The following is a 99,472-nucleotide window of genomic DNA, read 5'->3' on the forward strand; positions in this document are numbered from 1 at the left end:
CAATAGCTCAATTTCCACGACTGTATCAATATCATTTGGTAATGGATAAGTAAGATGTTCTGGATTACCGAAATTAATAAAAATATAGTCATTATAATCCATGGTATTCCAAGGTTTCCTTAATTTAATCTCAGAACCATCGGAAAGCAATCTGATTTTTTTAACCTTTCCATTTAGACCTTGTATTCCTAATGGACCTATACTACCTTCAAATATATGGGCATACAGCGTATTTTGGTTTTGGGTAAAATAACCCCATTCAGGCTTTTGAAGGCTCGATTTTCCACAATTATATATACTGCTGCTATTTTGCTTCATCCATTTACCTATAGCCTCTAGAGTATCTAATGATTCTTCAGGAATCTCACCCTTTGCATTAGGTCCAATATTTAATAGTAGATTTCCATTTTTACTAACACATTCTACTAGCTTTCTAATGATCATCCTTGGAGATTTGAAATTCTTATCTATAGATGAATATCCCCAATGATTGTTCATTGTAACACAAGCTTCCCAAGGCACTGAGTCTCCATTTTCATCTAGTATTCCTTCTGGAGGTATGATTTGCTCAGGAGATGCAAAATCTCCAGCGTAAAAGCTAGGATTATTGGTCATGATGCTTCCCGAGTTTTCTCCACTTGCTTCTAATCTATTATCTATTATCACATCAGGCTGTAATTTTCTAACCATATTTATTAATTCTGTAGCTTTCCATTTCTCCCCAACCATATCATCATAGGAAAAGTCAAACCAAAGTATATCTATTTTTCCATAGTTGGTACAAAGCTCTCGAACTTGTTCATGCATGTACTCTACATAATTTTCAAAATCATGTTCTACATCTTTATATCTTTCATTATCTCTCATAGGATGATGTCTATCTCCATAATGAGGGAAGTCATTATGATGCCAATCGATGATAGAATAATAAAGACCTACCTTAAGACCTTCCCCTCTGAACGCATCTATGTATTCTTTTATTAAATCTCTTTTTGCTTTAGTATTAGTAGATTTATAATTAGTAAATTTGCTATCAAACAAGCAAAATCCATCATGGTGTTTTGCAGTCATAACAGCATATTTCATTCCAGCATTTTTTGCTACTTTAGCCCAGGATTTAGGGTCATAGAATACAGGGTCAAATTCATCGAAATATTGCTTATATTCTTCCTTTGACATTTTTTCATTAGTCATTACCCATTCTCCTCGTGCTGGGATTGAGTACAGACCCCAGTGGATGAACATTCCAAACCTATCTTTAAGAAACCAAGCTGTTCTTTTATTTCTCTCTTTTATTAGGTCCATTTTAATGCCTCCTATAAGTAAACCCGAATTTTTTATTAATTCTTGCTTAATCACTAGTATATATAAAACCTTGTTTCGTGTCCATTACTGATTCCTTAAGGCCTAAAAGCTTGGAATACTTTTATAATTTATTTTTTACTAACAATATTTTGTCTAGTTTGGTATATAATTAAATATGGGGGTGTTGAAGTGAAACTAAATAGAAGACTTACCTTTATAATTAGTATTTTGCTCGTTGCTTCACTATTTATAGGTGGATGCACGACTCTTGGAAAAGCAAACAGCAGTGAGAATATTCAAAAAGCATCTTTTGAGAATATTAAAGAAAAAGATGTAGATACAAAAAACATCATGAAAATAATCAATGAATTAGCATCTGAAAAATATAAGGGCCGACTTGCTGGAACGAAAGGAAATGAGCTAGCCACTAAATATATTGAAAACTATTTCAAAGAGATAAAGCTTAATTATCCAGCTGAGCTAGAAACATATTTGCAGCATTATGACCAAAATGTTAGATTTACATATAGTGCTCCTAAGCTAGAGATATTAGACAAAGAAGGAAAGATAGAAAAGGAGTTTGAGTACATAAAAGAATTTTCTGTAAATACTGGTATAACCAAATTAAGCATTAAGGGTGAAGCAAAGGGAAAAGGTGTAGTTATAGATAATGCTGAAGACCTTGTTAATAACATTAAGTCTTATGAAGGAAAGATAATTTTAGTACCTAGCAAAGTTTTATCTAGTGTTGGAAGTGGATATATAATTGATAGGGTAGCACATGGAAACAGCAAAGTTGGTGGACTGATAGTAGAAGTAGATATTGATAACCCGAATCATCCCTACGGTAATTTTGTAGTAGGACCTAATGCTCAACCCTCAGCTAAGTTTGCCGAAGGGAAACCAATACTTTTCACTTGTAAAGTAGCAGCATTTGAGGAGTTAGTCAACGCTGCTAATGAAGGTTTAGATATCAATATTAAGGCGGACTATGCAATAGAAAATATTACTGCCGCAAATGTAATAGGATATATTGAAGGGAAGGATAAGAAGCTTAAAGATGAATTTATCATTATAGGAGCTCATTTTGACCATGCAGGTGATAATAAAAATGGAACCTATAACCCAGGAGCTCTAGATAATGCCTCAGGCACTGCTGTAATGATGGAGATAGCTAGATTACTAAAGGAAGGAAATTATAAGCCTAAGAAATCAATTCTTTTTATTGCTTTTAATGGAGAAGAAGAAGGTCTATACGGTTCATATTATTACGCTAATAATCCAATGTATCCATTAAATAAAGATACAACTGTAATGATAAATTTAGATATGGTAGGCTCAAAAACCAAAGTGCCTCTTACATTATTAAGCTTTGATAGCACTAATATTAAGCTGAGAGAGGAATTTTACAGGAATTCCAAGGCATTAAAAATCGATTCTGTTCAGGAAGCAGGTCAAGGAAGTGACCATTATCCCTTTGGAGCTAAGGGTGTAGAAGCATTATGCCTGATTAATATGGATTTAAAAAATGGATATCATACACCAGATGATACAATAGATAAGGTAGATGAGAAACGAATAAATGATATAACTAGGCTTGTATTATATTATCTTGATAAAAATGCTTTTTAAATATATTGCTTAATTAGGATTTGAATTTATAAATTGTCATCCTAGGTGTTTGTGAAAGGGGTGTGGGGGGATTTTCACTGTGCTTAGGATGACAATTTATTTACATATATTTTTTTTCTAATTTCTCTACTAATCTTATATACTTTTCCTTAGTTTCAATATGCTCTTTATTTTCCTCATAATCCTTAAATTCTCTATCTAATTTACTCATAGTTTCTTCACTAAGATTTTTCTCTGCATATTTATATAGCATATTATCTTCCTTGAATATATGCCTTTCTAAGAGATTTGCATATCCCATAGCATTTGCTATTATATCAACCTTAACATCGTTATTACCTTCTACATAAGCTTTTAGAGCAGCTTCAAGTTCCCTAACAAAGCCTCTTCCAAAATCATGTTCAATTAACATTCCTTGAACAGGTCCAGGACCAATTTTATCCTCTAGCTCTTTAGCCATATCCTTAAATAACATGTCTTCTTCTTTTCCGTGATGGTATTTGTCCGCGTAATTTCTTATAAAATCAATAATTGAAACTAAATCATCGTGTGGTATTTCTTTTCCTTCAACAATTCCTATACAAATTTTTCTTACTACTTTAAGTATTTTCTTTATATTATCGTGTTCGTTTACAAGAATTTTTATTGTGTTCAAAAAGTATCACTCCTAAATAATCTTTACATTATTATTATCCACAAAAAATCATAATAAACACAATTTTATTTTCTAATAGTTCTTTTGTCCCAAAAACAAAAAAAGATAAAATTTTGGCGAGATTAAGTTGTAAATAAATTTAGTTTAATCTATAATATAATATAATTATATACAATATATATGCATTGCAAAATTTTAAACCACAATATAAGGGGGTAATGCCTTGATTACTAGGGTGCAGAAAAGAAACGGGGATATTGTCGATTTTGATGTAAAGAAAATTGAAAACGCAATATTTGCAGCAGCAAAATCAGTTGGTGGAGACAACAGAGAAACTGCTGAAAGATTATCAAAAATAGTAGTCAGTATTGTTACAGAGGCTTTTGGAGCAAGTATACCATCAGTAGAAGACATACAAGACTTAGTTGAGAAGGTTCTAATTGAAGAAGGACATGCCAAAACTGCAAAGGCGTACATATTGTATAGAAGCAAACATGAAGAATTAAGAGAAACCAAAAATCTTTTTATGGATGCGGAAACATTAATCGATGAATATGTGTCATTAGATGATTGGAGAATAAATGAAAATGCTAATATGGGATTTAGCTTACAAGGTCTAAATAATCATATTGTTGAATCTATAACTAAGAAGTATTGGCTAAACAAAATATATAGAAAAGAGTTAAGAGACCCACATATAAAGGGAGATATACATATACACGACTTAGGTCTATTAGCACCTTATTGCTGTGGATGGGATTTAGAGGCACTACTTTTACAAGGTTTTAAAGGTGCTAGTAGTAAGATAGAATCTTCACCAGCAAGCCATCTACAATCATTCTTAGGACAGATTGTAAACTGGCTATATACGCTTCAGGGAGAGGCTGCAGGTGCTCAAGCTGTAAGTTCTCTAGATACATACGTAGCTCCATTTATTTATTACGATGAATTAAGCTATGATGAAGTAAAAAAGGCCGTTAGGAGCTTTATATTTAATTTGAATATACCTACAAGGGTTGGATTTCAAACACCTTTTACTAATATAACCTTAGATATTACCCCTCATCCAATGATTAAGAACATGGAAGTAATTATTGGAGGAAAGAGAAGAAATAAAACATACGGTGAATTTCAGAAGGAAATGGATATGTTTAATAGGGCTTACTGTGAGGTAATGATGGAGGGAGACGGAGCAGGCAGAAGCTTTAGCTTCCCAATACCTACAATAAATATTACTAAGGATTTCCCTTGGGATTCAGAAGTTGTTGATTCAATCATGGAAATGACTAGAAAATTCGGTACTCCATATTTTGCGAACTTTGTAAATAGCGATTTAAGCCCAGAGGATGTTAGAAGTATGTGCTGTAGGCTTAGACTAGACAATCGTGAGCTTAGAAGAAGAGGTGGAGGTTTATTTGGTGCAAATCCACTTACAGGCTCAATAAACGTAGTTACCCTAAACATGGGTCGTATAGGATATCAGGCTCAAACAGTAGAAGAATTTAAGAAAAAAGTTAGAGAGTTAATGGAAATATCTAAGGAAATATGCGAGACAAAGCGTAAGGTACTTGAAAGATACATGGATGCTGGACTTTACCCATACTCAAGATACTATCTTCAATCAGTAAAGGATGCTCATGGAGAGTATTTTAAAAATCACTTTAGTACTATAGGATTAAATGGAATGAACGAAGCATGTGTCAATTTACTTGGCAAGGATATCACAACAGAGGAAGGCAGAGATTTTGCAATAGATATAATGGAGTTCATGAACAGAGTCATTCAAATATTCCAAGAGGAAACAGGTAGCCTTTGGAATCTTGAAGCTTCTCCAGCAGAAGGAGCAGCGTATAGATTTGCAAGAATGGATAAGAAATTATATCCTAGAATATTTACACAAGGAACAGATGAGCCATACTATACAAACTCTACACAGCTTCCTGTAAATCATACTAAGGATATTTTTGAAGCAATAGAGCATCAGGATAAGCTTCAAACCCTATATACTGGTGGTACTGTATTACATGGCTTCATAGGCGAAGAAATTGATAATGTTGAAACTGTTAAACTTTTATTACAAAGAGCCTTTGAAAACAGTAGGATACCATATCTAACTATTACACCAACATATAGCATATGTCCAGATCATGGATATTTAAAGGGAGAACAATTCACTTGCCCAGAGTGTGGTGGAGATACAGAGGTGTGGACTAGGGTTGTTGGATTCCATAGACCAGTTCAATCTTGGAACAAGGGTAAAAAGGAAGAGTTTAAGGATAGATTAGAATTTGATACAGAAGTAAGCTTAAATGATAATGAACAAAGTATTAGGGAAGCAATATAATTATTAGTTTTTATCAGCGAGGAGAATAGTTATGGAGTTTAGAGGGCATCAAAAATCATCTTTTATAGATTACCCAGATAAGATATGCACAGTACTTTTCACAGGAGGCTGTAACTTTAGATGTCACTACTGTCATAATTCTGACCTCGTATACAACATAGGAGAAACAATTAAAGAGGACTTTGTATTTGATTACCTCGACAAAAGAAAGAAAATGCTTGATGCAGTATGTATATCAGGTGGGGAGCCAACGCTTCATGATGGTCTTTATGACTTTATTAAAAAGGTAAAATCAACAGGTTACTTAGTAAAGCTTGACACTAATGGAACTAATCCAGATATATTGAAAAAACTTATTGAAGATGAGCTAGTAGATTATGTTGCAATGGACATAAAGGCTCCGATTGAAAAATATAGTAAGGTAACAAATGCAAATATTGATATAGAAAAAATAATCGAGAGTATTAATATTATAAAAAGCTCAGATATTGATTATGAGTTTAGAACGACTGTATGTATAGAACTGTTAACTCAAGAGGATATACTGAAAATTGCAGAGTATCTAAAGGGGAGCAAAAGATATTACCTGCAGAACTTCAAGGATGGAAGTACAGTTCTGGATGGACAAAATAAGTTCAGCCCATTTTCTAGAGAAACATTAAGAGAAATTGAAGAACAAATTAAAAGCTATTTTGGAATATTTAAGATACGTAATTAATAATATATAAGATACCATGTGAACTAAAAGCCATGCTGTAATGAAATTACTACAGCATGGCTTTTATTATATGTACTATGAAATTAGCTACATTGTAATTTTTCCCAATTTGGATTATAATTTCTATATAGGACATGCATATAGGGGAACGGAATAAAGGCAGCTTGCGAAATGTGTTTTATACCAGATGTTTTAATCTAGCATATTCAAAGGGGAGATTAAATGAAAGCTAATTTTATCGAAGCTTTAGAGAATCATGATGTTGAACGAGTTAAAAGAATTTCTAAAGGAGATCTTCATAATCATGCACCAAGAGGTGGAAATGTAAGCTTTATAGAAAAGTGGGCGGGGGTTCAAATTCCACGTTTAAATCGTAAGTTTTCAGATCTTGGTGATATGCAATCTTGGTATGTGGAAAATATTAGATGTCATTGCCAGGGTACAGATGGTTATGAAGTAAGAATTAGAGCTGCTTTTGAACAGGCAAAAGATGATGGTGTTACTAAATTGGTACTAAGTTTTGGGTTGGGTGAAGAAACGCTTTATGATAATTTACCTAATTTTATTAAAATTATCTCTGATATTCATAAAGAAACTGCACCAGAAATTGAATTTATTCCTGAATTATCATTAGACAGGGGGACTAAAGTAGATTCTATATTGAATTTATGCGATGAATACTTTAACATGAGTTTTTATCAATCAATTGATATATGTGGAAATGAATTTGCACAACCAATAGCAAATTTCAAACCACTATACCGACTGGCAAAGTCATATGGTCTAAAATTGCGTGCCCATGCAGGAGAATTTGGTGACGCAGATTCAGTTAAAGAAGCAGTGGAGGAGTTAGAATTAGATGAAGTGCAGCATGGAATAGCTGCAGCAAAATGTAAAGGCACTACCAGTATTAATAATACCAAAAGAGCATTGGCTCGATTTAGACGACCTAGATGAAGATACTGCAATTCATATAATAAAATTTGCTATGAAAGTTACATCAGTTATTAAAAAGGTATTTAAGGCTGACGGATATAGTATAATGCAAAATGGTGGATACTTTAATGACATCGGACATTATCATATGCATGTTTTCCCAAGATATAGAGGTGATGGCTTTGGTTGGACATATGGAGACGAAAATGAAGAAGAACAAAATCTTAGTCAAATAAAGGACGTTATTATTCGTGAACTTTCAAAGAATAATAAATAACAAATCTTAAGATATATAATTTCGAATTGTCGTGAAAGTTAGGATATTGGGTCACAACAATTACGAACTTTTGGAGGAGAGATAGAAGTGGATAATTATATTATTATGGAATTATCGGAAAGCCAAGCTAAAGAGATTTGTAGTTGGAAATATGAGGGAGAATATTCAATATATAATTTTTCAGATTGGGATATCGTAGTAAAGAACGGGTGGGGGCTATCAATTGAAAGAAAAAGGAAATTAGAATTCATAGCTATACTTTTAAATAATGAATTGGTTTCTTATGGCAGGATAAGTTTAAAGGCAGATAGAACATATATAGGAATTGGCTTGAAGCCCTCTCTTTGTGGAAAAGGTCACGGAAAAAATATTATGAAATTATTACTTAAAGAATGCAATAGGAGATTTCCTAATAATACAATAGCACTTGAAGTAAGAAGTTTTAATAGAAGAGCTATTAATTGTTATAAGAGAGTTGGATTTGAAATTAAAGATAGGTATATTAGGAAGACTTTCAACAATTCTGAAGATGAATTTTATTACATGGAGTATAAGGAATTTAGATAGATTAACGAGGTTATCAAAAGATATTTTCATTTGAAATTTATCAAAAATGGACAGGTATATTGGTAATTTAGGATATCAAGGAGGTATCGTCAGTGAGTAATTGTTGGATTGGCGAAAAGATAAGACTAAGAGCAGTAGAGTTAAAAGATATAGATGGTTTCTTTAAAGCAGGCTTTGAAGCAGACACTGATTTAGATAGGTTATGTGACGAGATTCATTTCCCGCAATCTAAGGAAAAAATGAGGGAGAGGTTAGAAAGTAATATTAAGAAAGAATCACAAGATGATAGTTTTCGATGGATTATTGAAGATATGAATGGTAATGTAGTAGGTAATATAAATACATTTGATTGTAATAGGAGAGTTGGCACATTTAAATATGGTATAGGATTAGAAAAACCTTATTGGGGAAAAGGTTATGCAAAAGAAGCGATTAAAATTGTATTAAGATACTATTTTAGAGAATTACGATACCAAAAAGTTAATGCATATGTCTATTCCTTTAATGAAAGGTCACAGAAACTACATGAATCATTAGGTTTCATGCAGGAAGGCAAATTAAGAAGGATGATTTATACCAATGGTAGCTTTTATGATGAAATATACTATGGAATGACTTCAGAAGAATTTGATGTAATAGACGTACCAAAGGCTCTAGAGGAATAAGCCCATGGGATCTAGAGTGATGCATTATTGTATATCTACAATATTAAAAAATGAACTTAAAATAGATGATGATCAATTTCTATTAGGAGGCCTTGCTCCTGATGTATATAAAAGTAAGGGTGAACTAAAAGAAATATCACATTTTATAAAGAAGAATGACTGTAGTACAGGATACATTGATTATGGGTCTTTTCATAATAAATACTTAACTAAGAACACAAATCCTTTTCATTTGGGCTATTACTTCCATCTGATATCCGATGATATATGGTTGAAAGATATATATAACAAAAAAGTTAAATGGTTACCTCAAGACATAAAGACTGAAGCCAAAAAGATGTATTATCATGATTTTTGGAAATTGAACGGAATGTTAATAGATTACTACTCATTGAAAATTGTTCCTTTAAAGGAACAGTCAATTAGTATTGATGAGTTTGATTATATGCTCTTACCTGAGTTAATTAGTGATTTAGAAACCGATTTTAATATGGCTGACTCTGTTAAAGAAGAATCCTTAGAGATACTAGAATTCACCGAAGTTATACAAACTATTGAAAGAACAGTAGCAACCTGTATAGAAAATTTGAAGAAGACATAGTCATCTGAAGATACGATAAAATCAAGGCTTGCACAAAGAATGTGTGGTAACTTACCACAACCTATCTAATTTAAGTTTATTCTTAAAATATACATTATATGGGGGGTCTAAAAGCGATGAGTGTTGCAATTAAGGTGGATAACTTAATAAAAAGCTATGGAACAAATACAGTCATCAAAGATATTTCCTTTACTGTAAATAAAAATGAAATCTTTGCTCTACTCGGTACAAATGGAGCAGGAAAAACTACCACACTTGAGTGTATAGAAGGTATTAGAAAATATGACAGTGGAAGTATTACAGTAGACGGAACTATAGGAGTGCAGCTACAATCATCGTCACTTCCTGCGAATATTAAGGCAATAGAAGCTTATCAATTGTTTTGTAAGTGGAATAAAGTACAAGTAAATACTGAGCTGTTTGATGCTTTTGGACTTAACCAACTAAAAAACAAGCAGTATGAAGAAATGTCTACAGGACAAAAAAGACGACTACATTTAGCACTTGCACTTATTAGCAATCCCGATATCATATTCCTTGATGAACCGACTGCTGGACTTGACGTAGAAGGAAGAGTTTCTCTTCATGAACAGATCCGTAAATTGAAAGAACAAGGAAAAACCATAATTATGGCAAGCCATGATATGGCAGAGGTAGAGAGCTTATGCGATAGAATTGCTATTCTCAAAGAAGGAAAAATCGCCTTTATAGGTACAATAAACGAATTGACTAATGAAATTGGAAGGCAATATAGAATTTATATAAAAACCGAAAGACCATTAAAGGCTGATGATTACGAACAAGGATATTCCCTATTTATTTCTGGAGATATCGGAGATACTCTGCTTGAATTGCTTGAAATCTGTAAACAAACTCAAAATACTGTTCTTGATGTGAAAATTGAAGGAGCCACACTTGAACAAAGATTTATGGATATAGCAAGGGAGGTAAAATAATGAGTGCATTTTTTTATGGAGTTGTTCTACAATGGAAACTTGATTTGAGAAACAAAGGTGTACTTCTCACTTATTATGTAGTACCGCTTGCATTTTTTGCATTTATGGGAGGAATATTTTCATCTATCAATCCTGCATCGAAGGATACATTAATTCAATCCATGACAGTGTTTGGGTTGACAATGGGGACGATTTTAGGAGCACCTATACCATTGACAGAGTTGTATGGAAGTGAAATTAAAAAGGCTTACAAGGTTGGTGGCTTGCCCCTATGGGTAGCTACAATCAACAACTTTATCTCTGCTTTTGTCCATCTTTTCATTGTGAGCCTCGTGATATTTTTTATTGCTCCACTAGCCTTTAATGCAAAAATTCCTACTAATTTAGCTCATCATTTTCTATCACTTGCAATCTTTATTATAGTTAGTTTGTCAGTAGGAACAGTACTTGGACTATTTATCAAAGATATATCAAAGCTTACAATGGCATCACAGTTTATATTCTTACCATCAATTATGCTGGCTGGAATTATGTTTCCTGTAGATATGCTTCCAAAGGTACTTGAAAATGTGGGTAAGATTTTCCCTGCTACATGGGGATATAAGCTTATGACAAGTGAAAGTTTTGATATAAAATTAATTATACCACTTGCTATTATATTATTTATAGCAATGATTATTAGTGTGTATAAACTATCAAAAATTAGTTTTGAATAAATAAATTCAATTTGGCTTTAAAGGGGGAGTGCCTAGAGTATCAGGTATTGCTAGGGCATAAGAAAGGAAATGATTATATGATAGTTAATAATGATTTTGAAAATATATTAGAAGATTTGTATAAGAAGGACCCGTGTAAGGTTCTTCCAAATGCAATATGGAAAACAAATGATAGATTAAATAATCTTCAGTGTTCACATATATGCACTGATGATGAAGTTTTAGAGATTAAAGGATTAGACCAAAATGGGATACATATTCTTTGGAATAAAAGTAGAAAAATTGATCAATCTATACGACATATTATGGAACAGGCTAAATTCATGATAATACATAATGATTACTATGAACAGCTAGATACAGATGGTTACAATCTAGTTAAACCATATTTTCGTATTAAACATGATAATAATAATATTTTGTCCTATTCTTTACCTGAGGACTTCTATATTAGACAGCCTAATGCTAAAGAAGAAGCTAATGAAATTTCAGATTTTATTGGAAGATGTTATAAGGATTTACATCCAAGTCCCGAGACAGTTAAAAGTTGGACAACTCATAGAGTGTTTGAAAATAGCCTTTGGATATGGATTATGGATAAACATAAAAATATCCCAGCAGCTTTAGGCATAGCAGAATTTGATAGTAGTGTTCCAGAAGGTTCACTTGAATGGATTCAAGTACTTCCAGAATATCGAGGAAGAGGACTAGGGAAGGTACTGGTATTTGAGCTATTAAATAGGTTAAAAGGAAGAGCAGTATTTACTACGGTTTCGGGTGAAGTAGATAATGAGACAAATCCAGAAAGATTATATAGAAGTTGTGGGTTTTATGGTGATGATATTTGGTGGTTACTTCAAAAATGATGCTAGGGCACAATATAAAAGGAGGCTTGAAAATGAACCTAGGAATGCCAGCATTAATTGAATTTAATAGTTTAGAAGAAAATATTATGCTTTGTAAAGAATTAGATTTAGATTTCATAGAGTTAAATATGAATTACCCTATTTTCATGCCTGAAAAATTTAGTTATAAAGAAATATTAGATGCGAAAGCAAAGTATGGAATTGACTTTACAGTGCACTTTCCTGAAGAAATTGACTTAACTTCCTTTCATCCATCAATTAGAAAAGGGCATCTAGAACGATGTAAAGAATTAATTGAATGGACTAGCAAAGCTAAAATCAAGATTGTTAATATGCATCTAAATAACGGTATTTACTGTACACTGCCTAATTCGAGGCAATGGATTAATGAAAAATATGAAGAAGAATATAGAAAACTATTACACGAATCTTATTCTGAATTAAATGCGCATGCAAATCTATTGGGAGTAATATTATGTATTGAGAACACATCTAATTTTCATATCTCTTTTATTCATAGGGCAATAAATTTGCTGACTGAATTTGATAACTTTAATTTAACCTGGGATGTGGGACACGATGCTATGGTCAACTTTAGTGAAAAGCCTATTTTTATGAAATTTGCTAACAGAGTAAAACACATGCATCTTCATGATTATAATGAAAAATCAGACCATCAGCCACTGTATACTGGAATAATACCTATAGACGAACGACTACAGTTTGCTAAGGACAACAACATATCCGTTGTCATAGAAGTAAAGACTAGTGAGACATTAAAAGAATCAGTCAGTAAAATACCTAGCTTTAGATAAAAGAAAAAGGAGATGCTTATATTAATTGAAGAATAGATGCATACTTATAAAATGAATGGAGTCAGATGAATTATGGGTGTGAGAACTAAAAACAAATTATTAGCAATCAAAATACTTCTTATATTGATTTGTATATTGTATACTGTCATTCTATATTTTGATTTCTTTTCAACAGAGTTTTTTTCTTCTTTAAGCTTAGCAAAGCTTATATCCATAATGTTATGCTTTTCATTATCAGTTTTAACAGGAAAAGATTATCTTAATAAAGGAGATAAATATTTGCTGCAATCTGGATTGTTTATTACTATGATTGCAGATTTTATGATTCTATTTACTGATTATCTAGCTCTAGGTGTAGGCATCTTTTCAATAGTTCATATACTTTATATTATGAGATATGAGAGAAATAAATCTAGGCTTCTTTTGGTAAGAATGGTATTTTTATTATTGATAATATTGGGTATATACTTAGTTACAAACTTCCTCATCATGGAAATTAATTTACTATTTGCTGCAGCATTATTCTATGCTGTAGCTTTGATAATTAGTGTTATAAAAGCTATAAAATCATATAGGCATAAACTATTTCCTTATCCAAATAGAAGCTTTATAGCTCTAGGAATGGTACTTTTCTTACTATGTGATATAAATGTAGGCATTTTCAATATTATTATTTTAACGAGCAATTCTAACGGTATAGCCAGCCTACTATACAATATTTCAGGATTATTAATGTGGTTTTTTTATTTGCCTTCGCAGGTCCTACTTTCCTTGAGTGGATATGATTTCTCAAGCTTTTCAAAAAAATATAGAACAGGAGAACTATTATGACAAAAATATATTTTGTAAGACATGCAAAGCCAGATTTATCAATACAAGATGATTTGCTGCGTCCCCTCACGAACATAGGTATTATAGATAGCAAGAAAGTAACTGAATTTCTTTTAGATAAACAAATTACTAAAACATTTTCGAGTCCATATAAAAGAGCCTATGATACTGTAAAAGATTTCGCCGAAAGAGTAAACTTGCATATTAATATTATAGAGGACCTTAGGGAGAGAAAAATAGATGATATATGGATAGAAGATTTCGATGCTTTTGCTCGAGAACAATGGAATAATTTTGATTATAAGCTCGAACGTGGCGAGAGTTTAAATGAGGTGCAAAAAAGGAATATAGCTGCATTATCTGAAATACTAGTGGAAAATCCAAATGAAAACATTGTTATTGGAACACATGGTGCTGCTCTTAGTACTATTATAAACTATTATGATAAGAACTTTGATTATAGTGATTTTGAAAGAATAAAGCCCCTGATGCCTCATATTGTATGCATTGATTTTGAAGGTACTAAAGCTATGAAAATAAAAGAGTTTATACTATGATTTTCGACATTATTAAATAGTTGTCACAAACTTAACAATCATTTGTTTTATGGTATAATATAATATAAAATTTCCAACTAATACCTTTGGGTAAGGGGGGATTATGTTGTATGTTTTAATTTTTGTAGGGATTCTGTGTATAGTGTTAGGCATTTTAGTTAGGTACTTTAAATTTTATTGGCTTATATCAGGCTACAATACTATGTCCAAAGAAAAAAGAAAAAATGTTGATACAGAACCGCTAGGCAGGCTTATGGGAAACTTTATGTTCCTATTAGGAGGAGCCATGATTTTAGGAGCAGTATTAATTTCTACAGGGCTTAGAACTGCAGGAATGGTATTGATTATAGCTACACTCTTTATCTTAACTCCTTATGTTATGATAAAGGCTCAAAAATACGATAAAAACTCATTAGAACCTGATGGAAGCATGAAAAAAAGTACAAAGCTTACTCTAGGCGTTTTTTTAGGTTTTTTAGTGATAATTCTTATCTTTATTATTGGTCTTAATTTATATGGAGCAAAGGAGCCAAGTATTACCGTAAATAATGAAAAAATAAAAATTGGAGGAATGTACGCTTCTACAATTTATACAGAAGATGTTGCAGAAGTGGTATTATTAGATTCAATTCCAGAGGTATTAAGAAAAGATAATGGCTTTGACTTTGGCAACACATTAAGAGGAATATTCACTCTTGATAGTATAGGAAAAGGAAGAATATATATCTATAATGGAAGACCGCCTTATGTATATCTTAGGTTAAAAAAAGGCTTTGTAATAATAAATTATAGAAGCAGTGAAAATACTCAAGAATTATATAATAAAATCAGGGCAGTATTCTAATCTTCATATTATCTTCAAATTTGTTATCTATAATGTATTTAAGGACAGAAAACAATTTGAAGAGGTGAAAAATATGTGTCGAGGATTTGGATACGGAATGGGTTTTAATCTTGGTGGAGGAGTTGGATTTCCTTGGATGATGCTAGGTATGGGAATACTACGAGTGCTGGTAGCGGTTCTTGTTATATACCTTATATATAAGCTAGTTAAAGGTTTCACCAATTCTCCGAATAGACCAGATAAAGCAATGGAAATACTTAATGAGAGATATGTAAATGGTGAAATAAACGACGAAGAATATGAAAAAATGAAGGGCAGAATTAAATAATTTTAACTATTTTGATGACCAGTATTGCAAGATACTGGTCATTGTAGTATTTTTGAGTTAAAGAGGTGAAGCATATGGATCAAATAAAAAATATCCTTGTCGTGGATGATGAGGTTCAAATTACGGAAGTTATAAAGGCTTACCTTGAAAGAGAGGGATACAAGGTATATACTGCATATAATGGCAATGATGCGATTTCACTTTTCAAAAGAGAATCAATCGATTTTATTGTGTTAGATTTAATGCTTACGGATTTGTCTGGAGAAGAAATATGCAAAATGATTAGAGTGAAATCCCAAGTCCCTATATTAATGCTGACAGCTAAAGCAGAAGAGGAAGATAGAGTTACAGGTCTTTATCTGGGAGCAGATGATTACCTAGTAAAGCCCTTTAGTCCAAAAGAACTGGTAGCCAGAGTAAAGACTATATTTAGAAGGACACAAAAGGACTTTATTAAGGCAGATATTATAGAATTTAATAGAGGGGATTTGGTTATAGATTTAAACAAAATGGAGCTAAAGAAAAAGGGGGAGTCAGTTGATTTAACTCCTACAGAATTTAAAATAGCTACTATACTAGCACAGAATCCTAATAGAGTATATAGCAGAGAGGATTTAATAGAAAAGGTTTTGGGAATTGATTATGAAGGCTACGATAGAACTATTGATACCCATATTAAGAATATTAGGCAAAAAATAGAGGATAAAAATACTAAGTACATCCATACAGTCTATGGAGTAGGATACAAGTTTGTAGGTGAATGATATGACTAAAAAACTTAAAACCAGATTTATTATATCAATGATTAGCATAGCCATATTGTCTGTATTTTTAGTTGGAATAATAACTAACATAACAATATTTAAGAAATTCAATGACTATATGGAAGAAGAGCAGGTAGATAGGATCGAGGATATAGTTAAGATGGTTGAATATTCTTATTCTATTGACAACAGTTGGTCTAATAGAGTTCTAAAAAACATAGCGAATTCACACCTTATAGATAATTTTGATATTCAGATAAAGGATAAAAATGGCGAAGTTGTTTTGGAGAACTTCATGAACAATAATATGATGAGAATGCACAATCAAATGATGGGTCGTATGGGTAGGGGAATGATGCGTGGAAGTAGCAGAAGTCAAATAAATGAATCAACTACCACAGTAAAAATATCTGAGTTAATAGTAGATGGAAAAAGAGTTGGAGAGGTTGAAATAGGATATGTAGGTTCTTTTATGATATCTCAAAGAGAGGTGGATTTTACTAGAGGGATAAATAGCTCTATACTCTATGCCTCGCTTATTTCGCTTGGTTTAGCTTTAATATTAGGAATACACAACTCAAGGGTAATGTCAGAGCCTATACTTAAAATTACCAATGCTGCAAATAATATAAGAAAGGGAGACCTAGATACTAATATTGAATTAAAAAATGGTGCAGAAGAACTAATTGAACTATCAAGCTCCATAAATCACTTAGCAAAATCTCTCAAGGAACAGCAGGTTTTGAGAAAGAGATTGACTACAGATATATCCCATGAGCTTAGAACGCCTCTAACCATACTTCAAAGTCATATAGAAGCATTTAATGACGGTATTTGGCAACCTACAAAGGATAAGCTGGATATCTGCAGAGATGAGGTTATCAGACTTAAAAAGCTAGTTGAACAGCTTAAATATATAACAGATATTGAAAATCATAGAGTAGAACTGGAGATAGAAGAAGTTAACTTATCTCAAATAATTGAAAATGTGGCAGAGAGCTTCAGATATGAGTTTGATTCAAAGCAAATAGAGCTTAATAAACAAATAAAAGAGAATATCATAATAGAAGCTGATAAAGACAAGATAAGACAAATAATGATTAATCTTATTTCAAATGCATTAAAGTTTACAGATTCCGGAGGTAAGGTTGATATTCTTCTTAAAGAAGAAGAAAAAACTATAACAATTGAGATAATTGACAATGGGATTGGAATTGCTGAAGAAGATATTTCTTTTGTTTTTGAAAGGTTTTATAGAAGTGATAAATCTAGAAGTAGAAAAACAGGTGGAACGGGAATAGGACTTACTATAGCTAAATCCTTGGTAGAATCCCATGGTGGGAATATTAGTGTTCATAGTCAGAAAGGTAAAGGTACTCAGTTTGTTGTTGAGTTACTTAAGAATCAAAAAGATAATCACATATTAACTATATAATTTAACTATTACTTATGATAAACTATAGTCATTGACAATTAAGGTAAGAGGTGCAGATATTGATGAGACAAAGAATAAAGAAAGTAGATCGTAGAAATAATTATATGATTTTAGCAGAAAACTTTTTTGATGAGGATAATAAAGAGAGGGCTTTACATTTTTTTAAGAAAGCATTAGAATTTGAAGGCGAAAAATATGAGACAATAGATATATTATTTAATATTGCTATTTTGTATGATGAAATTGGACTTAAGAACAAGTCATTTGAAACATATAAAAGTATTATTCAGATAAATCCAAATGAGGCAGGAGCATATTATGGCATGGCCATAATCTTTGATGAAAAAGGTGATAAGGATAAGGCATTAGAATTCTATTTTAAAGCTACAGAACTAGAGCCAGAATATGACAGGGCATATTTTTATATAGCTAATATTTATGATGAAAGAGGAGATAAAGAAAAGGCTATAAAATATTATAAGAAAGTAATTGAATTAACTCCAGATGATTATATGGCATATAATAATTTAGGTTCCATATATGAAGAAATCAAAGAATATGACAAAGCTTTTCAGATGATTAAAGAAAGCATAAAAATAGAGGGCAATTATTATAAATCCTTGTTTAATATGGGAGTAATCCAAAAACATTTAGGAAACATTAAAAAAGCAATTGAATATTATAGATTATCAATAGATTCCTATAGTGGTTATCCATATGCTTATTTAAATATATCAGCAATATATATTGAAGAAAAGAAATATAATGCAGCTATAAAGATACTTACAGAGGGGATAGAGAAAAATCCTGATGCAGGATTTCTATATTATAATAGAGCATGCTGCAGTATAAACTTAGGGGATATAGATATAGCAATTTCAGATTTAATAAAAGCTAAGAAATTATATCCAGATTTTGAATATATGGTAAGGCATGATAAGGATCTTGAAGTTATAAGAGAAAATGAAAAATATAGTTTTCTTATGGAAGATTAATTGCGTAGATGTCATAGGAAACTTGCTACAAACATGTTGATTTGATGCTAACATAGTGCTATACTACTATTAAGTACAATACTTTATTCATTTGAAACAATCCTCCCCCTAAATGGTGGTCTTGTGTAAGAATGTATAAAGATACCACTCATTTAGGAGGTGAAAAGTAATGTCAGATAAGAAATTAGTATGTCAAGACTGTGAAAAAGAATTTGTCTTCTCAGAAAGAGAACAAGAGTTTTATACACAAAAAGGTTTCCAAGAACCAAAAAGATGTCCAGAATGTAGAAATGCAAGAAAACAACAAAAGAATCAAAGAGCTTCTAGATACTAGAATGATAACAAGCTGTTGATATGATAATCAACAGCTTAATTGTTTTTTTGAAGTGTTAAATTATTCATTGTCTCCACTTCATGATTTTATTTTCTAAAATAGCTATGATTTTATACATAAATGTAGTGAGTATAGCTAATATTATTACACTCATCATAACTAAATCCAATTGAAATACCTGGCCACCGTATACTAATAGATATCCTAAACCTGCTCTAGAAACAATATATTCTCCAACGATTACACCTACCCAGGACATTCCAATATTAACCTTTAAAGTGCTTACCATGGCAGGTATACTTGCAGGGAAGACAACTTTTTTTAATATTTGAAATTTAGTTGCACCAAAAGTTTTTAGCATTTTTATTTTATCTTCATCTACTTCAATAAAGCTGCTATAAACATTTAGTATTGTTATCACTATTGAGATACTAATTGCTGTAACGATAATACCTGAATATCCAGCACCTACCCATAATATTATTATTGGGGCTAAAGCTGTTTTTGGAAGGCTATTTAAAACTACCATGTAGGGGTCTAGTACTTTTGCTATAAACTCAGACCACCATAAAAGAACTGCAATTAGTATTCCTAGAACAGTTCCAGCTATGAAACCCACAATAGTCTCCATTAAGGATATACCAATATGCTCAAAGATCATACCATTTTTTACATATTTTATGAACAATGCAACTATTTTAGAAGGATAACTGGTAAAGAAGGTGTCTATCCATTTAAATTGTGCTGCGATTTCCCAAAGTAAAACTGATATTACTAGAATAGATATTTGGGTTATAAGTATAGCTCTTTTTCTTTTCTTTACTTTTTCTAAATATTGTCGTTGTTCTTTTGAAATGTTATTATTATCTATTAATTTGTTATTATACATGGACATCCAGCTCCTTCCATATCTTATTAAAGTAATATCTAAATTCAGGAGCTTCTCTACACTTCATAGGAGTCCTGATACCATTTGGGCAACTGAGTTCAATGGGGATTATTTCTTTTATTGTTGCTGGTCTATTAGACAGTATGACAATTCTATCGGACATGGAGATTGCTTCTGCTATATCATGAGTCACCATTAAAGCGGTTTTATTCTCCTTTTTTAATATGCTTCCTATTTCATCTGCTATAGCCAATCTTGTCTGATAATCAAGAGCAGAAAATGGTTCATCTAAAAGTAATATATCTGGCTTTACAGCTAAAGTTCTTATAAGAGCAACTCTTTGCCTCATGCCTCCAGATAATTGATTAGGATAATGTTTCATAAATTCAGATAATCCATACGTTCCTAAAAGTTCTTCAGCAAATTTTTTTGTATTTACGTTGACTTTGCCTTGTATTTCTAATCCTATTAGCACATTATCTAAAATATTTCGCCATTCAAATAGATGATCCATTTGAAACATATAACCTATATTTTTGCTTGGACCGTTCACTTTTTGATTATTTATATAGACATTACCTCTTGTTGGTTTTATAAGCCCAGCTACTATAGACAATAATGTGGATTTTCCACAACCGCTAGGACCTACAATTCCAATTATCTCACCATTGTAGACATCAAAGCTTATGTCTTTTATGGCTACAGTTTCACCATCTAGAGTATGGTAATTCATGCTAACATTTTTGATTTCTACTACTTTTGGTTCCTTCATCTATATCGTCTCCTTAAATCAAAAATCTACGTACTTCATAATATTCAGAAGCAATGAAGTTTGTGAAGAAGTATATTGGAGTAAAACAAATTAATTTATTATTAAAACTTTGTAGTCTTTTGTAAAAAGATATTAATTATAGAAGGAAAAGGGTTGTTAATATAGAAGTAATCTTAGACCTAAAATTTATTGCCAAGGATAATTTCAGAGGTGATAAAGATGATAAGAATAATAGAAATAATAATGATGAAATTCAGATGCTAATCAAGCTGTAAATGCAATAAAACTTACTTTTAGAGATGTCTTAAATAAAGATGGTATTGATTTTGAGCTTTCAAGACCTAAAAAAGAGAAAAAGTTACCGAATGTAGTTAATGAAGAAGTATTGAAAATATTAAATGACCATTCAAATACAAAGCATAAAGCTATTTTATATCTTATATATTCATCAGGACTAAGAGTAAGTGAGGTCGTAAGGCTTAAAGCTAAGGATATCGATAGTAAAAGAATGATGATATATATTGTCAGAGTTTGCGCTCCAAATATTAAGAAAGTATTATAGTGAAGAGCGACCAGAAGAATGGATATTTCCTGGTGCAAATGGAGAGAGTTTCATTACAGAGAGAACTGTACAAAGAATATTCCAAAATGCTTGCTGAAAAGCCAAAATCAATAGGGATGTTAGTGTACACTGCCTAAGGCATTCATTTGCAACTCATGTAACCTAATCATCAATTAGTAAGATAAAAAGTTTATTAGATAAAATAAAGAATGATAAATAGCTAAGCAAAATAGGAAATATAAATAGTATAATACTAGTGTTACTTTATATGCCGAACAAGACAGATTACCGACATAGTGTCATGATGTCGTAAAACTTAACAATATAGCAGGATTACCGACACTGCGTCGGAGATTTATAAGTTACCCAAAATCCCACCCATACGAATTCTTGCCCTATACCTTTACCATGTAGGGAAAGTTTTTGTAGTATAAAGAAAAGGAAGAAAGCTGAAATTTGAAAAAGGTTAAATTGCTTCACATTTTCACTCCGTAGGCACATAATAAAAACACCCTACTGGGTGTTTTTATTATGCATTAACTACCTTTTTGTATTCACAATTTTCGCAATTATGCTTACATGTATCACATTCAACAATTCTCTTTATTTCAAAGCACTTTGCAAATTTTTTCATTATTTCTTGCATGTCAACATCTGACTCATTGTAATTAAGTTTATAATCAATCTCAAATAATACATTTTTAAAAACTCGTTGAGGATCATTTATTGTTATGTAGCAATCATTTCCTAAATAATAAAAACTATCAACATCGTTATGTGATACCATTCTCTGAAACAGAGGTCTCTCTTTTTGTTTATCTGATAGCGTAGCAATCGGAAGTATAGCGACTAGTGGGTATTTAGGGTTATGATTATATTCATCTTTTTGTATAACTATACAAGGTCTTAGTTTTATTCCTGTAACAATTTTTAATTGTTCTGATTTTCTAATTCCTGTTTCTTTATCCACCTTACCTTCAAAACCATCATCTTTTTTAATAATTTTGTATAAACCTTTATGAGTATCATCTTCAACAACAAAGTTCAAAGGTCTTCCATTAGTGAATGGTAACGCAACAGAATAAATTTTTCCCCTAAAAATATCTTCGTGCTTTATTAATCTTGGTAACAATTTCTATCACTCCTTCTTAGAGAATTTATCTAAGAATTCATCTAATCCAGAAGTATTTAATTCTAATTCAATAATATCATCAATATTATCATTGAAAAACTTAGATATATCACATTTCTTTTCTTTTTTACTAGTCTTGGTACTTGAATTAATCTTGTATTGATCCAAGCTTAACACAGCATCCATATTAGTATCCTCCCTTTTAACCCCTTGTTTGTTACCATTCTTGTCCATATTATATCACCCCTTGTCCACAAAAATCAACTATATTACAACTTTTTACCAACTTAATATTATTCTTATTATTAGCTTTCATTAATAATGTCATACATTTTACTGTATATCCTACCAAAATATGCTATAATTTATAAAGTGCTATTGTTTAAGCTCACAACAATTCATAAAGCGGGACTTCGGGTAACAATGTATTTGCGTAAAGGTGCACGGGTGAACAATCCTAGGGTGGTGAGCACCACATCCCTTCACCGGGAGCAAAGTTCCTCCAGGAGGTCTAAAAATGAGTAATCCACACGGTATAATCATATTCGGAGCAAACGGAAGCGGTAAGACTACGATTGGACGTGAGTTGGCTAACATTTTGAAATTTAAGCATATGGACATAGAGGATTATCACTTTGAAAAATCAGAAATTCCATACACGGTAGAACGCTCGCATGAAGACTGTTTGAATTTAATGCTTTCTGACATAAAGAAACATCACTCTTTTGTCATCTCAGCAGTCACTGGAGACTTTGGCGACACTATTCCACAGTTGTACGAACTCGCTGTATTTATCTCAGCACCGATTGAACTGCGTATTAAACGCGTAGAGCAAAGAGAGTATGAGAAATACGGAGAACGCATCCGCAAAGGTGGCGATATGTATGAGCAACACAAAAAATTTGCTGATTTCGTAGCCTCACGTTCTCTGTCAAGGATTGAACAATGGGTGACAGAGTTGTCTTGCCCAGTTTTGCGAGTAGACGGAACTAAGGACATTTCCAAAAATGCAGAATTGATTGTGAAGAAATATTTAGCAATGCAGACAAATGAATAGTATAAGCATAATCTATAGTAAACTTAATACACATAATTTATAAAATAAGTCGTATCAGTAATTTCATGCATGTGAAAAGAAGGAAGTGATTTGAATGTTTATATTTCTTTTAGTTATGAATTCTTTAATTCCAGTTATGATGATTATATTTGGAGTCTTATGGAAAAGTCATCCGCCTAAAAGCATAAATTGGGCATATGGATATAGGACTTCAATGTCTATGAAAAATAACGAAACATGGAAGTTTGCTCATATGCATAATGCTAAGGTCTGGAGATGGGTTGGAGTTATTTGGTTAGTAATTTCTATAATTGTAATGTTTTTATTTAAAGATAACTATGAAGTTGTATCCATATGGATTAACTATATTGGCTTAGCAATAATGATTTTATCATTGATACCAACCGAAATGGCACTTCGAAAAAAATTTGATAGGAATGGAGATTTGAGATAGTACGCATTCTTTATATTATGTTAGAGATCATTGATGAAAAGACGTTGCCGCATCATCTAACAAGGTATTTGCGCAAGGGTGCACTCGGGCAAGTTTTTTGGGCGATGTGCACCACATCCCTTCGCTGGGAGCAAAGCTCCACTATGGGGTCTATCTTTGAGGTCCAGCTCAGGGACGTCGCAAATACGGGAACGTTATAGGAAATGATGATATCGGGGCAGTTTTTCGTGGTCAGTTTAATAGAAAGTAAGATGGTATAAAATTATATGATTTTGTGATAGAAGGATTTTATATAAAGAGAGGAGGAACAAATGGGCAAAGAAGTATGTGCTATTTGGGTACTAGATGAAAAAACTAATCAAAAACTAGATGAAATTAGAAAAGCTTTAGAAGTATTTGATATTGAATATAATCCTATTTATGGGCATATTACATTTGCAAGTTTTATCGATGTTGATGTAGATAAAATCTTGAGGTATACTAAGAAATTTTCAGAGGGGAAAAAGTCGTTCGATATCAACTGTTCAGCGTTAGGATTTTTGACAACTAATTGTATAGCTTGCATACCTTCTACTTCAGGAAAATTGCTAGAATATTATGAGGAGTATCATCAAGAATTTGATTCTTATTGCAATATGTGGACAAGAGCCGATAGTGGACTGTGGTTACCTCATATATCACTTTTTTACAGTGAAACAGAGGATTTAGGGACTGTTATTGGAGAAATGTCAAAAAGATTTATTCAATTTAGTGGGAAAATTGTTAGATTAGAACTATCTGTTGTAAATGAAAGTAGTTTTGATATAGTATATTCCCATGATCTAGACTAACAAACGAATAATATAAGTTTTAGTATATTGAATAAAATGTATGGAATGGACTTTTGCGTCAAATTACTATTTATATTAACTATAAAATTATTGTGGTAAAAGGCGTCATCACTTCCTATAAACCAGCTAATAGTTGTCAAGGTTTTTTTGGGAAAATGTAGAATATAGTAAAAATAGGTATAGCAAACAAACCTACTGTAAGATAGGTTTTAAAAATGCTGCTGCAAGGTAATAATCTATACTAATTATTAATAGTTTAAATCAAAAGGTTTACCGCTTTTTAGGATACCATAGATAATTTTTAATGGTTTATTTGAGGTATCAATAATAGCTACTCTAGAAGGCTTCCCTTTAGCTATTTTTTTATCATAATAAGCTCTTAATACAGTATTAGCATATCCACTAGGCCTTCTATAAATTCCAGCACATGTAGTTTGATACAAAGCCTTTCTAAGATACGTTGATCCAAGTATGCAAGTGAGTAATTTAATAAACTCATCTAAAGCATAAGCATTAGACTGTTGGATAGAGTTTTTAAGAAGTAAAGCTACTTTACACAGATGAGAGAGTAAGACAATTTCTTGGTGGAATTGTTGAGGAAGATATATATAGAATTAAGTTTTATGATATGTGTGATGAAAACAATGACTATTTATATTGGGTAATTAGAAAAAAGATGATAATCTATTTATTGGACTAGTTTCTCTAGTAATGAATTAGGATTTAAAAGAGTAGTAGCAGAAACACAATATTCTAATAAGTCATAATGTAGACTGTTAAAGAAAATTGTGGGGGATACTTGAAATGTTGATAGAAAAAGACAAGTCATTGAAAAATGCACTTAGCGGGAAAGTAATTTTGTTAACAGGTGCAGGTGGTGGAATTGGCTTTGAAGCTGCTAAAGCATTTGTTTATATGGGGTCAAAAGTAATTATTGCTGAAATTGATAACGAGAAAGGTGAATATGCAGAACGATATCTTAACAATACCTTTAGTGGTCACTTAGCAGATTTTTATAAAATTGATTTAGCAGATGATAAGCAAATTATGTCTATGTATGATTATATAAATAGAGAATACGGTTGTCCTGATGTGATTTTTCATAATGCTACTATAACTGCAATGGGTGCTGTAGAAGAAGTACCACTACAAATGTGGGATAAAAGCTATATGGTTAATTTTAGAGCACCGCTGTTATTAACTCAGCTATTTCTTCCTGGTATGAAGAGAAGAAATACTGGTACTATTGTTTTTGTTCCTTCATCAGGGGCAGCTCCTTATATGGGGGCATACGAAGTGTTTAAAATCGCTCAAGTTGAACTTTGCAATACTTTATCTGGAGAATTAGAAAAAACAAACGTTAATACTTTTTCGATTGGACCGGGACTTGTAAAAACAGAGACTGCTATGAAAGGTATCAAAGTAGTTTCAAATATGATAGGAATGACAACAGAAGAATTTTATGAGATGAATGAAGGCCATATTTTAGGCGTTGAGGAAGCAGGATGTGGATTTGCTTTATCTGTTTTATTAGCTGATAAGTATAATGGACAAGAAATAGGTTCTATTCAAGTTTTATTGAAATTGGGACTATTAGAAAATAAAACGGAACAAGATGGTAAAAAGAAAACAGAATACGAAAAAATTATTCCACTAGTTAAAAAAATTATTAAGATATACAAAGAACAATATGATGGATGGATAGCAAGAAATATATTTGAAAGGCAATGGGTACTTAGGGATTTTAAAAAGACGGTAGGTGTTTCAGCTGAACAATTTTTAATTAATATGAAAAACTTAGAAGTAGAGCTTGAAAATGAGAATTATCAAATTTTAAGTACATATTCTGGTGATTTTGAAAAGCTAAGGGAATATTATACACGGCAATACAAATTGCTACAAGGATTTGAAAAAGAACCAGCTATATTGGAAAAGCATTCGAATACTTTAAAACAGTGGATTGCAGACTTAAATCTTATTTCTGAAAGAATCTAATCTAGTCAAAAAAGCATAAGTCCTTTTGGTAGTTTGCTCATATTATTCAAACTATGCAAATTAGATAAATCAATCTTTCATTAAAACTTTTTTAGAAGAAAATGTTTGTTAACAAAAACCGCCTTTAATATTGTGAACTAACATGTTATAATTAATTGTTAGAAAAATTAAAGGAGGCTTCTAAGAATGAATAATGTATTAACTACATGTGGATATTGCGGCTGCGGCTGTAATTATTATGTAAATGTGGAAAATAATGAAATAGTAGGAATAACTCCTAAGCATGATCATCCAGTAAGCCAAGGAAAACTTTGCGTTAAAGGCTGGCATGGGTATAGCTTTGTTCATCATAGTGATAGATTAAAGCAGCCTTTAATTAAACAGCAGGACGGAACTTTTAAAGAAGCAACGTGGGAAGAAGCGTTTAAACATATTGCACAGTCTTTTAAGAATACAATTAATAATTATGGCTCTGACGCAATAGGTATACTATCATCAGCTAGATGTACAAATGAAGAAAACTATTTAGCTACAAAGCTTGCAAGAAGTGTTATAAAAACAAATAATATTGACCATTGTGCCCGCCTCTGACATAGCCCTACTGTAGCTAGTTTAGCTGCACAATTTGGGAGCGGAGCCATGACTAACTCAATAGAGGAAATATCAAACTCGGACGTAATATTTGTAATAGGCTCAAACACTACAGAACAACACCCTGTAATTGGAATGAGAATAATAGAGGCTGTAAAGAAGAACGGAGCAAAATTGATTGTAGCAGACCCTAGAAGAATACCTTTAGTAGAGTTCTCATCTATATTTGCAGAAATTAAACCTGGTACAAATCTTGCTTTCATTAACAGTATAATGAATGTAATTATTTCAGAAGGCTTAGAGAATAAGAAATTTATAGAAGAGAGAACAGAAGGATACGAAGAATTAAGAGAATCAGTCGCAGAATATACACCAGAATGGGCTGCTGAAATCACAGGGATAGCTGCGGAGACTATTAGAGAGATTGCAAGGACATATGCATCAGGTAAAAATGCAGCAATCCTCTATACCATGGGTATTACACAGCATATTACAGGGAGTATGAATGTTTCTGCTCTTGCTAATCTAACTATGCTAGCAGGACAAATAGGTAAACCATCATCAGGCTTAAATCCTCTAAGAGGACAAAACAACGTTCAAGGAGCTTGCGATATGGGAGCCTTAACAGATTCATTACCTGGATATCAAAAACCTAATGATGAAAAGGCTATAAAGAGATTTGAAGAGGCATGGGGAAGCGATTTTGCAAGAAAAAAAGGTCTGACAGTTACCCAGATTTTTGATGCTGCAATAGAGGATAAAATAAAATCAATATATATAATTGGAGAAAATCCATTGTTATCAGACTCAGATACAAATCATGTAAGGAAAGCCCTAGAAAATCTAGATTTCTTAGTAGTTCAAGATATATTTATGACTGAGACTGCAAAAATGGCTAATGTAGTTTTACCTGCTTCAAGTTTTATGGAAAAGGACGGTACTTTTACAAATACAGAAAGAAGAGTTCAAAGAGTAAGAAAAGTTATAGAACCAGTAGGAGGCAGTAAACCTGATTGGGAAATATTATCAGGAATTATTAAAGCTATGGGCTTTGATTTAGAATACAACTCACCTTCAGATATTATGGAAGAGATTAGAAAGGTAGTTCCTATTTACGAAGGAATAACATACGAAAGAATTGATAGTGAAGGTATTCAATGGCCATGTACAGATACAAATCATCCTGGAACAAAATATCTGCATAGAGAAAACTTCTCTAGAGGCAAAGGTAAATTTGTTGCAAATGAGTATAGAAGTTCTGGAGAAGTAATATGCGATGACTACCCATTTATAATGACTACAGGTAGAACTCAACATCATTATCATACAGGAACTATGACTAGAAGATCTTGGGCTCTGGACAGAGAACAGCCAAGGGGGTTTATCGAAATAAATCCTACTGATGCTAAAGAACTTGGAATTAGAGATAATTCAAGAGTAAGAGTTACTTCAAGAAGGGGTTCAATAGTTGTAGATGCAAAACTTACAGATAAGATTAATCCAGGAGTAGTATTCATGCCTATACACTTTGGCGAATCTCCTGTAAATAAGTTAACTAATAGAAACTTAGACCCAATAGCACAGATACCAGAATTTAAGGTTTGTTCAGTTAGAATAGAGGTGGCAAAATAAAATGTATCTATTAAAAAAATCACATTTAATAGAGGCTTTAGATAGTTGGAAGGAAGCTTTCGATGTATATGCTCCTATGAAGCATAATGGAGTAGTAGATCTTCTTCCATATATGGATAGCAATGATTTTACTATGGAATATGTTAACTTTGCACTTCCTGTAAAGAAATATCTTTTTGGACAAAAGGAAGAGCTTTTCAAATGGGAAAAGAAAGGCGACAGTATAGAACTTTCTCATATAAATGGTGAAGAGTTCAAAGAAAGAGTTTATTTTGGAATAAGACCATGCGACACCAATAGTATTAACTATCTAGATCAGTTCTTTTATGAAAGATATAAGGATAATATCTATGCAGTAAAGAGAGAAAAAGCTTATTTCATAGCACTAAATTGTACAAACCCTGGTAGCAACTGTTTCTGTAATTCAACAGGAACAGGGCCATTTGCTACAAAAGGTTATGATTTATTGTTTACTCCTACTGACGATTCATATCTGGTTGAGATAGGAACAAGGAAGGGAGAAGAGCTGATAGCCATAGCTGCTCATCTTTTTATGCCTACACACGAGGAGATTTCAAATAAAAAGAAAGAAGCATACAAATTAGCTTTAGGTAGATTTTCTAAGAAACTAAGAATCCTAGATGCTAAACAAGTGTTGGAAGAAAGCTTTGATGATGAAATATGGAAAGAGCTATCTAAGACATGTATGGGATGTACTGGTTGTACTAATGTTTGTCCAACATGTACCTGTTTCAATGTAGTAGATGAGGATAATGGAGATGGAACAGGCTCTAGAGTTAGATACTGGGATTCTTGTCAAGCGGATTCATTTACAAGAAATGCAGGAGGACATAACCCAAGAGATGAAGTTTCTAGAGTTAGATATAGAATTTTTGATAAGATGAAATACATTGATGAAAGATATGGGTTTAAAGGCTGTGTAGGCTGTGGTAGATGTATAGATGCTTGTCCAGTATTTATAGATATAGTTGAAATAATGGAGAAGCTAGGGAAAAAATATGATGACAAGATAATTCAGGAGCTAGACCAAAAAGCAAAAGAAAGTACTAAGGTAGTGCCAGAACAACATGAGTGTAACGATGACTGCTCATATGTTTACACACCTAAGGTAGCTATTATTAAAGACATTATCCAAGAAACAAGTGATATAAAAAGATTTGTTGTTCAGTATGAGGACAAGTCTTTACACGAAAGCTTAAAATATACAGGACAATTCTTTAAGATAACTGTATTTGGTGTAGGAGAGATAGCTATATCTATTCCTTCAGGTGACTTTAAAAAGGATTATCTAGAATTTTATATTAAGAAAGCGGGTAAAGTAACAACTGTTCTTCATGATATGAAAGTTGGAGATAAGGTAGGATTGAGGGGACCATTTGGTAAGGGCTTTCCTGTAGATGAGCTTAAAGGAAGAGATATTCTAATAGTAGGTAGTGGAGTTGGATTAGCGCCAGTTCGTACTACTATTGAGAGAGTAACTGAAAATAGGGGAGACTATGGAAAAGTAGTTATCATAGCAAGTTCAAGATCCTACGAAAATCTAATATATAGAGATGACTTAATAGAGTGGAGCAAGATAGATGGAGTTAAAGTACTTTACGCTCTAGCTAAATCAACTGATGAAGTTGATGCTTATGTTGGATATATGAATGATTTAATTAAAGACTTAGACTTTGACTGGGATAATTCTACTGCAATAATATGTGCTTCACCAAACAGAATAAAGTCCGTATCAAGTGACCTTTTAGAACTTGGCTTAAGTGGTGAAAATATCTTAACATCACTAGAAACACACATGAGATGTGGTATAGGAAAATGTGGACACTGTAAAGTAGGAAGTAAATATATGTGTGTAGATGGACCAGTATTTAACTACGAAGAAATGCTAACATTACCACCAGAATTTTAGAAAAATTTTTGAACTCCATTTAGTAGGAATAATCCTTCTAGATGGGGTTTTTTGTTGATTTACTTAACTCAAAATAAAAACTCCTTATTTTAGCATTAAGTTCATAGACAACTTTTGGGATTAAGTTTACAATAAATACATACGATGAATTATTTTTATATCCGATACAGAATTCGGGAGGTAATATTAATGGAAATGAGATTTATTATAACAAGTGATGTCAGGAATGTTTGATTAGTGAATTAGGTTTATTAAGCAGTTGATAAATTTTTTATGAAAGAGAGTGAGAAATAATGAGTAGAATAGTTGTGGTTTATCAATCTAAATATGGAGCAACAAAGAAATACGCAGAATGGTTAGGGGAAGAACTATCATGTGATTTAATTGAAACAAAAAAAGCCACAGTTGAGCAGATAGAAAAATATGATGTAGTTATTTTGGGTGGTGGGATATATGCCACTGGAATTGCCGGGTTTTCTTTTCTGAAAAAACATTATGAAAGACTAAGAAACAAAAAGATTATTGTGTTCGCAGTAGGAGCATCTCCATATGATGAAAAAGCAATGACTATTTTAAAAGAAAATAATTTTAAGGGAGAGTTCTCACATATTCCTTGCTTTTATTGTAGAGGTGCATGGAATGAAAAAAATATGTCTTGGAAAGATCGAACACTGTGTAATCTGTTAAAAAAAGCTGTTGCTAAGAAAGATCCAAGTACCTATGAACCATGGGAAACCGCATTAATGCAAGCGATTGGCTCTGAAAAAGACTGGACAGATAAGGAATATATTAAACAAATTGTAGAGTACGTAAGAGTAAAATAAATGCTTGTCCTTAGTATTCACTATTTAAGTGAATACTAGCTGAGATAAGTAGATATGAAAAATAACTTTAAAGCATTGACATTACATTTTGTTATTGTAGTTTTATCTTTAACATTCCTAATAATTTTTGCTGTATTAGGTCCTACAATCGGTGAATATACTACTCATATTGATATTGTAGCAGAAAAAATGCAATTCACAGTTAGTGGAAATTATGACTGGAGATATAATGATAAAAAATTTATTATAATCTAAGTAAATTTTTTTGGTTTAATTTAATGAAACATAGTAGCAATAATGAAATGAGAGTTTTGTATTGGACAATGGAGGTGTATCTATGCAAATTAAAACAATGCAAAAAGAAGATGGAAAATATATTCTGCAATCAGCTCAGCTTTTAGTAGAGGGATTTAAAGGGAACTGGCCACATGCATGGCCTGATTTAGAAGCCGCACTAGAAGAAGTTGATGAATGTTTGAATACAGATAGAATATGTAGGATTGCTGTAGATGAAAATGATAACGTTTTAGGGTGGGCTGGTGGAATAAGCCAATATAACGGAAATGTATGGGAGTTGCACCCATTAGTAGTTGATATTAATCATAGAAAAAAAGGAATAGGAAGACTACTAGTTAATGACCTAGAAGAACAGGTAAGAGAAAGAGGTGGAATAACTATTCAGGTAGGCAGCGATGATGAAAATAATATGACATCATTGTCTAATATTGATCTATACGATAATTTGTTAGATAGAATTAGAGATATAAAGAATTTAAAGGGACATCCATATGAATTTTATATGAAATTAGGATTTAAAATTATTGGTGTTATGCCAGATGCAAACGGATTGGGAAAGCCAGATATATATCTAGGCAAGAGAGTTATAGATTGGGTTCAATAATGCGAAAGCATTATCAAACCGATTTATAATTAGATTAAACTTACAATAAATATATGTGAATTTAATTAAGGGGGAAGAAAAAAATGGATAGATGGGAACATAAAACAATCAAGATTAAGCTTAAGGGTTTTAGTGGAGGTATATTGGAAACAGAGGACTTTGACTACGAATTGAATAAGCTTGGAGAGCAAGGATGGGAGCTAGTTTCTTGTTTTACTTCAAATGCAGCTCAAGGGTATAGTAGAGAAGCAATAGCAGTGTTCAAAAGAAGGAAATAACATTATCGAGGTGAAACAAATGAAAGTTATATCTATAAGAAAATCTCCTGAATATAAAGATAGGGCAATTAAGTACTTTCAAAGTAAATGGGCATCTCCAAATAGTATGAATGTCTATGATGACTGTATAACAAACTGTATAACGACTACTAGTCCATTACCCCAATGGTATCTATTGTATGACAATGATAAAATAATTGGTTGTGCTGGTCTTATAACAAATGATTTTATCAGCCGTATGGATTTATATCCCTGGGTTTGTGCACTATATATTGAGGAAGAATACAGGGGAAATGATTATGGTTCTATTCTTTTAAAACAGGCAAAATTAGATGCAAAAATGGGAGGTTTTTCTCGTTTATACCTTTGCACAGATCATATCGGGTATTATGAAAAGTATGGATTTAAGTATATTGGTACAGGCTATCATCCATGGGGCGAGAGTTCTCGTATATATGCTGTTGAATTATAATATCTCTTGCAATTTTATACAATTAATCCTTTATTCTAGTAAGGCACCACGATTTATAATGTTACAAGAACGTAATTCTAATAATTATATTTTATTACATCAAATTGAGGAGGACACTAAAGATGGATACAGATTACAAACAGCAAATCATTGATAAAACTATTCAGTTTGTTAGACAAAAGCTAGAAGGAGAAGGTTCAGGACACGATTGGTGGCATGTATATAGAGTATATAAAAATGCTTTGAATATTGTAGCCAGCGAAGAAGCAGATGAGTTTATAGTAAGCTTAGGTGCACTATTACATGATATAGCAGACTTTAAATTTCATGGTGGTGATACAGAAGTGGGACCAAGAGTCGCAAGAGAGTGGCTTGAAAGCTTAAGTATAGATGAGAATACAATAAAACAGGTTGAACACATAGTTAGAAATGTTTCCTTCAAAGGTGCCAAGGTGAAATCACCAATGGAGACTATAGAAGGGAAAATTGTTCAAGATGCAGATAGATTAGATGCTATTGGAGCTATTGGAATCGCTCGAACATTTGCATACGGTGGTTATAAAGAAAGGGTGATTTATAATCCAGACATCAAACCAGAATTACATGAGACATTTGAACGATACAAAAATAATGAGAGTCACAGTATAAATCATTTTTATGAAAAGTTATTACTTTTAAAAGATTTGATGAATACAGAAACAGGCAAAAAAATAGCAGAAGAACGACATAAATTTATGGAACTTTATTTACAGCAATTCTATGATGAGTGGGATGGGGGAAAGTAATAACTAATATAAAGTTACCTAAGTCAATGAGAGGGGGAATTTTAATGGTAGAGATTATTAAGGTTTATAAGGAAAGCTTTCCGTCCTTAAGGCTTATAGGAAAACGATACACAAATAAGGACAGAGATGAAATGGGCGGTTTTAGCAGCAAGTGGTGCGAATGGCATGAAAAAGGATATTTCAATATCCTTGAAGAACTTGAGAGTTTACCTGAAAATGAAGGTGCTTATTTAGGCTGCATGAGATGTACAGATGAGTTTGAATATTGGATCGGAATGTTTTTCTCAGAACAGACACCGGTTCCAGATGGTTTTACATACGTTGATATCCCTTCAGGTGATATTGGCACTTGCTGGATATATGGATGCGAGGATAATGGAGAAATCTATGGGCAAGAACCACATGATATGTGTATGTCAAGAATAAAAGAGGAAGGATGGCAGTTCGCAGAAGATACTTGGTTTATAGAACGCTATAATTGTCCACGTTTTACAACACCAGATGAGAATGGAAAAGTGATTTTAGATTATTGTGTATATCTGAAAGATTGATAAGTGAAGCAACGTTAATCTATTTAATGAAGAGCTTTGACTTGAAAAAATAAGAACAGGTGGATATAGATATGAGATTAAGTGAAATAGAAGAGTTTATATTGAGTTTATTTGACACTAAAGATAATGACTGCTTTCATGAAGAAAGTGGAATTACAGTAAGAGGGACAGAGGAAATAAAGAAAATCGGATACTGTACAAATTTAACACTAGATACCATTGAAGAAGCAAGAAAAAACAAGGTTGATTTGATGATAACACATCATGATGCTTGGGATTTTATATATGGACTTAAAGATGCATGCAGAGAAAAGCTATTAGAAAATAATATTTCACATTACTTCAACCATCTCCCATTAGATGACTGTGATTTCGGAACAAATAATTCTTTAGTTGAAAAATTAGGTCTACAAATTATTGAAAAAACCCACTTAGAGGATGGATTCCATTGCGGACGTATAACAGAGACTAATGTAGAGATAACATTTGAAGATTTAGTTCAGAAACTAGAGACATTGTTAGAGGAGCCAGTAAAAGCATGGAAATTTAAAGATGAAACCATAAAAAGGATAGGATTAGTTTGCGGGGGTGGAGGCTTTACTACAGACCTTAGAGTGGCAGCTGAGAAAAATTGCGATGTCTACATAACGGGTGAAAAAGTTCTATACACCATAGAATACGCTAAATTCATAGGAATGAACTTGATAATAGGCAGTCATACTTTTACAGAAATATTTGGCATAGAAAGTCTTGCGAAAAAAGTTAAAGAAAAATATAACGATATAGAAATTATTAGACTAATGGAAGAACATCTTGAAGCACAATAAGGAAAGAAAAATTTGCAATTCTGCAAAGGCTTTTATTATAAAAGACGGGAAAATGTTAGCATCAAAAATTAATGATAATGGTGATATTTTTTATATAATGCCAGGCACCCCTATACCCGTCAAAACTTCGTTTTCAAGTAATTCGTCTTTTTAACAATGAAAAAACAGATGTTTACCTTGGAAACGAAAGTATGGAGTAATTGAATAAAATAAGTATTATTTTAATTAAGCTCAATCATGTTTGTTGTCATGTTATATATCGAATATTTAGCCATAGTTGCAAGTATACATAACGGAATAACTGATGTAGGACCCAAGGGAGGTAACAATAGTGGAAAACGAAAAATATTCAGAAGAGAAGGTTGATATATTTTGGAAAGAGTTCTTGATAAAAACAGGTAGATGTGAAACGACAAAGTATTTAAGCATATTTCATTTTGAATTAACTGAAAAATGGGCCAATGAATTGTTGCGCTTGGTGTTAATTGGGCAAAAGAAAGCTACAGCAAGTAGTTTATGGAGTTATGAAATTGAAGGGGAACGTGTACCTGAGGTTGGCGATTTAAGTATTGTCACTGATTGGGAAGGTGTGCCACGATGTGTTATTGAAACAACTGCGGTAACAATCATTCCATTTTCAGATATTACGTATGATATTTGTAAGCGTGAGGGCGAAGATGATACATTAGAATCATGGCGTGTAGGACATATTAAATTCTTCAAAGAAGAGGGAAAACAACTTGGATATGAGTTTAAAAATGATATGCCAGTGATTTTTGAAGATTTTGAAGTAGTATATCAAGCATAGGCTTTATAGGTAAAATCAATTTATAGAGGATATACCACATTACATAAAATTGGTTGTATTAGGTCTGAAAAAATAGAGCGGTATATCTAGCCCAAGCTGATGAGAATGAAAAGCTTATTATTAAGCCCGACGAGAATAGTGCTGTTAAGTGGATACCTATTAATTACATAGACATATATTCAGATGAGTCCCATATGAAGACAATTTATAATAAAATAGTATCTAAAATTGGGAAGTTATCAATATAAATACAAATTATATAGAGTATGATAAATTACATTGAAGTTTTCATAGAATGTGCAATATGTGGAATAGTATTTGGCAGCACTTTATCAAATAAAATTTGGAGGTAATATAATGAGAAATCAGAATTTTGTTATTGAGGCTAGGAAATTAAGAAGCTTCATTTAGTTTGTATTAATAAAACTAAATGGAGGGTTAGAAATGAAAATAAATGATAATTATTTGAAAGAGCAATTAAAGCATGTGTATTGGTTAAATGGAGGCGCTTGTGCTGGAAAGACAACAATGACAAAAAAGTTTTTTAATGAGCTAGGATTTATAACATTAGCAGATGATGTTTCAAAATATAGACCATTTTCTTGTCCTATTGAGCATAGCTCACTTCAGATGCCCAATCCTAATTTAGATTGGAATAATTGGTTTAATCGCCCTGTAGAGGTCTACTCTCAATGGTTAGCTGACATAGCGAAAGAGACGATAGAGTGAGCTGGCATATGCACGGCTCATTCCATTAACTAACATATACTTTTAAGGAATTAAATTATTTTTCTGATGAAGGAGGACTATATGGAAATTAGAAAAATAAGTGAGGATATTTTAAGGGAAGCTAATAAAATTCTATATGATATGGGTTTATTACAAGTGATGGGGGAATTTGGGGAAGTTTTTGTTACTGGTAGCTATTACTTGAATCTTATGACGTGGAGAGATTTAGATGTATATATCAGAAATGATACTATGGATAAACAAAAATTCTTTGAATTAGGTGGTAAGATTGCTTCAATCTTAAGTCCATATAAAATGAATTATAGGGATGAGACTATTTTAAAAAGAGGAAAGCCAGACGGACTATATTGGGGAGTTTATTCTAATCTCTTTAAAGTACATACATGGAAGTTTGATATATTTGTCCTAAAATCCCGAAACTTTGAGAAATTATCAAATGAAGCTAAGGAACTTAAACAAGAGATTAGTCAGCAAATGGAGGAACCGATTCTAAAAATTAAGCAAAGCATTTGTGATAATCCATTATATAGAAAAGAAGTTTTTAGTATGGATATATACACAGCTGTGATGAAGGAAAATGTGAGTTCAGTAGATGATTTCAGAAAATGGTTAAAGGAAAAGAAAAATATTAGTTTATAAAGGGCATATTGCTAAGAAAAGAAAATTATATGGATAAAAAACACAGAAATAAACTCTAAAATTTTTGATATATGGAATGAAGAAGGTTGGGAATGGTTTTGTGAAGTAAAAAATGCTGAAATACTAGGTTCAGTTCGGCGATGTTGTATATACAGACATAGTATAGGACGCGATAATCTGCAAATATGGTATAATTTATCTAAAATGATTTTAGGGGGAATAAAGATGGCACATGTTGATGAAAGAATTGTTCTAAAATTTTATCTAGAACAGATAAAAAATGATAATGTAAAATTTTTGGAGAGTAAGGATAACTTTAAAAAAAGTATTTCAGAAGAAATTAAATTACTTTTAGAAGAAAAAGATTTGAACAATAGAATTAAAATTGCTAAAAGTTTATGGAAACTTCTTTTTGAAGCAGCTATGAGCTACATAGATCCTGATAAACGCGGTTATGATGATATTTTTACATACTTTGATGAATATGTAAATTTTGAAGAATTGATATTTGCTTCAGACTCATTTTACAGGGATCATACTATGCATTGCCTTTGGGTATATTTTCTTGGAGAATATATAAAGAAAAGTGACGATTATAAGGATATTTTAATTGATGAAAACAAACAAAGAAAAAAGGCAATTGAAGATTATGATGTTTCCTTTCGGGCATCTAAACACAATATACTTTTTAAAGATTTTCTTTATATATCAGATATTATAAACAATTTAGTAAACAATGAAGAAGCAATATGGTGTATAACTGCATTAACACATGATCTTGGATACCCTATAAAAAAAATAGGTAAAATTAATAAATGTATTCAAAAAGTTCTACCTTATTTTCATGTAAATAATTATGATGAATTTAATTTTAATTACACAGACGTTCAACAAAGTTTCATTAATGATTTTATTAAGTTTATGTGTTATGGAATAGAATTATATTTTGCTATTGACACTGAAGAAGGAAATGAAATAGGAAAAATATTTGAAAAGGCTTTTATTGAAGATGATGGGAAACTATTAGTTAATGATAATGAACTTGATAAATTAAGTAAAACAGAGTATAAAAAACTCCAGCAATACATGAATGAAGGATCAGGCATTAAAATGCAAGTTGATTTCACAAAACGTCTAAATTTTTCTAATGATTTTGAACATTATGAGCATGGTATTATGAGTGCATTTTTATTAATGAAAACGATTTATTCTTTCAATACATTTAAGTTTAGCTATAATGATTATAAAAATATTATACAGGATGAGATTGATATTACTAAATTTATTTCTATGCATGACATACTTAATGCTGTAACAAATCATACATGTTCTAGATTTCAAATGAAAGGTATAAGTGATACAAGTGAGTTATTAGCTTTCATTGATGAGCTTGAAGAGTTTTCAAGAATATCAAGAGCTAATCAAAGCAGGCAGTATGTAGAAGAGTTTTGTAAAACTGACCTGTCATTTGTTGATGGCTGGTTCCAGATTGATTTTATATTTGATAATGAAAATCTTGAGAATCTTGATCCTGAATTTGCGTTTAAAGGAAGATGCAAGAAGTTCCTGACACTTTTCGATATCTATAATTTAGATAATAACTTGAAAATCAGATTGAGATGCATCGATAAGGTACTGGGGAATAATAACATTTACTGCCTAGAAATTGCGAAAAAGTATGCTAACATAATCATAAATGGTGAAGAACAAAATATTCCTAAATATTTAAGAACTAAGACATTTTACACCAAAGAAGAGTATGCAATGCTATAATAGCATCGTAAATATTGATAAGCTAAGTGTAATACCGACTTATAGATGGATTGAGGGAGGATGAAATGAATAAGAAAATATGTATTATTTCAAATTTGTGCTTGTTATTATGGTTTGCTCTAGATATGGTGGGAGTGAGTATTGATGGTCATATTTTGGTTACTAGATCTTATGTAGAAGATGGGGTGTTTTTTCTTTTATTTTTAGCTTTATTTATCTGGTATATTTTTAAAGACAAAATAGGAAAATATTTTCTGACAGGTTGGCTATCAATATGGTTCTTAGCTCAATTTTTATCGCATTGGTATTTTACTATATTCGGCCCTTCAGAAGGAAAAATAAATTATTTTGCAGATACTATAAAACTTACATCATCTCCTAATATTTACATACCTGACTTATATCACATATTACTACATATATTAATTCTTGTTTCTTTAATAAATATGATAATTTATTGTGTTACTTCAAGTAAATTAAAGACAATACAACAGCATGAATCATGAGTATAGTACTAAGAGTCAATTCGTAACAGAAGAATCCAAAGTAAAAATTATTTATACCAGCTTGAAAGAAAGGATGAGGGAAGCTCATTTAGGCAAATCTTTGAATCAATATACAGTTGTTCTACAGTACAACAGTTTCCCTCCGGGGTTAAATTAAACCAAATAGTCAGAAAAGGGAGAAGAATATGAAAACTGGAATATATTACTGGTTTGGCTATCCTATTGAGAGTAGAAGGAGATTTGAACTAATTAGAGCAGCTGGATTTGATAGCGTAATGCTTTGGTGGGGAGATGAATATAAAGATATAGATGGAGACAAAAATATTTTGCCTGATTTAGCCAGAGCATATGGGCTAGAAGTGGAAAATATTCATGCCCCTTTTGATACTGTTAATGAAATATGGAAGGATAATATTGATGGAAAAGAAGTAATGGATTTATATATAAAATGCATAGATGATTGCGCAAGACACAATATTTCGACGGTTGTACTTCATATAACTACTGGAAAAAACCCTCCTCCTGTTACTAAATTGGGAATAGAAAGATTTAAAGACATAGTTGATTATTCTCAGAATAAAGGAATATATATTGCTTTAGAAAACTTACGCAGACATGATTATTTGAATGAGATTTTTATGAATATAGATTCACCATATTTGGGATTCTGTTATGATAGTGGGCATGAAAAATGTTATTCTGTAGTGTAAAAGATTATATTTGCTTTCCGCTATCTGACTCATGGAAAAGGAAAGAGTCTAGAATCACTGACGTTACTTATAGATTAGAGAAACTGTTATGTTTGATTAACACTGCTAAATGAAGATATATTTGGTCAGCATATAGCTGACAAATAGTATTTAAGAGTACAGCTAAGGATAAAAGCAAAAAATGGTGAAGGAGTATTATGATGAAAAAATCATTTAAGGTAATTGTTGGAACTGCAATAGTTGCATTATTCTGTTTAATTACCTATGTATATTTTAATGTTCCAGGTGATGAGATCTCTGGTGTGTCAAATATCACAACATCAAGCAATGTAGTAATTAGAAAGAGATACCATGGCACAATCTTAGGTCAATATGCAACATTCTATTTGACTAGGAGGGTAAGCTTATGATTAATAAAAAAAATATGATGGATTGTGTATACCAACAGCTTGCTATTGACTATAATTGCTCGTCGAATGACTTCCTAAAAGATGGTCTGATTTTCACAGAAGCAAGAGAAAATCAAGGCAGACGGAATTTTCCATTTGTAACGCCGCGTCTTGAAATGATCTCATTTGGACATAGCATAATAATAAATGTATCTTCTGACATTTTACCTTAGCTAGCTGAAGCATACAATTTCTTTAATGAATCATAATACAGTATTTGATTAAAGGAGTACAGAGGCAAAATGATAGAAACTAATAGATGTACATTATCTAAAATACAAAAAAGCGACTATGAAGACGTAAAGATGCTTTATACAGATGAGAAAGTAAGGCAATTTCTTGGTGGAATCATTGAAGAAAATATATATATGATTAAGTTCAATAATATGTGTGATGAAAGTAATGATTATTTTTATTGGGTAATTAGACATAAGGAAGGTAACCAATTTGTAGGACTAGTCTCTTTAGATTTGCATCATGATGGTATATCTACTGAAATCTCATATCAGTTACTACCCAAGTGGTGGGGATATGGATATGCAACAGAAATAGTTCGATATGTCATTAGTTATGCCTTTAAAAAATTAGGATTAATAAAAATAGTAGCAGAAACACAATCAGCCAATACAGCATCATGTAGGCTGTTAAAGAGGATAGGAATGAACTTAGAGGAGACAGTTGAGAGATTCGGTGCAGAGCAATCAATATTCAGTATTAGGAATAAGGAAATAGTTTAAAGTGCTAATTATAAATGATGTTGTTATATAAATAAGAACTATATTTTATGTCGTAAATGAGATAACAAAGATTTTATACTATAACTAGGGAGTTGTATTTTAAGAATTACTAGTAATTTGTAGGAGTGAAAAATGGGAGAACATTACAAGTCATTATCAGCAGTATTTCCAATTATTTTGAAAGTAAAATATGGTGAAGTAGAGATTTTATTGCATCGTAGAAAAAATACTGGCTATCAAGATGGGAAGTGGGATATAGCAGCTAGTGGACATGTTGACGAGGGTGAGACAGCTAAAATGGCTGTTGTGCGTGAATGTGCAGAAGAGTTAGGTATTGATGTGAAGATTATTGATTTATCTTTTGTTCATTTATCTCACCGCATTAGTAATAATGGAGGAAAAGCATATTATGATATTTACTTTGTCGTTAATAGGTATGATGGTATACCTAAAATCATGGAACCAGATAAATGTTCAGAGCTAAGATGGTTTAAAATAAATGACCTTCCAAACGACATTATTGATATTAGAAAAGCAGCCCTTGATTATTATGGAATTGACATCCAATATAGTGAGGTAATTGAGGTGTAAAATCATTCACTATGAGCGAAGCTAAACCAAATGGTCTATTTCTCGAGTCCAGTTCAGGTGTAAATTATTTGGAGTGAAAAAAAGCGAATGAGGGGGAAAGATAATGCAAATTATTGAAGTTAATAGAGATAATGCAGAAATACTATTTGGTTACTGGAGTGAAATTGGGAAAAGCATACCCTATTTTTACAGGACAACATACAAATCATTCCTAAAGTCTTTATTTGATGATACGTTTGAAGGAATGACTATTTTTAAAAATAATAATATTTTTGTTGCAACAGAAGATGGCCAAGCTAAGGGGTTTATACAATACGGCATACCTACATTTCATTTTACTGAAGCAGGTAAGATTACTAATGATATTAAAATAGGAGTTATACGTAATCTATATTATGAGGAATCAAGAACTGATATTGGTAGAGCACTGTTAGATTTATCCTTGAATTTTTATAAAGAAAACACTATTAAAGACATATATGCATTTTATCATGCAATGGGCATGAGTTGTAATGGAAATCATGGTAAATTACATGAGAAATTTAATTATGTAGGTAAGCTATTATGTGAAGAAGGATTTGAAATTGAGCATGAAAACATTTATTATATATGCGATATGAAAGAAAAGAAGTTAGAATATCCAAATAATAGTTATATTAGAGTGTCTGAATTAGATGATAATAGACAGAAATTTATACTATATGATGAGAATAATGATGCATTAGGAAGTGCAGAAATTAAATACATAGATAATCTTACAGGATCAATAGAGAAAGATATTATTTATTTAGTATGGATTGGTATTGATAAGAAAATTAAAGGAAAAGGATTAGGTACAGAATTTCTTAATCATATAATTCAATATTGTTTGAAGAAAGGATATAGATATTTGCACACAGACACAGCGTTAAACAACAAGACAGCTCAAAAATTCTACATTAGAAATGGATTCATAGATAGTGGGATAACAAGAAGTTATTTAAAGAAAAGAAATAGCTAGGATAATATTCACACATCCTTTCACTAGGAGAAAAGTACTGGCAAGGAGATGGCGTCCTGGGTTAGTTCATAGACGAGGCAAATGCTAGGCTATGACTACGATTCCCTATGTATGAGGCTGAAATAATTGAAGAAAGGTGATGCAAACATGTATCCTAAAAATATGAAAGTCAAATATGGCACAGAAACAGAAATAATCAAAATGTCAAAAACCAAGATTGCAAATTTGTTTGTAATTGACGTTCAATTTGAAGATAAGATAGTACCCCTTGTTTACGATACGGGAGCATCAATAACTGTTATCAGTAATTCTGTATCTAAGTTGATTGACGCCATACCTACAGATGATTCGATTATTGGTGGAGGAAATGCAAATATACGCACTTCTTTAACAAAGAACTATATTAGTTCATGCCAAATTGGTAAAGCATTAATTGAAAATATACTAGTAGCAGTCGTACCTGATGAGTCGTTAGATTTTGGCGTGGATGAAAGTGGGAATAGTTTAGCAGTAAGTGGATTCTTAGGATGGGATATTCTACAGCATTTTAAATGGACTATTGATTCTCAAAATAAAACTTTCACTATCCGGAAACCTGCGAATTTAGCTAACCAAGGAAATTTGGATTGGGATAATATGCCCATTATAAAAGCTGAGCTCGATAATAAGCAAATATTTTTTGGATTTGACACTGGAAACACTGAAAGTATGTTTAGTCATAATTTCATACCATTCTTAAAAACAAAACAAGTAAAAGCAGACGCTATAACGGGTGTGGATGGTGTCGTTGAAGAAGAAGTATTTGTAGCTGAAAATATCGAATTAAATATAGGCAATGAAGTTATTAGATTAAATAATACATCTGTTTTACAGCGAGATATATTTCCAACGAAGAAATATCAAGTAATGGGCTTGCTTGCTGCTGATATAATCCAGAACTGCAGATGCATCATTGATTATGCAGGCCGTTCGTTTGAAATCATTAAAGATTAATATGCAAATATTGGCTATATAAAAGCCATAGAAAAGAACAAAGGTAGAGTAGTTAATTATATTGATGAAAGGAGCTTATCATATGAGTCAAGATGAAAGAATGTATTCAATTGACCTTCAGAGCATTAATTTAACAGAATACAGCCAAAAAGGTAAGGTTTTAGATATTGGCGGTGGAGGAGAAGGAATTATTGGACAACTTCTAGGTGAAAAGGTAATTGCAATTGATCCAAGGAGTGATGAACTTGAAGAAGCAGCAGAAGGACCATTGAAAATTATTATGGATGCAAGAGAATTGAAATTTTTAAATAATACTTTTGATGGAGCAACGTCATTTTTTACATTGATGTATATAGAAAAACAGTATCATCAAAAAGTCTTTGAGGAGATATATAGAGTTTTAAAAGATGAAGGAGAATTAACTATATGGGATGCTACTATTCCTCCATACCCTGGAGGAATAAAAGATATATTTTTGGTGCCACTTGAAATTGATTTAAAGGATAAGAAGATTACAACAACCTATGGTGTGTTGTGGGATCAAGCTGAACAAGATATGAAATATTATATTCAGTTAGGGGAAAGGGTAGGATTTGAAGTTGCAAAGAAAGAAGAGATGGGTCAGATATATTGCATAGGGTTTAAAAAGAAAGTTAGTTTTAAGAATTTTAAAAATTCATAAGTTTAGGAGTGATATTTTGATTTCATATAAAGTTTATTCTGATGATTTGAAGCAATTAGAAATAGGAGAAGGCTTTTTTGAAGGCTGGCCAAACCCTCCCAGTAAAGAAAAGCACAGAAAAATATTAGAGAAAAGCTACAAGTCTTTAGTAGCAATAGATAAAAAAAGCAACAAAATAATTGGATTCATTAATGCTGTTAGTGATGGGTTACTATCTGCTTATATTCCTCTTTTAGAAGTATTACCTGAATATCAAAACCAGGGCATCGGATCAGAATTGGTTAAAAAAATGTTAGGAGAATTAAAAGATTTTTATATGGTAGATTTGTGTTGTGATGAAAGCTTGCAAGCATTTTATGAAAAATTGGGCATGATGAAATCTCAAGGTATGATATATAGAAATTACAAATATCAGTGTGGGAGAGAGTTGTAAGTTTCAACAAATGAACATAAAATGGCTAAAAGATTCAGGGATTTTTTTCTTAGAACTGTCTTAAAGTAAAATAAAGCTTTTAATATTAATAGACAAGAATTTGTAAGCAATAAATATATTTATAGAACTAATTTTTGAGGCGATTTACATGAAGTTAGTAGGAGAAAAAATAGTATTGAAGCCGTATACATTAGAAAGATGTCATGCGTTTTACAAAAATAATGTTACAGATGCAACAATAACAATTAGAAATTAAAAGTGAGGTATAAAATGAATCGAAGCGAGAATGCTGTTTTTACAAATATGTGTATGATATATAAAGACGAATATATTTTAATACAAAATAGACGTAATCCTAATTGGCCAGGAATTACATTCCCCGGAGGACATGTAGAACATGGCGAATCTTTTGTAGAGTCTGTAAAGCGTGAAGTCTTTGAAGAAACTGGATTAGTTATTGAAAATCCAACTTTATGTGGAGTAAAGCAGTTTCAGACAATGCAGGACGAACGATATGTTGTTTTATTTTTTAAAACTGATCAATTTAAAGGAGAGTTGAAATCTTCAGAAGAGGGAGATGTTTTCTGGATCAAAAAAGAAGATTTAAAAAAATATGTGCTTGCTAATGATTTTTTAGAAATGTTTAGTATTTTTGAATCTGATAAAGTTAGTGAATTCTATTACTATAAAGAACAGAATAACTGGAAAAAGAAAATTCTATAAGCAAGTAAAATGAGATGTTTGTTAAGTACGAGGTAACGATTCAAGTTGTGCTCAGATATAAAAGGCATTGCCTTATTTAATGGTAAAACCATAAGTAGGAATCAGACTAAAAAGGTCAAAGGGGTGATAATATGCTAAAGGTTAATTTCTATGAATTAAACACAGTGGAAGACAATAAACTTAAATTTGCAGTTATTATGGCAAAATATAGGGATAAATGGATATTTGTAAGACATAAAGAGAGGTTGAGTTGGGAGATTCCAGGTGGACATAGAGAAGAAAATGAAAGTATTGACATGACAGCTTCAAGGGAATTGATTGAGGAAACTGGAGCAAAGAAGTTCAATATCATTCCAGTGTGTATATATTCAGTAGTTAGAGATGAAGCTGAATCTTATGGGCAATTATTTCTATCTGAAGTGGAATACCTTGACGAATTGCCAAAATCTGAAATAGGCGAAATTAAACTATTTGACACTATGCCTGAAAGCTTAACTTATCCTTTAATTCAGCCTTACTTGTTTAAGAAGATTGAGGAATTTTATATTATGGAGGCATACAATGATTCAAGAAAGAAGATTTAGAAAACTAGGTCTTTCAGATTTGAAGCTTGTTTTACAAATGGACAAGGATTTTCGAAGTGATAAAAAATCATCTTGTGGTGTTATCCGATACTTTATTAAAATGTATAAATAAACAAGAGGAGGACATTCATGATAAAAGAAATTGGTGAAGATTTACTTGAAAAGGTTGTTAAATTAGCATGGGAGATATCTCAAGCTAAAAATAGTTTTCCAAAGTATGAAAGCTATGATGATATGTATAATGGATTTTTGAAAGCAATCCATCACAATGAAGACAAGGTACTGGTATGTTGTGAAGATGGAGAGATTATTGGAGTTCTTAATTTGTTTGTGGAGACAAAGAACAAGTTTTTACAAGGTCAGGGTGGAATCTTTGCAAAAGGAGATTTCAACTTCGTAGCCACTCAATTTATTGACTATTTAAGAAAAAATTATGAAGGTAACGAGATGTTTTTTGGATATCCAGCAGAAAATGAAGAGGCGATAAATTTTTTAAAACAGATTAATGCAGAGTTAGCTGAATCCAGTTTAACAATGGAACTCGAAAAAAACGAGTTTATTAAAAGCTTAGTCTCTAGTGATGTGGTACCCTTAGAAAAAGAATATTACGATGAATATGCAGCTTTTCATGATAAACATAACCCTGACATTTATTGGACTAGTGAAAGAATTTTTGAAAACCTTAATATATGGAAGATATACATAGTAGTTAAGAAACAAAAAATAGCAGGAAGTATCCTTATTAGAATGGTAGACGATAAACTAGCGGATATTTGCTGTGTTACTATAGATAGCAAGTATAATAGTTGCGGACTTGAACTAGATCTCTTTTCTGAGTCACTCTATGATATTTTTAAAGAAGGAAAAGAAAGAGTTTTACACTTTGTGGACGAAGATGCAAATGAAGAGTTGCATGCAGCTTTAAAGGTGGGTTTTAAGCAGATTGATAGCTATCGAGGTTATAGGTTGAAAATATAGATAAAATGTTATTACAGAAGAGTATATTATGGAATACATAATGATAAATTAGCTCATACAAATTGAAGAGGAGAAGATATTATGTTTTATCAAAAAGACTGGGTTATGAAACAAATACAGAGCATGATTCAATTAATTGCCAGATATTTCTTCAAGAAAGATATTATTAAATATGAAATTATTGATGAAACAAATATTACTCAAACTGACTTACTGCATAAAGAACTAGTAGGACTACTAAATTCTTTAAGAATAAACGAAGCAGAAAATTTGTTATTTGAACGTATCGTAGCCGATGACCTAAACCACTTAGCTGTAGCACTTGACTTTTATAGAAGAATAAGTGAGCTAAGTGATGAGGAGTTAGAAGAAGCCAATTTTTCTAGAGAAGAAATTAAGAATGGTCTTGAAGAGATTTCAAAGATGTATGGATTAACATTATAGGAGGTGCAAATGACTATAAAATTTTTAAAGCGACTGATGTTACTTCCCAAAGAAGAACACATAATAAACAAACGTGTAAGTATCCGAGGCTTAGAGGTTCAACTATTGAGCTACACAATAGAAGAAGATGAAAACCGTCTATGGATAATGTATGAGGATAAGGACTTACTTGACGTAGACCCAGATGATGAATACTGGAGAGAGTTTAGGACAAATCGAGAAGAATTGCTGCGGAAAATTGAAGCAAATAAAATAAATAAGTATTTTCACATAAAGCAAATGGAAATACAAGGACAAACTGTTAGTTTCGATTCTTCAACCTATGGTCCACTTCATGATTTGAATAAAAAGGAACTAATGCAGCTACAACACTTCACAGAAAAAGGCTTGATTCCTTCTGAATTGGAGGAAGCTCCTTTAAGAAGTTTAGTTATGGGTTCATATGTTCAAGTTAGAGACGAAGATACCCCTATTATTGATGCTACTAAAGACTTGTCATTGAAGCTACATATTGGTAGAGATTCAAAGGAAATACTTATCCAATGCCCTATTACTGTAAAGTTCGGCAAACAAGAAATAGAAACAAAAGTTAAATACTATGATTCATCACTTGGACAAGAACAGTACTTTTATATAGATGAAATATATTCCTTTGATCCATATGAAGATATAATTCAAAAAACAGAGAGAATAGAAGATGACAAGATGCGAGAAGATATACTTAAGCATCATATAGAAGCATTGGAAAGTATTTGCCCAAGAAATAAGAATCTAGCCGTTATTAAATATGAAACTACAGATAATGTACAGCTTAATTTCATGATGAAGGACTATCTAGATTCAGAGCCAATACGTCATAATTCTGCTACGTCAATTGGATTTATAAGTTCAACCAAAGAAGTTGGTATCAATGGAAATAAAGTGAGAGAATGTGTACTTCAAACTATAGATAAAGATTTTAATGGAAATCTAGAAATCGAGCTGTTTTCTCGATATGTTGAAATACCAGAGCAAATAATTCAATGTTATTATTTATAATCTAGGTACAACTTCGTAAAACATATCCATTGCCTAAAATAAGAATATATATTAAAATAGACAAAAAACATAAGGAGATGAATAAAATGATTTTATATGCTGCTATAATGGAAACTATAGATCCTAAAAAGGATGCAGAAATACTAGATGTACATAAGGCTTACCTTCAAAAGTACATAGACGAAGGAAAAATATACGCTAAAGGCCCATTTACTGACCATAGTGGAGGACTTGTAATCTACAAAGTAGATAGCTTTGAAGAAGCTAAAAAATTAGCAGAAAATGATCCAGCAATATTAGAGAAGTCAAGAAAACTAACTTTAAAAGAGTGGAGAAGTAATATATAATAATTTTAGAATAAAACTTCTTGATTAATTATACCCCTAAGGGGTATAATGATAATACAATAAGAAATCAAGGAGGAATTTTAAATGGCAAATGTAGTTATTTATTCAAGCAATACATGTGGATATTGTAAAATGGCAAAAGAATATCTAGGTGAAAAAGGTGTAAGCTACGAAGAAAAGAATATCAGCACTGATCCAACTGCAAGAAAAGAACTAATGCAAAAAGGATACATGGGAGTACCTGTAATCATAGTAAATGGAGAAGAAATAGTAGGTTTTGATAAAGCAAGATTAGAGCAACTTTTGTAATATAATTATTTCAAAGTTATAGCCCTATATATGAGCGATTCATATACAGGGCTTTTTGTTTTTTTCTTACAAATTTCTTAATATTATAGTTTTTCATAGTTTGTTTCATTAAGTATAGTATAATAATAGGGTAAATGGAACTAAAAAAGGGGCTTTTTCGTTAAACATCTATAACCGATATAAGGAGGACTGAAAGCAAGATGTACAAAATATTGAAAAAAACATTACTAATAGTAACTATACTTATTTTATTTTCCTTTAGTTTTTCTGCAACGACTTATGCAGAAGCACCCTTTGAAGTCAAGACTAGTATAGGCTTCAATGGATTTTATAAATATGAATATGTTACACCCATAAATATTGAGGTAAAAAACAATGAAAAAGATGTAAATGGTAAAATTCAGATTCTTTTCGAAAATGCAACTGCTAATTTAAATAAAAAACTATATACTGCCTATACAAAGGAACTAGATATAGCTAAAGGAGCTACAAAGACCATAAATATGGAGCTTAAGCTAGATAGACATATAGGTGAATACAAAATAAGAATTTTAGATAAAAATGACAAAATAATATGGGAAGATAAGCCCGTAGCAATGCCTAACGCCAAAGCGGCTAATGTAGTAGGTGTTGGAGTACTAAGCGATGAATACGAATCATTATGGTACTTACCACTCATGACCTTTTCTAATCCAGATGAGAAAAGCGGTAATAGAGCCTCAGTTATGTGTGACTTAGAGGGACAGTTACCTACAGATGTTAGATATTTAAATATGTTAGATGTAATAATAATAAATAACTATAACACAGAAAAGCTTACAACTGAAGAAAAAAATGCCCTTGAAAAATGGATAAATAATGGAGGAGTACTATTAATAGGCACAGGCCCTAGTTATAATAAGACTTTAAAAGGTCTAGAGGATATAAACTATATAAATGTAACTGGCGCCACAACAATTAGCGAATTCAAAAATATGAAAGATTCCAGTGGAAACCCATTTATTCCTAATTCACCACTTACAATAGTTAACACTACATCTAGTACAGGTAGCATTATTCTTGAAGAGGCAGCGCAGCCGATTATCTTCTCTAAAGGTAGTGGAAAAGGGAAAATCATAATATCTGCTTTTGACTTAGGTTTAAGCCCTTTTATAGATTGGAGTGGGAAAGATAAGTTTGTACAAGGAATATTAGCGGGCAATATTTCAGGAGCCTATTCAGGAGATATTTTAAATAGCAACAATTCTCCATATAGGTTTTTTAATATAAACCAATATATTCCAAGTAGTAAGGCACCTTCTGCAAAAATAATCATTGCTATACTTATGATATTTACCGTAATTGTAGGACCAATAAATTATCTGATTTTAAGAAAGCTTGACAGGAGAGAAATGGCTTGGGTTACCATTCCTGCCTTAGCAGTTATATTTTCGTTGGCAATGCTTATATGGGGTTCAGGAACTAGCTTTAAAAATCCTCTAATGAATAATGTGTCTATTATCAGCATTAATAATGATCTTAATAGATACGATATAGATACTTTCTCGGGAGTCATAAGCTTTAAAAATGGAGATATAAATATTAGCTCAAGTGAAAACACAGACATAACTCCAAATGATAGATATAATAGTAATAATTATATGAAATTCGATAATGAAGATATTGTGTTAGAGTATATCCTACAAAAAAACAAAACTATATCTTTTAAAGATAAGGGAGTTTGGGATGTACAGCAAATTGCACTAAAGGAAACTAATAAGTTAGATCAGAGTATAGCTCAGGATTTAACGATAAAGGGTAACACTATATCAGGAGTAATAAAGAACAACACAAATATGGATTTAGAAGACACTATTTTATTCTATGGTCTTGACTTTCATAAGATAGGAGATATAAAAAATGGAGAGTCAAAATCTATAAGCTTTAGCTTGAATACTTCAAACTCTACTAACCAAACTGGATCTATGCATAGAAAAGATATATATCAAGTACTAGATTCTATTTATCCTTGGAATAGAGGACCAAATACTGTGAACAATCAAGATACTATACTTTCACAAGATATAAAAAGAGAGATACTTGAAGGATTCTTACAGTATAACGGCTTTAACACTAGTAACAATGGAGCATATCTAATAGCTTGGAATACAGATAAGCTATCTAGTGATATAACTGTAAATGGAAAAGTGGCAGAGAGAATTGATAGAAATATTATTACTATGCCAGTTGATTTGAATTATGAAAAAGGTGAAGCGCTGGAAATACCACATGGTATTTTATTACCTCAGATATTAGAAATGAAAGGACTAAACTATGAGCCTTATGATAAGAGCTTTTTCGGGCAAGGAAATGTAGTCATGTCTATTAAATCAGATGAAAAAGTTGATTTTGAAGAGATAAACATTAACTTAGCATATGCTAGACTATCATCAAGCAATAAAGTCTGGTTATTTAATTATAATAGTAATCAATGGGATGAATTAACAGGTTTTACAATAGTGATAGATAATAATAACAAAAGTACCTATTATGATGAAGTAAACGGAGCAAAAATTAAGATTGAGCTAGATGGAAGAGACCAAATGTGGATGCCTACATTTTCTGTAAAGGGGGTAGCCAAGTAATGATTAAAATTGAGAATTTAACTAAACAATATGGAAAATTTACAGCAGTAGACAATCTTTTTCTTGAAATTAAAGAAGGAGAAATTTTCGGATTTGTTGGACCCAATGGAGCAGGTAAAACTACAACATTAAAAATGATATCTACTCTTCTAAAACCTACCTCAGGTAATATCTTTATTGATGACATAGATGTATCTAAAAATATTAAAGAAGCTAGAAACAGCATAGGATACATGCCTGACTTTTTTGGGGTTTATGATAATCTAAAAGTAGATGAATATTTAGAGTTTTATGCTGACATAGCAGGATTAAATAAAGCAGATAAGAAAAAAATGCTAGGAGAGCTATTAGAGCTAGTAGATTTATCTCATAAAGTTGATGCTTACGTAGATTCATTATCTAGAGGTATGAAGCAAAGACTTTGCTTAGCTAGAAGTCTTATTCACAATCCTAGATTTTTAATCCTAGATGAACCTGCATCAGGGATGGACCCTAGAGCCAGAGTTCAAATGAAGGATATATTAAGAGAACTTAAGCGAATGGGAAAAACCATATTAATCAGCTCTCATATATTACCTGAATTAGCTGAGCTATGTACTAGCATTGGTATAATCGAAAGAGGGAAAATAGTCATAAGTGGTACTGTTGATGAAATAATGAAAAAGGTATCAGGTACAAATGGAGTGCGAATAAAAGTTTTAAATAATACAGAAAAAGCGATTAACCTTTTAATGGAAGAGCCTTTAGTTTCAGATATTTATGATAATGATAACATTATAGAATTTGGATTTAGTGGCAATGAAGAGGACATGGCTAATCTTATTAAAAGATTAGTATTAAAGGAAATATCTTTAGCTTCATTTAATCCACTTCAGAGCAACCTTGAAGAAATATTTATGCAGGTTACGAAAGGGGATGTGGAATAATGAACCCAGTTTTAAAGAAAGAATTAAAGACAAGAATGAGAACTTGGAGAACTCCAGTAATGATATCTTTATATGTACTAGTATTATCTTTGCTTGTGTTACTTGTATTTGCAGATATGATTTTCTCATATAACGGTTCTAGAGGAATGAGATTAGATAATGTAAAGGAAATGTTTTTTGTGTTTACTATATTTCAGCTGTTACTCCTTATATTCATAGTACCTGCCACTACAGCAGGCAGTATATCTGGAGAAAGGGAGCGAAGCACACTTGAGCTTTTAATTTGTACTAGAATGTCTAGTATTTCAATAATACTAGGTAAGCTTTTTTCTTCGCTTGCTGAAGTAATTATTTTGTTGATAGCATCTATACCTGTTATGAGTACATTTTTCATATTTGGAGGAGTTTCTCCAGGAAATATAATACTCATATTCGGATTTTATTTTGTAACAGCAATACTCTTTGGTAGTATAGGAATTTTTATGTCAGCATTTTTTAAAAAGACTTCAACATCTACAGTAGCTAGCTATATGATGGCATTATTCTTACTAGGTGGAACCTTTTTTATAGTTCTACTAACTAGAGTATTCTATTATTTACCAAAGGGGTTATCTATTACCCAGACCTTCCCTGTAATTTTATATGCAAACCCGTTTAGCGGTCTTGGCTCTATATTATTTAAGATGATGGGGACAGATATATTAGGTGGATTCATAGGGAGAGGGGTTGTAGGTAATCAGTTGATGCCACTTTATATTAATCTAGCCTTTGATTTAGTAGTATCAGCCATATTACTATATTTATCATCTTTAAAGATAAATCCTATGACTAAATTAGGTGGAAAGATTAAGAAAAAAAGAGCAACTAAAAAATCTAAATAAGGATTGATTGCTATGCTTGATAAGAAATTAATAGAGCTATTAAAGCCTTTAAGGATTAGATTTTATTTTAGCAAATTGATTGTATATTCCTTATATTCACTGTTAGGATTTTCAACAATTCTGTTAGTGTTAATGATATTGTCTAAAATAATGCCAATCACTTTTATTTGGACAAAGATAACTATAGCTTTTGTTGTATCCTTAGCTATAGGCGTTGTGTGGTCAATCTATAAATTTCCTTCTTACTATGATACTGCAAGGCTTGTAGATGGATTTGGGTTAAAGGAAAGGACCATAACAGCATTAGAGCTTAAGGGCAACGACACAAGGCTAGCAGAACTCCAGAAAAAAGATGCTGTTGATAGCTTGGCTAATGAGGAAATAAAGAAAAAGATTTTTATTAAGCCTTCAATGAAAATAGCTATAATAACAATGGTTATGATTTTTTCCTCAATTATTGTTGGATTCATTAATACACCTTCTAATGAAAAGGCACTTATTAAAGAGAAAAATAAACAGGCTATTAAAAATGAAATAGAAAAAATTAAAAAGGTAGAAAAAGAGCTAAAAGAAGAGAAGCAGCTTACATTAGAAGAGAAAAAGCAGATAGAAGACATGCTAAAAGAATTAAGAAAGAAGCTTGATAAATCCGAAAATATGAAGGATATTCAAAAAGAATCATTAAAGGCGAAAAAAGAGCTTAAGGGAATAGAAGAAAAAATAAGACAAGAAAAAATAGAAGATATAGCGAAAAAGCTTTCTGACAAGAAATTTACCAAGGAGCTTGCAGAGAATATAAAAAATAGAGATGCAGAAAAGACTGCAGAGAGCCTTGAAAAAATGGCAGAGCAGTTAAAAAGCATGAATAAAGAACAGCTTGAAGACCTAGCTAAAGACATGGCCGCTTTAGCAGAACAGCTTAAGAATAATCCTGAGCTTAGTGAGGCATTTAATCAATTGTCTCAGGCTATATCACAAAATATAGAGGGCAATATGAATGATACTAATCTAGCAAATAGTCTAAACAATTTATCAGAATCACTATCTGACTTAATGAGTGATTCTCAGGTATCAGGTGCCATATCACAGCTTAATGAAGCCTTAGACAATTTAAGTGATATTAGTGAACAAAATTTCCAAGGAAATAATAGCTCAAATGGACAGCCAAATTCTCCTGGCAATCAAGGAAATGGTGGTGAAGGCAATGGCCAGGGTTCAGGGAATGGGCAAGGGTCTGGAAGTGGTCAAGGGACAGGCGGTGGAGCAGGAGAAGGCTCATCACCTGGAAATGAAAACTCATCAGGCAACAGCAGTTCAGGTCAATCAGGTAAAAAAGAAGGCTCTAAAAAAGAAGTAAAAGATTATGAAAGCATCTTCACTCCTAAAAATTTAGGGGGAGAAGGAAACCAAACTCAAGTTCATGGCAATATGAAGGACTCAGGAGAAAAGGATGTCATACAGGTTAAGAAATTCGGAGACATGAAAGGCGAGTCCATGCCTTATAATGAAGTGTTAAATGTGTATAAGCAAAATGCATACAAAAGACTAGACAACGAAGAAATCCCTCTTAATATGAAGGAGATAATTAGGAAGTATTTTAGTGATTTAGAATAGAGGTGCAAATATGGAAATATCAGAAAAAGATATATTAAGCTTTAGAGAACAAACCGATAAAATCAAAAATGAAATAGAAAAGGCAATAATAGGCCAAAAAGACATAATAGAGCAGGTCCTCATAGCAATCTTATGTGAAGGCAATGTCCTACTAGAAGGAGTACCAGGACTAGGCAAAACTCAGCTTGTAAAAACCATAGGAAAAGTTCTTGACCTAGAATTCTCTAGAATTCAATTTACCCCAGACCTAATGCCAGCAGACGTAGTAGGTACAAACATCATTACACAAGACGAAAAAGGGGCAAGCAAATTTACATTTCAGAAGGGACCTATTTTTAGCAACATAGTTCTAGCAGACGAAATTAACAGAGCAACACCAAAAACTCAAAGTGCAATGCTAGAAGCAATGCAGGAAAAAACCGTTACAGTAGGAAACACTACTTATACTATGAGTAAGCCCTTTTTTGTATTAGCCACACAAAATCCTATTGAAATGGAAGGAACCTATCCATTGCCTGAAGCTCAAATGGATAGATTTATATTTAAGTTATATGTAGAGTTTCCAAAACTCGAAGAGCTTAGCCAAATAGTTAATATAACTACTTCTGTGGGAGAGAGCGAACTTAATAAAGTAAGCAGTGGAGAAGAACTTATAAAGATGGCAAATATAGCAAAGGAAGTACCTATAGCTAAGCCAGTTATGGAATACGCCATGAAGCTAATACTTGCTACACATCCGGAGGAAGCTACAAGTCCAGACATAACAAAGAAATACGTCAGATATGGCTCAAGCCCAAGAGGAGCCCAAGCCATTATTAAAGCAGCCAGAGTAAAGGCATTAATGGAAGGCAGATACAATGTTTCCTTTGATGATATTAACTATGCTGCTTATCCAGTGTTGAGACATAGAGTATTACTAAATTTCGAAGCAGTATCAGATAATATAAGCAGTGAAGATATTATAAAACAGATAATTGATAATTGAGAATTGAAGATTGAGAATTGAAGATTGAGAATTATTTAAGAAATAAAGATTAAGAATTAAGAGTTAAAAATTGAGAATAAAAGCGAGATTTTTCACATTCGTTCAGAATGACAAAAAACCTGTCATCCTGAGATGGGCAGTATTAACCTTCCTTGCGAAGGATCTCTAACGGTTTAACAATAGTGTGGCAATAGTTTAACAATCGCTTAACTACCGTTCAACTACTGTTTAACTATCGTTCAACAACCGTTTAACTACTGTTAAAAAGGATTGATCACATGGAACAAAAACTCATAGATAGCAGCTTACTAAAAAAGCTAGAATCTCTAAAATTAAATACAACTATTACACTAAATCAAGGCTATGGTGGAGGCAGGAAATCCAAGAGCAAAGGCTCCTCAGTAGAATTTTCTGATTTTAGAGAATACGTACCAGGAGATGACTTTAGAAAAATCGACTGGAATGCTTATGGGAGATTCCAAAAGCTTTTTATTAAGCTTTTTATGGAGGAAAGAGAAGCAAACATAAATATTTTCATAGATGCATCTAAGTCTATGGATTTTGGCAGTCCTAAAAAATCCACACTAGCAAAGCAATTAGCTCTTGTACTAGGGTACTTAAGCTTAGCAAATATGGATAGAGTCAATATTTACACCCACGGAACCAACAAGCTTGAATCCCTAGAGCAATTAAATGGGAAAAACAATGTCCATAGATTAGCTTCATATTTAGATGGCATAGCCTTTGACAAATCAGAAGACTTTTTTAAGTATATAAAAACAAGGGCATATAAGAGAGGTATTTCAATAATAATATCAGACTTGTTCTCAGATAATTTTCAGGACGGGGTTAAATATCTTGCATTTATGAATCAAAGTATAGTAGTACTGAACCTGTTATCTATTGAAGAAATAAGTCCTGTCTACTCAGGAGATATGAGATTAATAGACAGTGAAACAGAGGAAGGTAAGGATATATCTATGACCCAATCTGTTTTAAATTCATATGAGAAAACATTTAAGAATTTCATAAATAGAAATAGAGAAATATCTAGAAAGTTCAGCTGCCAATACACACTTATTTCAAATGAATTTTCAATAGAATCCATAATCTTTGATAATCTAACTAATGTAGGGATTTTGAGGTGATAAAATGAGCTTTTACTCTCCACTTTTCTTTTTGTTTTTTATTGGACTCATTCCAATTATAATAATGTATTTATTAAAAAAACAACATACAGACATTGTAATATCTAGTAATTATCTATGGGAGAAGGCTCTAAAGGATGTTGAAGCAAATAGGCCATGGCAGAGATTAAGAAAAAATCTTCTGCTTATTTTGCAGTTGCTCATATTTTCTTTAATAGTATTATCATTAGCAAAACCATATATATTTTCATCAGATATAAGCAGTGGAAATACAATTATAGTCCTTGATACATCCATGAGTATGCAGGGAAGCTCAGGTGACAGCACTAGATTTGAGATTGCAAAAAAAGAAGCAGAAAAGATAGTAGATAATCTAAGACCCGATACATCAGTTACTATTATTACTATGGATACATCACCAAATATAATATTAAATAATACGAAAAACAAAGAGCTTGCCAAGAGACAATTAGCTTCCATAAAAACAACTAATTCAAAAGACAATATCCAGGAAACTCTATCACTATTAAATGCAATGACAAAGGATATGGATAATTACTCAATACTTTTTTACACAGATAAATGGATTGATACTGATATAGACAAGCTATTTTTAAACTATATTGATGGAGAGCAGGGAAATGTTGCTATAGACAATATTTCGCACTCAATGGATTCTAATGGAATAACTGCCCTTACAACAGTTACTAACCACTCTAATGAGGACATTACTTTTGATTTATCACTATATACAGATGATGGTCTATACGATGTAAAAGAAACTAGCCTTTCACCTGGAGAAAGCTCCAGCATTTATTGGCAGAACATTAATCCAAGCACCAGAATTCTAAGAGCCGAAGCTGATGTAGATGATAGCCTGACGGCTGACAATGTAAGGTATCATATAGTAAATACAAACTCTGTAAAAAAGACTCTTTTAATTACAAAGGGTAATGTATTCTTAGAGAAGGCAGTAAGTTTAAATAGCAATATTGAATTATATAAGACAAATGAAATCCCAGAAAATATTAGTGGTTATGAGCTATATATATTTGACGGGCTAGCACCAGATAAGCTGCCTACAGATGGAAATATAATAATGATAGCTCCTACAGGCAGTGACATATTTACTGAAAAGGTAGTTGACTCAGGAGAAATTAAGGCTTTGAATGATGAGCTTTTTAGATATGTAAGCCTAGATTTTTCAATAGGTAAATCTAAATACATTGAAGATACTAGCTGGATAGAGCCAGTGTTATTGATAAATGATAATCCGGTAATTGCAAAGGGTCAAAAAGACAATCAAAAATACATTTTAATAGGATTTGATTTACACGATACAGATTTTCCTCTTCAAGTAGATTTTCCAATTTTCGTTCAAAACACGTTAGAGTATTCATTAAATATGAGTACACAGGAAAAGACATCTGTTTTATCAGGAGAAAGCCTATATCTAGATGTTTTACCTAATAGTAAAGAAATAAGTGTTTTTAAACCAACTGGAGATAAGGAAAAGCTTGGACCACCATTTCCATTAGCACCATTTACTGATACAAAAGATATTGGAGTATATGAGGTAGAACAAAAATTAGATAAAAGTACAGTTAACAGCTATTTCGTTTCAAATGCAGACACTCTTAATGAATCAAAATACGAAACAGTATCTAAGGAAGTTCAGGAGCAAATCATAGAGAGACAAAACAAAGTAAAAGGTGAGAGAAACATAGGGAGTATCTTGCTTTTAATAGCTATTTTGATATTAGCAGTTGAATGGGTGGTGTATAATCGTGGCAATTAATTTTAGCACTCCATTAGCTTTATTACTGATACCTTTAATGCTAGCTTTATTTTTCTATTTCAGAAATGCATTAAGATCAATGAATAAAGAAAAATCTAGAACAATATTGACAGTACGTAGCATAATAGCTTTTTTATTGATTCTAGCTCTAGCAGGAATGAATATTAGATCCTTTGTTGATACTACTGCCACTATATTTGCAGTAGATTTATCTGACAGTACTAGAAATTCACAGGGACATTTTAAAGGATTCATAGAAGAAGCCTTGAAAAATACAACTAAGAAAGACAAAGTAGGAATAATCACCTTTGGACAGAATGGAGAAGTAGAGTTACCCCTTAGAGATGGACTTGAGTCAGTAGAGTTCCAAACTAAACCTGGAGCGGGGCTTTCAAATATTGAAAAAGGTTTAAAAATAGCCCAGACATTATTACCATCTGATAGCATGAAAAGAATAGTTCTTCTTACAGATGGAGAAGAGAATATAGGAGATAGCTCAAAAGAGGCTTCTCTGATTAATCAAAAGGATATCGATTTTAAAATATATAATATTGAAAAGAATATAGGTGAGGATATTCAATTAAATGGAATTGACATTCCAAAGAGGCTTTATGAAAACCAAGAGTTTGACATAGTCATAGACATTTACAGTAATGTAAAGACTAAGGGAAAACTTACTCTTTATTCAGATAATGAATTGTCAGGCGAAAAAGAAATAAATATTGAAAAGGGTAATAATAAATTTGTTTTTAGTGATGTAGCACAGGGTTCAGGCTTTAAGACATATAAGGCTGTCATAACAACTGCAGATGATACGGTCATTCAAAACAATGAATTTTCAACTTATACTGATATAAAGGGAACACCAAGAGTATTACTAATTGACGGAGAAAGCCAGCAGGGAAGGGAATTAGATAAACTTCTCACAGCTTCAGGAATAGATGTTAGATATATAAAAGACAGGGAAGTACCTAGAAGCTTAGCTGAGCTAGCTTCATATAGTTCTATAATCATGAGTGACGTGTCTCTTGAAAATATAGAAATAGAATTTTTAAACTCATTACAGAGCTATGTAAGAGACTTTGGTGGTGGATTAGTAGTGTCAGGAGGGGAAAATAGCTTTGCCCTTGGAGGATACTATAAAACTCCCTTAGAAGAGATTCTTCCTGTAGATATGGAAATGAAGGTAAAAGGTGAAGTACCTAACCTAGGTCTTATGCTGGTAATAGATAAATCAGGAAGTATGGATAGTGGCCAATATGGCATAAATAAAATGGAAATTGCAAAGGAAGCAGCCATAAAGGCAGTTAATTCACTTAAGCCGAAGGACCAGATAGGAGTTATAGCATTTGATGGAGCAGCCCAATGGGTAGTTAAGCTATCAACAACAGATGATGAAGAAAAGATAAAATCAGCCATAGGAACTATTAGAGCAGGAGGAGGAACTAGTATACTTCCTGCACTAGATGAAGCATATAAGGCCTTGAAGGATGCAGATACAAAGCTAAAACATATAATTCTCCTTACTGATGGTCAAGCAGAAGCCACAGGCTATGAAAGTGTTATGCAAGGTATAAATGAGGCAGGAATTACAGTGTCAACAGTTGCAGTCGGCTCAGACTCTGATACTAGCCTGCTTGAGTGGATTGCCAATAGTGGTAAGGGCAGATATTATTTTGCAGATGAGTTTTCATCAATACCTCAGATATTTACCAAAGAAACATTTTTAGCTTCAAAATCTTATATAAACAACGAAACCTTTACTCCAACTATTACCTCATTGCATGATATTATCAGCCCCTTTGCGGAAGGGATACCAAGCCTTGATGGATATATTGGAACATCTAGTAAAGATAGAGCTACTACAATTCTAACAAGCAATGCCGGAGACCCAGTACTTGCAGAATGGCAGTACGGACTGGGAAGAAGTGTGGCTTGGACTTCAGATTTAAATGGAGGATGGAGCTCAAATTATTTAAATACTGAAGTGGGTATTGATTTTATCAAGAATATGATTGAATGGACCTTCCCTAGAGCATCTAGTGAGAACATTGCCTTTGAGTCTATTAATAATGGGGATGAAGAAGATATTATAGTAACTAATATTGAGGGCTTTATAGAAGGATTATCAACAAAGGCGACTATAATAAAACCAAATTTAGAAAGCTCTGATTTAGAGCTATCTCCATCAAAGCCAGGTGAGTTTAGAGGAACATTTCCTGTATCTGATAAGGGTGTATATATAGTTAAGATTAATCAATACAAAGATGATGAATTAATCAATACATCAAACTATGCAGTAACCTCAAACTACTCTAAGGAATACGATATAACTGCTACAAGTAATAGACTTGAGTTAATAAAAAATAAATCAGGCGGTAAATTCATCACAAGTCCAAGTGAAGTCTTTTCAGATGATTTAGATAGAGTTTACGGAAGTAGGGAGTTATATACTGTACTTCTTTCAATAGCACTAATACTTTTTATTTTTGATATAGCTATTAGAAGGCTAAATCTTGGAAATATTAGACTTGGAAAGAAAATAAATAATGAGGGTGCAAGTATCTTTGTGGCTAAGAAAAAAACCACTAAAGTTCAAGAAAAAAAGATAAAAAAAGAAGCAAAAGACACAGAAAAAGCAAGTATTCAAGCTGAAGATTATATTACAATAGATGAGAAGCATAACATTGAAAAAGAGGAAGGGAAAGCTTCAAACTTAGGTCTTGATACGTCAAGGTTATTAAAGGCAAAGGACAAGAAAAGAAGATAATGTTAATTTACAAGCAAAATTCTTTATATAAAAAGCATTTGAAATTATTGCTTAATAGTGTAACTAGTTAGAGCAATAAATAATATTATGATAGCAAAAAGGGGCCTTATTAAAATAGAAGGAGGCGTGTCATGCTATCAAATATTGAATTTATAAGACAATCCCTAGAAATACATCTTTTTTTCGCTAGAATTATGAAGGAGCATTCATTTTTTCTAGAAGTAGGATTTACGCCAAGAGATGTAAGTTTTTCTCAACGGGCAGATGTTTTAAGAACTGAATTTGATGGGCTTTTAGGTGAAACTATTTTACTTTCAAATGGCGTTGTTAGTTCTAGTGTTATTCAATCTGGTGAAGTAGTAACGCCATACACTCTAAAAGCTGAAATGGCATCATCATATCTTACAGGTGTAGAAATACCAACTAGTCTAACACAAGCAGAGTTTGGATTAATGGGTGGAGACTTCGTGAGATTTAACCCAATGCTAGAGCAAGCGGTTTATATGCTTAATCAAAAAGCAATGATATTAATAACTGCTTTAATAGACTTTAAGACTACGATTTTATCAAATGTTCTGTCATGCAATATGTTTACAGTTAATTATCCATTACTAATTGACCATATTTTAAGGGAAGCAAAGTTATATTTGCGAATGGTTGATAGACTTCAAAGAAGAGAGCAAATTGATGTAGAAAAAGAGATTTATGAACAAGAGTTATTCTGGAATAGGATTATGGCAGAGCATTCAAAATTTATACGAGGGTTACTTGACCCAACAGAAAATGAACTATTTAACTTAGCTAATAATTTTGGCAAGGAGTTTGATCAATTAACAGAAGACGTGAAAAAGGCTATAGAAAAAACTTTACCAATTTCAAAGGTTACAGATGAAAGCCTTGAGACTACAAAAAGAGTTCGTGATTTTAATACCCAAGGCACACAAGGATTACTTGAATGTAAGATAAAATCTGTAATAATACCTTTATTGGGAGATCATGTTCTTCGTGAATCCAATCACTTTATACGTTTACTAAGAAAGTTTCAGCAAGCTGTTTAAATAGATGTTAAAAAAGTATTAGGAATCTTAAGAAAGCATAAAAAATTGAGAATTGTTTTTTTGCTTTCTTTTTTATTTTGGGGACTACAAGGAGAGATTAGTTATTAAATAGCTAGTTAAAAGATTTAATCTAGGGTATATTAGATTTAGAAGAAAAAAATTAATATTTTTAATATACAAAGGAGAGGAAATCATGCTAAATTTTAATTATTCTATACCAACTAAGATTTTCTTTGGAAAAGATCAAATTCAAGAGTTGGGAAAAGAAATCAAAAAATATGGTTCAAAGGTTTTAATTGCATATGGTGGAGGCAGCATAAAGAAAATTGGTGTTTATGACAAGGTTGTTAGTATACTTAATGAAGAAAACATTCCGTTTTGGGAACTAAGTGGAATAGAACCTAATCCAAGAATAGAAAGTGTAAGAGAAGGTATTAGAATTTGTAGAGAAAATGATATTGACTTTATACTGCCAGTAGGTGGAGGTAGTACTATAGACTGTGCAAAGGTAATAGCTGCGGGATTTTTCTATGAAGGAGATCCTTGGGACTTAGTTATTAGAAAAGCTAAAATAGATAAAGTACTTCCAATTGCTTCAGTACTTACATTATCAGCTACTGGTTCAGAAATGGATGCAGGAGCAGTAATCACTAATCAAGAAACTAAGCAGAAATTAGGAATAGGCCATCCTGATATGGCACCTAAGTTTTCTATACTTGATCCAACATATACGTTTTCAGTACCAGCAAGTCAAACAGCTGCAGGAACAGCTGATATTATAAGTCATATACTAGAATCATATTTTAGCAATAATAGAGGAGCCTTTGTACAGGATAAGATAGCAGAAGGTCTATTAAAAACTTGTATAAAATACGGACCAATAGCTATTAGTGAGCCTGAAAATTACGAAGCAAGAGCGAATTTAATGTGGGCTTCAAGTCTTGCTATAAATGGACTTATTAGATACGGAAAAGAAGCAATATGGAGTGTCCATCCAATGCAGCATGAATTAGGAGCTTATTATGATATTACTCATGGTGTGGGCTTAGCAATATTGACGCCATTTTGGATGAGACATGTTTTAGATGATAGTACAGTATCAAAATTTGTTGAATATGGAAAAAATGTATGGGATATTGAAGATGACAAATACGACTATGACATTGCAAATGAAGCCATAGATAAAACTCAGGAATTCTTCAAATCCTTAGGAATACCAGAAACATTAGGAGAACTAGGAATAGGAGAAGAAAACTTAGAAGAAATGGCCAAAGCAGTAACAGATTATAATGGTGGAACAGTAGGCTCTTACAAGCCTCTTAGATACGAAGATGTACTAGAAGTCTACAAAAAAGCATTATAAAATAATTGGAGGAACAACCTATTAGTTGTTCCTCTCATTATTTTATGAAGGGAAAAAATAATATATGTGGAATAACAGTAAAATAACATTGATTTCATTTATAATTATATTATGAAATCTTTAGAATTGTTATTGAAGGGAGATTAAGCACATGAACAACAAAATCATATTAAGTAAGGAAAAAAAGGAAAAGATGATAGCAGCAATTATAGATTACTTTGCCAAAGAAAGAGACGAAGAAATAGGTTATCTTGCAGCTACGCTAATATTAGATTTTATTACAGAAAAATTGGGACCTGAGTTTTATAATCAAGGGGTCTATGATTCATATAGAAGAATGAGTGAAATGGTAGAAGATTTGCTGGAAATTCAGAAGTATTAGCAGATATGGAAAAGGTGTAGCTTGACATAAAATTAAGAAATAAGGAGATACTGAAATGGAATGGATAATAAAAAAGTATAAAGATTTAACAATTGAAGAATTATATAATATTTTGAAAGCAAGAAATGAAGTGTTTGTTGTGGAACAAAATTGTCCTTATCAGGACTGTGATGGAAAGGATAAACAAGCATATCATTTATTTTTTGAGGATAACGGAGATGTTATTGCATACTCGAGAATATTAAATAAAGGTATTTCTTATGACGAAGTATCCATTGGTAGATTTTTAGTTTTGCGAAAATATCGCGGAAAAGGATTAGCTAAAGAGATGCTTTTGAAAGCAATAGAATTCATTGAAGAGAGCTTAAACGAGAAAGCTATTAGAATTTCTGGGCAGGTATATATAAAAGATTTCTACAAAAGCTTTGGATTTGAAGAAGTTTCAGATATATATCTAGAAGACGATATACCTCATGTTGAAATGCTATATAAATCAGCCAATTCGGAGAGACAGGCACCTTGATTATTAGTCAAGGTGCCTGTTTCTTCGATTGCCTTTTTTGATTAAGCAATTTTGGAGATTTATTTATAAAGACTATCACTTAGACATGCCTTTTTATGGTATAATAGGATTAACACGAACATTATGAACAATATTATCTATATGAACAAAAATGACATTTTATCTTTTCAGCGATTTGCCAGAAAGAGAGGTGTGTCTATGGGTTCAAAAAAGATATTTTTAGTTATTTCAATTTGCTTTTGTCATATTATTTTAGCTGGCTGCATGAATAAAGCAACCTTTTCTACTCCAAGTTGCAAGGTTCCCTCTGGAGAGAAAGTGACCTTCTTTATAGTTTCAGATCCTCATTATATATCTAAAAACACATACAATGAAGATGAAGCTTTTGAGAATTTCTGTTGTTCAAATGATGGAAAACTGCTTAACTATGCAAATGAAATAATGGATACTCTTGTATGGGAGGTTGAAAACAAGAGACCAGATTTTTTAATTATAAGCGGTGATTTAACATGTAATGGAGAAAGAGAAAGTCACTTAGATTTTTCAAATAAGTTAAGTATAATTGAGGAGCAGGGAACCTGTGTCTTTGTAATACCGGGTAACCATGACATAGAAAATCCATGGGCTAGTAATTATATTGGTAAAGAGCCTTGTAAGACCGAGTCCATTAGTATGCAGGAATTTGCTGAGATTTATAACTCCTTTGGTTACAATGAATCTATTTCAAGAGACGAGAATTCTTTAAGTTATTTAGTTACCCCATCTGAAGATTTATGGTTGCTTATGATTGATTCTACTAAAAAAGATAAAACAAAATCATCAGGCACACCAGAAAGAGGAGGAATGCTCTCTTCCAAAACTCTTAATTGGATAGAGCAGTGTTCTGCCTTAGCAAAGGAAAAGAATGCTTGTTTAATTGCTTCTATGCATCACAACTTGCTACCACACAATTCAGTAATCAACAAGGATTATGTAATAGATAATAGTCAAGAAGTCTTGGAAGTCTTTCGCAAACTAGGAATTGAAATGGTCCTTACAGGACATATTCATTTGCAAAGCATCAAAAGTCATGTATTAGATGATAGTAAATTATATGATATAGCTACAGGCAGCATATTAGCATATCCAAATCTATATGGAGAATTAAAGTATTGTTTGGATAATGGATTTGAATACAACGCTAATAAGATTGATGTAGAAAGCTGGGCTTTAAAGTATAAAATAAAAGACAATAACTTAACAAATTTTCTTGAATATTCAAGGAATTATTTTGAAAATAAATCTTATGAAAAATATTACAATATCATTGTAGAAAAACTAGCTGAACCTGAAAAACAAGAATTCAAATCCATGGCTCAACTAGTTGCTAAGTTAAATGTAGAATATTTTAATGGCTTTAGAAATAATACTTTAATTAGTACAATTAATGACAAAGAATATTATACTCTAATAGATACTTTACCGGACTGAATAAAAAGCTATATACTCAGTATGAGTGAAAATGAATTTTCGGATAACAATAAGTTGTTTATTTCAAAATAACAGGGTTAGTTCAAAATTGGGATTCTCGAATTGACTATTCATTAAAGGCCTTCTTTAAAATTTCCATCATTTCTAACACATTTGGGATCCTACCTTCTAAAATAATTTTTCCGTTTATGACCATTGCAGGAGTATTTGTTATTCCCATTTCTTTAAGTATAATAGGATTTTCAATTAGTTCATATCTATAATTTAAGTTCATTTTTTTTAATGCCGCATCAACGATGGGAGCTAATTTATTGCCTCCTCAACAAACTTCATTTAATAGTTTAATGTCCATAAATATACCTCCAATTCAATTATAGTACTTTAATAAGATTATATCATAATTTTACACATATAATATTTAGAAATTCTATATAAATCTAAAATATAATAAATATAAAATGTTACAATAAAGAGTTCTTAATCTATTATTAGACTAAGAGCTATTTTCTTTTATTCATTCTTTTACATAAAACTATTGACATAGCAAACTAAAGGGAATACACCATATATACTTCAATAATAAGATAACTCTAATATTTTAAGGAGATACAGAAATTGAATGTAAAACCTAAAAATTTAAAGACCTTACAAACGAAGAAACAGGTACTCTGACTATAAGTCAAGGTACCTGTTTCCTTAAATTATACTTACCAACCTCTACATTCCCATTTGTATTCACTATCTGAGACATATTCTAGGTAACTACAATTATTACAGTTATACTTAGTTACTACTTTTCTCTCCATCTCATAATCATCTCCGTAATAATGGTGAATACATTTTCTTTGCGCTCTTGTATAAAACCACTCATACTTAGTTACAGTTGTAAGTATTTCACCACCACATCCACATGTAGGAGCTAATAAATGAATTTCATCTTTGTTTTTGTTTTGCTCAAGATGTTCAAAATAAGGTATACCACAGCTACACATCAAAACTCCATCCTCAACATAAGGTTCTTGTTTGGTTTCTTGCTCCGTAACGGTAGAAGATTTTGCATCTATAGATGTATTATTAGAGGAGACATGTAGGCTTTGATTCATTCTTTTATCTGCTGATGCAAAAGTACTTAATGTGCTTATTAATACAAGAACAAGTATTAGTTTAGCTAATAATCTTTTTCTCATAACAAATTGCACCTCCTTTCACATTCACCTGTTTACTAAATATTAACAATTAACCACCAAATTGTAAAAAGTATTACAGATTGTTAATAAATGGCATTCAAAAAGATAGATAAAAGTTTGTAGCTTTGAGCAGATGCAAACTTTTTAATTTTTTGTAAATAATTTTAAAATAATTGACATAACAGTATATAAACAATATACTGTATATATACTATATATACAGTTAGGGTGATGAAATGTTTATAACCTTGTCTAATACTAACCCTGATCCTTTATATAAACAAGTTAAAGATCAGATAGTTCATGCAATAGTGATAGGAGATTTAAAGGAAGACGAGCTTTTACCTTCTATAAGAGCTATGGCAAATGAGCTTAATATAAGTGTTATTACAATAAAAAGAGCATATGCAGATTTAGAAAATGAAGGATACATAGTAACACGTCCTGGATTAGGCTCTTTTGTAACTCCAATAAACAAAGAAAGCCTAAGAAAGAAAAAGCTTAGCGAGATAAGAGGAAGGCTCAAAGAAATAACAGATGAAGCCAGCAGGTACTATATAGAAGTAAGTGATATTATAAATATCTTAAAAGAATTAGAGGAGGATAAATAATGAGCAATATTCTAGAAATTTCTAATTTACGAAAGGTGTATAAAGAATTTACTTTGAAAGATATTTCTTTAAATCTTCCAAGGGGCTATATAATGGGACTAATTGGACCTAATGGTGCTGGTAAATCTACAACAATAAAGGCGATTATGAATCTAATAAACTATGATAGAGGTAAGATTAAATTGTTTGGTCTTGACTATGAAAGCTCTGAAGAAGAGATAAAAAATAAAATAGGTTATGTAGGAGAAGAGCAGTTTTTCTATGAGGATATGACTGTAAATTGGATGGAAAAGTTTATTTCTCAACATTATAAGCAATGGAATAGAGAAAAATTCAATAGTTTAATAAAAAGATTTAATGTAAGCAGTACTAAAAAGATTCAGGAACTTTCAAAAGGAATGAGAGTAAAACTTTCTTTAGCTCTAGCTTTAGCCCATAATCCAGAACTTTTAATACTAGATGAACCTACATCAGGACTTGATCCAGTTGTCAGAAGTGAAATACTTAAAATTCTTTTAGAAGTAATACAAGATGAAAATAAATCAGTACTTTTTTCAACTCATATAACAGAAGACGTTGAAAAAATAGCAGATTATGTAACATACTTAATCGATGGCAGGATTGTCTTATCTGCTCCAAAAGATGAACTGTTAGAAAAATGGAAAACTATACACATAAAGAATGGATACGAAATTATTGAAGTGAGAAGTAAACTTGTGGGAGTTGAAAAAAATTTTTTTGGCATTTCAGGGTTAACTGATAGATTTGAAGAAATGAGAAGTATACTTAATCCATATATAGAAAAAGATATTGTAAGAGTTGAAAATACAAGTATAGACCAGATACTTATATCATTAGTAAAGGGGGCAAAATAATGTTATATATAATATATAAAGACCTTTATCAATCAAGAAAGACTATACTTCTATATTTTTTAATCGGATTAGTATTTATAGTTTCTTCTTCCTTAAATGACATGGGGATAGCAATGTCAGCAGCATTTATTTTTTTGCTAGTTTATGGTGTGGTAGTGAGGAATGAATATACTGAAGATAAAAACAAGGGATATTCGTTACTACGAACTCTTCCTATAAAGCCATGTAAAATAGTATTAAGCAAATATTTAACTGCCTTACTACTGGCAACTACTGGTGTACTATTCTATTTTATCATAGCAAAACTATCTGGGGGTAGAATTGTAATTGATAGCCTTTCAAGAAGTGTAGTACTAATAGGCGCAGGTTTTGCCCTTATATTTACAGGAATATTATATATCTTTATTTTTAAATATGGCGCTGCCAAGGCTATTAATATATCAAGGTTATTCTTCTTCGGATTTTTCTTTTTACCTGGTATTATATCATCACTTGTAAAGTATATTCCTAAACCAAGCTTCATTGAATCTGGTGAATTAGAAATAGCTTTAGAAAAGTTTTTATCTAATTTGTTTGGCTCAACTTTGATAATAGTAGGGCTATCATTAATAATTTACCTATTAACAATGCTAGTCAGTATAAATCAATTTAAAAAAAATAAAATAATGTAAAGTTTCAAAAATAGGTATGTTATAATTAATAACGTACCTATTTTTTTCCTTTGTGCTTAGAAAACTACGATAGAAGAGGTGATTATTATTAAAGCTAAAAAAGTCGAGGAATCTAAAACAAGTATTGGAAGCTTAATGGGACAAGAACATGCCAATATAGCTGGTAATGTTCATGGAGGAGAAATTATGAAATTGATGGATGATGTTGCAGGAATAGTAGCAACTAAACATGCCCAAGCAAATATTGTTACTGCAAAAGTAGATGGATTGGAGTTCCATTATCCTATACATATAAGTGATTTAGTAACCTGTACAGGGAAGTTGAGTTTTGTTGGAAATAGTTCTATGGAAGTCTATGTTGAAGTCATTGTAGAAGACATAAGAAATAGAAGGGAACCTAAACTAGCATCAACAGCTTACTTTACTATGGTGGCTCTAGATGATAATGGCAGACCTACTACTGTGCCTTCTTTAGAATTAACTAATGAAGAAGAACAAAGTTTCTTTGAAGCAGGGAAGAAACGTTATTTAGAAAAAAAACATAAATAAAATTACCTTTTTCCTAAAAAAATAGCAAAATAGATTTAATCTATTTTGCTATATATTTCACCAATTAAGTCATATTCTATAGATTCTTGTATTTTGCATTCTACAAATTCATTTATTAAGTTATTATCTCCATTATTTTTTATTAACACTACTCCATCTATATCAGGCACATCCATATAAGTTCTGCCTATATAATACTCATTATCTGGTGTTGATGATTCTATTAATACCTTATAAACATTTCCAACCTTTTTATTTAAGCTGTCTTCTGAGATTTGTTCTTGAAGCTTCATTATTTTATCGTATCTGCTATTTTTGATATCATAATCAATTTGGTTTTTTAGTCTTGCTGCAGGGGTATTATCCTCCATTGAATAAGTGAATACTCCTAGCTTATCAAATCTTGACTCTTTTACGAATTCATATAATTCATTAAAATCTTCTTCTGTTTCGCCTGGGAAGCCTACTATTAGTGTAGTTCTTAGAATTACATCTGGTATTTCATTTCTAATTTTATCTATTAGATTTCTAATACTTACACCATCACTTTTTCTGTTCATTCTTTTTAATACTGTATCTGATATATGCTGAATTGGTATATCAAAATAGTTACAAATCTTATCGTTATTTTTTACTACATTAATTAATTCATCTGTTATACTTTCCGGATATGCGTAAAGGAATCTTATCCATTGTAATTCTTCTATTTTGCAAAGTTCTTCTAAAAGCTCAGCAAGTTTTGATTCTCCATATAAATCGATTCCATATTTTGTAGTATCTTGTGCTATAACTATAAGCTCTTTTATTCCTTTTTTTGCAAGGAGCTTAGCTTCTTCTATTATATCTTCTATTGGCCTAGATATATATGGCCCCTGAATGTATGGAATAGCACAATAGGTACAATTATTATTACAGCCTTCAGCTATTTTAAGGTATGCCATATTATCTCCTGTGGTTATTACCCTATTGTTAAAGTCTAACATAGCTTTGTCATCTTTTTCCAAACCCAACAGTTTTTTAATTTCTTCCCATATGTGCTCATAATCACTTATACTTAAGAACAAATCTACTTCAGGGATTTCTTTTTCTAATTCCTCTTTATATCTTTGAACTAAGCACCCAGTTACAATTAAATATTTACATCTTTTCTTTTTTAGCTTTGCCATTTCAAATATTGTATTTATTGCTTCTTGCTTAGCAGACTCTATAAACCCACAGGTATTAATAACTATTATGTCTGCATTTTTTGCATTATTTACTATATTGAAATTATGACTATTAAATAATCCGATTATTTCTTCTGTAACTACTAAATTTTTACTACAACCTAATGAAATAAATCCTACATTCATTTTTATTTTTCCTTTCTAAATAAACAATTATCTTCTAAGCAATTTTTTTAATGTCTATTATTTTACCATAAAAGTCAAAGTAATTCTACTTTTAAAAATGTTTAAAAATGAAAATTCAAAAAATGCATTTTCAAAATCAAGACTATAAAACTTGATGTATTAGAGTCAAAAAAAGTTTTAAAAAAATAAAAAAATGGAGGATTATAGATTTTAACGTTGAATATATTTATTATAAACACAATACAATTTATTAAAGAATAAAGGAATTATTCTAGAAGGTTCGAATTCGTTGTTGAGTTCACATTTATACTTTTATTATTTTTACAAGGAAGGTTTTTTTATGGATGTTGAGGTAAGGTTATTTGCTACATTTAGAAAGGGCAGATGGAAGAGTAAACACTTAAAAATTAATAGAGAAATAAGCATAAGAGAAATAATTGAGCAAATAGAAATCAAGGAAGAAGAACTTGGAATAGTTTTAGTTAATGGAAGACACAGTGGCATAGACAATAAGCTTAAAGATGGAGATGTTCTGGCACTATTTCCTCCTATCGGAGGAGGATAAAATTTTACAACTTAATATAATATCCCGATTCATAATTGACCTTTCCTAAGGCCTTTATGAACGATAGGGCGTAAAAAGTAATTTTTACACCTGCCGGTGCGCAAAGGGATTCATATATATCAAGATTTTGATGTGTATGAATCCCTTTTTGCATTATTTAGTGGAAGTTACATTTTATCATACTCCAAAGTCTTAATATGTAACTTCTATATAAAAGTTGTAAATGCAAAATTAATCATAGTACTAAATTTTATCTATTAAAAAAATAAAGGAGGTGGTTCTGGCACCTATTATTGGTGACCAGAGGTAAAATGGCTAAAGGTATAGTTATTTCTCCAGACAAATGTACGGGCTGCAGAACCTGTGAACTTGTTTGTTCATTTAACAAAACTAATAAGTTTAACCCAAAGGATTCAGCTATTTCAGTACTATTTTATGATGAAGCTGCTGTACAAGTTCCTATGATGTGCATGCAATGTGAGGATCCTCAGTGCATGAAGGTTTGTGCAGTAAACGCAATTTCAAGAGAAGAAAAGACCGGTACTATTAAAGTTGACAGTGAAAAATGCATAGGATGTAAAATGTGTGTTAGTGCTTGCCCATTTGGAAACATCACTTATAGCTCAAGACTTAAGAAAATTGTGAAATGTGATTTGTGCGATGGTGATCCTCAGTGTGTAAAACTATGTTCTGGCGGAGCAATAGAGTACAAGGAATTAGATAGCTCATTACAGAAAAGGAAGAATATTGCTAACCAGTTTAAAGAAGTATTTGGGGAGGTGGCTAAATAATGTTTGGATGGACTGGGAAATTAATAAGAGTTAATTTAAGTAACAAGGAAATAATCATTGAGAAGCTAAATATGGATGATGCAAAATTGTATCTTGGTGGAAGAGGATTAGGCTCAAAAATCTTATGTGACGAAATAGACCCTAAAGTAGACCCATTAAGTCCTGAAAACAAACTAATATTTATGACTGGACCAATGACAGGAACATTTGCAGCATCTGCGGGAAGATTTAATGTAGTAGCAAAAGCACCATTAACAGGAACTATTGGTGCATCAAATTCAGGTGGACATTTTGGTCCTGAATTAAAATTTGCTGGCTATGATGGCATCATATTCGAGGGAAAATCTGATACACCTGTATATTTGCATATTAATGACGATACTATAGAACTTAAAGATGCACAGCATCTATGGGGCAAGGATGTTTTTGAAACTACAGATTTATTAGTTCAAGAAAATGAAGAGGATGCAAAGGTTGCTTGTATAGGGCCAGCTGGAGAGAAATTAGTTTTATTTGCAACTGTTATGAACGACAAGGATAGAGCTGCAGGTAGATCTGGTCTTGGAGCTGTTATGGGTTCTAAAAACCTTAAGGCTGTTGTGGTGAGAGGTACAAATAGTGTAGATGTAGCAAATGCAGAAGAATTCAAAAAGGCTGCATTTGATGCAAGAAATAAATTGAAAAACCATCCAGTAACAGGACAAGGACTTGCTGCTTATGGAACTCAAGTTCTTATGAATATATTAAATGAGGCTCATTCACTACCTACAAATAACTGGCAAACTTCATGGTTTGAAGACGCTGACAAAATTAGTGGAGAATATTTAACTGAAAACTACTTAGTTAGAAATAAAGCTTGTTTTGCATGTAATATGGGATGTGGAAGAGTTGTTAGAATACCTGATGGAAAATATAAAGGAATAGTTGCAGGACCAGAATATGAAGCAGGCTGGTCATTTGGAGCAGATTGTGGCATAAATGATATGAACGCTATAGATACTGCTAACCATATATGTAACTTATTAGGGTTTGACCCTATAACTATGGGTGCTACTATAGCCTGTGCAATGGAAATGTATGAAAAGGGTATAATTACCAAAGACGACCTAGGTGAAGAGCTAAAATTTGGTGATATAGAAAGTATGATAAAGTGGACTGAACGAACAGGTTATAGAGAAGGATTTGGAGATATAATGGCTGAGGGTTCATACAGGATGGCAGAAAAATATGGACATTCTGAACTATCTATGAGTGTTAAGAAGCAAGAAATGCCTGCATATGACGGTAGAGCTATACAAGGTATGGCATTAGAATATGCAACTAGTAATCGTGGTGGATGTCACGTTAGAGGATACCTAACTTCACCTGAAATATTAGGGATACCAGTAAAAACTGATCCTTTAGTAACAGAAGGTAAAGCAGCTTTACTAAAGACTTTCCAAGACTTAACTGCTATGGTTGATTCATCAGATATTTGCTTATTTACTACATTTGGTATAGGATTGCCTGAAATTGCAAGTATGCTCAGGGGGGCTACAGGACTTGAGCTATCTGATGAAGAGATACTTGAAATAGGCGAAAGAATTTGGAACCTAGAAAGATTGTTTAATATTGAAGCAGGATTTACTAGAGAAGATGATACATTACCTAATAGACTTCTTAATGAATCTGTAACTACTGGACCTGCAAAGGGTAAAGTAGCTGAACTAGATAAAATGCTAGATGAATATTATCAATTAAGAGGTTGGGATGAGCATGGTATTCCAACTGATGTAAAAATTGATGATCTTAAAATAGATTCAAAAGCTATAGAAGCTAGCTGCTAAACAATTATAGAACATCCACTATGGCAAATAGTGGATGTTCTAAATATTTAACTAAGGGTGATGACTATGAACACTGATTCCATTAATGGTTATAAAGAATCGATAGAAATACTGAAAAAATATCCTAGTGAAAAGAGATACACTTTAGCAATACTCCAAGACGTACAAAAGGAATATGGCTTTATACCAAGGGAAGTCATGGGTTTTGTTTCAGAATATTTAAGTCTACCTATAAGTGATATATATAGTATTGCAACTTTTTATAAAGCACTAAGCTTAAAAGCAAAGGGAAAATATGTTATAAAGGTATGCAATGGAACTGCATGTCATATAAGGGGTTCCAACACATTAATAGATGAAGTAACAGAAGTTTTAGGGATAAAACCAGGAGAAACCACAGAAGATGGATTGTTTTCAATTGAAATAGTTAACTGCTTAGGTGCTTGTGCCCTTGCTCCAGTTATGGTTGTAAACGAGAAATATTATGGTAATATGACAAAAGAAAAAGTCAAAACTGTTATAGATAAGTATAAGGGGGCAGGTACAAATGAGTAATGTTAGTGATAATGATAGAAAGATATTAGTATGCTGCGGAACTGGCTGCTTAGCAAATAACAGCTATGAAATTTATAAAAGACTTAATGAAAAATTAAAGGGCACAGAGATTTCTGTACAACCACTAATAAAATCAACAGGCTGCAATGGTTTATGCGAAAAGGGACCAGTAGTAAAAATAATCCCAGATGATATTTCATACTTCAAAGTTTCAGTTGATGATGTTGATGAGATAGTGGAAAAAACCATATTAAAAGGTGAAGTAATAGACAGGCTATTATATTTCGACACTAATGAAAAGAAAAAAATAAAGTCCCATAAGGAAGCTTCATTTTATAAGCATCAACATAAGATTGCTCTGAGAAATATTGGTGAAATAGATCCATTAAGTATTGAGGATTATATAGAAAGAGAAGGATATAAAGCATTAAAAAAGGTTTTATTTGAGATGAGTCCTGATGAAGTGATAACAGAAATCGAAAGCTCAGGCTTAAGAGGTAGGGGTGGAGCAGGCTTCCCAACTGGCAGAAAGTGGAGAACCTGTGCTGGCTATGATAGCTTTCCTAAATATGTAGTATGCAATGGAGATGAAGGTGACCCTGGAGCTTTTATGGATAGAAGTATAATGGAAGGTGACCCCAATACTGTAATAGAGGGTATGATTATATGTGGATATGCCATAGGTTTCCACAAAGGCTATCTATATATTAGAGACGAGTACCAGCTTGCGAGGAAGAATATGCAAGAGGCTATTGATAATGCCAGAAAGTACGGATATTTAGGTAAAAATATACTTGATAGTGGATTTGATTTTGATTTGGAAATTGTTAGAGGCGGAGGAGCTTTTGTTTGCGGTGAGTCCAGTGCTCTAATGACTTCTATTGAAGGAAATGTTGGAGAGCCTAGAGCTAAATATATAAGAAGTGTAGAAAAAGGATTGTGGGATCAACCTACTGTCTTAAACAATGTAGAGACATGGGCTAATATACCTCCAATTATAGTAAATGGAGCAGAGTGGTTTAAGAAAATAGGGAAAGAAGGAAATTCAGGAACTAAGGTCTTTTCTTTAGTAGGAAAAGTAAAAAATACTGGTTTAGTTGAAGTACCTATGGGAACTAAATTAAGAGAACTTGTATTTGACATAGGTGGAGGAATAATAAAGAATAGACCATATAAGGCTGTTCAAACAGGAGGGCCGTCTGGAGGATGTATTCCTAAAGAGCAATTAGATGTTTCTCTTGACTTCGATTCATTAAGTAGTATAGGTTCAATGATGGGTTCTGGTGGGATTATAGTAATGGACGACACTACATGTATGGTTGAAATAGCTAGATACTATATGGAGTTTCTTTCAGAAGAATCCTGCGGCAAATGTACCACATGTAGAGAAGGCATAAATACTATGCTTAAGATACTTACCAATATTACAGAAGGCAGGGGGAAGCTAGAGGATATAGACCTGCTTCTCCAGTTAGGCGAAACTATTGAAGAAGCTTCATTATGTGGCTTAGGGAAAACAGCACCAAATCCAGTTTTAACCACCATTAAATATTTTAAAGATGAATATATTGAGCATATAGTAAATAAAAGATGTCCTGCTGGAGTATGTAAAAATCTAACTAGCTATTATATAGACAAAGAAAAATGTATAGGATGTGGCTTATGTGCTAAGAAGTGTCCTGTAGATGCTATTACTGGCAATAGGAAAGAACCTCATACCATAGATAAGGATAAATGCATTAAATGTGGTACTTGTTTTACTAATTGTGCAGTTGGTGCAGTAAAGACTGGAGGTGCTCTAGTTGAAGCTTAAAATAAATGGAAACTATTATGAAGGCAAAGCAGGAGAAACACTTATGGAATTAGCCAAAAGAAACAATATAAATATTCCTAGTCTTTGTCATAAAAAAGGATTTGAGGGATTAGGAAGATGTAGATTATGTCTTGTGGAAGTAAAAGAAGGACATAGGACAAAAGTCGTTTCTTCATGCGTATATCCAATTAAAGATGGCGTAGAGGTAATAACCAACTCTGATAAGATATTAAAAATGAGAAAAAATATTATTATGCTTCTACTGTTAAGGACTCCTAATAATGAATATATTAAGAATTTGGCAAAAGAATATGGAGTTGTAGCACCTGAAAGATATATGAATACTGATGAAAAAGAAGACTGCGTTTTATGTGGGTTATGTGTTAAGGCATGTGAAACCATGGGAACCAATGCAATATCAATGGTCAATAGAGGTACAACTAAAAAGGTATCTACTCCTTATGACGATGCTTCAAAGGATTGCATAGGATGTGGAGCCTGTGCAGAGGTCTGTCCTACCAAAGCAATAAGCTTAATAGATAAAGATGGAAAGAGAATAATATGGAATAGAACATTTGATTTAATTAAGTGTTCTAAATGTGGCAGATATTATACAACAAATGAAGCTTTTCATTATGCTAATAATAAGCTGGACATAATAATTGAAGAACCATTATGTGAAGACTGCAAAAGAAAGTTGACAGGTGAGAAGTTCAAGGAAGTTTTTGAAAAACTATAGTTTATTTTAATACCAAGACACTGCGTTGTCTTGGTATTTTTATTTAATGTTTTTTAAGTTGACAACTTACTAACAAAAAAGAGGAGATTTAAGAGTTATATAGAAAGTATTTATAGAAAATATTTATGGATATTATTAATATAGCAATTGAAAGTTTCCGAGTTATTTTACCTAAGTTATATTTAATATGGTGGATAACCGTTAGGTATAAATAGAAATATTTATGCCTCCCGTATTTGGAAAGGAAACAGCGAGCAAACCAGCTTTATAATTCTTTGATTATTGGCTAGTGAGTAGTTTCCTTTTGAAACTACTTTTTTTGTGCTTATAAAAATAAACGAGGAGATTACATGGGAAAAAAATATTTGGTTTTATTATTTATAATAATTTTACTTGTCTGTGTAGTTAGTTTGACTTTTATATATTCTAAAGATGTAAGGGAAGTCCAGATAATTAAAGGATCTGAAGATAAAACAAATGGCTATGCCATATATACTGAAGATGGAGACGTCTTATATACTGAAAATTTAGAAGTAAGTAATTCTATTTTAAATAATGTAATAGTTAAGTGTAATGATTTTACTGTGAAAAACCCTATAGGAATAGTTGATAACCCTCCAAATAAAAGTATTACTGATATAAAGGATATGGTTTTAAAGTCTTTAGAATCAAATGATAGCATTCTAATAATATATATTGATGGTTTAGGATATGAACTCTACGAGGAATCTATCAATCTAGGATACTTGCCTTATATATCTACATTAGAAAAGGGAGCTAAAGCACTTACTGTATATCCGTCAATAACAGATGTAACATTTACGTCTATGGTAACTGGAGAAACGCCAAAATATACAGGGATACATAGTAGAGATAAAAAGAAATTAGAGGTTGATACCATATTCGACATAGCTTCACAGCAAGGAAAGAGCTCAAAGATAATCGAAGGTAATATGAGAATAGTCATTGATGAAGTTGAGACTGTTTTAAATATAGATGAAAACAAAAATGATACTATTGATGATGAGATTTATGAAACTGCAATGATAGAATTAGAAAATCCAACAGATGTACTTTTAGTTCATTTTCATTCATATGATGATTTTGGACATAAGTATGGACCTGACTCTACACAAGCTTTAAAACAGCTTAAAGTATTGGATTCTTATGTAGAGAATATGGTAAGTAAATTTTCAGGAAAAGTAATAATAACGTCAGACCATGGTATGCATAATGTAGGGAATGGAGGAGAACATGGTACCTTTTTATCTTTAGATATGTTTATACCCATAATAGTCAAAGAATAATTTTAAAATAAAGTAGGGATGGACTATGAAGAGATTTTTAAATAGATTTTCAATGTTTGATTTAGTGATCATAGCATTGACTTCGGCTTTAGGTATAGCAATAAAGCCCATAATAGTGCCTTTAATACACATAATAACTGGTCCGCTTTTTATTCCCGGCGGTGCAGCAGCAGGCGGTTTTTATATGCTATGGCTGGTTTTAGGTATAGGCATAACAGGAAAGATAGGTACAGGAACTCTTATAGGATTCATACAAGCTTTACTAGTTATTATAACAGGTGCATATGGTACACATGGAGCAATTAGCATTATTACATATACTTTACCTGGAGTTATGGTTGATGTTGGAGCAAAATTAGCAAGAGAAAGATTTTTTAGTACAACAGTATTTTTTATTCTTGGATTGATAGCTAATGTTTCTGGAACATTTTTGTCTTCATTAGCATTTTTTAGACTGCCATTAATTCCATTACTTTTATCATTAAGTGCAGCATCATTATCAGGTGGGCTTGGGGGTCTTATAGCATACAAAATTGCCAAAGAGTTGAGAAAGACAAATATTATAAATAACACAAATAGGCAAGGTGATGTCAGTGAAAAATAAAAGTGTTATATTCGTAATTGTATTATTAGCAATTGCAACACTTGTTTTAGCCTTTTTAAACAAAGGAAGTATAGATGTAAGTGGTTATGAAGGAACTGTAAAATTTATATCAGGAGAAAATTCAATAGAGTTGAGTTTTGAAGAAATTACTAGCTTAGATTATGAAGAATTCAGTGCAGTTGAAGATACTTCTAGCTCTGGACCTGCTGCACGTAAATATAAAGGAGTATTGCTTAAAGAAGTATTAAATGAAGCATCTATAAGTGATGAGGTCATATTAAGTTCTACAAAGATAATGGTTAAAGGGTTAGACGGGTATGTAGTAGCTATACCTCCAGAGGAGATAATGGGAAATACATCATATTTAGTTTTTGAAAAAGATGGTAAAGAACTTGGAACTATGAAAAGTGGTGGTAGCGGCCCTATTCAGCTAGTAGTTAAATCTGACCCATTTAGTCAGAGATGGTGCAAATACGTTTCTGAGGTAATAGTGGAATGAGAACTATATTAGAGACAAGAGAGCTATCTTTTTCTTATTCTGAGGAACATAAAAAAGTACTGGATTCAATCAATATTAATATAGAAAGAGGAAGCATAACAGCTATTGCAGGATTAAGTGGCTGCGGTAAAAGCACATTAGCCTTTTGTTTAAGTGGTATCATACCTAAGAGCATACTTGGCAAATTACATGGAATTGTATTGATAGATGGTAAAGATATAAAAGAATTTTCTCTGCCAAATTTATCTCAAAAGATAGGTGTTGTATTTCAAAATGTAGATAATCAATTGTTTCTTCCTACTACAGAAGCAGAAATTGCTTTTGCATTAGAGAATTTATGCTTTTCATATGATGACATTCATAGAATAGTGGCGAATACTTTAGGAACACTTGGTATAGAACATTTAAGACATAAAAATCCATCTAAGCTTTCCGGGGGAGAGAAACACTTAGTGGCAATTGCTTCAGTGCTTAGCTTAGACCCAGAAATTATCATATTAGATGAGGCATTATCTCAATTAGATGAGGAAAATAGAAATTTAGTTATTAATGCAATTGAGATGTTAAGTAAGAAAGGAAAGACTATTGTGCTTATTGACCATAGAGTTGAAAATCTAATAATTGCAGATAGTATTTTACTTATGAGAGATGGAACAATAATAGATAGAATTGAAGGTGGTCAAAGCCATGAGTTTTTATACAATAGACTCTATAAGTTTTTCTTACAATAAGACTGAAACATTATTTAAGGACGTAAGCTTTAATATAGAAAAGAATCAGAATATAGGGCTTATTGGACCAAATGGCTGTGGTAAAACAACATTAGCAAATATTATGATGGGAATTTTGAAGGTTCAAAGTGGGGAAGTATACCTTCAAGGTAAAAACATAAAGCAATTGTCATTATCGGATATAGGAAAGAGGGTTGGTTATGTCTTTCAGAATCCAGAGGTTCAATTATTCTGTCCAACGGTGAAAGACCAAATGTACTTTAGCATTAGATACAATAAAGATATTGAAGAGGATCAAATAGATGAAAAAATTAAGCACTTGTTGTATATTTTTGAATTAGATAAGCACAAAGACCATAGTCCCTTAAATTTAAGTATAGGAGAAAAGCAGAGATTGGCTTTGGCTTCTGTACTATCTAGAGAAGTTGAATTTTTAATATTAGATGAACCTACTACAAGCCTTGATATTTTGAGAATTAATCAACTAGAGAAATATTTATCTATAATACAGCAAAAAGGTATAGGATACTTAATTATAAGCCATGATAGAGGTTTTTTGAACAAACATGTGGACAAACTCCTAATATTAAAGTCAGAAGGAGTTGAACTTATTTGATAAATATTGACCCTAGAACTAAATTGATAATAGTTTTTTTGATTTCTGCTATTGCCATTATTATAGATGAGTTGCTTCTTTTAATAGTACTTCTGTCACTTACATTCCTAATATGTAAGGTATTGTCAATAGATTTGTTAGAGGTTGCAAAAAAGCTTAAGAAATTATGGACATTCTTTTTTGTATTAGCTTTCATACAGAGCATCTTCACTTCAGGTGGAGAACCTGTATTAGCTATAGGAAATATAAAAATACTAACTACAGATGGACTTGTAAGTGGAATTTCAGTTGTTATTAGAATGACTATAATAATATGTTCTGCTTTAATAATTGCTTCTTCTCCAATTATGAAAACCATCTATGGACTTATAGCTATGAAACTACCTTATGAAATTGCTTTTATGGTTTTGATAGCTATAAAATTCCTTCCTATATTTAGAGAAGAATTTTTGAATTCAGTAATAGCAGTACAATTATCAGGAATCAGCTTAGAAAAAGTACCTTTGAAAGAGAAAATTTCTATATATAAATATATATTAATGCCTTCAATAGTAAAGGCATTAGATAAAGCCAGATACATATCAATATCTATGGAAAGTAGAGGCTTTAGAGCTTATGAATGTAGAACCTCTTATTGTAAACTTCAAATGAGGAAAATTGACTATGTACTTATTTTTGCTACTACATTAATTGCACTTATGATTATTTTATTACAATTTAATATCATCGGTTAGGAGGACTAGGATGAAGATTTTCTCTGTTTATGGATATTCGAAGTCAGGTAAGACAACAACTATAGAAATGCTTATAAGAGAATTAAAAAAACGTGGATACTCTGTAGGAACAGTAAAGGAAATTCATTATGAAGAATTTACAATGGAGGTTGAAGGGTCTAATACAGATAGACATAGAAAGGCGGGGGCAGATTTAGTATCTGCTAGAGGACTTTATGAAACCAATATACTATATAAAGAAAGATTGCCAATGGAAGATATATTAAAATACTATAATCAGGATTTTGTCATATTAGAAGGAGTTACAGATTTTGATGTACCTAAAATACTATGTGCTGGTTCAATAAAAGATATTAATAAGCGAATGAATTCAAGTGTCTTTGCATTAAGTGGCGTAATCAGTAATGGATTATTAGAATATAATAATCTTCCTGTCATTAATGCAATGAATAATATAGAAATGCTAACAGATTTAGTGGAAAGTACAGTGCAGGATTGGGAGAGTAAGTAATGGATTTCGAAATGTTGAAAAGATTGAAAAGCAAAAGGAATAAAGTATATTTGATAAATCTCAAGGAAGGTACAAGTGAAAGACTTGCTATTTTAAAAGAATACAGCTTAGAAAATAGAAAATTATTAGATATAGAGTATGATAATATAAATATGCTTAAAGATTCTGATATATTAGTTCCGGAAATATTATATAAGAATAAAGATAGTCTCATTATGGAATATGTTCAAGGTGAACTTGTTGTGGATTTAGTAGATAGATTGAAGATAGGAAAATGGTTAGACAAGCTTGCATTGTGGATGACAAAACTACATGATATAAAAAAGGGTAAGAATAGTCTTTTAAAAAAGGATGTAAACCTCAGGAACTTTATATATAGCAATGGCAATATTTACGGGCTGGACTTTGAGGAAGTTGGATATGGTGATATAAGATTAGACTTATCAAATATCTGTTTTTTCATACTTAGAAATGAACCTTCATTTAAAAAAGAGAAATATACTATGATGAACAGGTTCTTGGAAAGCTATGAAAATTATTCAAAGAAAAAGCTTAAAGATATGGACAGCTTCCTTCTTTTAGCCACTACAGAGGCTGAGAAAAGAAGAGCAATAAATAACAAAACTAAATAAAATACTCCGATTTTATTCATCTAAACAGAGTTATACCTGCATGATGTTTAAAACGATAGGGCAATGTGGGAAACTACATTACCTTCCAGTGCGAAAAGGGGTGATGTTGATGTATTTTTGAAGACTTCTTTTTGTTTAAAAGAAGTTTTACTTTTTTGAGCTACTGCAAAAGTGACTATTACGAAATCAAAGATTTCGGCAATCTGCTTTAAGCAAATTGAGCTTTTCTGGAGGTATTCTATTTTAAGTATTGAGAATTAAACATTTAATGCAATAAAGGAGGAAAATTTATGAAATGTTTTAAAAAGAGCTTATCATTCATAGTAGCTTTTGTAATGTTGTTAGGATTAGTAGCTCCTGGACTTTCAAATAGTATTGCCTATGCTGAAAGCTGGAAACCTGAAACAGAGCAACCAATTATAGTTGTTACAGGTGATGGCATAGGATCTTCTAATGAAAGATCATACACACTAAATGAGCTATTGTCTATGACACAGGCAACTAATTTGTATTCAACAATTAATACTACACCTACTAAGAGCATCTTTCTCGGAAGAGGTGTGAAAGTAAATGATTTACTAAGCAAATCTAATTTTATAAAAGATAAGTATAATGAGTATCCTATTGCTTTTGTGGCTAGAGATGGATATAAAGTTACCTTTGACCCAACATTTAAAGGAGACTCAACAACTTCTAAGAAACTTATAACACCTTCTTTTGGATTAGAAAGATATTATTTTCCAAAGCTAAGTAATGGAGTTGAGACAGGAAAAGTAACAGTAGATACAATCCTTGCTTTTGAAAGAGCTGGAGAAAGGGGTGCATCAGATGTAATTCCACAGACTTCTTCTTTAGAAAAGCTTTCAGATGATGATGCACCATTACTTATGGTAGGACAGCAGCATGTAAATGAGCAAAGCAATCCACTATTTAATAAGACAATACATAAGATACTTGTTGGAAGTGAGATGCCAACTGTATTCAAGATAGGAAATAAGGAGTATACTAAAGCAGATATTCTCTTAATGCCTAGAGTAAGTGGCAATTGGACATATATGAAAAAATCAGGACCAGAAACTAATTACGTTGTTGGAGTACCTTTAAGTAGCTTATTTAAAGATTATGACGATAAGGATAAGGTTGAATTCATAGCAGCTGATGGATATCCTAATGATCCTGTAACAATAGCAGATATTAGAGATGCTTCAAACCAATATGTATTAGTATATGAAGTAGGGACAAGCGAAAGCGACGTAAAAGCAGTATATGATACAGCAAAAAATGACTCTTCTATTGAAGGATATTTTAGAATTTATAGTCAAAATGGACAACAGATAAAGCTAGTAAATGAAATAAAAGTTTCATCATCGAGTGGAGTAGATTATTCAACTAGCTCATATAAGCATATCACTAACGGAGGATTAGAAGGAGATGCTCCATATGATGTTGATGCCATAACAGGAGCTACTTTAACCTTTGAAGGACCAGGTCTTGAAACAAGTATTCCTGTATCTATCCGTGAGCTAGAAAGCCAAGATGCAGGAGCATTCCGTGGAGACTATGTAGATTTAAGAGATGGTAGTGAAGTAACTCTTAAGTATGAAGGTATTAATCTAAACCATCTATTAAAAAATATGAAGTCTGGCACTACAGGAATAAAGCTTACTGATACTGCCTATAAAGTTATTTTGAAAAACAGGGTAAGACAGAGTATAGCAGAGTTCACTTTAGCTCAGGTTGAGGAAGCAGAGGCAAAAGGAAAGCCAATTATAATAGCATATGGAACATCAATTGCGGATGGGACTAATACTAGACCATTTGTATATGATGGAGGAGCAGGAGCAGATTCAAAATTAGGAAATGAAGATGGTTGTATCAAGCTAGTATATGATAAATCTATTTTTAACATAGATCCAAACCCAGAATATACAAAGTTTGGGAATGTTGCCTACGTTTATGTAGCAGAAAATGATTCGCCAGGATATAAGCATGACAAGACACCTTATGATACACCAGAGAATTCTCAATATATAATAAGCCTTACAGGAGATAAATTAGGTAGAGAAGTAAATTATACAGTACAGCAATTAGAAGATATGGTTGAATACAAGGATGGAGCACTAGTTCCTGATGGAATGGGACATAGAGATGAGTATAGCCTTTCTAACTCAACATATTGGTATGTAAATGAATATGAAGGAGTTAAGCTTTGGAATCTATTAAAGAAAGCTGGAATCCCAGAAACTATGGCAAAAGGCAAAGATTCCAGTACTTTAGTTCAATTTACTGCAACCGATGGTTATAAAGATTTTGACAAATTTACAATTGGTCAGATAGCAGATCCTTCATTATTCGGATATTATGAAAAGAATCCTAATGATTTAAATGATGGGAAATATGTTTCCAAGCCAGCTGATGATTTAAGGTCTACAGGTTATCCTGTATTAGTAGCATATGGAGTCAATGGCTATCCTTATGTTATTGATAATGATTTAGATGGATATAAAAGCGGACTTGGAAATGATGGAGGACCTCTTCGTATTATATCTGGTAAAATAGAATATTCTCATGCTAATGGTTCAAAACAAGCAAAATTATTAGAAAAGATAATTGTTGGTAACGAAGTAAATTACAGTGCCCATATTGGAAATTCTAATAAAGATTATAAAGCTCTTGCATCAAATGAAGTAGCAGTTAAAGTAATAGGTATGGATGGAAGCACCTTAAAAAATCAAAGCTATAAAGTTGCAGATATTGAGAATATGATTTATGGCTCTACTGTTTCTAATAAAGAAAGAATAAAAGCTAAAATAAAAGATTTTTATGGTGTTCAAAAAGGTGACAAAGTATATGAAGACTTATATGAAGGAGTTAATTTAGGATATTTCTTAAAAGAAAAAATTGAGATTCCAGGAAATAAAGGAACAGTAACCTTTACTGGTATCGATTCATCTATTACAGTTACTTTAGATGAAATATTGTCTGGCTCTTCAATACTTGCTTTTGCTAAAAATGGAACACCTATGGTCTTTGATAAAAATTCAGCTGGATATGAAAGCTCATATATAGATGGTACAGGCGAAAAGATTAATGTTAAAAATGATGGCGGGCCTTTAATGATGATTTTGCCTCAGACAGAAGAGCAGAAAGCTAACAACACAGCTATATCTTTAAGTGGAGTTACTTCTATAACAATTAATTTACAACCTGACAAATATGCACATTTAGAATCTCCATATAACCAATTAGCTGATAAGACTATTACTGTAGAAGGACCAGGAACTAAACTTAGTACACCTAAGACATTTAAAGTTTCTGACTTAGAAGGAAAGCAATCTATAGTAGTAACAGGAAACTATAATATCAAAAAAGAAACCTCTGAACAGCAGACTAGATATAGAGGAATAGATTTATACAGCTTCTTAAGATCTGTTGATGTAGGTCTACAATCTAATGCTAGTGAAGTTGTTATTACATCTAGTGATGGATATAGCTTGACATTACCATTAGATGACATAATGAAAGCAGATTATATAAACAGTGTAACTAATGAATCGAATCTAAAAGTTATATTAGCCTATGGCTCAAGTTCTGTAGATAATGTTAATTTAGAGGATGGTAAGCCTCTTGTAGATAGCAAGGATTCAGCTGGCTATGATAAAGCATATAATAATTCAAGGGGACCAATATGCTTAGTAGTTGGTCAGAAATCTGCAGATGATATTAATTCATCTAAAATGATTAAAGACGTAGCTAAAATCACTGTGAAAGCTTCTGCTACAACTAGTTGGAAGCATGATATGAGTCCAACATATAGCCAGTATTTAGATAAGACTACTTTAGAGATAACAGGAAGTGCCTTAGTTGAGCCTAAGAAATATACTCTTCGTGAGCTTGAAGCTATGGATGATATTATTATAAGAGATTCTTATACTTACATCGGTGAGCATCAACATGAAGGTATAGATTTGTGGAAATTAATCACAGAAAAAGCAGGTCTTAAACCTGGTGCTGAATTTACTGCTGTAAAGGTAGTAGCTTCAGATGGATTCTCAAGAGATGTTCTATCTGTATTCGGTAAGGATGCATTGGAAAATGGAATTGCAGATGGATTAGATAGAAAGAAAATCATATTGTCTTATGCAGGAGATGGTAAACCATTAGTTACTGATACTAATAGTGATGGCTATACTAGTGGTAATGATGGTGGACCAATAAGAATGATTACTCACTTGAATCAAGGAGCATGTTTGAAAAATGTAGTACAAATTGTAGTTGATGGAAATGCTTCTGGAGCAGCTCCTACTACAGAAAAAGTCTTTACTACTTATTTAAGTGGAGAAGAAAATGGATTACCTATGGCAGGAGTTAGAGTAATTACTCTTGATGACAAAGGTGGAGCTTGGATAGGAACCTATGGCGGCGGGGCAGCTTATATAGATTCCACTGGTAAAATAACTGTTTACAACAAGGAATCAGATATAGCTTTACCTGGAACCTACATTAACGACATAGCTATAGATAAAACTGGTGGAGTTTGGTTAACGCTTGGAGGAATGGACCCTAAGAATCAAAATGGGGTAGCTTATCTTAAAGACGGAATATTAACACAGTACACTAAAGAAAACACAAAAAGCAAGCTTTTATCAGATTTTGTACAGACTGTAGAAGTAGATAATAATGGAATGGTTTGGTTAGGAACAGCTCTAGGATTAAATAAATATAATCCTTTAGAAAATAAATGGAATAGTTGGACTAAAGAAGACGGACTACCAGCTCAATCTGTTAGCACTTTAAAGGTTGATGATAAAGGCGGAGTATGGATTGGAGCTTATCCTGATGCTGTAGATGCAGATTCAAATGTTTATAGTGGTGGATATGCATATTTAAATAGTGAAGGGAAGATAAAGGTATATAAAGACAAAGAAAATACAAAATTTGCAGATCAATGGGTAAGAAACTTATCTATTGATTCTGAAGGTGGAGTTTGGGTAGTCATGTCAGGCTCTTATTCTACCATGGAGAATGTTGGTGGAAGAGTAGATTATATAGCTCCAGATGGAGAAATTAAAGAAAAATATATTGGACATGATTTATTGCCTAATGAATTAAAGGATAATTCAGAAATAAGAACATTAACTGTGGACCATAAGGGAAGTCTTTGGTTTGGAACTAGTACACAAGGAATATTTTTCAGTAAAGAGCCTAAAAAAATAAACAAGAAATTTAATAGTGCAAATTTGGACTGGGCAGACACTAGCAGCTTGGATTCAATATGGACAATATTAGTTACTGAAGATGCTGTGTGGGCTGGAAGTAACGGTGGAGTAGCTACTGCTCTATCAGACGATATCTTTAGAAAGCCTAGTAAGTTTACAGATATTAAAGGTCATTGGGCAGAAAGTCATATAGAATATTTATACTCAAGAGGTATAGTAGATGGAACAGGCAAAAATACATTTAGTCCGAATAGAAATATAACAAGAGCAGAATTTGTCAAGCTGCTTGTAAGCTTACTTGGAGATGTTGACCTAAAAGCAGCAAGTTCAGACATATTTAAGGATGTCGAAAAGGGCAAATGGTATACAGATTATATTAATTGGGCAGCAGAAAAAGGAATAACATCTGGTATTGGAAATGATAAATTTAAACCAGATGACTTAATTACTAGAGAACAAATGGCAGTTATGGCTTCGAATTTTATCAAGACTATGAAAATAGAATTGCCAGAAAAAGAAGTATACAAAGAGTTTAAAGACAGTTCTCAAATCAGTGCTTGGGCTAAGGATGCCGTTGATAATATGCAAATTTTAGGAATTATCAATGGGAAACCTGACGGAACCTTTACGCCTAAGGGTTTAGCTTTAAGAGCTGAAGCATCAACAATAATCTATAAGCTTTATTCTGAAATAAAGTAAAATATATAAATATTTAGAGCAAGTAGCCTGCCTGCTTGCGCAAAAACTCACTTTTTGTCATTCTGATCTCAGTGAAGAATCTGTACTTTGAGCCATTTGAGACCCATTCTCTTTGCTCAGGGTGACAGTTTTTGCGCAGCCTGACGTCTGCTTGCTCTAAATACTATTAGGGGAGGTATATATGTTTACAAGAAAAAAACAAGTAACAATTATTATATCTATTTTTTTAATATTCCTCTTAACAGCTTGTAGTAATAGCGAAACTCCTTCTGTAGGCAATGAGAATCTAGGAGAAGACTCTCAGGTTGAACAGCCTGTGAAACAAGTTGGCGAAGTATCCGAAGCAGAGCAAGAAGAGTTTGAAAGTGAAGTTAGTAAAGACACCGAAGAGAATGAAGAAGTAGCAAATGAGGAAGATAAAGATAAAACTGATGATCAATCTGAATCTAAAGCGGATGCTAACAAAGACGATGAGCAGAAATCTCAGTTAGATATTAAATCTGAGCCAGAAAAAGAAAATAATACAGAACCAAATGACTCAGAGCAGTCAACTAATTCTATTGTAGACTCAGGCATAGATGAAGAAGATACAGTAGATAAAGTGGTTTTAGAATTAAGCGGCACAGGAGTAGATAATCCTATAAAATTATCCTTAGATGAAATAAAAAGAATGACTGATTATTACTATGAAGATGATTTCTTTTCACTAAACAGTTTTGGAACAACAGAATACTTCTCTTTTAAGGGAATTAGAATGAAAGGACTTTTGGAAAAGGTAAAAATAAAAGAAAGTGCTACAACAGTAAAATTTATAGCATCTGATGGGTACGAAATAGAACTTACAATAGAAGATGTTTTGAAGGAAGATTATATTGATGAACAAGATCCTAGTAAAAAATATCCAGTAATAATTGCTTGGCATGAGAATGGCAAAGATTATGATGAAGCGAGAGGATTACCTTTTAGACTAGTTATTGGACAAATAGAACCAGGTGATGTGAACAAACCCCAATGGGTACAAAATATAGCTAAGATAATAATTGATTAGGGGTGCTATAAATGAAAAGGAATAATATTTACTTTATTACTTTAGTTGTACTTTGTCTTATAATAGGAGGAGCTCTATGGTATACAAATGATGGACGTGAAGAAAAAGCCATGATAAGAGAAATATTACCTAGAGCAGAAAATATAAAGCTTATGAAAGAAGCAGTAAGTGATAAATTTATTCAAGAAAACTTTCCTTCAGTTGAAAAGGTTTATAGCATTAATGGACTTCCTGGCGCTTTTATAACCTCAGGTACTGGCTATGTAGGAACCATAAGAACCCTTGTAGTGATAGACAATGAACTGGGACAAACAGCTGGAATCAAGATTCTAGAGCAAGGAGATACTCCAGATTATGCTGATCACATAAAAGAGAATTGGTTTACAGAAAGATTCAAAAATTTAGGACTACTTGAATACCTTAATTTAGTAGTTTTAGATCCTGAGAAGCCTACAGATATTATCCAAGTAACTGGTGCTAGTATTTCAAGCCAAGTAGTAGTGAACAATGTAAATTCTGCTATAGGGACTTGGAATTATCTCAAAGATGGAGTAAGAAAAGAAGCTATTTCCAATTCAATAGCACAAGAAATGTGGGACAAAGATGAAAACAGCTTCTCAATCAACTGGCCTGAAGAAAACTCCCTAAGAGTGAATATTGAAGAACTAAAGGGGTTTGAGCAAGTTACTGTAGATACGATTTTACAAAGGACTACTGGTGTAAAGATTGATATACAAGCATCAGGACCACTTTTAAAGGATATTCTTGAGGAGAATGAGATAGATATAAATGATTTTGAAGCCATAGGAGTTACTGGTAGAGATAATTATTACACTATGATTAGTAAAGATATTATTCAAAATAGAGATATAATACTTGGTATTGAATTTAATGGAGAAGAGATTCTTAGAGAAGAAAAGCCTGTCAGAATTGTTATACCAGACGAAATGGGCGTTTATTGGGTTAAAATGGTTAGTAAAATAGATTTATATGAAAGCATTTCCACTAAAGATATTCAATCAGTTCATATGTTTGATACATTAGTAAGAGATATTAAGCCTTATGATTATGAATATTATGGAAGCAAGGACGAGTCTTATTTAATAGGGAGAATACTAAATAAATTCCCTTATGTGGATCATAATGGATTCTTTACTATGGTAGGCTCTGATGGGCTTGTAAAAAATGAAACAATTAGTATGGTAAGAGATAGATATTACATAAAAGTAGGTGGAGAAAATGCACCTATGAATATAGGACCTGCTTTTAAGCTAGGAATGAATGTCAAAGAAATGACTCATTTCTCTACAACAACAGATGCTGTGGTTTTCCCTGAAATGATGATTAAGGTCATTAGTGAAGAAGTGCTAGAACAAGGGAAGGCAATGAAATTAAGGGAAGTGTTGGAAACTTCAGGAATGATAATAAGTGAAAAAGATGAACTTGTTGTAATAGATACAAATGAGAGCGAGTATCCGTTATCTAAAGAACAACTTGAAAGCTCTTATTTAATACCATTAGATGGAAGTGCAGATTTAGTTTTTGAAAGTAATATAATTAAGGATGTACAAAGAATCACTAAAGTACAGAAATAGGATGATGCTCTGATATGAAGAAAATTAAAATTAAAAATTCAAGAACTATAGTACAGATATTAATCTTTGCCAGCCTTGTAGGTATTGTAACTATTTACAATCTATATATTGAGGGGAAAATTGATTTTAAAATACTTAGTATAGGAGACATGAATCCTTACGGAGGTTGGAGTGTTCTTCATAGCTTTGCTACAGATAGTAGCCATGTATTTGAGGGGATTAGCAGGAGTGTAGCATTAACTATTGCAATAATAGTTATGGCAATTATTGGTGGAAGGTTTTTCTGTGGATGGATTTGTCCTGTAGGAGCACTCCAGGACTTCACTTCATGGATTGGTAGTAAATTAAAAATTAATAATAATTGTGATATGAAAATAAAAAGAATGAGTTTGTCATTTATAAAGTACCCTTTATTACTGTTAATTTTGCTGAGCTCTATCTTTGGATATGGATCAGTATTTGCAGAATTATCGCCTTGGAGAGCTTTACTAAATCTACATAATATGGGTTCAACATGGGAAGAGATGAAAATTGGATTTATGGTTTTAATTGGGATACTAGTTGTTTCGGTATTTATTTCTAGAATGTTTTGTAGATATTTATGTCCATTAGGGGCGGTCCAATCTCTATTTAGTTCCATTAGCATTTTAAATATAAAACATAGTAATGTTTGTACAAGCTGCAATAAATGTTTAGACACTTGTTCTGTAGGATTACAGTTTTCTTCTGATAGCACTGCAGTATCACCTGAGTGTATAAGGTGCTTGAAGTGCGTAGAGAACTGTAAAGTTAGTAAAGAGATTAGAACTAGTATTAATTTTGGCAAAGCTAAGTTAAAAAAATATGCATATATTACCCTGATGATTTCGGTATTTTTCAGCATATTGCTTGGGGCACCAAAGGTACTAGGTATACAGGCTAGCACCGAGGATATTCTCTTAAAACCCTTAAGAGACGGTATTTATGAAGGAGAAGCTAAAGGCTTTGCTGGAAAAATTATTACAGAGGTAAGGATATCTGATGGTAAAATTATAGAAATCGAGATAATAGATCATTCAGAAAGTAAAGGATGGTACGACGAGGTTTTTATGATATTACCTAGGGAGATAATAAACAGGCAAAGACTTAGTGTAGACGCTATAAGCGGAGCAACTAAGACAAGTAGAGGACTAACTCAGAGTATAGAGAATGCCATAAGAAAAGCATATGACAAATAGGTTCATACTTGGCTTATAATTACTATAAAGATATACGTTTTCCATATTTACTGATATCTTATCTATTGATTTAATTATTTTTTATATCTGATATTAGAGAATATGCTCAACATAACCATCTAAATTAAAAGGAAAATCAAATATTACTTTATCTCTATATTTTGGAGTTACTAGTGCATATTCTATTAGTCTCAGCAAATACTAATTAATAAAAAATAGAGAGGTGAGAATCTAATAAAATCAGCTAGCTTGTGATGACTTTTATTAGATAAGAGCATGTTCATACCTAAACGTATTATATTTGAGAAAAATGTATTAAAATATGAAATGGGTAAGGAGATATATTTAAAATTTAAGGATAAGGATAATATTGAAATAGTTAATTTAACATCAAATAAATATAGGGAGCACATTCCAGGAGAGGATTTGTTTTCTCAATACAGAGAAGGAAAGAGGACACTAATAGTTGGTATCAAGAAGGGCTTAAAGTTTCAGACATGTAAACCTTCAGCGCATTATCAACTTCCTTTAGTATCAGGGTGTATGGGACGATGCGAGTATTGCTATTTAAATACTAGGTTAGGAGACAAACCTTTTATAAAAGTTCATGTTAATGTAGATGATATTCTGAATCAAGCTCAGAAATATATAGATGAAAGACTACCTGATATAACTATATTTGAGGGATCTGCAACATCTGACCCAGTACCAGTAGAGCCTTATACTAATTCTCTAAAGAAAGCTATTGAATTCTTTGGATGTAGAAAAGACGCTAGATTTAGATTTGTTACAAAATACAATGATGTAGATTCATTGCTTAACTTAGGACACAATGGTCACACAGAAATAAGGTTTAGCATCAACACTCCATCGATCATAAATCAGTATGAACACTTTACAGCTTCTAGTGAAAAAAGAATAGAAGCAAGTATTAAGGTAGCCCAAGCAGGGTATCCAACAGGTTTCTTAGTTGCACCGTTATTTATTTATCCTAATTGGAAAGAAGAGTATCATAATTTATTAGTTAAACTAAAGAATAGGCTTCCAGATGATTTAAAGTTTCCAGTAACTTTTGAAGTCATTTCTCATCGCTATACTGCAGTAGCTAAAAATAGGATAAATGAAATATTTCCTGAAAATAAACTTCCAATGAGTGACGAAGAACGTACATTTAAATATGGACAATTTGGATACGGAAAATACATATATCCAAAAGAAACTATAGCTGACATAAAAAAATTCTTTACTAAAGAGATAGAAGAGTTATTTAGTAATAAAGAGGTCAAGTATATTATTTGATAAACTTTAAGAAATACTTGAGCTGATTGAGCTATGAAAGATAAAGCTGATTCTAATTTTGTCCAATGGTTTGTCTATGAAATAATACTAATCTCTATTATAGCCTTGATAAACACAAGGTAATATTTTCCTAACGGAACAAATTATATTTATTATCGTCTTAAAGTATAGGATGATGATAATACTTGAGGGATGTGATTTCTTGAAAAGCAATAAAATTAGAAAAGTAATTGTTATAGGAGCTTTATGTGTAGTAGTGATAATTCCAACAGCTATAAAACTCATAAATGAACAACCTGCATTGAAAGAGAAAATATTTGGTAAAGAATTAAATAATAAAAGTCCACTTTCTATTAAGGATATAAATGGTGATGAGGTTTTAGATAAGGAAAGTAATGAAGAAGGATCTATCGAACATGAAGATGACACATATGAACTAACAGAAGAGGGTATCATAAAACCTGAAATTGCAAAGAAAATAATTGAGGAAACAGCAGATAAGCTAATTAATGCAATAAGTGCTAAAGATGCAGAAACAATTTCAGACCTTATTCATCCAGTTAAAGGTGTAAGATTTACTCCTTATACTTATGTTTCATTAGAGAGTGATGCTGTATTTAATAAAGAAAAGATAAAGAATTTCTTTAATGATAAAGAACTTTACCTATGGGGACATTATGACGGCATAGGAGATGAAATTAAATTAACACCGAGTGAGTATTATGAAAAGTTCATATACTCTGAAGACTTTGTAAATGCTGAAAAGATTGGATACAATGAAGTACTAAGCAGTGGAAATATGCTAGAGAATCAGTTTGAAGTTTATGAGAATGCTATTGTAGTAGAATACTACTTTTCAGGATTTAACTCAGATTTTGCAGGCATGGATTGGAGAAGTCTTCGCTTGGTATTTGAGCAATATGAAGATAGTTGGAAACTAGTAGGTATCATTAATAATCAATGGACAATATAGTAGTGCAATATACTTCCAGTTTAGTTTATACTAATATAAATTCTAAATTTATTTTTTATTCGAGGGGATGAGGGAAATATATGGAATTTATAATAACTGAATTAGCCAAAGAACAATTAGTTAAAAACGATCAAGGGAAAAAACTAAGAATTAAGCCTAAAACAAGGACTTGAGCAGGCATTATATACGAAATGGTTCAGGATGAGCCTAATGATAACGATAATATTTATAAGATGGAAGGATTTCAATTTATAATAAATAAAGAAGTAGAAAAGGATGTATCCTATTTAGAGATTGATTATACAAATGATTGGTCCGGAGAGAAATTTGTAGTTACAGCAGGATTTTGAGAGCTTCAATATTGAAGCTCTTTTTATATTAGCATTTGTCATACCATAAATTCAGATGATAGATACCTTGGTTTTCTTGATTTTTAAGATTTATTTTAATAATATAAAGGAATTTTAATAGCTCATATCGAATATATGTTCTATGTAAAAAACAGCATAGTGGATGAACACTAAAACACTAAGCAAACATGTGTTTTTACAGTTTCGGAGGTGTAAATATGGAAATAAGATGTATTCACACAGGAGATCTTCATCTGGGCATGGAGTTTAAAAATGCAAGCTTTGACAAAAAACAAGCCAATACACGAAGGCTTGAACTGTGGGAAACTTTTAATAGAATAATAGATAGATGCAAAGAGACAAAGACACAAATTCTCTTAATAGCAGGAGACTTATTTGAAGATGAATACTGCTCTATAGCAGATGTTAAGAGAATAGATAATAAGTTTAGAGAAATTAGTGATACAAAAGTAGTTATTTCAGCAGGAAATCATGATACTCTTGGGAAAAGGTCTTTATATAAATTAATAAAATGGGGAGATAATGTTCATATTTTTGAACCAAATTGTATATCAAATATTGAATTGAATGATATAAATGTGGTAATATGGGGACTTAGCTGGGACAAAAAATTAGAGCGTGATAGTCTATTAGATGGGATTAAGGTAGAAGACACAAGCAAAACAAATATTCTTCTTGTCCATGGCGATGCTTTAAGTAAGGATTCAGAATATCTACCTATGGATAAAAATTCTTTAATTAACAGTAGGTTCAATTATATTGCATTGGGGCACATTCATAAACATCAATTTATCAGTGATAATATCTCCTACTGTGGCAGCCCTGAACCTCTTGATTTTGGTGAGACAGGCAGCCATGGAATTATTGAAGGTATTATTTCTAGTGATGAAACTAAAATGAGCTTTAAACCATTTGCTAAAAGAGAATTCATAATTAAGGAAATCACCATTAAAGATAATATGAGCTATAATGAAATAATAGATTCAATTAAGTCTATTGATAATAAAGAAAATAGAATGATGAATTTATATAGAGTTATTATTTTAGGCACAAGGGACAGCCATATTAACATTGATGTAAAAGACATAAAAGAATATCTTATAAACGAATTTTACTATATAGATATAATTGATAAAACTACTCCAGATTATGATTTAGATAAGATTTATCAAGAAAACTCTAATAATATTATAGGCCTTTTCATAAAAGAAATGGAGAAGAAAGGATTAGACGAAGAAATAGTAAGAAATGCACTATATTATGGACTAGAAGTATTACTAAGCGAGAAGGTGAAAAGATGATTATCAAAGAGCTTTTATTGACCTCTTTTGGAAAGTTTAAAAACAAATCTGTTAACCTAGAGAATGGCTTTAATATTATATATGGAGATAACGAAGCGGGAAAGACTACTATTCACAAATTTATTGAAGGAATGCTTTTTGGTTTTTTCAAGCCATATATAAAAAGAAAGATATATTCTGATGATTATGATAGGTTCTTACCCTGGGATTATACAGACTACAGTGGCGTGCTAAAATATAAGATAGAAGATGATATATACAGAATAGAAAGAAATTTTTTAAAGGGTAATGATGAAGTTAAAATAATAGACGATAAAACAGGTGAGGATATTAGTCACCTTTTTGAGTATGACAATGTGACTAGACTTTACCAACCCATGTCTATTCATATGGGCTTAAACAGTACTGTATTCAATAACACAATATCGATTGGCCAGCTAAAAAGTAAAGCTGAGAATGTCTTGGCAAAAGAAGTGAAGGATAGTCTAATAAACTTAGGTGGAAGTCTTGATGAAGATATTTCTATAAAAAAAGTACTAGAAAAGCTTGACGAGAAGATAAACCATATAGGAACAGAAAAAAGAACTAAATCTTCACCTCTTGGAAAAGTTGTTGAACAAATAGATCAATTGCAAAATGAGAGAAAAAAGGCATTGGCTGTTTCAATAGAGGTAAAGGAATACCAGGAGAAAGTCAATTCTCTTTCTGATAGAATTAGAGAATTAAGTGAACAGAAAATTGAGATTGAAAGTAAGATTAATCTACTTGAGGCTATACAAGCTAGAGAAAAATATAATGAATGCATGAATCTTTCGGGGGAAATTAATATATTAAAAAAACAAGTAGAAGAGCTAAAAAAATATGATATATTAAGCTACGATGACTATACAGAAGTTATAAAATACCAACATGAGATTAAGACA

The 99,472-nt window shown here is 31.9% G+C and carries 109 protein-coding genes and 2 riboswitches; of the genes, 98 read left to right on the forward strand and 11 right to left on the reverse strand.

The window, feature by feature from the left end:
• Positions 1–1,305, reverse strand: a 1,305-nt coding sequence (locus ABV008_RS06555; protein WP_352419018.1) for an alpha-L-fucosidase, incomplete at its 3' end; no start/stop codon positions are given.
• Positions 1,306–1,494: 189 nt separating this feature from the next.
• Between ABV008_RS06555 and ABV008_RS06560 the strand changes: the two genes are divergently transcribed.
• Positions 1,495–2,937, forward strand: a complete 1,443-nt coding sequence (locus ABV008_RS06560) for a M28 family metallopeptidase (RefSeq protein ID WP_352419019.1) — start codon at positions 1,495–1,497, stop codon at positions 2,935–2,937.
• 100 nt (positions 2,938–3,037) lie between these two features.
• On the opposite strand, the gene ABV008_RS06565 is transcribed toward ABV008_RS06560, so the two are convergent.
• On the reverse strand, positions 3,038–3,592 hold the full coding sequence (locus ABV008_RS06565) for a hemerythrin domain-containing protein (protein WP_352419020.1): 555 nt from the start codon (positions 3,590–3,592) through the stop codon (positions 3,038–3,040).
• 223 nt (positions 3,593–3,815) lie between these two features.
• Here ABV008_RS06565 and ABV008_RS06570 point away from each other — a divergent pair, with 223 nt between their 5' ends.
• The 11 genes from ABV008_RS06570 (at position 3,816) to ABV008_RS06620 (ending at position 13,053) form a co-directional block, all read left to right on the forward strand.
• Positions 3,816–5,936: a ribonucleoside triphosphate reductase gene (locus tag ABV008_RS06570; RefSeq protein WP_352419021.1), complete on the forward strand. Its 2,121-nt coding sequence runs from the start codon at positions 3,816–3,818 to the stop codon at positions 5,934–5,936.
• A 31-nt stretch (positions 5,937–5,967) separates the two neighbouring features.
• A complete protein-coding gene (locus ABV008_RS06575; protein ID WP_352419022.1) occupies positions 5,968–6,654 on the forward strand; it encodes an anaerobic ribonucleoside-triphosphate reductase activating protein in 687 nt (228 codons plus the stop codon).
• 222 nt (positions 6,655–6,876) lie between these two features.
• The gene (locus ABV008_RS06580) at positions 6,877–7,611 is read left to right on the forward strand and encodes an amidohydrolase family protein (RefSeq protein WP_352419023.1); all 735 of its coding nucleotides are present in this window, start codon (positions 6,877–6,879) and stop codon (positions 7,609–7,611) included.
• Positions 7,612–7,621: 10 nt separating this feature from the next.
• Positions 7,622–7,867, forward strand: a complete 246-nt coding sequence (locus ABV008_RS06585) for an HIT family protein (protein WP_352419123.1) — start codon at positions 7,622–7,624, stop codon at positions 7,865–7,867.
• An 87-nt stretch (positions 7,868–7,954) separates the two neighbouring features.
• Positions 7,955–8,434 (forward strand): GNAT family N-acetyltransferase, encoded by a 480-nt coding sequence (locus ABV008_RS06590; protein WP_352419024.1) that lies wholly within the window; start codon positions 7,955–7,957, stop codon positions 8,432–8,434.
• Positions 8,435–8,526: 92 nt separating this feature from the next.
• Positions 8,527–9,099 (forward strand): GNAT family N-acetyltransferase, encoded by a 573-nt coding sequence (locus ABV008_RS06595; protein WP_352419025.1) that lies wholly within the window; start codon positions 8,527–8,529, stop codon positions 9,097–9,099.
• Positions 9,100–9,103: 4 nt separating this feature from the next.
• Positions 9,104–9,700, forward strand: coding sequence for a hypothetical protein (locus tag ABV008_RS06600; RefSeq protein WP_352419026.1), 597 nt, complete (start codon positions 9,104–9,106; stop codon positions 9,698–9,700).
• 116 nt (positions 9,701–9,816) lie between these two features.
• Positions 9,817–10,656 carry an ABC transporter ATP-binding protein gene (locus ABV008_RS06605; RefSeq protein ID WP_352419027.1) on the forward strand — a complete coding sequence of 280 codons (840 nt, stop codon included), beginning with the start codon at positions 9,817–9,819 and terminating at the stop codon, positions 10,654–10,656.
• Positions 10,656–11,372 (forward strand): ABC transporter permease, encoded by a 717-nt coding sequence (locus ABV008_RS06610; protein ID WP_352419028.1) that lies wholly within the window; start codon positions 10,656–10,658, stop codon positions 11,370–11,372. Before ABV008_RS06605 ends, ABV008_RS06610 begins: the two co-directional genes overlap by 1 nt.
• 77 nt (positions 11,373–11,449) lie before the next feature.
• On the forward strand, positions 11,450–12,238 hold the full coding sequence (locus ABV008_RS06615) for a GNAT family N-acetyltransferase (RefSeq protein WP_352419029.1): 789 nt from the start codon (positions 11,450–11,452) through the stop codon (positions 12,236–12,238).
• 32 nt (positions 12,239–12,270) lie between these two features.
• The gene (locus ABV008_RS06620) at positions 12,271–13,053 is read left to right on the forward strand and encodes a sugar phosphate isomerase/epimerase family protein (protein WP_352419030.1); all 783 of its coding nucleotides are present in this window, start codon (positions 12,271–12,273) and stop codon (positions 13,051–13,053) included.
• A 44-nt stretch (positions 13,054–13,097) separates the two neighbouring features.
• Here the strand turns inward: ABV008_RS06620 and ABV008_RS06625 are convergent, their stop codons facing one another.
• Positions 13,098–13,268, reverse strand: coding sequence for a hypothetical protein (locus ABV008_RS06625; RefSeq protein WP_352419031.1), 171 nt, complete (start codon positions 13,266–13,268; stop codon positions 13,098–13,100).
• Between the two features lies 1 nt (position 13,269).
• On the opposite strand from ABV008_RS06625, the gene ABV008_RS06630 reads away from it, so the two are divergent.
• The 8 genes from ABV008_RS06630 (at position 13,270) to ABV008_RS06665 (ending at position 19,141) form a co-directional block, all read left to right on the forward strand.
• Complete coding sequence (locus ABV008_RS06630) at positions 13,270–13,884, forward strand: lysoplasmalogenase family protein (RefSeq protein ID WP_352419032.1); 615 nt, start codon at positions 13,270–13,272, stop codon at positions 13,882–13,884.
• A complete protein-coding gene (locus ABV008_RS06635; protein ID WP_352419033.1) occupies positions 13,881–14,441 on the forward strand; it encodes a histidine phosphatase family protein in 561 nt (186 codons plus the stop codon). The genes ABV008_RS06630 and ABV008_RS06635 overlap by 4 nt, the downstream gene beginning before the upstream one ends.
• Positions 14,442–14,547: 106 nt before the next feature.
• A complete protein-coding gene (locus tag ABV008_RS06640; RefSeq protein WP_352419034.1) occupies positions 14,548–15,285 on the forward strand; it encodes a DUF3784 domain-containing protein in 738 nt (245 codons plus the stop codon).
• Between the two features lie 73 nt (positions 15,286–15,358).
• Positions 15,359–15,613, forward strand: coding sequence for an SHOCT domain-containing protein (locus ABV008_RS06645; protein WP_352419035.1), 255 nt, complete (start codon positions 15,359–15,361; stop codon positions 15,611–15,613).
• A 74-nt stretch (positions 15,614–15,687) separates the two neighbouring features.
• Positions 15,688–16,377 carry a response regulator transcription factor gene (locus ABV008_RS06650; protein ID WP_352419036.1) on the forward strand — a complete coding sequence of 230 codons (690 nt, stop codon included), beginning with the start codon at positions 15,688–15,690 and terminating at the stop codon, positions 16,375–16,377.
• A gap of 1 nt (position 16,378) precedes the next feature.
• Positions 16,379–17,812: a sensor histidine kinase gene (locus tag ABV008_RS06655; RefSeq protein ID WP_352419037.1), complete on the forward strand. Its 1,434-nt coding sequence runs from the start codon at positions 16,379–16,381 to the stop codon at positions 17,810–17,812.
• A gap of 62 nt (positions 17,813–17,874) precedes the next feature.
• Positions 17,875–18,807 (forward strand): tetratricopeptide repeat protein, encoded by a 933-nt coding sequence (locus ABV008_RS06660; RefSeq protein WP_352419124.1) that lies wholly within the window; start codon positions 17,875–17,877, stop codon positions 18,805–18,807.
• A gap of 169 nt (positions 18,808–18,976) precedes the next feature.
• A complete protein-coding gene (locus ABV008_RS06665; RefSeq protein ID WP_352419038.1) occupies positions 18,977–19,141 on the forward strand; it encodes a zinc-ribbon domain-containing protein in 165 nt (54 codons plus the stop codon).
• A 64-nt stretch (positions 19,142–19,205) separates the two neighbouring features.
• Here the strand turns inward: ABV008_RS06665 and ABV008_RS06670 are convergent, their stop codons facing one another.
• Together ABV008_RS06670 and ABV008_RS06675 are read right to left on the reverse strand one after the other, a co-directional pair.
• Positions 19,206–20,030 carry an ABC transporter permease gene (locus tag ABV008_RS06670; RefSeq protein ID WP_352419039.1) on the reverse strand — a complete coding sequence of 275 codons (825 nt, stop codon included), beginning with the start codon at positions 20,028–20,030 and terminating at the stop codon, positions 19,206–19,208.
• Complete coding sequence (locus ABV008_RS06675) at positions 20,023–20,802, reverse strand: ABC transporter ATP-binding protein (RefSeq protein WP_352419040.1); 780 nt, start codon at positions 20,800–20,802, stop codon at positions 20,023–20,025. The genes ABV008_RS06670 and ABV008_RS06675 overlap by 8 nt, the downstream gene beginning before the upstream one ends.
• A gap of 385 nt (positions 20,803–21,187) precedes the next feature.
• Between ABV008_RS06675 and ABV008_RS06680 the strand changes: the two genes are divergently transcribed.
• Positions 21,188–21,364 carry a tyrosine-type recombinase/integrase gene (locus ABV008_RS06680; protein ID WP_352419041.1) on the forward strand — a complete coding sequence of 59 codons (177 nt, stop codon included), beginning with the start codon at positions 21,188–21,190 and terminating at the stop codon, positions 21,362–21,364.
• Positions 21,324–21,461, forward strand: coding sequence for a site-specific integrase (locus ABV008_RS06685; RefSeq protein WP_352419126.1), 138 nt, complete (start codon positions 21,324–21,326; stop codon positions 21,459–21,461). Before ABV008_RS06680 ends, ABV008_RS06685 begins: the two co-directional genes overlap by 41 nt.
• A gap of 432 nt (positions 21,462–21,893) precedes the next feature.
• On the opposite strand, the gene ABV008_RS06690 is transcribed toward ABV008_RS06685, so the two are convergent.
• Complete coding sequence (locus ABV008_RS06690) at positions 21,894–22,496, reverse strand: hypothetical protein (RefSeq protein ID WP_352419042.1); 603 nt, start codon at positions 22,494–22,496, stop codon at positions 21,894–21,896.
• Between the two features lie 6 nt (positions 22,497–22,502).
• Positions 22,503–22,730 (reverse strand): hypothetical protein, encoded by a 228-nt coding sequence (locus ABV008_RS06695; protein WP_352419043.1) that lies wholly within the window; start codon positions 22,728–22,730, stop codon positions 22,503–22,505.
• A 283-nt stretch (positions 22,731–23,013) separates the two neighbouring features.
• On the opposite strand from ABV008_RS06695, the gene ABV008_RS06700 reads away from it, so the two are divergent.
• The 3 genes from ABV008_RS06700 (at position 23,014) to ABV008_RS06710 (ending at position 24,837) form a co-directional block, all read left to right on the forward strand.
• Positions 23,014–23,553: an AAA family ATPase gene (locus tag ABV008_RS06700; RefSeq protein ID WP_352419044.1), complete on the forward strand. Its 540-nt coding sequence runs from the start codon at positions 23,014–23,016 to the stop codon at positions 23,551–23,553.
• Between the two features lie 94 nt (positions 23,554–23,647).
• Positions 23,648–24,007 (forward strand): SdpI family protein, encoded by a 360-nt coding sequence (locus ABV008_RS06705; RefSeq protein WP_352419045.1) that lies wholly within the window; start codon positions 23,648–23,650, stop codon positions 24,005–24,007.
• A gap of 311 nt (positions 24,008–24,318) precedes the next feature.
• Positions 24,319–24,837 (forward strand): hypothetical protein, encoded by a 519-nt coding sequence (locus ABV008_RS06710; RefSeq protein ID WP_352419046.1) that lies wholly within the window; start codon positions 24,319–24,321, stop codon positions 24,835–24,837.
• Positions 24,838–25,085: 248 nt separating this feature from the next.
• Here the strand turns inward: ABV008_RS06710 and ABV008_RS06715 are convergent, their stop codons facing one another.
• Positions 25,086–25,280, reverse strand: coding sequence for a hypothetical protein (locus ABV008_RS06715; RefSeq protein WP_352419047.1), 195 nt, complete (start codon positions 25,278–25,280; stop codon positions 25,086–25,088).
• A gap of 361 nt (positions 25,281–25,641) precedes the next feature.
• Here ABV008_RS06715 and ABV008_RS06720 point away from each other — a divergent pair, with 361 nt between their 5' ends.
• The 46 genes from ABV008_RS06720 (at position 25,642) to ABV008_RS06945 (ending at position 67,659) form a co-directional block, all read left to right on the forward strand.
• Positions 25,642–26,832, forward strand: a complete 1,191-nt coding sequence (locus ABV008_RS06720) for an SDR family NAD(P)-dependent oxidoreductase (protein ID WP_352419048.1) — start codon at positions 25,642–25,644, stop codon at positions 26,830–26,832.
• 186 nt (positions 26,833–27,018) lie between these two features.
• On the forward strand, positions 27,019–29,055 hold the full coding sequence (fdhF, locus tag ABV008_RS06725) for a formate dehydrogenase subunit alpha (RefSeq protein WP_352419049.1): 2,037 nt from the start codon (positions 27,019–27,021) through the stop codon (positions 29,053–29,055).
• A gap of 1 nt (position 29,056) precedes the next feature.
• Complete coding sequence (locus ABV008_RS06730) at positions 29,057–30,985, forward strand: 4Fe-4S dicluster domain-containing protein (RefSeq protein WP_352419050.1); 1,929 nt, start codon at positions 29,057–29,059, stop codon at positions 30,983–30,985.
• Between the two features lie 293 nt (positions 30,986–31,278).
• Positions 31,279–31,809 carry a flavodoxin domain-containing protein gene (locus ABV008_RS06735; protein ID WP_352419051.1) on the forward strand — a complete coding sequence of 177 codons (531 nt, stop codon included), beginning with the start codon at positions 31,279–31,281 and terminating at the stop codon, positions 31,807–31,809.
• 54 nt (positions 31,810–31,863) lie between these two features.
• Positions 31,864–32,064: a hypothetical protein gene (locus ABV008_RS06740; RefSeq protein WP_352419052.1), complete on the forward strand. Its 201-nt coding sequence runs from the start codon at positions 31,864–31,866 to the stop codon at positions 32,062–32,064.
• An 82-nt stretch (positions 32,065–32,146) separates the two neighbouring features.
• Positions 32,147–32,710, forward strand: coding sequence for a GNAT family N-acetyltransferase (locus ABV008_RS06745; protein ID WP_352419053.1), 564 nt, complete (start codon positions 32,147–32,149; stop codon positions 32,708–32,710).
• An 83-nt stretch (positions 32,711–32,793) separates the two neighbouring features.
• Positions 32,794–32,988 carry a DUF4177 domain-containing protein gene (locus ABV008_RS06750; protein ID WP_352419054.1) on the forward strand — a complete coding sequence of 65 codons (195 nt, stop codon included), beginning with the start codon at positions 32,794–32,796 and terminating at the stop codon, positions 32,986–32,988.
• Positions 32,989–33,007: 19 nt separating this feature from the next.
• Positions 33,008–33,460 (forward strand): GNAT family N-acetyltransferase, encoded by a 453-nt coding sequence (locus ABV008_RS06755; protein WP_352419055.1) that lies wholly within the window; start codon positions 33,008–33,010, stop codon positions 33,458–33,460.
• A gap of 122 nt (positions 33,461–33,582) precedes the next feature.
• A complete protein-coding gene (locus ABV008_RS06760) occupies positions 33,583–34,245 on the forward strand; it encodes an HD domain-containing protein (protein ID WP_352419056.1) in 663 nt (220 codons plus the stop codon).
• A gap of 44 nt (positions 34,246–34,289) precedes the next feature.
• Positions 34,290–34,796: a GyrI-like domain-containing protein gene (locus tag ABV008_RS06765; protein WP_352419057.1), complete on the forward strand. Its 507-nt coding sequence runs from the start codon at positions 34,290–34,292 to the stop codon at positions 34,794–34,796.
• Positions 34,797–34,867: 71 nt separating this feature from the next.
• Complete coding sequence (locus ABV008_RS06770; protein ID WP_352419058.1) at positions 34,868–35,623, forward strand: Nif3-like dinuclear metal center hexameric protein; 756 nt, start codon at positions 34,868–34,870, stop codon at positions 35,621–35,623.
• A gap of 331 nt (positions 35,624–35,954) precedes the next feature.
• The gene (locus ABV008_RS06775; RefSeq protein ID WP_352419059.1) at positions 35,955–36,431 is read left to right on the forward strand and encodes an ASCH domain-containing protein; all 477 of its coding nucleotides are present in this window, start codon (positions 35,955–35,957) and stop codon (positions 36,429–36,431) included.
• A gap of 444 nt (positions 36,432–36,875) precedes the next feature.
• Positions 36,876–37,160 carry a hypothetical protein gene (locus ABV008_RS06780; RefSeq protein WP_352419060.1) on the forward strand — a complete coding sequence of 95 codons (285 nt, stop codon included), beginning with the start codon at positions 36,876–36,878 and terminating at the stop codon, positions 37,158–37,160.
• Positions 37,161–37,241: 81 nt separating this feature from the next.
• Positions 37,242–37,820 (forward strand): hypothetical protein, encoded by a 579-nt coding sequence (locus ABV008_RS06785; RefSeq protein ID WP_352419061.1) that lies wholly within the window; start codon positions 37,242–37,244, stop codon positions 37,818–37,820.
• Between the two features lie 225 nt (positions 37,821–38,045).
• Positions 38,046–39,593 (forward strand): hypothetical protein, encoded by a 1,548-nt coding sequence (locus tag ABV008_RS06790; RefSeq protein WP_352419062.1) that lies wholly within the window; start codon positions 38,046–38,048, stop codon positions 39,591–39,593.
• Between the two features lie 65 nt (positions 39,594–39,658).
• Positions 39,659–40,099, forward strand: a complete 441-nt coding sequence (locus ABV008_RS06795) for a hypothetical protein (protein WP_352419063.1) — start codon at positions 39,659–39,661, stop codon at positions 40,097–40,099.
• A gap of 185 nt (positions 40,100–40,284) precedes the next feature.
• Positions 40,285–40,809 (forward strand): sugar phosphate isomerase/epimerase family protein, encoded by a 525-nt coding sequence (locus ABV008_RS06800; RefSeq protein WP_352419064.1) that lies wholly within the window; start codon positions 40,285–40,287, stop codon positions 40,807–40,809.
• Between the two features lie 200 nt (positions 40,810–41,009).
• Complete coding sequence (locus ABV008_RS06805) at positions 41,010–41,219, forward strand: hypothetical protein (RefSeq protein WP_352419065.1); 210 nt, start codon at positions 41,010–41,012, stop codon at positions 41,217–41,219.
• On the forward strand, positions 41,216–41,431 hold the full coding sequence (locus ABV008_RS06810; protein WP_352419066.1) for a hypothetical protein: 216 nt from the start codon (positions 41,216–41,218) through the stop codon (positions 41,429–41,431). The genes ABV008_RS06805 and ABV008_RS06810 overlap by 4 nt, the downstream gene beginning before the upstream one ends.
• A 69-nt stretch (positions 41,432–41,500) precedes the next feature.
• Complete coding sequence (locus tag ABV008_RS06815; RefSeq protein ID WP_352419067.1) at positions 41,501–41,995, forward strand: GNAT family N-acetyltransferase; 495 nt, start codon at positions 41,501–41,503, stop codon at positions 41,993–41,995.
• Between the two features lie 132 nt (positions 41,996–42,127).
• Positions 42,128–42,586 (forward strand): NUDIX hydrolase, encoded by a 459-nt coding sequence (locus ABV008_RS06820; protein ID WP_352419068.1) that lies wholly within the window; start codon positions 42,128–42,130, stop codon positions 42,584–42,586.
• Between the two features lie 103 nt (positions 42,587–42,689).
• Complete coding sequence (locus ABV008_RS06825) at positions 42,690–43,586, forward strand: GNAT family N-acetyltransferase (protein ID WP_352419069.1); 897 nt, start codon at positions 42,690–42,692, stop codon at positions 43,584–43,586.
• Between the two features lie 126 nt (positions 43,587–43,712).
• The gene (locus ABV008_RS06830; protein WP_352419070.1) at positions 43,713–44,579 is read left to right on the forward strand and encodes a retropepsin-like aspartic protease; all 867 of its coding nucleotides are present in this window, start codon (positions 43,713–43,715) and stop codon (positions 44,577–44,579) included.
• 82 nt (positions 44,580–44,661) lie between these two features.
• Positions 44,662–45,261, forward strand: coding sequence for a class I SAM-dependent methyltransferase (locus ABV008_RS06835; protein WP_352419071.1), 600 nt, complete (start codon positions 44,662–44,664; stop codon positions 45,259–45,261).
• 16 nt (positions 45,262–45,277) lie between these two features.
• On the forward strand, positions 45,278–45,694 hold the full coding sequence (locus tag ABV008_RS06840; protein WP_352419072.1) for a GNAT family N-acetyltransferase: 417 nt from the start codon (positions 45,278–45,280) through the stop codon (positions 45,692–45,694).
• A 270-nt stretch (positions 45,695–45,964) separates the two neighbouring features.
• Complete coding sequence (locus ABV008_RS06845) at positions 45,965–46,417, forward strand: 8-oxo-dGTP diphosphatase (protein ID WP_352419073.1); 453 nt, start codon at positions 45,965–45,967, stop codon at positions 46,415–46,417.
• Positions 46,418–46,548: 131 nt separating this feature from the next.
• Complete coding sequence (locus ABV008_RS06850; protein WP_352419074.1) at positions 46,549–47,001, forward strand: NUDIX hydrolase; 453 nt, start codon at positions 46,549–46,551, stop codon at positions 46,999–47,001.
• Positions 46,979–47,113: a hypothetical protein gene (locus ABV008_RS06855; RefSeq protein ID WP_352419075.1), complete on the forward strand. Its 135-nt coding sequence runs from the start codon at positions 46,979–46,981 to the stop codon at positions 47,111–47,113. The genes ABV008_RS06850 and ABV008_RS06855 overlap by 23 nt, the downstream gene beginning before the upstream one ends.
• 17 nt (positions 47,114–47,130) lie before the next feature.
• Positions 47,131–47,979, forward strand: a complete 849-nt coding sequence (locus tag ABV008_RS06860) for a hypothetical protein (protein WP_352419076.1) — start codon at positions 47,131–47,133, stop codon at positions 47,977–47,979.
• An 81-nt stretch (positions 47,980–48,060) separates the two neighbouring features.
• Complete coding sequence (locus ABV008_RS06865; RefSeq protein ID WP_352419077.1) at positions 48,061–48,423, forward strand: DUF6483 family protein; 363 nt, start codon at positions 48,061–48,063, stop codon at positions 48,421–48,423.
• A gap of 9 nt (positions 48,424–48,432) precedes the next feature.
• Positions 48,433–49,461 carry a hypothetical protein gene (locus ABV008_RS06870; RefSeq protein ID WP_352419078.1) on the forward strand — a complete coding sequence of 343 codons (1,029 nt, stop codon included), beginning with the start codon at positions 48,433–48,435 and terminating at the stop codon, positions 49,459–49,461.
• A gap of 86 nt (positions 49,462–49,547) precedes the next feature.
• The gene (locus tag ABV008_RS06875; protein ID WP_352419079.1) at positions 49,548–49,808 is read left to right on the forward strand and encodes a YciI family protein; all 261 of its coding nucleotides are present in this window, start codon (positions 49,548–49,550) and stop codon (positions 49,806–49,808) included.
• 84 nt (positions 49,809–49,892) lie between these two features.
• Positions 49,893–50,117 carry a glutaredoxin family protein gene (locus ABV008_RS06880; protein WP_352419080.1) on the forward strand — a complete coding sequence of 75 codons (225 nt, stop codon included), beginning with the start codon at positions 49,893–49,895 and terminating at the stop codon, positions 50,115–50,117.
• Between the two features lie 200 nt (positions 50,118–50,317).
• Positions 50,318–52,741, forward strand: coding sequence for a DUF8725 domain-containing protein (locus ABV008_RS06885; protein WP_352419081.1), 2,424 nt, complete (start codon positions 50,318–50,320; stop codon positions 52,739–52,741).
• Positions 52,741–53,667 carry an ABC transporter ATP-binding protein gene (locus ABV008_RS06890; protein ID WP_352419082.1) on the forward strand — a complete coding sequence of 309 codons (927 nt, stop codon included), beginning with the start codon at positions 52,741–52,743 and terminating at the stop codon, positions 53,665–53,667. The genes ABV008_RS06885 and ABV008_RS06890 overlap by 1 nt, the downstream gene beginning before the upstream one ends.
• Positions 53,667–54,548: an ABC transporter permease gene (locus tag ABV008_RS06895; protein WP_352419083.1), complete on the forward strand. Its 882-nt coding sequence runs from the start codon at positions 53,667–53,669 to the stop codon at positions 54,546–54,548. Before ABV008_RS06890 ends, ABV008_RS06895 begins: the two co-directional genes overlap by 1 nt.
• A 12-nt stretch (positions 54,549–54,560) precedes the next feature.
• Complete coding sequence (locus tag ABV008_RS06900; protein ID WP_352419084.1) at positions 54,561–56,162, forward strand: DUF8809 domain-containing protein; 1,602 nt, start codon at positions 54,561–54,563, stop codon at positions 56,160–56,162.
• Between the two features lie 10 nt (positions 56,163–56,172).
• Positions 56,173–57,147, forward strand: coding sequence for an AAA family ATPase (locus tag ABV008_RS06905; protein WP_352419085.1), 975 nt, complete (start codon positions 56,173–56,175; stop codon positions 57,145–57,147).
• Between the two features lie 278 nt (positions 57,148–57,425).
• The gene (locus ABV008_RS06910) at positions 57,426–58,295 is read left to right on the forward strand and encodes a DUF58 domain-containing protein (RefSeq protein WP_352419086.1); all 870 of its coding nucleotides are present in this window, start codon (positions 57,426–57,428) and stop codon (positions 58,293–58,295) included.
• 4 nt (positions 58,296–58,299) lie between these two features.
• Positions 58,300–60,093 (forward strand): vWA domain-containing protein, encoded by a 1,794-nt coding sequence (locus ABV008_RS06915; RefSeq protein ID WP_352419087.1) that lies wholly within the window; start codon positions 58,300–58,302, stop codon positions 60,091–60,093.
• On the forward strand, positions 60,083–62,863 hold the full coding sequence (locus ABV008_RS06920; protein ID WP_352419088.1) for a VWA domain-containing protein: 2,781 nt from the start codon (positions 60,083–60,085) through the stop codon (positions 62,861–62,863). The genes ABV008_RS06915 and ABV008_RS06920 overlap by 11 nt, the downstream gene beginning before the upstream one ends.
• Before the next feature lie 131 nt (positions 62,864–62,994).
• Complete coding sequence (locus ABV008_RS06925) at positions 62,995–63,921, forward strand: DUF2935 domain-containing protein (RefSeq protein WP_352419089.1); 927 nt, start codon at positions 62,995–62,997, stop codon at positions 63,919–63,921.
• A gap of 193 nt (positions 63,922–64,114) precedes the next feature.
• Positions 64,115–65,284, forward strand: a complete 1,170-nt coding sequence (locus ABV008_RS06930; RefSeq protein ID WP_352419090.1) for an iron-containing alcohol dehydrogenase — start codon at positions 64,115–64,117, stop codon at positions 65,282–65,284.
• 151 nt (positions 65,285–65,435) lie between these two features.
• Positions 65,436–65,666, forward strand: a complete 231-nt coding sequence (locus ABV008_RS06935) for a DUF2164 domain-containing protein (RefSeq protein ID WP_352419091.1) — start codon at positions 65,436–65,438, stop codon at positions 65,664–65,666.
• A gap of 55 nt (positions 65,667–65,721) precedes the next feature.
• Positions 65,722–66,189, forward strand: coding sequence for a GNAT family N-acetyltransferase (locus ABV008_RS06940; protein WP_352419092.1), 468 nt, complete (start codon positions 65,722–65,724; stop codon positions 66,187–66,189).
• Between the two features lie 198 nt (positions 66,190–66,387).
• A complete protein-coding gene (locus ABV008_RS06945; protein ID WP_352419093.1) occupies positions 66,388–67,659 on the forward strand; it encodes a metallophosphoesterase in 1,272 nt (423 codons plus the stop codon).
• Between the two features lie 106 nt (positions 67,660–67,765).
• On the opposite strand, the gene ABV008_RS06950 is transcribed toward ABV008_RS06945, so the two are convergent.
• Together ABV008_RS06950 and ABV008_RS06955 are read right to left on the reverse strand one after the other, a co-directional pair.
• On the reverse strand, positions 67,766–67,957 hold the full coding sequence (locus ABV008_RS06950) for a thioredoxin family protein (RefSeq protein WP_352419125.1): 192 nt from the start codon (positions 67,955–67,957) through the stop codon (positions 67,766–67,768).
• 409 nt (positions 67,958–68,366) lie between these two features.
• Positions 68,367–68,846: a hypothetical protein gene (locus ABV008_RS06955; RefSeq protein ID WP_352419094.1), complete on the reverse strand. Its 480-nt coding sequence runs from the start codon at positions 68,844–68,846 to the stop codon at positions 68,367–68,369.
• 248 nt (positions 68,847–69,094) lie between these two features.
• Here ABV008_RS06955 and ABV008_RS06960 point away from each other — a divergent pair, with 248 nt between their 5' ends.
• The 4 genes from ABV008_RS06960 (at position 69,095) to ABV008_RS06975 (ending at position 71,552) form a co-directional block, all read left to right on the forward strand.
• On the forward strand, positions 69,095–69,457 hold the full coding sequence (locus ABV008_RS06960) for a GntR family transcriptional regulator (RefSeq protein WP_352419095.1): 363 nt from the start codon (positions 69,095–69,097) through the stop codon (positions 69,455–69,457).
• Positions 69,457–70,332, forward strand: a complete 876-nt coding sequence (locus ABV008_RS06965; RefSeq protein ID WP_352419096.1) for an ABC transporter ATP-binding protein — start codon at positions 69,457–69,459, stop codon at positions 70,330–70,332. Before ABV008_RS06960 ends, ABV008_RS06965 begins: the two co-directional genes overlap by 1 nt.
• Positions 70,332–71,003, forward strand: a complete 672-nt coding sequence (locus ABV008_RS06970) for an ABC-2 transporter permease (RefSeq protein ID WP_352419097.1) — start codon at positions 70,332–70,334, stop codon at positions 71,001–71,003. The genes ABV008_RS06965 and ABV008_RS06970 overlap by 1 nt, the downstream gene beginning before the upstream one ends.
• Before the next feature lie 78 nt (positions 71,004–71,081).
• Entirely contained in the window at positions 71,082–71,552 is a 471-nt protein-coding gene (locus ABV008_RS06975) for an acyl-CoA thioesterase (RefSeq protein ID WP_352419098.1), read from the forward strand.
• Positions 71,553–71,587: 35 nt separating this feature from the next.
• Here the strand turns inward: ABV008_RS06975 and rimO are convergent, their stop codons facing one another.
• The gene (gene rimO, locus ABV008_RS06980) at positions 71,588–72,904 is read right to left on the reverse strand and encodes a 30S ribosomal protein S12 methylthiotransferase RimO (protein WP_352419099.1); all 1,317 of its coding nucleotides are present in this window, start codon (positions 72,902–72,904) and stop codon (positions 71,588–71,590) included.
• A gap of 340 nt (positions 72,905–73,244) precedes the next feature.
• Between rimO and ABV008_RS06985 the strand changes: the two genes are divergently transcribed.
• From ABV008_RS06985 to ABV008_RS07095, 23 genes are all read left to right on the forward strand, one after another.
• Positions 73,245–73,469 carry a MoaD/ThiS family protein gene (locus ABV008_RS06985; protein WP_352419100.1) on the forward strand — a complete coding sequence of 75 codons (225 nt, stop codon included), beginning with the start codon at positions 73,245–73,247 and terminating at the stop codon, positions 73,467–73,469.
• 296 nt (positions 73,470–73,765) lie between these two features.
• Positions 73,766–74,260 carry a 4Fe-4S dicluster domain-containing protein gene (locus ABV008_RS06990; RefSeq protein ID WP_352419101.1) on the forward strand — a complete coding sequence of 165 codons (495 nt, stop codon included), beginning with the start codon at positions 73,766–73,768 and terminating at the stop codon, positions 74,258–74,260.
• The gene (locus tag ABV008_RS06995; RefSeq protein ID WP_352419102.1) at positions 74,260–76,086 is read left to right on the forward strand and encodes an aldehyde ferredoxin oxidoreductase family protein; all 1,827 of its coding nucleotides are present in this window, start codon (positions 74,260–74,262) and stop codon (positions 76,084–76,086) included. Before ABV008_RS06990 ends, ABV008_RS06995 begins: the two co-directional genes overlap by 1 nt.
• Positions 76,087–76,152: 66 nt before the next feature.
• On the forward strand, positions 76,153–76,641 hold the full coding sequence (gene nuoE / locus ABV008_RS07000) for an NADH-quinone oxidoreductase subunit NuoE (RefSeq protein WP_352419103.1): 489 nt from the start codon (positions 76,153–76,155) through the stop codon (positions 76,639–76,641).
• On the forward strand, positions 76,634–78,454 hold the full coding sequence (locus ABV008_RS07005; protein ID WP_352419104.1) for an NADH-ubiquinone oxidoreductase-F iron-sulfur binding region domain-containing protein: 1,821 nt from the start codon (positions 76,634–76,636) through the stop codon (positions 78,452–78,454). Before nuoE ends, ABV008_RS07005 begins: the two co-directional genes overlap by 8 nt.
• Positions 78,444–79,193 (forward strand): 2Fe-2S iron-sulfur cluster-binding protein, encoded by a 750-nt coding sequence (locus tag ABV008_RS07010; RefSeq protein ID WP_352419105.1) that lies wholly within the window; start codon positions 78,444–78,446, stop codon positions 79,191–79,193. Before ABV008_RS07005 ends, ABV008_RS07010 begins: the two co-directional genes overlap by 11 nt.
• A gap of 143 nt (positions 79,194–79,336) precedes the next feature.
• A riboswitch (molybdenum cofactor riboswitch) is annotated at positions 79,337–79,456 on the forward strand.
• A gap of 87 nt (positions 79,457–79,543) precedes the next feature.
• Entirely contained in the window at positions 79,544–80,500 is a 957-nt protein-coding gene (locus ABV008_RS07015) for an alkaline phosphatase family protein (protein WP_352419106.1), read from the forward strand.
• A 25-nt stretch (positions 80,501–80,525) separates the two neighbouring features.
• Positions 80,526–81,104: an ECF transporter S component gene (locus ABV008_RS07020; RefSeq protein WP_352419107.1), complete on the forward strand. Its 579-nt coding sequence runs from the start codon at positions 80,526–80,528 to the stop codon at positions 81,102–81,104.
• Positions 81,094–81,603, forward strand: a complete 510-nt coding sequence (locus tag ABV008_RS07025; protein WP_352419108.1) for a molybdopterin-dependent oxidoreductase — start codon at positions 81,094–81,096, stop codon at positions 81,601–81,603. Before ABV008_RS07020 ends, ABV008_RS07025 begins: the two co-directional genes overlap by 11 nt.
• Positions 81,600–82,334 carry an energy-coupling factor ABC transporter ATP-binding protein gene (locus ABV008_RS07030; RefSeq protein WP_352419109.1) on the forward strand — a complete coding sequence of 245 codons (735 nt, stop codon included), beginning with the start codon at positions 81,600–81,602 and terminating at the stop codon, positions 82,332–82,334. The genes ABV008_RS07025 and ABV008_RS07030 overlap by 4 nt, the downstream gene beginning before the upstream one ends.
• Positions 82,291–82,950, forward strand: coding sequence for an energy-coupling factor ABC transporter ATP-binding protein (locus tag ABV008_RS07035; protein WP_352419110.1), 660 nt, complete (start codon positions 82,291–82,293; stop codon positions 82,948–82,950). The genes ABV008_RS07030 and ABV008_RS07035 overlap by 44 nt, the downstream gene beginning before the upstream one ends.
• Positions 82,947–83,684: an energy-coupling factor transporter transmembrane component T family protein gene (locus ABV008_RS07040; protein WP_352419111.1), complete on the forward strand. Its 738-nt coding sequence runs from the start codon at positions 82,947–82,949 to the stop codon at positions 83,682–83,684. Before ABV008_RS07035 ends, ABV008_RS07040 begins: the two co-directional genes overlap by 4 nt.
• Positions 83,685–83,694: 10 nt before the next feature.
• On the forward strand, positions 83,695–84,195 hold the full coding sequence (gene mobB / locus ABV008_RS07045; RefSeq protein ID WP_352419112.1) for a molybdopterin-guanine dinucleotide biosynthesis protein B: 501 nt from the start codon (positions 83,695–83,697) through the stop codon (positions 84,193–84,195).
• Positions 84,195–84,827 (forward strand): BUD32 family EKC/KEOPS complex subunit, encoded by a 633-nt coding sequence (locus ABV008_RS07050; protein ID WP_352419113.1) that lies wholly within the window; start codon positions 84,195–84,197, stop codon positions 84,825–84,827. The genes mobB and ABV008_RS07050 overlap by 1 nt, the downstream gene beginning before the upstream one ends.
• Positions 84,820–84,944: riboswitch (molybdenum cofactor riboswitch) on the forward strand. Its footprint overlaps the gene before it by 8 nt.
• A gap of 173 nt (positions 84,945–85,117) precedes the next feature.
• On the forward strand, positions 85,118–90,745 hold the full coding sequence (locus tag ABV008_RS07055; protein ID WP_352419114.1) for an S-layer homology domain-containing protein: 5,628 nt from the start codon (positions 85,118–85,120) through the stop codon (positions 90,743–90,745).
• Between the two features lie 181 nt (positions 90,746–90,926).
• Positions 90,927–91,793 (forward strand): molybdopterin-dependent oxidoreductase, encoded by an 867-nt coding sequence (locus tag ABV008_RS07060; protein WP_352419115.1) that lies wholly within the window; start codon positions 90,927–90,929, stop codon positions 91,791–91,793.
• An 11-nt stretch (positions 91,794–91,804) separates the two neighbouring features.
• Positions 91,805–93,388 (forward strand): molybdopterin-dependent oxidoreductase, encoded by a 1,584-nt coding sequence (locus ABV008_RS07065; protein WP_352419116.1) that lies wholly within the window; start codon positions 91,805–91,807, stop codon positions 93,386–93,388.
• 14 nt (positions 93,389–93,402) lie between these two features.
• Positions 93,403–94,605, forward strand: coding sequence for a 4Fe-4S binding protein (locus ABV008_RS07070; protein ID WP_352419117.1), 1,203 nt, complete (start codon positions 93,403–93,405; stop codon positions 94,603–94,605).
• A gap of 276 nt (positions 94,606–94,881) precedes the next feature.
• Positions 94,882–95,904, forward strand: coding sequence for a spore photoproduct lyase (gene splB / locus ABV008_RS07075; protein ID WP_352419118.1), 1,023 nt, complete (start codon positions 94,882–94,884; stop codon positions 95,902–95,904).
• A gap of 202 nt (positions 95,905–96,106) precedes the next feature.
• Positions 96,107–96,877, forward strand: a complete 771-nt coding sequence (locus tag ABV008_RS07080) for a hypothetical protein (protein ID WP_352419119.1) — start codon at positions 96,107–96,109, stop codon at positions 96,875–96,877.
• Between the two features lie 191 nt (positions 96,878–97,068).
• Complete coding sequence (locus ABV008_RS07085; RefSeq protein WP_352419120.1) at positions 97,069–97,227, forward strand: hypothetical protein; 159 nt, start codon at positions 97,069–97,071, stop codon at positions 97,225–97,227.
• 218 nt (positions 97,228–97,445) lie between these two features.
• Positions 97,446–98,549, forward strand: a complete 1,104-nt coding sequence (locus ABV008_RS07090; protein WP_352419121.1) for a metallophosphoesterase family protein — start codon at positions 97,446–97,448, stop codon at positions 98,547–98,549.
• Positions 98,546–99,472: AAA family ATPase (locus ABV008_RS07095; protein ID WP_352419122.1), on the forward strand; the 927-nt coding region annotated here is incomplete at its 3' end. The genes ABV008_RS07090 and ABV008_RS07095, both read left to right, overlap by 4 nt.

Source organism: Proteiniborus sp., assembly GCF_040308045.1.
In the GTDB taxonomy this organism is placed as follows: Bacteria; Bacillota; Clostridia; order Tissierellales; family Proteiniboraceae; genus Proteiniborus.

What these genes read in the sequence shown, in the direction of transcription:
- ABV008_RS06575 (WP_352419022.1), top strand. Translation starts at nt 5,968, where the DNA reads ATGGAGTTTAGAGGGCATCAAAAATCATCTTTTATAGATTACCCAGAT.
- ABV008_RS06580 (WP_352419023.1), top strand. Translation starts at nt 6,877, where the DNA reads ATGAAAGCTAATTTTATCGAAGCTTTAGAGAATCATGATGTTGAACGA.
- ABV008_RS06600 (WP_352419026.1), top strand. Translation starts at nt 9,104, where the DNA reads ATGGGATCTAGAGTGATGCATTATTGTATATCTACAATATTAAAAAAT.
- ABV008_RS06605 (WP_352419027.1), top strand. Translation starts at nt 9,817, where the DNA reads ATGAGTGTTGCAATTAAGGTGGATAACTTAATAAAAAGCTATGGAACA.
- ABV008_RS06610 (WP_352419028.1), top strand. Translation starts at nt 10,656, where the DNA reads ATGAGTGCATTTTTTTATGGAGTTGTTCTACAATGGAAACTTGATTTG.
- ABV008_RS06615 (WP_352419029.1), top strand. Translation starts at nt 11,450, where the DNA reads ATGATAGTTAATAATGATTTTGAAAATATATTAGAAGATTTGTATAAG.
- ABV008_RS06620 (WP_352419030.1), top strand. Translation starts at nt 12,271, where the DNA reads ATGAACCTAGGAATGCCAGCATTAATTGAATTTAATAGTTTAGAAGAA.
- ABV008_RS06625 (WP_352419031.1), bottom strand. Translation starts at nt 13,268, where the DNA reads ATGGATATAAGCTTTGCTAAGCTTAAAGAAGAAAAAAACTCTGTTGAA.
- ABV008_RS06630 (WP_352419032.1), top strand. Translation starts at nt 13,270, where the DNA reads ATGTTATGCTTTTCATTATCAGTTTTAACAGGAAAAGATTATCTTAAT.
- ABV008_RS06635 (WP_352419033.1), top strand. Translation starts at nt 13,881, where the DNA reads ATGACAAAAATATATTTTGTAAGACATGCAAAGCCAGATTTATCAATA.
- ABV008_RS06645 (WP_352419035.1), top strand. Translation starts at nt 15,359, where the DNA reads ATGTGTCGAGGATTTGGATACGGAATGGGTTTTAATCTTGGTGGAGGA.
- ABV008_RS06650 (WP_352419036.1), top strand. Translation starts at nt 15,688, where the DNA reads ATGGATCAAATAAAAAATATCCTTGTCGTGGATGATGAGGTTCAAATT.
- ABV008_RS06655 (WP_352419037.1), top strand. Translation starts at nt 16,379, where the DNA reads ATGACTAAAAAACTTAAAACCAGATTTATTATATCAATGATTAGCATA.
- ABV008_RS06660 (WP_352419124.1), top strand. Translation starts at nt 17,875, where the DNA reads ATGAGACAAAGAATAAAGAAAGTAGATCGTAGAAATAATTATATGATT.
- ABV008_RS06665 (WP_352419038.1), top strand. Translation starts at nt 18,977, where the DNA reads ATGTCAGATAAGAAATTAGTATGTCAAGACTGTGAAAAAGAATTTGTC.
- ABV008_RS06670 (WP_352419039.1), bottom strand. Translation starts at nt 20,030, where the DNA reads ATGTATAATAACAAATTAATAGATAATAATAACATTTCAAAAGAACAA.
- ABV008_RS06675 (WP_352419040.1), bottom strand. Translation starts at nt 20,802, where the DNA reads ATGAAGGAACCAAAAGTAGTAGAAATCAAAAATGTTAGCATGAATTAC.
- ABV008_RS06695 (WP_352419043.1), bottom strand. Translation starts at nt 22,730, where the DNA reads ATGGACAAGAATGGTAACAAACAAGGGGTTAAAAGGGAGGATACTAAT.
- ABV008_RS06700 (WP_352419044.1), top strand. Translation starts at nt 23,014, where the DNA reads ATGAGTAATCCACACGGTATAATCATATTCGGAGCAAACGGAAGCGGT.
- ABV008_RS06705 (WP_352419045.1), top strand. Translation starts at nt 23,648, where the DNA reads ATGTTTATATTTCTTTTAGTTATGAATTCTTTAATTCCAGTTATGATG.
- ABV008_RS06710 (WP_352419046.1), top strand. Translation starts at nt 24,319, where the DNA reads ATGGGCAAAGAAGTATGTGCTATTTGGGTACTAGATGAAAAAACTAAT.
- ABV008_RS06720 (WP_352419048.1), top strand. Translation starts at nt 25,642, where the DNA reads ATGTTGATAGAAAAAGACAAGTCATTGAAAAATGCACTTAGCGGGAAA.
- ABV008_RS06730 (WP_352419050.1), top strand. Translation starts at nt 29,057, where the DNA reads ATGTATCTATTAAAAAAATCACATTTAATAGAGGCTTTAGATAGTTGG.
- ABV008_RS06735 (WP_352419051.1), top strand. Translation starts at nt 31,279, where the DNA reads ATGAGTAGAATAGTTGTGGTTTATCAATCTAAATATGGAGCAACAAAG.
- ABV008_RS06740 (WP_352419052.1), top strand. Translation starts at nt 31,864, where the DNA reads ATGAAAAATAACTTTAAAGCATTGACATTACATTTTGTTATTGTAGTT.
- ABV008_RS06745 (WP_352419053.1), top strand. Translation starts at nt 32,147, where the DNA reads ATGCAAATTAAAACAATGCAAAAAGAAGATGGAAAATATATTCTGCAA.
- ABV008_RS06750 (WP_352419054.1), top strand. Translation starts at nt 32,794, where the DNA reads ATGGATAGATGGGAACATAAAACAATCAAGATTAAGCTTAAGGGTTTT.
- ABV008_RS06755 (WP_352419055.1), top strand. Translation starts at nt 33,008, where the DNA reads ATGAAAGTTATATCTATAAGAAAATCTCCTGAATATAAAGATAGGGCA.
- ABV008_RS06760 (WP_352419056.1), top strand. Translation starts at nt 33,583, where the DNA reads ATGGATACAGATTACAAACAGCAAATCATTGATAAAACTATTCAGTTT.
- ABV008_RS06765 (WP_352419057.1), top strand. Translation starts at nt 34,290, where the DNA reads ATGGTAGAGATTATTAAGGTTTATAAGGAAAGCTTTCCGTCCTTAAGG.
- ABV008_RS06770 (WP_352419058.1), top strand. Translation starts at nt 34,868, where the DNA reads ATGAGATTAAGTGAAATAGAAGAGTTTATATTGAGTTTATTTGACACT.
- ABV008_RS06780 (WP_352419060.1), top strand. Translation starts at nt 36,876, where the DNA reads ATGAAAATAAATGATAATTATTTGAAAGAGCAATTAAAGCATGTGTAT.
- ABV008_RS06785 (WP_352419061.1), top strand. Translation starts at nt 37,242, where the DNA reads ATGGAAATTAGAAAAATAAGTGAGGATATTTTAAGGGAAGCTAATAAA.
- ABV008_RS06790 (WP_352419062.1), top strand. Translation starts at nt 38,046, where the DNA reads ATGGCACATGTTGATGAAAGAATTGTTCTAAAATTTTATCTAGAACAG.
- ABV008_RS06795 (WP_352419063.1), top strand. Translation starts at nt 39,659, where the DNA reads ATGAATAAGAAAATATGTATTATTTCAAATTTGTGCTTGTTATTATGG.
- ABV008_RS06800 (WP_352419064.1), top strand. Translation starts at nt 40,285, where the DNA reads ATGAAAACTGGAATATATTACTGGTTTGGCTATCCTATTGAGAGTAGA.
- ABV008_RS06805 (WP_352419065.1), top strand. Translation starts at nt 41,010, where the DNA reads ATGAAAAAATCATTTAAGGTAATTGTTGGAACTGCAATAGTTGCATTA.
- ABV008_RS06810 (WP_352419066.1), top strand. Translation starts at nt 41,216, where the DNA reads ATGATTAATAAAAAAAATATGATGGATTGTGTATACCAACAGCTTGCT.
- ABV008_RS06815 (WP_352419067.1), top strand. Translation starts at nt 41,501, where the DNA reads ATGATAGAAACTAATAGATGTACATTATCTAAAATACAAAAAAGCGAC.
- ABV008_RS06820 (WP_352419068.1), top strand. Translation starts at nt 42,128, where the DNA reads ATGGGAGAACATTACAAGTCATTATCAGCAGTATTTCCAATTATTTTG.
- ABV008_RS06825 (WP_352419069.1), top strand. Translation starts at nt 42,690, where the DNA reads ATGCAAATTATTGAAGTTAATAGAGATAATGCAGAAATACTATTTGGT.
- ABV008_RS06835 (WP_352419071.1), top strand. Translation starts at nt 44,662, where the DNA reads ATGAGTCAAGATGAAAGAATGTATTCAATTGACCTTCAGAGCATTAAT.
- ABV008_RS06845 (WP_352419073.1), top strand. Translation starts at nt 45,965, where the DNA reads ATGAATCGAAGCGAGAATGCTGTTTTTACAAATATGTGTATGATATAT.
- ABV008_RS06850 (WP_352419074.1), top strand. Translation starts at nt 46,549, where the DNA reads ATGCTAAAGGTTAATTTCTATGAATTAAACACAGTGGAAGACAATAAA.
- ABV008_RS06855 (WP_352419075.1), top strand. Translation starts at nt 46,979, where the DNA reads ATGATTCAAGAAAGAAGATTTAGAAAACTAGGTCTTTCAGATTTGAAG.
- ABV008_RS06860 (WP_352419076.1), top strand. Translation starts at nt 47,131, where the DNA reads ATGATAAAAGAAATTGGTGAAGATTTACTTGAAAAGGTTGTTAAATTA.
- ABV008_RS06865 (WP_352419077.1), top strand. Translation starts at nt 48,061, where the DNA reads ATGTTTTATCAAAAAGACTGGGTTATGAAACAAATACAGAGCATGATT.
- ABV008_RS06870 (WP_352419078.1), top strand. Translation starts at nt 48,433, where the DNA reads ATGACTATAAAATTTTTAAAGCGACTGATGTTACTTCCCAAAGAAGAA.
- ABV008_RS06875 (WP_352419079.1), top strand. Translation starts at nt 49,548, where the DNA reads ATGATTTTATATGCTGCTATAATGGAAACTATAGATCCTAAAAAGGAT.
- ABV008_RS06880 (WP_352419080.1), top strand. Translation starts at nt 49,893, where the DNA reads ATGGCAAATGTAGTTATTTATTCAAGCAATACATGTGGATATTGTAAA.
- ABV008_RS06885 (WP_352419081.1), top strand. Translation starts at nt 50,318, where the DNA reads ATGTACAAAATATTGAAAAAAACATTACTAATAGTAACTATACTTATT.
- ABV008_RS06890 (WP_352419082.1), top strand. Translation starts at nt 52,741, where the DNA reads ATGATTAAAATTGAGAATTTAACTAAACAATATGGAAAATTTACAGCA.
- ABV008_RS06895 (WP_352419083.1), top strand. Translation starts at nt 53,667, where the DNA reads ATGAACCCAGTTTTAAAGAAAGAATTAAAGACAAGAATGAGAACTTGG.
- ABV008_RS06900 (WP_352419084.1), top strand. Translation starts at nt 54,561, where the DNA reads ATGCTTGATAAGAAATTAATAGAGCTATTAAAGCCTTTAAGGATTAGA.
- ABV008_RS06905 (WP_352419085.1), top strand. Translation starts at nt 56,173, where the DNA reads ATGGAAATATCAGAAAAAGATATATTAAGCTTTAGAGAACAAACCGAT.
- ABV008_RS06910 (WP_352419086.1), top strand. Translation starts at nt 57,426, where the DNA reads ATGGAACAAAAACTCATAGATAGCAGCTTACTAAAAAAGCTAGAATCT.
- ABV008_RS06915 (WP_352419087.1), top strand. Translation starts at nt 58,300, where the DNA reads ATGAGCTTTTACTCTCCACTTTTCTTTTTGTTTTTTATTGGACTCATT.
- ABV008_RS06925 (WP_352419089.1), top strand. Translation starts at nt 62,995, where the DNA reads ATGCTATCAAATATTGAATTTATAAGACAATCCCTAGAAATACATCTT.
- ABV008_RS06930 (WP_352419090.1), top strand. Translation starts at nt 64,115, where the DNA reads ATGCTAAATTTTAATTATTCTATACCAACTAAGATTTTCTTTGGAAAA.
- ABV008_RS06935 (WP_352419091.1), top strand. Translation starts at nt 65,436, where the DNA reads ATGAACAACAAAATCATATTAAGTAAGGAAAAAAAGGAAAAGATGATA.
- ABV008_RS06940 (WP_352419092.1), top strand. Translation starts at nt 65,722, where the DNA reads ATGGAATGGATAATAAAAAAGTATAAAGATTTAACAATTGAAGAATTA.
- ABV008_RS06945 (WP_352419093.1), top strand. Translation starts at nt 66,388, where the DNA reads ATGGGTTCAAAAAAGATATTTTTAGTTATTTCAATTTGCTTTTGTCAT.
- ABV008_RS06955 (WP_352419094.1), bottom strand. Translation starts at nt 68,846, where the DNA reads ATGAGAAAAAGATTATTAGCTAAACTAATACTTGTTCTTGTATTAATA.
- ABV008_RS06965 (WP_352419096.1), top strand. Translation starts at nt 69,457, where the DNA reads ATGAGCAATATTCTAGAAATTTCTAATTTACGAAAGGTGTATAAAGAA.
- ABV008_RS06970 (WP_352419097.1), top strand. Translation starts at nt 70,332, where the DNA reads ATGTTATATATAATATATAAAGACCTTTATCAATCAAGAAAGACTATA.
- rimO (WP_352419099.1), bottom strand. Translation starts at nt 72,904, where the DNA reads ATGAATGTAGGATTTATTTCATTAGGTTGTAGTAAAAATTTAGTAGTT.
- ABV008_RS06985 (WP_352419100.1), top strand. Translation starts at nt 73,245, where the DNA reads ATGGATGTTGAGGTAAGGTTATTTGCTACATTTAGAAAGGGCAGATGG.
- ABV008_RS06995 (WP_352419102.1), top strand. Translation starts at nt 74,260, where the DNA reads ATGTTTGGATGGACTGGGAAATTAATAAGAGTTAATTTAAGTAACAAG.
- nuoE (WP_352419103.1), top strand. Translation starts at nt 76,153, where the DNA reads ATGAACACTGATTCCATTAATGGTTATAAAGAATCGATAGAAATACTG.
- ABV008_RS07005 (WP_352419104.1), top strand. Translation starts at nt 76,634, where the DNA reads ATGAGTAATGTTAGTGATAATGATAGAAAGATATTAGTATGCTGCGGA.
- ABV008_RS07015 (WP_352419106.1), top strand. Translation starts at nt 79,544, where the DNA reads ATGGGAAAAAAATATTTGGTTTTATTATTTATAATAATTTTACTTGTC.
- ABV008_RS07020 (WP_352419107.1), top strand. Translation starts at nt 80,526, where the DNA reads ATGAAGAGATTTTTAAATAGATTTTCAATGTTTGATTTAGTGATCATA.
- ABV008_RS07030 (WP_352419109.1), top strand. Translation starts at nt 81,600, where the DNA reads ATGAGAACTATATTAGAGACAAGAGAGCTATCTTTTTCTTATTCTGAG.
- ABV008_RS07035 (WP_352419110.1), top strand. Translation starts at nt 82,291, where the DNA reads ATGAGTTTTTATACAATAGACTCTATAAGTTTTTCTTACAATAAGACT.
- mobB (WP_352419112.1), top strand. Translation starts at nt 83,695, where the DNA reads ATGAAGATTTTCTCTGTTTATGGATATTCGAAGTCAGGTAAGACAACA.
- ABV008_RS07050 (WP_352419113.1), top strand. Translation starts at nt 84,195, where the DNA reads ATGGATTTCGAAATGTTGAAAAGATTGAAAAGCAAAAGGAATAAAGTA.
- ABV008_RS07055 (WP_352419114.1), top strand. Translation starts at nt 85,118, where the DNA reads ATGAAATGTTTTAAAAAGAGCTTATCATTCATAGTAGCTTTTGTAATG.
- ABV008_RS07060 (WP_352419115.1), top strand. Translation starts at nt 90,927, where the DNA reads ATGTTTACAAGAAAAAAACAAGTAACAATTATTATATCTATTTTTTTA.
- ABV008_RS07065 (WP_352419116.1), top strand. Translation starts at nt 91,805, where the DNA reads ATGAAAAGGAATAATATTTACTTTATTACTTTAGTTGTACTTTGTCTT.
- ABV008_RS07070 (WP_352419117.1), top strand. Translation starts at nt 93,403, where the DNA reads ATGAAGAAAATTAAAATTAAAAATTCAAGAACTATAGTACAGATATTA.
- splB (WP_352419118.1), top strand. Translation starts at nt 94,882, where the DNA reads ATGTTCATACCTAAACGTATTATATTTGAGAAAAATGTATTAAAATAT.
- ABV008_RS07085 (WP_352419120.1), top strand. Translation starts at nt 97,069, where the DNA reads ATGGTTCAGGATGAGCCTAATGATAACGATAATATTTATAAGATGGAA.
- ABV008_RS07090 (WP_352419121.1), top strand. Translation starts at nt 97,446, where the DNA reads ATGGAAATAAGATGTATTCACACAGGAGATCTTCATCTGGGCATGGAG.